The sequence below is a fragment of the Lacticaseibacillus suihuaensis genome, assembly GCF_054785075.1.
Window position 1 is genome coordinate 54,328 of record NZ_BAAGBJ010000007.1, and the last position, 115,343, is coordinate 169,670.

At 62.2% G+C, this 115,343-nt stretch carries 100 protein-coding genes and 1 riboswitch (2 of these 101 only partly in view); of the genes, 71 read left to right on the forward strand and 29 right to left on the reverse strand.

Annotation, left to right across the window (positions count from 1 at the left end; translation table 11 throughout):
* The 3 genes from ACYVRZ_RS07685 to ACYVRZ_RS07695 form a co-directional block, all read left to right on the forward strand.
* Window positions 1–672, forward strand: partial view of a lectin-like domain-containing protein gene (locus ACYVRZ_RS07685; RefSeq protein ID WP_461226045.1) — the final stretch only. 1,314 nt of this gene lie to the left of the window's left edge; only the last 672 of its 1,986 coding nucleotides appear in the window; the start codon falls outside the window, past its left edge; it ends in the stop codon at window positions 670–672.
* Window positions 673–803: 131 nt separating this feature from the next.
* Window positions 804–1,121, forward strand: a complete 318-nt coding sequence (locus ACYVRZ_RS07690) for a cupin domain-containing protein (protein WP_461226046.1) — start codon at window positions 804–806, stop codon at window positions 1,119–1,121.
* A gap of 8 nt (window positions 1,122–1,129) precedes the next feature.
* Window positions 1,130–1,468 (forward strand): cupin domain-containing protein, encoded by a 339-nt coding sequence (locus ACYVRZ_RS07695; protein ID WP_461226047.1) that lies wholly within the window; start codon window positions 1,130–1,132, stop codon window positions 1,466–1,468.
* Window positions 1,469–1,655: 187 nt separating this feature from the next.
* Here ACYVRZ_RS07695 and ACYVRZ_RS07700 read toward each other — a convergent pair whose 3' ends face one another.
* The 4 genes from ACYVRZ_RS07700 to ACYVRZ_RS07715 all read right to left on the reverse strand — a co-directional run bounded on the left by ACYVRZ_RS07700 (window position 1,656) and on the right by ACYVRZ_RS07715 (window position 5,063).
* Window positions 1,656–1,802 (reverse strand): hypothetical protein, encoded by a 147-nt coding sequence (locus tag ACYVRZ_RS07700; protein ID WP_461224832.1) that lies wholly within the window; start codon window positions 1,800–1,802, stop codon window positions 1,656–1,658.
* 344 nt (window positions 1,803–2,146) lie between these two features.
* Window positions 2,147–2,326, reverse strand: a complete 180-nt coding sequence (locus tag ACYVRZ_RS07705) for a hypothetical protein (protein ID WP_461226048.1) — start codon at window positions 2,324–2,326, stop codon at window positions 2,147–2,149.
* 246 nt (window positions 2,327–2,572) lie between these two features.
* Entirely contained in the window at window positions 2,573–3,694 is a 1,122-nt protein-coding gene (locus ACYVRZ_RS07710) for an NAD(P)-dependent alcohol dehydrogenase (protein ID WP_461226049.1), read from the reverse strand.
* 376 nt (window positions 3,695–4,070) lie between these two features.
* Window positions 4,071–5,063 carry a helix-turn-helix domain-containing protein gene (locus ACYVRZ_RS07715; protein WP_461226050.1) on the reverse strand — a complete coding sequence of 331 codons (993 nt, stop codon included), beginning with the start codon at window positions 5,061–5,063 and terminating at the stop codon, window positions 4,071–4,073.
* 748 nt (window positions 5,064–5,811) lie between these two features.
* Here ACYVRZ_RS07715 and ACYVRZ_RS07720 point away from each other — a divergent pair.
* From ACYVRZ_RS07720 to ACYVRZ_RS07735, 4 genes are all read left to right on the forward strand, one after another.
* On the forward strand, window positions 5,812–7,338 hold the full coding sequence (locus ACYVRZ_RS07720) for a hypothetical protein (protein WP_461226051.1): 1,527 nt from the start codon (window positions 5,812–5,814) through the stop codon (window positions 7,336–7,338).
* Window positions 7,339–7,577: 239 nt separating this feature from the next.
* A complete protein-coding gene (locus ACYVRZ_RS07725) occupies window positions 7,578–8,285 on the forward strand; it encodes a WxL domain-containing protein (protein ID WP_461226052.1) in 708 nt (235 codons plus the stop codon).
* Between the two features lie 78 nt (window positions 8,286–8,363).
* On the forward strand, window positions 8,364–9,461 hold the full coding sequence (locus tag ACYVRZ_RS07730) for a DUF916 and DUF3324 domain-containing protein (RefSeq protein WP_461226053.1): 1,098 nt from the start codon (window positions 8,364–8,366) through the stop codon (window positions 9,459–9,461).
* A complete protein-coding gene (locus tag ACYVRZ_RS07735; RefSeq protein WP_461226054.1) occupies window positions 9,445–10,053 on the forward strand; it encodes a hypothetical protein in 609 nt (202 codons plus the stop codon). The genes ACYVRZ_RS07730 and ACYVRZ_RS07735 overlap by 17 nt, the downstream gene beginning before the upstream one ends.
* A gap of 106 nt (window positions 10,054–10,159) precedes the next feature.
* On the opposite strand, the gene ACYVRZ_RS07740 is transcribed toward ACYVRZ_RS07735, so the two are convergent.
* The 4 genes from ACYVRZ_RS07740 to ACYVRZ_RS07755 all read right to left on the reverse strand — a co-directional run bounded on the left by ACYVRZ_RS07740 (window position 10,160) and on the right by ACYVRZ_RS07755 (window position 13,054).
* Window positions 10,160–11,773 carry a PH domain-containing protein gene (locus ACYVRZ_RS07740; protein ID WP_461226055.1) on the reverse strand — a complete coding sequence of 538 codons (1,614 nt, stop codon included), beginning with the start codon at window positions 11,771–11,773 and terminating at the stop codon, window positions 10,160–10,162.
* On the reverse strand, window positions 11,763–12,227 hold the full coding sequence (locus ACYVRZ_RS07745; RefSeq protein ID WP_461226056.1) for a PH domain-containing protein: 465 nt from the start codon (window positions 12,225–12,227) through the stop codon (window positions 11,763–11,765). The genes ACYVRZ_RS07740 and ACYVRZ_RS07745 overlap by 11 nt, the downstream gene beginning before the upstream one ends.
* 181 nt (window positions 12,228–12,408) lie before the next feature.
* Window positions 12,409–12,837: a hypothetical protein gene (locus tag ACYVRZ_RS07750; RefSeq protein WP_461226057.1), complete on the reverse strand. Its 429-nt coding sequence runs from the start codon at window positions 12,835–12,837 to the stop codon at window positions 12,409–12,411.
* On the reverse strand, window positions 12,824–13,054 hold the full coding sequence (locus tag ACYVRZ_RS07755) for a helix-turn-helix transcriptional regulator (protein ID WP_461226058.1): 231 nt from the start codon (window positions 13,052–13,054) through the stop codon (window positions 12,824–12,826). Before ACYVRZ_RS07755 ends, ACYVRZ_RS07750 begins: the two co-directional genes overlap by 14 nt.
* A 156-nt stretch (window positions 13,055–13,210) precedes the next feature.
* Between ACYVRZ_RS07755 and ACYVRZ_RS07760 the strand changes: the two genes are divergently transcribed.
* Window positions 13,211–13,519 (forward strand): DUF2628 domain-containing protein, encoded by a 309-nt coding sequence (locus ACYVRZ_RS07760; RefSeq protein ID WP_461226059.1) that lies wholly within the window; start codon window positions 13,211–13,213, stop codon window positions 13,517–13,519.
* Between the two features lie 9 nt (window positions 13,520–13,528).
* Complete coding sequence (locus ACYVRZ_RS07765; protein ID WP_461226060.1) at window positions 13,529–13,900, forward strand: hypothetical protein; 372 nt, start codon at window positions 13,529–13,531, stop codon at window positions 13,898–13,900.
* Window positions 13,901–14,007: 107 nt separating this feature from the next.
* Here ACYVRZ_RS07765 and ACYVRZ_RS07770 read toward each other — a convergent pair whose 3' ends face one another.
* Complete coding sequence (locus ACYVRZ_RS07770) at window positions 14,008–14,331, reverse strand: hypothetical protein (RefSeq protein WP_262315295.1); 324 nt, start codon at window positions 14,329–14,331, stop codon at window positions 14,008–14,010.
* 206 nt (window positions 14,332–14,537) lie between these two features.
* Between ACYVRZ_RS07770 and ACYVRZ_RS07775 the strand changes: the two genes are divergently transcribed.
* A complete protein-coding gene (locus ACYVRZ_RS07775) occupies window positions 14,538–15,905 on the forward strand; it encodes an MFS transporter (protein WP_461226138.1) in 1,368 nt (455 codons plus the stop codon).
* Between the two features lie 101 nt (window positions 15,906–16,006).
* Entirely contained in the window at window positions 16,007–16,444 is a 438-nt protein-coding gene (locus ACYVRZ_RS07780; RefSeq protein WP_461226061.1) for a hypothetical protein, read from the forward strand.
* Between the two features lie 142 nt (window positions 16,445–16,586).
* Here the strand turns inward: ACYVRZ_RS07780 and ACYVRZ_RS07785 are convergent, their stop codons facing one another.
* Window positions 16,587–19,562, reverse strand: a complete 2,976-nt coding sequence (locus tag ACYVRZ_RS07785) for a cation-translocating P-type ATPase (RefSeq protein WP_461226062.1) — start codon at window positions 19,560–19,562, stop codon at window positions 16,587–16,589.
* A gap of 375 nt (window positions 19,563–19,937) precedes the next feature.
* A complete protein-coding gene (locus ACYVRZ_RS07790) occupies window positions 19,938–20,915 on the reverse strand; it encodes a hypothetical protein (RefSeq protein ID WP_461226063.1) in 978 nt (325 codons plus the stop codon).
* Window positions 20,916–21,509: 594 nt separating this feature from the next.
* On the opposite strand from ACYVRZ_RS07790, the gene ACYVRZ_RS07795 reads away from it, so the two are divergent.
* The 3 genes from ACYVRZ_RS07795 to ACYVRZ_RS07805 are packed head-to-tail and all read left to right on the forward strand — an operon-like array spanning window position 21,510 to window position 31,446.
* Window positions 21,510–22,958, forward strand: coding sequence for a S8 family serine peptidase (locus ACYVRZ_RS07795; RefSeq protein ID WP_461226064.1), 1,449 nt, complete (start codon window positions 21,510–21,512; stop codon window positions 22,956–22,958).
* A 9-nt stretch (window positions 22,959–22,967) separates the two neighbouring features.
* On the forward strand, window positions 22,968–27,410 hold the full coding sequence (locus tag ACYVRZ_RS07800; RefSeq protein ID WP_461226065.1) for an Fn3-like domain-containing protein: 4,443 nt from the start codon (window positions 22,968–22,970) through the stop codon (window positions 27,408–27,410).
* Window positions 27,397–31,446, forward strand: coding sequence for a leucine-rich repeat domain-containing protein (locus ACYVRZ_RS07805; RefSeq protein ID WP_461226066.1), 4,050 nt, complete (start codon window positions 27,397–27,399; stop codon window positions 31,444–31,446). The genes ACYVRZ_RS07800 and ACYVRZ_RS07805 overlap by 14 nt, the downstream gene beginning before the upstream one ends.
* Window positions 31,447–31,567: 121 nt before the next feature.
* Here the strand turns inward: ACYVRZ_RS07805 and ACYVRZ_RS07810 are convergent, their stop codons facing one another.
* Window positions 31,568–32,530 (reverse strand): Gfo/Idh/MocA family protein, encoded by a 963-nt coding sequence (locus tag ACYVRZ_RS07810; protein WP_461226067.1) that lies wholly within the window; start codon window positions 32,528–32,530, stop codon window positions 31,568–31,570.
* A gap of 161 nt (window positions 32,531–32,691) precedes the next feature.
* Here ACYVRZ_RS07810 and ACYVRZ_RS07815 point away from each other — a divergent pair, with 161 nt between their 5' ends.
* The 9 genes from ACYVRZ_RS07815 (at window position 32,692) to ACYVRZ_RS07855 (ending at window position 46,754) form a co-directional block, all read left to right on the forward strand.
* Window positions 32,692–33,606 (forward strand): hypothetical protein, encoded by a 915-nt coding sequence (locus tag ACYVRZ_RS07815; RefSeq protein ID WP_461226068.1) that lies wholly within the window; start codon window positions 32,692–32,694, stop codon window positions 33,604–33,606.
* Window positions 33,607–33,941: 335 nt separating this feature from the next.
* Entirely contained in the window at window positions 33,942–38,543 is a 4,602-nt protein-coding gene (locus tag ACYVRZ_RS07820) for a SpaA isopeptide-forming pilin-related protein (RefSeq protein ID WP_461226069.1), read from the forward strand.
* A 19-nt stretch (window positions 38,544–38,562) separates the two neighbouring features.
* The gene (locus ACYVRZ_RS07825; RefSeq protein ID WP_461226070.1) at window positions 38,563–39,609 is read left to right on the forward strand and encodes a DUF916 and DUF3324 domain-containing protein; all 1,047 of its coding nucleotides are present in this window, start codon (window positions 38,563–38,565) and stop codon (window positions 39,607–39,609) included.
* Window positions 39,606–40,745: a WxL protein peptidoglycan domain-containing protein gene (locus ACYVRZ_RS07830; RefSeq protein WP_461226071.1), complete on the forward strand. Its 1,140-nt coding sequence runs from the start codon at window positions 39,606–39,608 to the stop codon at window positions 40,743–40,745. The genes ACYVRZ_RS07825 and ACYVRZ_RS07830 overlap by 4 nt, the downstream gene beginning before the upstream one ends.
* 83 nt (window positions 40,746–40,828) lie before the next feature.
* Window positions 40,829–40,984: a hypothetical protein gene (locus ACYVRZ_RS07835; protein WP_461226072.1), complete on the forward strand. Its 156-nt coding sequence runs from the start codon at window positions 40,829–40,831 to the stop codon at window positions 40,982–40,984.
* A 110-nt stretch (window positions 40,985–41,094) separates the two neighbouring features.
* A complete protein-coding gene (locus ACYVRZ_RS07840; RefSeq protein WP_461226073.1) occupies window positions 41,095–41,976 on the forward strand; it encodes a WxL domain-containing protein in 882 nt (293 codons plus the stop codon).
* A 384-nt stretch (window positions 41,977–42,360) separates the two neighbouring features.
* On the forward strand, window positions 42,361–43,869 hold the full coding sequence (locus ACYVRZ_RS07845) for a helix-turn-helix domain-containing protein (RefSeq protein WP_461226074.1): 1,509 nt from the start codon (window positions 42,361–42,363) through the stop codon (window positions 43,867–43,869).
* 101 nt (window positions 43,870–43,970) lie between these two features.
* The gene (gene pyk / locus ACYVRZ_RS07850) at window positions 43,971–45,401 is read left to right on the forward strand and encodes a pyruvate kinase (RefSeq protein ID WP_461226075.1); all 1,431 of its coding nucleotides are present in this window, start codon (window positions 43,971–43,973) and stop codon (window positions 45,399–45,401) included.
* Window positions 45,402–45,593: 192 nt separating this feature from the next.
* Complete coding sequence (locus tag ACYVRZ_RS07855; RefSeq protein ID WP_461226076.1) at window positions 45,594–46,754, forward strand: NCS2 family permease; 1,161 nt, start codon at window positions 45,594–45,596, stop codon at window positions 46,752–46,754.
* 754 nt (window positions 46,755–47,508) lie between these two features.
* Here ACYVRZ_RS07855 and ACYVRZ_RS07860 read toward each other — a convergent pair.
* From ACYVRZ_RS07860 to ACYVRZ_RS07880, 5 genes are all read right to left on the reverse strand, one after another.
* Window positions 47,509–48,120: a hypothetical protein gene (locus ACYVRZ_RS07860; protein WP_461226077.1), complete on the reverse strand. Its 612-nt coding sequence runs from the start codon at window positions 48,118–48,120 to the stop codon at window positions 47,509–47,511.
* Window positions 48,121–48,147: 27 nt separating this feature from the next.
* Window positions 48,148–48,975 (reverse strand): carbohydrate ABC transporter permease, encoded by an 828-nt coding sequence (locus ACYVRZ_RS07865; protein ID WP_262315277.1) that lies wholly within the window; start codon window positions 48,973–48,975, stop codon window positions 48,148–48,150.
* Window positions 48,975–49,859, reverse strand: coding sequence for a carbohydrate ABC transporter permease (locus ACYVRZ_RS07870; protein WP_262315276.1), 885 nt, complete (start codon window positions 49,857–49,859; stop codon window positions 48,975–48,977). Before ACYVRZ_RS07870 ends, ACYVRZ_RS07865 begins: the two co-directional genes overlap by 1 nt.
* A gap of 66 nt (window positions 49,860–49,925) precedes the next feature.
* Window positions 49,926–51,233 (reverse strand): ABC transporter substrate-binding protein, encoded by a 1,308-nt coding sequence (locus ACYVRZ_RS07875; protein ID WP_461226078.1) that lies wholly within the window; start codon window positions 51,231–51,233, stop codon window positions 49,926–49,928.
* A 75-nt stretch (window positions 51,234–51,308) separates the two neighbouring features.
* Window positions 51,309–52,241 (reverse strand): glycoside hydrolase family 113, encoded by a 933-nt coding sequence (locus ACYVRZ_RS07880; RefSeq protein WP_461226079.1) that lies wholly within the window; start codon window positions 52,239–52,241, stop codon window positions 51,309–51,311.
* 143 nt (window positions 52,242–52,384) lie between these two features.
* Between ACYVRZ_RS07880 and ACYVRZ_RS07885 the strand changes: the two genes are divergently transcribed.
* The 4 genes from ACYVRZ_RS07885 to ACYVRZ_RS07900 all read left to right on the forward strand — a co-directional run bounded on the left by ACYVRZ_RS07885 (window position 52,385) and on the right by ACYVRZ_RS07900 (window position 56,492).
* The gene (locus ACYVRZ_RS07885) at window positions 52,385–53,353 is read left to right on the forward strand and encodes an acetylxylan esterase (protein ID WP_461226080.1); all 969 of its coding nucleotides are present in this window, start codon (window positions 52,385–52,387) and stop codon (window positions 53,351–53,353) included.
* 88 nt (window positions 53,354–53,441) lie between these two features.
* Entirely contained in the window at window positions 53,442–54,161 is a 720-nt protein-coding gene (locus tag ACYVRZ_RS07890) for a GntR family transcriptional regulator (RefSeq protein WP_461226081.1), read from the forward strand.
* Window positions 54,162–54,182: 21 nt separating this feature from the next.
* Complete coding sequence (locus tag ACYVRZ_RS07895) at window positions 54,183–55,580, forward strand: glycoside hydrolase family 1 protein (protein WP_461226082.1); 1,398 nt, start codon at window positions 54,183–54,185, stop codon at window positions 55,578–55,580.
* A gap of 282 nt (window positions 55,581–55,862) precedes the next feature.
* Window positions 55,863–56,492, forward strand: coding sequence for a hypothetical protein (locus tag ACYVRZ_RS07900; protein WP_461226083.1), 630 nt, complete (start codon window positions 55,863–55,865; stop codon window positions 56,490–56,492).
* 81 nt (window positions 56,493–56,573) lie between these two features.
* Here the strand turns inward: ACYVRZ_RS07900 and ACYVRZ_RS07905 are convergent, their stop codons facing one another.
* The gene (locus ACYVRZ_RS07905; protein ID WP_461226084.1) at window positions 56,574–56,714 is read right to left on the reverse strand and encodes a hypothetical protein; all 141 of its coding nucleotides are present in this window, start codon (window positions 56,712–56,714) and stop codon (window positions 56,574–56,576) included.
* A 324-nt stretch (window positions 56,715–57,038) separates the two neighbouring features.
* Between ACYVRZ_RS07905 and ACYVRZ_RS07910 the strand changes: the two genes are divergently transcribed.
* Window positions 57,039–57,362 (forward strand): bacteriocin immunity protein, encoded by a 324-nt coding sequence (locus ACYVRZ_RS07910; protein WP_461226085.1) that lies wholly within the window; start codon window positions 57,039–57,041, stop codon window positions 57,360–57,362.
* Window positions 57,363–57,489: 127 nt separating this feature from the next.
* Here the strand turns inward: ACYVRZ_RS07910 and ACYVRZ_RS07915 are convergent, their stop codons facing one another.
* From ACYVRZ_RS07915 to ACYVRZ_RS07925, 3 genes are all read right to left on the reverse strand, one after another.
* Entirely contained in the window at window positions 57,490–58,233 is a 744-nt protein-coding gene (locus ACYVRZ_RS07915; protein WP_461226086.1) for an amino acid ABC transporter ATP-binding protein, read from the reverse strand.
* 14 nt (window positions 58,234–58,247) lie between these two features.
* The gene (locus ACYVRZ_RS07920; RefSeq protein ID WP_461226087.1) at window positions 58,248–59,828 is read right to left on the reverse strand and encodes an ABC transporter permease subunit; all 1,581 of its coding nucleotides are present in this window, start codon (window positions 59,826–59,828) and stop codon (window positions 58,248–58,250) included.
* Window positions 59,829–59,934: 106 nt separating this feature from the next.
* Window positions 59,935–60,107: riboswitch (Lysine riboswitch) on the reverse strand.
* A gap of 28 nt (window positions 60,108–60,135) precedes the next feature.
* A complete protein-coding gene (locus ACYVRZ_RS07925) occupies window positions 60,136–60,432 on the reverse strand; it encodes a hypothetical protein (RefSeq protein WP_461226088.1) in 297 nt (98 codons plus the stop codon).
* 309 nt (window positions 60,433–60,741) lie between these two features.
* On the opposite strand from ACYVRZ_RS07925, the gene ACYVRZ_RS07930 reads away from it, so the two are divergent.
* The 16 genes from ACYVRZ_RS07930 (at window position 60,742) to ACYVRZ_RS08005 (ending at window position 75,102) form a co-directional block, all read left to right on the forward strand.
* Complete coding sequence (locus ACYVRZ_RS07930) at window positions 60,742–61,716, forward strand: mannose/fructose/sorbose PTS transporter subunit IIA (RefSeq protein ID WP_461226089.1); 975 nt, start codon at window positions 60,742–60,744, stop codon at window positions 61,714–61,716.
* Between the two features lie 39 nt (window positions 61,717–61,755).
* The gene (locus ACYVRZ_RS07935) at window positions 61,756–62,574 is read left to right on the forward strand and encodes a PTS mannose/fructose/sorbose transporter subunit IIC (protein WP_262315264.1); all 819 of its coding nucleotides are present in this window, start codon (window positions 61,756–61,758) and stop codon (window positions 62,572–62,574) included.
* Window positions 62,575–62,591: 17 nt separating this feature from the next.
* Window positions 62,592–63,503 carry a PTS system mannose/fructose/sorbose family transporter subunit IID gene (locus ACYVRZ_RS07940; protein WP_461226090.1) on the forward strand — a complete coding sequence of 304 codons (912 nt, stop codon included), beginning with the start codon at window positions 62,592–62,594 and terminating at the stop codon, window positions 63,501–63,503.
* A gap of 162 nt (window positions 63,504–63,665) precedes the next feature.
* Window positions 63,666–64,238, forward strand: a complete 573-nt coding sequence (locus tag ACYVRZ_RS07945; protein WP_461226091.1) for a hypothetical protein — start codon at window positions 63,666–63,668, stop codon at window positions 64,236–64,238.
* A 12-nt stretch (window positions 64,239–64,250) separates the two neighbouring features.
* Window positions 64,251–64,673 (forward strand): DUF956 family protein, encoded by a 423-nt coding sequence (locus tag ACYVRZ_RS07950; protein WP_262315261.1) that lies wholly within the window; start codon window positions 64,251–64,253, stop codon window positions 64,671–64,673.
* A 187-nt stretch (window positions 64,674–64,860) separates the two neighbouring features.
* Window positions 64,861–65,034, forward strand: coding sequence for a hypothetical protein (locus ACYVRZ_RS07955; RefSeq protein ID WP_461226092.1), 174 nt, complete (start codon window positions 64,861–64,863; stop codon window positions 65,032–65,034).
* Window positions 65,021–65,566 (forward strand): hypothetical protein, encoded by a 546-nt coding sequence (locus ACYVRZ_RS07960; RefSeq protein WP_461226093.1) that lies wholly within the window; start codon window positions 65,021–65,023, stop codon window positions 65,564–65,566. Before ACYVRZ_RS07955 ends, ACYVRZ_RS07960 begins: the two co-directional genes overlap by 14 nt.
* A gap of 193 nt (window positions 65,567–65,759) precedes the next feature.
* Window positions 65,760–66,437 (forward strand): response regulator transcription factor, encoded by a 678-nt coding sequence (locus ACYVRZ_RS07965; protein WP_461226094.1) that lies wholly within the window; start codon window positions 65,760–65,762, stop codon window positions 66,435–66,437.
* Window positions 66,430–67,890, forward strand: coding sequence for a sensor histidine kinase (locus ACYVRZ_RS07970; protein WP_461226095.1), 1,461 nt, complete (start codon window positions 66,430–66,432; stop codon window positions 67,888–67,890). Before ACYVRZ_RS07965 ends, ACYVRZ_RS07970 begins: the two co-directional genes overlap by 8 nt.
* A gap of 257 nt (window positions 67,891–68,147) precedes the next feature.
* Window positions 68,148–68,294: a teichoic acid D-Ala incorporation-associated protein DltX gene (locus ACYVRZ_RS07975; RefSeq protein ID WP_420844666.1), complete on the forward strand. Its 147-nt coding sequence runs from the start codon at window positions 68,148–68,150 to the stop codon at window positions 68,292–68,294.
* Window positions 68,295–68,307: 13 nt separating this feature from the next.
* The gene (gene dltA, locus ACYVRZ_RS07980; RefSeq protein WP_461226096.1) at window positions 68,308–69,816 is read left to right on the forward strand and encodes a D-alanine--poly(phosphoribitol) ligase subunit DltA; all 1,509 of its coding nucleotides are present in this window, start codon (window positions 68,308–68,310) and stop codon (window positions 69,814–69,816) included.
* A complete protein-coding gene (gene dltB / locus ACYVRZ_RS07985; RefSeq protein WP_461226097.1) occupies window positions 69,813–71,012 on the forward strand; it encodes a D-alanyl-lipoteichoic acid biosynthesis protein DltB in 1,200 nt (399 codons plus the stop codon). Before dltA ends, dltB begins: the two co-directional genes overlap by 4 nt.
* A 484-nt stretch (window positions 71,013–71,496) precedes the next feature.
* A complete protein-coding gene (dltC, locus tag ACYVRZ_RS07990; protein ID WP_461226098.1) occupies window positions 71,497–71,730 on the forward strand; it encodes a D-alanine--poly(phosphoribitol) ligase subunit DltC in 234 nt (77 codons plus the stop codon).
* Window positions 71,727–72,980: a D-alanyl-lipoteichoic acid biosynthesis protein DltD gene (gene dltD / locus ACYVRZ_RS07995; RefSeq protein ID WP_461226099.1), complete on the forward strand. Its 1,254-nt coding sequence runs from the start codon at window positions 71,727–71,729 to the stop codon at window positions 72,978–72,980. Before dltC ends, dltD begins: the two co-directional genes overlap by 4 nt.
* Before the next feature lie 99 nt (window positions 72,981–73,079).
* The gene (locus tag ACYVRZ_RS08000) at window positions 73,080–74,402 is read left to right on the forward strand and encodes a serine hydrolase domain-containing protein (RefSeq protein WP_461226100.1); all 1,323 of its coding nucleotides are present in this window, start codon (window positions 73,080–73,082) and stop codon (window positions 74,400–74,402) included.
* Window positions 74,403–74,706: 304 nt separating this feature from the next.
* On the forward strand, window positions 74,707–75,102 hold the full coding sequence (locus ACYVRZ_RS08005) for a hypothetical protein (protein ID WP_461226101.1): 396 nt from the start codon (window positions 74,707–74,709) through the stop codon (window positions 75,100–75,102).
* A gap of 54 nt (window positions 75,103–75,156) precedes the next feature.
* On the opposite strand, the gene ACYVRZ_RS08010 is transcribed toward ACYVRZ_RS08005, so the two are convergent.
* Window positions 75,157–76,302, reverse strand: coding sequence for a GGDEF domain-containing protein (locus ACYVRZ_RS08010; RefSeq protein ID WP_461226102.1), 1,146 nt, complete (start codon window positions 76,300–76,302; stop codon window positions 75,157–75,159).
* A gap of 140 nt (window positions 76,303–76,442) precedes the next feature.
* Here ACYVRZ_RS08010 and ACYVRZ_RS08015 point away from each other — a divergent pair, with 140 nt between their 5' ends.
* Window positions 76,443–77,024 (forward strand): DUF805 domain-containing protein, encoded by a 582-nt coding sequence (locus tag ACYVRZ_RS08015; protein ID WP_461226103.1) that lies wholly within the window; start codon window positions 76,443–76,445, stop codon window positions 77,022–77,024.
* Between the two features lie 81 nt (window positions 77,025–77,105).
* Here the strand turns inward: ACYVRZ_RS08015 and argH are convergent, their stop codons facing one another.
* The 5 genes from argH to ACYVRZ_RS08040 form a co-directional block, all read right to left on the reverse strand.
* Window positions 77,106–78,491 (reverse strand): argininosuccinate lyase, encoded by a 1,386-nt coding sequence (gene argH / locus ACYVRZ_RS08020; RefSeq protein WP_461226104.1) that lies wholly within the window; start codon window positions 78,489–78,491, stop codon window positions 77,106–77,108.
* Window positions 78,491–79,702 carry an argininosuccinate synthase gene (locus tag ACYVRZ_RS08025; protein ID WP_461226105.1) on the reverse strand — a complete coding sequence of 404 codons (1,212 nt, stop codon included), beginning with the start codon at window positions 79,700–79,702 and terminating at the stop codon, window positions 78,491–78,493. The genes argH and ACYVRZ_RS08025 overlap by 1 nt, the downstream gene beginning before the upstream one ends.
* A gap of 83 nt (window positions 79,703–79,785) precedes the next feature.
* Entirely contained in the window at window positions 79,786–80,460 is a 675-nt protein-coding gene (locus ACYVRZ_RS08030; protein WP_461226106.1) for a Type 1 glutamine amidotransferase-like domain-containing protein, read from the reverse strand.
* Between the two features lie 729 nt (window positions 80,461–81,189).
* On the reverse strand, window positions 81,190–82,635 hold the full coding sequence (locus ACYVRZ_RS08035; RefSeq protein ID WP_461226107.1) for an ABC transporter substrate-binding protein/permease: 1,446 nt from the start codon (window positions 82,633–82,635) through the stop codon (window positions 81,190–81,192).
* An 89-nt stretch (window positions 82,636–82,724) separates the two neighbouring features.
* Entirely contained in the window at window positions 82,725–83,390 is a 666-nt protein-coding gene (locus tag ACYVRZ_RS08040) for an alpha/beta fold hydrolase (protein WP_461226108.1), read from the reverse strand.
* A 791-nt stretch (window positions 83,391–84,181) separates the two neighbouring features.
* Between ACYVRZ_RS08040 and yycF the strand changes: the two genes are divergently transcribed.
* The 23 genes from yycF to ACYVRZ_RS08155 all read left to right on the forward strand — a co-directional run bounded on the left by yycF (window position 84,182) and on the right by ACYVRZ_RS08155 (window position 109,980).
* A complete protein-coding gene (gene yycF, locus ACYVRZ_RS08045) occupies window positions 84,182–84,895 on the forward strand; it encodes a response regulator YycF (RefSeq protein ID WP_262315243.1) in 714 nt (237 codons plus the stop codon).
* A 39-nt stretch (window positions 84,896–84,934) separates the two neighbouring features.
* Window positions 84,935–86,839: a cell wall metabolism sensor histidine kinase WalK gene (gene walK, locus ACYVRZ_RS08050; RefSeq protein WP_461226109.1), complete on the forward strand. Its 1,905-nt coding sequence runs from the start codon at window positions 84,935–84,937 to the stop codon at window positions 86,837–86,839.
* Window positions 86,829–88,193, forward strand: coding sequence for a YycH family regulatory protein (locus ACYVRZ_RS08055; protein ID WP_461226110.1), 1,365 nt, complete (start codon window positions 86,829–86,831; stop codon window positions 88,191–88,193). The genes walK and ACYVRZ_RS08055 overlap by 11 nt, the downstream gene beginning before the upstream one ends.
* 12 nt (window positions 88,194–88,205) lie before the next feature.
* Window positions 88,206–89,009: a two-component system regulatory protein YycI gene (locus ACYVRZ_RS08060; protein ID WP_461226111.1), complete on the forward strand. Its 804-nt coding sequence runs from the start codon at window positions 88,206–88,208 to the stop codon at window positions 89,007–89,009.
* A 620-nt stretch (window positions 89,010–89,629) separates the two neighbouring features.
* Entirely contained in the window at window positions 89,630–90,445 is an 816-nt protein-coding gene (locus tag ACYVRZ_RS08065; RefSeq protein ID WP_461226112.1) for an MBL fold metallo-hydrolase, read from the forward strand.
* Between the two features lie 786 nt (window positions 90,446–91,231).
* Complete coding sequence (locus ACYVRZ_RS08070; RefSeq protein WP_461226113.1) at window positions 91,232–92,644, forward strand: S1C family serine protease; 1,413 nt, start codon at window positions 91,232–91,234, stop codon at window positions 92,642–92,644.
* A gap of 619 nt (window positions 92,645–93,263) precedes the next feature.
* Window positions 93,264–93,668 carry an iron-sulfur cluster biosynthesis family protein gene (locus ACYVRZ_RS08075; RefSeq protein ID WP_461226114.1) on the forward strand — a complete coding sequence of 135 codons (405 nt, stop codon included), beginning with the start codon at window positions 93,264–93,266 and terminating at the stop codon, window positions 93,666–93,668.
* A gap of 158 nt (window positions 93,669–93,826) precedes the next feature.
* Window positions 93,827–94,243, forward strand: a complete 417-nt coding sequence (locus ACYVRZ_RS08080) for an Hsp20 family protein (RefSeq protein WP_461226115.1) — start codon at window positions 93,827–93,829, stop codon at window positions 94,241–94,243.
* 208 nt (window positions 94,244–94,451) lie between these two features.
* Window positions 94,452–94,880: an Hsp20/alpha crystallin family protein gene (locus tag ACYVRZ_RS08085; RefSeq protein ID WP_461226139.1), complete on the forward strand. Its 429-nt coding sequence runs from the start codon at window positions 94,452–94,454 to the stop codon at window positions 94,878–94,880.
* A 761-nt stretch (window positions 94,881–95,641) separates the two neighbouring features.
* Window positions 95,642–96,583 carry a dihydroorotate oxidase gene (locus ACYVRZ_RS08090; protein WP_461226116.1) on the forward strand — a complete coding sequence of 314 codons (942 nt, stop codon included), beginning with the start codon at window positions 95,642–95,644 and terminating at the stop codon, window positions 96,581–96,583.
* Window positions 96,584–96,973: 390 nt separating this feature from the next.
* Window positions 96,974–98,161 carry a DUF998 domain-containing protein gene (locus ACYVRZ_RS08095; RefSeq protein ID WP_461226117.1) on the forward strand — a complete coding sequence of 396 codons (1,188 nt, stop codon included), beginning with the start codon at window positions 96,974–96,976 and terminating at the stop codon, window positions 98,159–98,161.
* Between the two features lie 43 nt (window positions 98,162–98,204).
* Window positions 98,205–100,004, forward strand: coding sequence for a heavy metal translocating P-type ATPase (locus tag ACYVRZ_RS08100; protein ID WP_461226118.1), 1,800 nt, complete (start codon window positions 98,205–98,207; stop codon window positions 100,002–100,004).
* A 366-nt stretch (window positions 100,005–100,370) separates the two neighbouring features.
* Window positions 100,371–101,375 (forward strand): hypothetical protein, encoded by a 1,005-nt coding sequence (locus tag ACYVRZ_RS08105; RefSeq protein WP_461226119.1) that lies wholly within the window; start codon window positions 100,371–100,373, stop codon window positions 101,373–101,375.
* 158 nt (window positions 101,376–101,533) lie between these two features.
* Window positions 101,534–102,079: a hypothetical protein gene (locus ACYVRZ_RS08110; protein WP_461226120.1), complete on the forward strand. Its 546-nt coding sequence runs from the start codon at window positions 101,534–101,536 to the stop codon at window positions 102,077–102,079.
* Between the two features lie 165 nt (window positions 102,080–102,244).
* Entirely contained in the window at window positions 102,245–102,895 is a 651-nt protein-coding gene (locus tag ACYVRZ_RS08115; protein ID WP_461226121.1) for a hypothetical protein, read from the forward strand.
* Between the two features lie 314 nt (window positions 102,896–103,209).
* Window positions 103,210–104,034, forward strand: a complete 825-nt coding sequence (locus ACYVRZ_RS08120) for a metallophosphoesterase (protein ID WP_461226122.1) — start codon at window positions 103,210–103,212, stop codon at window positions 104,032–104,034.
* A gap of 21 nt (window positions 104,035–104,055) precedes the next feature.
* Entirely contained in the window at window positions 104,056–104,817 is a 762-nt protein-coding gene (locus ACYVRZ_RS08125; RefSeq protein ID WP_461226123.1) for a metallophosphoesterase, read from the forward strand.
* A gap of 11 nt (window positions 104,818–104,828) precedes the next feature.
* Window positions 104,829–106,289: a metallophosphoesterase gene (locus ACYVRZ_RS08130; protein ID WP_461226124.1), complete on the forward strand. Its 1,461-nt coding sequence runs from the start codon at window positions 104,829–104,831 to the stop codon at window positions 106,287–106,289.
* A 13-nt stretch (window positions 106,290–106,302) separates the two neighbouring features.
* A complete protein-coding gene (locus ACYVRZ_RS08135; protein ID WP_461226125.1) occupies window positions 106,303–107,112 on the forward strand; it encodes a metallophosphoesterase in 810 nt (269 codons plus the stop codon).
* 7 nt (window positions 107,113–107,119) lie between these two features.
* Complete coding sequence (locus tag ACYVRZ_RS08140) at window positions 107,120–107,461, forward strand: metallophosphoesterase (protein ID WP_461226126.1); 342 nt, start codon at window positions 107,120–107,122, stop codon at window positions 107,459–107,461.
* Window positions 107,462–107,482: 21 nt separating this feature from the next.
* A complete protein-coding gene (locus ACYVRZ_RS08145) occupies window positions 107,483–107,953 on the forward strand; it encodes a hypothetical protein (protein WP_461226127.1) in 471 nt (156 codons plus the stop codon).
* Window positions 107,954–108,016: 63 nt separating this feature from the next.
* Window positions 108,017–109,480: a hypothetical protein gene (locus tag ACYVRZ_RS08150; protein WP_461226128.1), complete on the forward strand. Its 1,464-nt coding sequence runs from the start codon at window positions 108,017–108,019 to the stop codon at window positions 109,478–109,480.
* Window positions 109,477–109,980 (forward strand): hypothetical protein, encoded by a 504-nt coding sequence (locus ACYVRZ_RS08155; protein WP_461226129.1) that lies wholly within the window; start codon window positions 109,477–109,479, stop codon window positions 109,978–109,980. Before ACYVRZ_RS08150 ends, ACYVRZ_RS08155 begins: the two co-directional genes overlap by 4 nt.
* A gap of 360 nt (window positions 109,981–110,340) precedes the next feature.
* On the opposite strand, the gene ACYVRZ_RS08160 is transcribed toward ACYVRZ_RS08155, so the two are convergent.
* Both ACYVRZ_RS08160 and ACYVRZ_RS08165 read right to left on the reverse strand, forming a co-directional pair.
* Complete coding sequence (locus ACYVRZ_RS08160; RefSeq protein WP_262315187.1) at window positions 110,341–111,717, reverse strand: glycoside hydrolase family 1 protein; 1,377 nt, start codon at window positions 111,715–111,717, stop codon at window positions 110,341–110,343.
* An 839-nt stretch (window positions 111,718–112,556) separates the two neighbouring features.
* Complete coding sequence (locus ACYVRZ_RS08165) at window positions 112,557–113,264, reverse strand: GntR family transcriptional regulator (RefSeq protein WP_461226130.1); 708 nt, start codon at window positions 113,262–113,264, stop codon at window positions 112,557–112,559.
* A gap of 129 nt (window positions 113,265–113,393) precedes the next feature.
* Here ACYVRZ_RS08165 and ACYVRZ_RS08170 point away from each other — a divergent pair, with 129 nt between their 5' ends.
* The 3 genes from ACYVRZ_RS08170 to ACYVRZ_RS08180 form a co-directional block, all read left to right on the forward strand.
* Window positions 113,394–113,714 carry a PTS sugar transporter subunit IIB gene (locus ACYVRZ_RS08170; RefSeq protein WP_262315185.1) on the forward strand — a complete coding sequence of 107 codons (321 nt, stop codon included), beginning with the start codon at window positions 113,394–113,396 and terminating at the stop codon, window positions 113,712–113,714.
* A 166-nt stretch (window positions 113,715–113,880) separates the two neighbouring features.
* The gene (locus ACYVRZ_RS08175; RefSeq protein WP_262315184.1) at window positions 113,881–114,204 is read left to right on the forward strand and encodes a PTS lactose/cellobiose transporter subunit IIA; all 324 of its coding nucleotides are present in this window, start codon (window positions 113,881–113,883) and stop codon (window positions 114,202–114,204) included.
* Between the two features lie 358 nt (window positions 114,205–114,562).
* Window positions 114,563–115,343 carry the 5' portion of a 6-phospho-beta-glucosidase gene (locus tag ACYVRZ_RS08180; protein WP_461226131.1) on the forward strand. Its footprint extends 659 nt past the window's final position, so only the first 781 of its 1,440 coding nucleotides appear in the window; the start codon lies at window positions 114,563–114,565; its stop codon lies off the right edge, out of view.

The window sequence follows — 115,343 nt, forward strand, 5'->3', positions numbered from 1 at the left end:
GGCAAAACGCTTGCCACGATGCCGGCCAACCCAGCTGCGCCGCATCAGGTGACCGACATCTACGGCAATACCAAGACCTACTCCGACCAGCTGACGGTGCCGAGCCTCCCCGCATTCCTGAAGGCTAACGGTGACAACCAAAGCTACACCGTGACCGTGCCGATCGTGGCCACGGCCGAAACAGCCGCTGCGGCAACCGCCGGGGCCGGCGTGGTGGTCGGCAGCAATGCCCGTTACACCACGACCGTGAAGACCCCCGCAATCGTCGCTAATCCGCTGCAGCTCATCGCGCCGAATTTTCAGTTCGGGTCCTTCAGCATCGCCCAGATGATCAAGGGGCTGAACGCGGTGAGCGGCACGGCCGGCAACATCACGGTGGCGGCGCCGACCAACTCGCACGTCACGCTGACGGCGCAGATGGGCAACACGCACCTGTTGAACAGCACGGCTGCGATTCCGATGTCAAACACGCTCAGTTTTACCTACAACGGGGCCAAAAGGGTCCTGCAAAGTAACGCGGCCGCGGTCACGCTGTTCAGCGGCAACGCGACGCCACCGAGCGGCGCCATCACGAACGCGACGCTCACGACGGCCCCCTACCCGCAGATTCAGCCCGGGACGTATCAGACCGATATCACCTGGACGATTGCGGTGACGCCGATTGTGCCGTAGCACTTTGCCAACGCCAAGCGTCAATTCGATGGCCTCATTCCCGCGGGAGTGGGGCCTTTTGGCTGTCGCCGCCGCAGAACTTGCATTTTGCCGGCCAGCGGGTCAGACTGAAAGGAGAACGGAGGAACGCTATGCAAACACTCGCACTCGCCGAGCTGATCGACTACCGCGACCACCAGATCGCCAGCAAGTCGTTCGGTCGCAAGCTCAACATCGCACTGCCTTTCGTCGCCTACGCGCTGGACGCCGGGGAAAGCATCAGCAACGAGCAATCGACGCTGACGCGCCTGATTCAGGTGGTCGACGGGACGCTGACCGTGGTGAACGATGGCGTCCCCACCGCGGTGCCGACCGGGGCCATGATTGTGATTCCGGCCGGGACGCCGCATGCCCTGGAGGCGCGAACCCGCTGCAAGTTCATTCAGATGGAAACCGCCCCGCGCGGTTAGTAGGGTATATGCCTTTTATTCAAAAAATTAACGCCAAAGAGGTTCTGAACCTGTGCGACCTGGTCAGCCTGGACGCCGATCAGGTCAACAGCCGCACCTTGGTTCAGCGGCCGGACATGACCATGACGCTGTTCGCCGTCGCCACCGATCAGGAAATCGGCGGTCACTCGGCGGTCGGTGACGCCTTGGTCAACGTGCTGAGCGGCGTGGCCGAGGTGACCATCGAGGCCGATGTCTTCACCCTGAAGGCCGGCGAGTCGATTGTGATTCCCGCCAACGCGCGGCACTCGCTTTACGCGGTTGAAGGCTTTCAGATGCTGCTGGTCGTGGTGAAGCCGGAGCTGTAAGTGGCCGCAGCACGACGCTGTGTTTACGGCGCCGAGCCGACCATGTTATACTGAAGCCAGCAAAAAACGGCACCCCTGGCAGGGTGCCGCCTTGCAGACTACCGCGTTAAGAGCGGTGGCCCAAGTTTAAGAAGCTAAGAAGCCGCGTTAAACTCGTGCAAAGTTGTCTGCGCGGCTTTTAGCTTGCTCATTTTCGGAATTCTCCGAGTGCCTTTCTCAGCGCGGTGGCCGCAATGACCACTTGGGTCAGGCGGTTGAGAACGCGTGTCACCACGACGCACAACAGCTCGACCTCTGCGAGAAAAGCCACAATCTGGGCAATGACCCAAATCACGAGTTTGCAAAGTCCTCCTTTCTACCAGAATCCGACCACCAATCCGCCTCAGCGTCATTGGCATCACCCTCTTTCAGAAATGGGGACCACCGCTCATATCACTTTGTCTGCCCGGGCATTGTACCAAGGACTGACGCGTTTTGCCTAGGTGAGGGGCATGAGAAGTTGGTGTGACGCGGCTTTACCGCCGCGAATCGGCCATGTTATACTGAAGCCAGCAAAAACGGCACCCCTGTGAAGAGTGCCGCCTTGCAGACTACCGCGTTAAGAGCGGTGGCCCAGTTTCAGAAGCTAAGAAGCCGCCGGAACTTGGTCAAAAGTTATGTGGGCGGCTTTTAGCTTGCTCATTTTTTGATGGTGGCCCTCAGCGCCTGAATCGCAACGATCAGGCGGCCGATGGCTGCGATCGATTGCGCGATCTCCGCAATCAGCCGGTTCAGGCTGGCGACCTGTTTGCGAAGCGCATAGGTTGCAAGCGTTGAACCACTGAGGAACACCACGATCTCCGTCATAGACGGGATCACGAGTTTGCAAAGTCCTCCTTTCTACCAGAATCCGATTACCAATCCGCCTCAGCGTCATGGGCATCACCTTCTTTCAGAAGTGGGGACCACCGCTCATATCACTTTGTCTGCCGGTGCATTGTACCAAGATATGGCGCGTTTTGCCTAGGTGAGGGGCATGAGAAGTTGGTGTGACGCGGCTTGCCACACGAATAGGCCGGTGAATCCGAATTGGGATTCACCGGCCTTGTTCGCTGTTGCGGTGGCTTATTCGCCCGGCACGTAGCTTTCGTCGATCACCAGCACCGGCTTAATGGTTTTGCCGGAGCGGGAGTCGGCGTTGGCCTCGTTGATCTGGTCGAAGCGGTAGAACTTCTCGGTTTTGTCGAAGTCGAACACGCCGAGCTTGTAAAAATCAATCAGCCGCGGAATGTCGATTTGCGGAATCGAGTCGCCCATGTTGACGCCGACGATCTTCTTGTCGTCGACGCACAGGTCGTTCCAGGTGTCGACGTCGATGTGGTGCGGGGTGACGGCGATTGTCGCGGTCGTGCCGCCTTGCGCCAGGACCTTGATCGAGTTTTCCATCACGGCGGTGACGCCGGTGGTGTCAACGGCCCAGTCGACGCCGCGGCCGCCGGTCAGATTCCGTACGGCCTGCACGACGTCGAGGTCCTTGGAGTTGATGACGTCGGTGGCGCCGAGCTCCTTGGCCAGTTCCAGGCGGGAGTCGACGATGTCGATGCCGATCACCTTGACGCACCCGGCGATGCGGCCGGCCATCATCGCGGCCAGACCGACGGCACCGGTGCCGAACACGGCGATGGTGTCGCCCGGAGTCGGCCGCAGCGTGTTCAAAACGGTGCCGGAGCCGGTCACGTAGCCGCAGCCCAGTGGGCCGAGCTTGCGCAGGTCAAGGGCCTTGTCGACCTTGACGGCGTTGCGTTCCCGCACGACGGTGGTGGTGGTGAAGGAGCTTTGGTCGAACATGTCGGCCACGTGCTGACCGTTTTCGGTGAAGTGGCTGGAGCCGTCCGGGCGAATGCCGGACAGGTTGTTGTGGGCGTAGTTCTCGCACTGCGTCGGGATGCCCTTCAGGCAGGACTTACAGTTCCCGCAGGCGTAAAAGGACAGCACCACGTGGTCGCCGGGCTGAAACTGGGTGACTTCCGGGCCGACCTTCTCGACGATGCCCGAGCCTTCGTGGCCCAGGACAATCGGGTAATCGATGACCGCGTCGCCGATGCGCAGCGCCTCATCGGAGTGGCAGATGCCGCTGGCCACCATGTGAACCTGGATGTCGTCGGGGCCCATCTCGGCCAATTCGATGTCGTCTTTGATTTCAAAATCCGCGTTCTGCTTTGCTACTACTGCTGCTTTAATTTTCACGATATGCGCTCCCTTGTGACTGATTTGTCGGATGACGCTTTTATTATCGGAGCTCGCCGAGCCAAAAGCAATCGCTTACAAAATCCTCTTGGGATATGTCCCAGAGGCAGAATTGGCGAGTGCAACAGCTGACGGCCGCCGGGGATGGACCCAGTGGTACAGATTGGCGGCCGCGTTGCAGCGTCGCCGTCGTGAAAGCACAACATATTTACAGGGAGACAAAACGTGTCGCAAGCGCCGAGTGAGCGGGGCGGTGAGCGTTCTGGTGAGCCGAAAACCAGGAACCGGCAGCGCAAGCCGGGTGTGTACCCCCGAGTGGGGCAGCGCCGCCCGGTGAGTCGCGCCGTCCGGCCCGGTGACCGGCCGCCGCTGCGGCTCACAGTCGCAGGTCGCTTGGACCCTGGGGGCGGTCGGCCTTGGGGGCGTGGCCGAACTGCGCGGCGTAGCGCTTGTAAAAGAAGCTGGTGTTTTGAAGGCCGACCTCTTGCGCGATCAGGCGCAGCGGTTTTTCCGTGGCCTGGATGGCGTCACGGGCTCGCAGCAGGCGTTCCTGGGTCAAGGCGGCGCTGAAGGTCTGGCCGACCTCGCGGCGAAACAGGTTGCCCAGGTAGTTGCGATTGTAGCTGAGGGCCGTCGCCAGGCCGCCCAGGGACACATGGGCGTAGTCTTCGTGAATTGCCTTGAGCATCCGCAGCGCCAGTGCTTGCCCACTGGTGAGCGTGGCCGCGGGTTGCGGGTAGTTGCGGCTCATCTGGGCCAAAAGTACAGTGAGCTCGGCCTGCAAAATCGTGTCGGCCAGCTCGCGGTCGCGGTAGTACTCGGCGATCAGGCGCTGCAGCGTGGCCTGAACCTCGCCTTGTGCGGTGCCGGCGAATCGCACGAAGCCGCGGGATGGCTGCGCCTGGGCCCGTTTTGCCAGGAAGGCATACAACACGCTGCGCTGACTTTGCAGCCGGGTGAGCAGGTCCAGCGAGATGTTTTGGTCGCGAAAAAGCACGTTGATGAGCAAGTCGCCTTCGCCCAGCGCCTCGATGGCGTGGCGGCTGCCGATGTCCAGCAGCAGCAGGTCGCCTTGGTGCAGCACCACCCGCTGGCCGTTGACGTGTTCGACGGCCGTGCCGCTGAGCATGTAGTTGAGCTCGAGGAACTGGTGGGTGTGGAGCGGGTAGGCGGCGAAGCGGTTGTGCTTGGAGACGTAGATGCTGCGGTTGCGGAAAAAATAGTCGTTGAGCACCGGCATGTTCGCGGTTTCACTGAGGCCCAGGTCCAGCGCCGCCGGGGGGATATCGTCGGCAACCTGGCGGCTTTGGCGCTGCCGTTGCTCAATTGGGCTGAGGGCTTGCAGCTGGTGCAAAATGTCACGATCCATGGCGGTCTCCTTTTCATCGGGTTGCCTACATACTACGCCGCCGGGCCAGAAGCCGCAAAGGATATTTACAAAAATAGGATTCAACAGGACGAGTTGAAAGCGTTGACAACAAATTGGTCTGGTGTTAAGCTAGCCTCAGATGATCATCTTAGCGCGGGGCGACGGCTCAAAGCCACGGTCGCCGTAGTAGCCACCGCGCGGGAACGGTCCGGAGTGCAAGCGCCTCCAGTACCAGACCCATGCCAAGTCGCAGTGTATTGCCACACGACTTTAAACTCGAGAGTTTTAGTGCAACCCCGGAACTAAGGGAGGGGAAACCAGGGTTAAGGACCTCCACCCACCGGTCGCACCGAGTCGGGACCTACTCGCATTGCGAGGTAGCTGCGGTTCCGGCGAGACCAGTGGTGTACCACCGCGGTAAGACGAAGACAGAATCCTAACAGAATCAGGCCAAGGCCACCGGGCAGTGTGCGTCCGGTGGCTTCGGCGCGGCCGCCGCAACGCGAATCGTTGCGGCGGCTTTTTGGCGTTGACATGACTTGGCCGCTGCAGGGGCGGCGACTCGTATAGTTGGCACTCGGCCAGCGCAGGGGCGGGGCCCGGTTGGCCGCCACGGCTCCCCCGCCGCCGTGCCAAAAATTTCGCCTGCCAAGCCCGGTGCGACGCGCTTTGGCTCGCCGCAGTTGCCAGCTGGCTTGCGGCCTGTTATATTGGGCGTCCAAGATTGTGAGCGAAGGGAAGCGAGGACATGCAACAGGACAAAAGGGGGCGGCGCCTGGGGCTGGCCCTTGCGCTAATCGGCGCCATTGCGCTGGCGCTGTGGCTGGTGCCGCGGCAGGCGGTTCGGGCGGCGGTAACGGTACCGACGACGGTGCCGGCCGGGTTCATGACGCCGTCGCCGGCGGAGGACACGACCAAATCTGGGTTTCGCACCCAGCCGAACTGGGTAGGGTACGGCTACACGATGGGCGGCTACGCATCGCCGCCGACTGATGCGAATCGGTACTACGCCTTCGTGAACCGCGGGTACGACTACCTGCACCTTTACGCGTCTTTTCGCAAGAATGGTGGCGACTACCTGTCCGGCTACAAAATCGTGACCCGCCGCCGCGTCGGCGGCGGTCCGGTGACCGTCAGCACAGACGCCGGGGGCTTTGGGGTGCAGACCGGCATGGCCTGGGACACCCCGGCGTTGTTGTATTGGCCGGCTAACGACTTCATCGACTACAAGCTGACCGTCGACGACGCGATCACGACGCCGACTTGGTACACGTTCCAGGTCAGCATCCTGGTCAACAACGGCAACGCCTACCACTCCGCACTGTACTGGGTGCTGGTGGTGCCAAGCCCGGTGGCACAGCTCGGCGCGACGTCGCGGGTGATTTTTCGCGGCCAAACCGCGGACGTCGGGCTGCTGAACACCGCGGCGTCCATCGTGCCCGACTACCGGTTGGAAGGTGACGGCTGGCTCGCGGTGCGAAACTACATGCAGCTGAGCAATCCGGCCGGCTCGGTCGGGCTTCGCAGCATGAGCGGCAGCCTGACGATTCCGGCGCAGCCGTTCTACGATGGCTCGGTGACGGCGCTTGGCCCGATGACCGTGGCGCTGGCCGACCTGCCGGATCAAACTGTGATTCGCGGCGGCCCGGCCCAGTTTGCCCTGCGGCTGCCGGACCGGGTGACGGTCAAAAACGTCCGGTGGACGGTCGGCGGCGCGGCCGCCGGCACCGGTGACACGCTGAGCCTGACCAACGTGCAGGCGACCACGTCGGTGCAGGCCACTGCCGATTACTACCTGGACGGGAATCTGCTGCAGGCCAGCGCCGTCAGCAATCCGGCGCATCTGCACGTGAAAGACGAGCCGGGAACGCTGGTGTTGACGGCGGTGCCGTACCTCGCCTTCGCCCCGACCGACGGCAGTGCCTTCACCGTGGCCCAGGCCTTCACCGGTGCGACGCTTGCGGCCAGTGGCACGGTGATCGTGACCGACACCCGCGTGGCTCGGGGGCCGTGGCAGCTGAGCGTGGCGGCGACCGGCTTCACCCCGGCGTGGCCGGCGAGCCTGGCGCTGACGGCGGCCGGGTCGCGGGTGACGCTCGCGCTGCCCAGCAGCCAGCCGGCGACACTGCTGTACGGCCCGACCGCGACGGAGGATTTTGCGGTGAGCGGCCGCCTGACCCTAGCCGCCCAAAAGGCGCCGGTGGCCGGCACCTATGCCGCCACGGTGACCTGGACGCTGGTCGCTGGACCAGTCGGCGCGGCGCCGAGCCGGTAGTGCCAAAACTTTGACGCGGCGAGTTTGCGATGCAGACTCGCCTTTTTGGTGCGTAAAATCCGCCAACGCCTTGTCGGACACGACCTGGATTCATTGCACAACTTGTCTGAATTAATAAATATTATCATATTGGCAAAAAAATTTTAAAAAAGTTGACGGAAAAACGCCTGTCGTGTTACGATACCGAAACTTGAGAAAACGGATTCTCGAGCAAGTGGAATGTGAAAGGAGAGACAAGCATGCGCAAGCAAGGATTAATCGGGGCCATCGCGTTGGCGGCGGCGCTGGCGGCGGCTCCGCTGACCACCAGCCGGGCAGCCGAATCGGGGCCCGGAACTTCCGACGTCAACCTTGACAATGCCGGTGTCAGCGGCGGGTTTGAGGTGGATGCTAACGGCAAGGCAGCGGCCAACTCCACGGCAAGCTTCAAGCTGGAAGCCGGGGTTTTGGAACTGGATGCGGTGCCGAACTTCGACTTCGGCACGGCCAACGTTGAGGATATTGCGACCGGAAACAAGCTAGTGTTAAAAAATGTCGATAATACTAGTGTGAAGGCCGCCGACGCGGCTTTCGACGGCAACGATGAGGGTCGAATTGTTGTCCAAGATTTCCGCGGCAACAACGCCGGCTGGAACCTGACCGCCCAAACAGGGACAAAATTCGCAGGCTCAACTGCCGACATGAGCATCGAAATGTCGAGCTTCGAGATGTTTATTAGCAAAGATACGACTACCGCCGACAAGGCGCTGGCTTCCTCTTTTGAAAGCCAAAACATTGCCGGTGCCAGCGCATCCATCGTGAACGCGGCGGCCGGCAACGGCGCTGGGCGGAGCGACTTCTCGTTGTCCGAGGCGACGGTGCAGCTGGTTCAGCAGCTGAAGGTGCAGGCCGGCGACTACAACGCCGTCGTCAACTGGACGCTGGCGAACGCGCCGGATCCGGAATAAGCAGGTAACCGTGATTTCAAGCGGGTCGGGCGGCCGACCCGTTTGGCCATCGCGGTCACCGAGACAGGAGGGGTGAGTATGCAAAATCTGGCAGCACAACCACACGGTCGCCGCTTCCGGCGGCTGAATTCCACGCGTGGTCGCTCGGCGGTTGCGGCGCGTCGCCTCGGCCCATGGCTCGCCGTGTTGCTGGGCCTGCTCGCCGCCGCGGCCTGGTTGACTGCTGCGGCGCCGGTTCAGGCCGCCGGGGCCGGGTTTGCCGTGACGCCGGTGAGCCCCAAGGACGCCGTCGCCAAGGGTTACTTCGTCGTGCAGGCGCCGCCGGGCAGCACCCGCAAGCTAGTGGTGGCGGTCGCCAACACAACCGGAGCGGCCAAGCACATGCGGCTGCAGGTGACCGACGCCTTCACCCAGGCCAACGGCGAGGTCGGCTACGCGCCGAACAGCGCCACCGATCCAGCCGCCAAGTACCGGCTGAGCGAGCTGAGCTCGGCGCCGGTTAACTTCACGCTGGCGGCGCATCAGGGGCGGGAGGTCACAATCACCGTGGCGCTGCCCAAGGCCGCGTTTGACGGGCAGGTGCTGGGCGGCATCTACGTCGAGGACCTGGCGGATTACGACGGCAGCGGCAGCGGCATGGCGGTCGCGAACCATTTTTCGATGATGGTCGCGATTCAGCTGCAAAACAGCCCCCAGCTGGTGGCGCCGCACCTCAACCTGACCGAGCTGACCGTCGGCAGCCAAAACAACGCGCCGGCCGTGCTGGCCACGCTGCAAAACGACCGGGCGCGGCTGTTCGGCAAGCTGGCGATCACGGCCAAGGTGACGCCGGCCGGCCAAAGCAAGGCCACCGTGATCCGCAGCGTGACGGATTACGCGATGGCGCCGACCTCGCATTTTGCCTTCGGGCTGCCGCTCACCAACGCGCTGGCACCGGGCCGCTACGAGCTGGACCTGTTGGCGGTGGCCGGTGATTACCGCTGGCACTTCACCCGCCGCTTCACGGTCACGGCCAAGCAGTCGGCCGGCACCGCCAAACTCGCCGTTCCCGACGCGACCGGGTGGGTGTGGCCCTGGCTGAGCATCGCCGGGGTCGTGCTGTTGGCCGCGCTGCTGTGGCTGATTCTGTGGCGTCGGCGCCGACGCAGGAAGGACGAACATGAGACGACCACTTAACCTGCTGGCCGCCGCCTTGCTGAGCGGCTGGCTGCTACTGGCCGGCGCCGGTGCCGCCCGGGTCCAGGCGCAACGCTCCGTGGCCACCTTCACGGTGATCGGCGACGCCGGCCAGCCGAACCCGGGCGGCGGCGAAACCGATGGCGAACCCGATGGCACCGAAACCGGCGGGACGGATAGCACCGGCGGCACGGACAACAGTAGCGGTACCGACAACGGCGGGACGACTAACGGCAGCACTGACGGTAGCGGTGGTACTGACAGCGGCGCGACCGGCACCGGTGGTTCAGGCGGCAGTTCGAGCGGCGGTTCGGGCAGCGGCACGGTCGGCAGCGGTCAGGGCGGCGGCAGCACCGGCAATGCAAGCGGCAGCGGCGCGACAGGCGGCCCCGAAGCGACCGCTGGCTCGGGCAACGCAAGCAGCGGCGCCGGCAGCACGACGGGGACCGCCGGCGAAACCGCGGCCGCCGGCAACGTCAACCTGCCGCAAACCGGCGGCGCATCGCCACGCGTGGCGGCCGCAACCGGCTGGCTGCTGATGGGCTTGGTGGCGACGGCGGCCGGGTTGCACCGCCGCCGTGCCGCGGCCTGACGGCACCGCAGACGCCAAAAAGCCGCGTCACCCGGTGGCGACGCGGCAGCTGCCGCTTGTGGCGAATCTGGTTGCAGCAAGGGGATTGCGCGGTTTTGGCCACCCGTCAGCGCGGCTGGTACCAGTCCTGAATCGCCGCCGCGGTGGCGAGGCTCAGGTAGCGCAGCTCGATGGCCTCGTTGTGGTTGGCGCGGCGCAAGTTGATGGTGAGGTGGCACCGCTCGCGCGACCGCAGCCAGCGCGGCTGTTCCACGCTCAGTGACTGAATGTTGGCGCGGCGCATGAAGTCGGTTTGCCGCGATCCCCACGAGCCGGTTTGCGCGATTAAGAGCGAGCCGTGGGTCGCCACGCCCTGGGTGCGGCCGGCGTAGCGACCCTGCAGGAGGCCGACCAGCGCCAGCACCACCGTCACAACCAACGCGATGGGGACCCAGTGCGGCTGCCAGAAATGAAGCCCGAAGGCGACGGTGAGGCCCGGGCCGAGGTAGCCCAAGACGGCGTTGCGAACGAAGGGGGCGATGGCCGCGGGACCGGTCAAAGGTGGCAGCGCGGTCGGCAGCCACGGCACGAACGGCGCCATCACCGGCAGCAGTTGCCGGGACTGAACCACGGGCATCAGCACGAGGTCGTTGTCTTTTTCATCGTCTGCGGCGTTGGACGCGGTCAGCGCCTGCACCGAGGCGAGGTGGCACCACTGCCGCAGCAGCGTCGCGCGAACCCGCACCGCCTGAATTCGCGCGATGCGAACGCTGGTGGTGGTCCGGTTGAACAGGCCGCGCGTCGCGGTCAGCGTGTGACCATCGCGCCGCAGCGTGAACTGGTAGTATTTTTGCAAAATGCCAAGGTAGGCCGCGGCGATGCCCAGCAGCAGAACCAGCAGACCCAACGTGACCAGCACGACGACGGCCAGGGCGGCCAGCTGCTGCTCGGCACCTTGGACCCAGCCCTTGGGCAGAAAATCGTCGGCCTTGTCGTACAGCCAAAACAACACGGCGATGATCGGTACGAAGCCCATGCTGGTCAGGGCGTAAAGGTTCAGGTCCCGGGCGGCGATGCGGTAGGTGGCGTCGGGCCCCGCGGCGTCCGGGGCGGCGCTTGCGGCCAGCGCGGCATCGCTGCCGGCGGTTTTACGGGCTGCCTGGTCGGTGGTTGGTGCAGCGCTCATTCCGGCATCGGTTACGCCAGCGGCACCGGCGACCGCGCCGTCGGCACCGGGGGTCGCTTCGCCTGCGGCAGCGGCTACTGCAGCGGCGGCGCCGGTGGAAATAGCCGCCTGGCCGCCGTTTTGCTTGCGGCGGCGTTCGATGGTGGCGGCCACGGCGGTTGGCACCGCGACCAGCGTGGCCTCGGCGTCGTTATCCTCGTGGCTCGAGGTTTCGATGCTCAGGCTGAGCAGGTCGAAGGGCTGCAGGATCAGCCACTGCGACCGCTTCAAGGTCTGGATGTTGGCGTAGGGGATGTGGCGCGTTTTGCGAACGAACAGGCCCGAGTTGATGGTGATCGCGTCTTCGCCCAGCACGTAGGTGAAGCGCAGGTAGCGTAGCACGTAGATGACCACGAAGGCGACCAGCGCGACGGCGGCCAGGGGCAGCGACCACCAGCGGGAGTCGGCGTCCTTCAGAATCGCCCAGGCGGAGGCCAACGAGATGGCGGCCCAGCCGTACAGGCCCTTGCCCAGCATGATCAGAAGGGCCAGCGGGTGCAGGCGGTTAGGCGTCATCACGCGCCTCCTTGGCCAGCGCCAGGATGCGGTCGCGCAGCTGGTTGGCCACCGCCGTAGTCACACCGGCCAGCGAGTCGGTGGTCGAGGCGGTCTGAATCTGAACCTCTTGCAAGCCGTGGGCTCGCAGAATCGGGCCGGCCTCAAGCGTCACGTTTTGGATGCGGCGGATCGGAATCGCGGTTTCCTTTTGAAAAACGGCGCCTTCCTTGAGGTAGACGGCGGTGTCGGTGATGCGAAAGCGCCAAAAAGCGTAGCGATAGGGAATCAGGGCCAGCTCGATTGCGGGGTGAAGCAGCGCCAGGCCCAGGCTGATGGCGATCAGCCACAGCGGCCAGTGCCACAGGTGATTGGCGACCAGCAGCCCGACGGTGACGGCCAGCCACCACAAAAGGCTCAGACCGGCGCCGATGCGCCAGACCTGCTTGATCTGTTGCGGTAAGTGTTCTTCCATTATTGTGCCTCCAAAGTGTCGCGGGTCCCAACCCGCCTAGCGCTAATTTAGCAGGCGCAAGCGCTTGCGGCAATCCGTCCCGGGACCGAGGTGGCCGCGGGACGTGGTCGGGTGCAGGAGATGGGCCTGGTGCGACCGCGGTCAGTCGGCGGCCGCTGCGGCGACAGCGCGGCCGCCTGCGCTAGAGCTTGCGGTTGAAATGCGCGGTCGCCCCGACCCACGCCCAAAAGGCGACGCCCAAGGTCAGCAGGCTGCCGGTGATGATGCCCATGATCAGGTCGTCGCGGCCGCGGTCGATGACCGCCAGCCCCAGCGCCACGACCGCCGCCACACCGACCACGATTTCAAGCGTCAGGGTGTTGGCGCGAAGCCGGATCAACGCCTGACGTTCGTCGCGTTCGGCCAGCCGCTGGCTGTGGGTCGCGCTTTTGGACAGCGACCGGGCGACGGCGGCGCCGCCCAGCACCAGCGACAGGCCGATCAGCACGATGTTTTGAATCAGGTTGGCGGCGCCGGGCTGCGGCTTGATCACGGCCAGCACGGTCAGCACTACGGCCATCGCAATCAGACCAAGCCCGGTGGCCAGGCCCTTGTAGTTATAGATTTTCAATCTCCGTATCCTCCAGTTCCTTGTTCGCGGCCAGGCAGCACAGCGTCTCGACGTCGGTGCCGAACACCTGGGCCAGGCGATACGCCAGCATCAGGCTGGGGTTGTACTGCGCTTTTTCAATTGAAATAATGGTACGGGCGGAGACGTGAACCTGATCGGCCAGCTGCTGCTGGGTCAGCCCCGCCGCCTTGCGGAATTCCTTGACGCGTGTTTGCATAATGCCTCCGAAGGTGAAGCTCACTTCATGTGAAGCTGGCTTCATAATAGCCGACTTCGTTCGCCGCGTCAACCCTAATGGTGGCCGCCAAAATAGTCCCGCCGCGGCCGGCGGCTTGTGCTATGATGGGCTTAAATCATTTCTGGAGGCAACACGATGCACATCAGCATGACCCATCCGACCACCCACGCGGTGAAGCAGACCAAGATCGGCTTCTCCTGGACCACCTTTTTCTTCGGCTTCTTCCCGGCGCTGCTCCGCGGCGACTGGAAGTGGGCCCTTATCATCGCGGTGCTGCAGATCGGCACCGGCACCTTCACCTGGGGCATCTCAATCGGTCTGATCAGCATTATCTTCGCGTTCGTCTACAACCGGCTGTACATCAACGAGCTGATCAACCACGGTTTCGCGCCTTCCGACCAGGCCAGCGCCGACGCGTTGCGAGCCAAGAACTTTTTGCACTAGGCCGTCGCGATGAGCAAACGTCTGCTGGTGGTGCTTGAGACCATCGTTTTGATTTTCGGCGGCGGCCTGCTGCGGCTGGTGTTTGAGCCGTTCATGAACTGGCGGTTGGCGCTGGCCTTGGCTTACGGGCTGTGGGCCGTGCTGCTGTGGCTGGTGTCCAGCCGCGTGGCCGCCAACCGGCGCCAGGCGCTGACCAAGCTGTGGCAGCTGGCCGATCGGCTGGGCTACTCGGCGGCGGATCTGAGCCGCCGCACCCCGCGTTACGGCGCCGTTGACTGGCAGCTGTCGCGGCCAGAGAACCTGCAGTTCTACCCGGCCGACGCCACGGTGGCACGGCTGACCCGCGAGCTGACCGCGGCCTTGGCCCAACGCGAGGCCTGACACCGCGACGGTGCCGGCCATCCGCGGCCACGTGTTCAAATCCTAACCACACCAAAATAACGCCGGTTCCTGTCGTCGAAGACGGGAACCGGCGTTTTGAATTGGGCTCAGACCAGCGGCTGGTAAACCAGCTCGACCAGGCCCTTGTGCAGGGCGAGGTTGACCGATTCGATCGGCTGCTCGAGGATTTTTTGGTACTCCTCCAAGACGTCGTAAGGCAACGGCGTCAGCAGGTGCAGGTCGTCGATGATGTCGGCGACCGAGTCGACGCTGGTCAGATCCGCGAAAATGTCGATTTTGCTCAGGCAGTCGGCCAGGAGATCGGTCAGGGCCGCATCGGGCTTGCCGCTGGGGTCGGTGATGACGACTTGCTGGTGGTTGAGCGGCTGGTGTTCGATCTGGAGCAGTTTCAGGGCACGGAAAACATTCATGAGCTCACCTCGTCTGAAGGCACCGCGGTTCGATCGCCGCGGTGGCGACCGTGACCGAGCGGTGCGTTGTCACTAGAATTGTAGGCCACAACCCGGGGGATTGACAACCGCTAATCACGCCGGCTGATTGGACAATCGGGACCACTTACGATAAGATAGTAACTATTGCATTAGATTTTTCTACTCAATAAGGGAGTCTTGATCTAATTAATCACGAAAAAACCACGAACCTCGAAACGCCGCAGGAACCCAAGTTTTACAAGCGAGCCCCGCTGTCTTGGGTTCACCTGCGCATCTATCTGGCCATCATCCTGGGCCAGTTCACCAGCGGTTACGCGATTCAGATCAGCGGCACCGCCATTTCCGTGGCCCAACGGCAGCTGAACCTGAGCAGCGCTTGGGTCGGCCTGATCGGGGCCGGGACGCTGATCGGGCTGGCCGGCAGCCTGCTGGTTGGCAAGCTTGCGGATCGCGTCGGGCGGCGGCGCCTGCTTTTGGCCAACATGTGGGGGCTGGCGCTGGTGTCCTTGGGCCAGCTGGTGACGGTCCAACTGGGCTGGACGCTGGTCTTTCGCGTCCTGGCCGGGCTGATGATTGCCGTCGACTACACGGCCGGCAACACGCTTTTGATCGAGTGGCTGCCGTTCAAGGACAGCGGCCGGCTGCAGAGCCACCTGGTGATTTACTGGACGCTCGGCTTCATTGCCGCCAGCTTCGCCGCCACCTTCATCTCCGGCTTTGGGGCGTGGAACTGGCGGCTGATGATGGTGTCGCCGGTGGTACCGGCGCTGATCACCGCCGTTTTCCGCAACCTCGCGAAGCTGCCGACGTCGCCGAGCTGGCTGGTCAACCAGGGGCGGCCCCAGGCGGCCACGCGGGTGATTCGCCGCCACCTCGGGCGGCAGTGGGGGCTGTCGCGCAAGCAGCGCAGCCTCAAGCGAACCGTCAGCGAGCCGCTGCCTTGGACCGCGGTGTTTCACAAACCCTACCGCCGGGCGACGGCGGTCGGCGGCGCTTTTTACGCGGCGCAGTCCTTCACCTTTTTTGGCATCAGCCTGTTCTTGCCGCTTTTAGTCGGGGAGCTCGGCTTCGGCGCCGGATCCTTTGCCCAAAACCTGTACGTCGGCGCGATGCTGGTCGGGGTTTTGCTGGGAACCGTGGTGTTCAACCGCGTTAGCCGGCGGTGGTTTTTGATCGGCGACTTTGCGCTGGCCGCGGCCGCCTTGGGCGTGTTGGTCGGCTGGCGGCAGGCGCCGCCGGTGGTGGCCCTCGCCATTTTCGCCGGGTTTGCCGTGGTGCTGTCGGCCGGGCTGGTGCTCGATTACCCCTACACGTCGGAGCTCTTCGACTCGCGCGTTCGCGGCACCGGGGTCGGCATGGTGGTGACCCTCAGTCGCATCGGGGCGGCTGCCGGCACGTTCCTGCTGCCGGTGTTGACCAGCGCCTGGGGCGTCAACGCGGCGATGCTGGTCTGCGGCGGCTTACTGGCCGCGGCCGCGGTCTTTTGCCTGTTCGCCGCGCCAGAAACCGCGCCGCAGTTCGCCAAGCCGCGCAAAGATCGCGACCGCGCCTAAGGCTGCCTCCGCGTCGCGGCGGGGGCGATTGGCCGCGGTGCGGCATTGCCAAATGTCAGCGCTTACGCGATAATGGGGACGAACGGAAAGGTGGGGTGGTTATGCTGAACAATCAGGGACAAAAGCCCGGCGGTAAGCAGACCAAGGCGGCCAAGAGGCTGGCCGGCGGGGTCGCGGTGCTGGTCGTCGCCATTCGGCCGGTGATCGATTTCATCACCTACCTGGCGACAGGGGTCGACTGGCGCGGCCTGACCCGCGTTACCAAAGACGGCGGCACCGGGACCGCGGCGGCGCATCCGGCGGCCATCGGGCTGCTATTAGGGGCCGCCATCGCGCTGCTTGGGCTGCTGGTGCTGCGATTGGTTCGGCCGCACCGTGCGGTTCGCACGAGCTACCGCCCCAAGCCGGTCGGCTACACCGCCGACCACCCGCTGGTCCAGGCCGACCGGACGCCGCGCCGAGCCCGGGCCGGCACGGTGGCCCTCGGCCTGGCGCTGGTGATCGCCTTCGGGCTACTGGCGCTGGTTTTGCTGAGCTGAGCGGCCGGGGCGGCCTCGCGGTGAGCCCTTCGCGAAGCGGCCGGCGACTCGCCCCATTTTCTCGTTGAAACAAACACCGAGCAGACGCGAACACGCGCCGCGACCCTTGAATTGAGGGCTGCGGCGCGTGTTTGCGTTGGGCTCAGTCCTCGGCGGCCGGGGCGTTCGGGGCCGGTGGCGTCGGGCGAAGCCGCCACCACAGCTCCTTGAGCCCGGACAGGGCGAAGGTCGGCAGGGCCGGCAGGATGATCACGGCGGCGTAGGCCCAGCCGGACAACGGCGCCGTCCCCATCACCGCGTTGAAGAACGGCAGGAGCGTCACCAGCAGGCTGGCCGCCGCGGCGAAGCCGACCGCCAAGAGCAGCTTGCCGTTGGCGAAGGGGTTGCGGCGGAAAAGCGTTTTTTGGCTGCGGGCGTCGAACACGTGCCACAGTTGGCCGAACACCAGGGTCAAGAAGGCCAGCGTCTGCGCCTCCGCGGCGGTCGCCCCGTGGCTGGCCGCCCAGAGGAAGGCCAGGTAAACCAGGCCGCCCATCACGATGCCGCGAAGGAAAATGCGGCCGAGCATGCCTTCCAGAATCGAGGCGTGAACGTCGCGCGGCGGCCGCTGCATCAAGTCGGCTTCCGGCACATCGTAGCCCAAGGCGAAGCTCGGCAAGGCGTCGGAGACCATGTTCACCCACAGCACCATCAAGGCGGTCAAGGTCGGCGTGGTGGCGGCGACGGCGCCGACCGGGTGGGTCATCAAAAGCACTCCGAACAGCAGCGCCAGCACCTCGGCGACGTTGGTGGTCAGCTCGTGGCGCATGAAGTTTTGAATGTTGCCGAAAATGGTCCGGCCGGCTCGCACCGAGTTTTCGATGGTGGTGAACTTGTCGTCCAGCAAAATCAGGTCGGCGGCGTCCTTGGTCACCTCGGTGCCGTTGATGCCCATGGCGATGCCGATGTCGGCGGCGCGAAGGGCGGGGGCGTCGTTGATGCCGTCGCCGGTCATCGCGACGACCTCCTGGTGGCGCTGCAGCGCGGTGACGATGCGCTGCTTGTGTTCCGGCGACACCCGGGCGTAAACGCGGATGGCCGGCGCCAGGCGGTAGAGGTCGTCGTCGCTCATCGCGGCGAGCTGCTGGCCGGTCACGACCCGGGCTGTTTTGTCCTTCACAATGCCGAGCTTCACGGCGATCGCCCGGGCGGTCACCGCGTGGTCGCCGGTGATCATCACCACGGCGACGCCGGCGGCCTGCAGCTCGGCCACGCTTTGCCGCACCTCCGGCCGCGGCGGGTCGATGATGCCGGCCACGCCGAGCAGCGTCAAGTGTTCCTCAAGCTCGGCGGTCGTGCCGTGAAAGGCCAGCTCGCGGTCGATGTCGCGCAGCGTGACGGCGATGGTGCGAAGCGCGTCCTCGGCGAAGGCCAACACCTGATTTTCAACGATTGGCCGGGCCGTGGCCACTGGCACGAGCTCGCCGTCCAGCGTCACCGCATCGGTATGCGCGAGGATCACGTCCGGTGCCCCCTTGGTCAGCACCTGGTAGCCGGCGCCGTCCTTAATCACCACGCTCATCATTTTGCGCGTCGAGTCGAAGGGTAGCACCCGCACGATTTCGATGTCCAGGTCGTTGTTCTTGGCCAAAAGCCGGTCGCGGTCGATGCCGGCCTTGTGCCCCATCACGACCAGCGCGACGTCGGTCGGGTTGCCGTAAGGGGCCTTTCGCCCGTCGTCGTCCTCGGTGATCGCGGCCTCGTTGTTCAAAACGCTGGCGAGAGCGAAGCGGCGGTAGGCGGCCGCCGGGTCGGTCGCGGCGGTTGGCGCGGTGGCCGTCAGCGCTTCAGGAGCGGCCGCACCGCCCGGTGCTGCGCCGGTTCCTGCGGCAGTCGCGGTCGGGCTTGCGTTGCCGGTTGCCGAGGCGTTGGCCGCCGCGGCTGCGGTTGCGGTCGCCAGCCCAGTCGCGCCGCCGACCGGCAGGATCTCGCCGACCGGGTCGAGGCCGCTGCCTTCGACGGTGTAGGTCGCACCGTTGGCCCAAAAGCGGGTGACGGTCATCTGGTTTTGGGTCAGGGTGCCGGTTTTGTCCGAGGCGATGAACGAGGTGGCGCCGAGCGTTTCAACCGCGTTCAGCGACTTGATCAGGCCACGGTTTTTGGCCAGCATGGTCGCACCGATGGTCAAGACGATCGACAAGACGGCCGGCAAGGCGTCGGGGATGGCGGCGACGGCCAGGGCGATGGCGGTCGACAGGGACTCGGCGATGGCGGCAAAGGACAGGCTGCCAGAGGCCAGGTAGGCCTTGGCGAGCTCCAGCCCCAAAGTCGCGACCACGACGGCCAAGGCGACGGCCATCAGCTTGCGGGTCAAGGCGGCGATGGTGCGTTCGATCGGCGTTTTTTTGGTGGTGACCTGGGTCAGCAGCTTGGCGATGCGGCCGAGTTCGGTGTCGCGGCCGGTGGCGACCACCACGCCCAGGCCGTTGCCGCCGGTGACCATCGAGCCGGAGTAGCCCATGTTGGTGCGGTCGCCCAAGGAGACGTCGCCGTCAAGCGCGTGGGTCTGCTTGAGAATCGGCTCGGCCTCGCCGGTCAGGTGGGACTCGTTGACGGCCAGTTCCGCGCAGTGCAAAAAGCGCAGGTCGGCCTCGATGAAGTCGCCGGTTTTGACCGTCACAATGTCGCCCGGCACCAGCGTTTCGGCCGGCACTTGGGCCCATTCGCCGTCGCGCAGCACCGTGGCGTGGTGGTCGTTCATGGTTTTCAAGGCGGCCAGGGATTTTTCGGCCTGCTGCGCCTGCCAAAAGCCGAGCCCGGCGTTGACCGCGATCAGCAGCAGAATCGCGACGGCCTCGTAAACGGCGGCCATGCCGTGGGCCGAATCGCCGGTGACCGTGAAGTCGTAAGCCGCGCTGCCCAGCGCCAGCGCGACGGCGACGAACAAAATGATCACCAAGGGCTCCTTGAGGCTGGCGGCGAACTGGCGCCAGGCGCTTGGCGCCGGTGGGGTCGGCAGGGCGTTGGGACCGCCGGTTTGCAGGCGGCTTGCGGCCTCTTGGGCGGTCAGGCCGCGGGTGCGGTCGGTGCGTTGGGCGGCCAAGACGTCTTGTTTGTGCTGGTGGTAAAAGTCTGACATGGGGTTCCTCCTATGATGGCGGGGCGCAAATGACGGTGGTGCGGTGGTGCCAGGCCGAAGGCGATGCGGGTGGGGCGGCGGCCGCGGGTGTTTCACGGGTAACCCGCCGGCGACGCGTGGCACGGCCGCGGCCCAACCCGAGCAGACCGCGGCCCAACCCGAGCAGACCGCAGTCCAAAGTGGCCAACCCGAGCAGACCGCAGCCCGACGCGTTGGACCGCGGCCATCCCCGGCGGCCGGCGGCACGAGAAGACGGCAAAAAGGCGCAGGCTTCAAGGCCTCCCTCCCCAGGGAAGCGGTTCTTGAAGCTTGCGCCCAACCGTTTTTGCATATGCCGTTCGTTATTCCTAGCTTAAGCGAAAACTGATGCAGGTGTCAAGTTATTTGCTGTGGTGAATCAGTCGGCCGCCGCCGGTTGGCCGGGTGGAAGAGCCGGCCGGCCAGCTTGGTCAGCGCCGCCTGGGTGGTGATCAGGTGATCGTTGGAGGTCGGGACGCGGTAGAGCCGGGCGATGCGGCCGAGCTTTTGGGCCCGGGCCAGAATCGCGGCCGGGCGGCGGTGCAGGAACGCGTGGCAGGTCACCGGTGCGGTCAGTGCGTCGTAGATGGTCAGCTCCAGGTCGTCGTACTCGAAAACGGTGTAGCGGGTGCCGCCGATCAAGACGCCTTCCGTCACGCGGTCGGGCTTGTAGCGCCGCCACAGGGCCTGGCGCATGCTGGCGGTGACGATGCCGGGCGTCGTGGCGGGTTCGGCGACGGCCACCGGGGTGCTGTTGGCGGCCAGGGTCGCAAGCCACGGCGCCAGGGTGCTGCTGGCCGTCGGGGTACAGGTCAGCACGTTCAGGTCGCTGGCTTGGGCGACGCGGTCGGAGAACAGGCTGGCGGTGGCGGTGATGGTGAAGGTCGCCGCCGGGTAGCGGATGCTCAAAAGCTGGGTTTTGAGCGGCTGCGCGGTGTCGCACAGGGTGAGCCCGGCGGCGGTCAGGCCGGCGAGGTTGGCGGCCTGGGGCGGGTTAGCCGCGAGGTGCTGGCGGTAGCGGCCGCCGGTGTTGTGGGCGGTGAGCGTGACCGCGGTTGCCCCGGCGGCCTGCACCTTGGCCGTCAGCGCCAAGAAGTTGGTGAAGGCATGCTGGCTGACGGTCGGCATGACCACCGCCAGCGCCAGCGGTTCGGCCAGGTCCGTCAGGTCGTCGATCAGGTGCTCGAGGTGGGTGGCCGCGAGAATCAGGCGGCAGACGGCATGGCCGCCCCGGGCGTCGTCGGCCATGCGACCCAGGGCCGCCCGGTCGATCGGCGCAGTGCCGGTGAGACGCCAAGGGGTCGCGTCGCCGCGCGGTGGTTGTGCGTCATTCATGTCGTCGCCTCCTTTGCTGGCATTATTATACCAGAAATATTCACACTGTCATCTCATAATTGATGGTAATTAAATGAGAATAACCGGCCGCGGCCACCATGCGCCGACGGTTGTGATTGAATGCGCCGCCATTGATGCGCCGCAATCGCGTGGGACGGGGCGGGACCCGCGAAAGCACCGGTTCGACACATAATTGAAATATATCGAAATGCGTTATTTAATTGAGTAAGGCAACTTTTTGTTATGTCAACTTGGACCAGCCACCGCTCTGCCACCATCTGGCTACCGGCCGGGCCAGGGAAGGGGAAAAGGCGACGTCGACCATTTTGATTAGAAGATTATGGCAACGACACCGTGATTCCGGGCGTTATCCGTTATTTTTACCCGGTTGAACTCATTGTTTTCTCATCGTATAATCCGGTCATACTTCCGGCTTATGCAGCCATTCCAAAGGTGGGTGAGTTACCAAACCAGTTCGGCGAAGCGCCACGGGTAGGGCCGTGGCGCTTCGGCTACCGCAATTATTAGCGACTGCTTGGCGGCCGCAACAACGGGATCTGCGTGTGCAGACCCGAGATTAGGGAGGATTAGGGGTTGAATAAGACGAATAGCACGACCCTCAACCGCCTGACCGGCATCTTTTTGTGCTCCACGCTGCTGTTGGGCGGTGCGGCGAACCTGGCGTTTGATGCGCCAGCGCTCGTTTCCGCAGCCAAGACGGCGCCGGCACAGGTGACGACTCAGGCGACAACGCAAAAGACGGCCACGACTAAGGATGCCAAGGCCGCGACCGCAAAGCTCCACGCCGCGGATGAGACGACGGCCAGTGTACTGAAGAAGGCCAGCCTGACGCGGATTGCCGCGCAGCTGAAGGCCAAGGGGGCCAATCCAAAGAAGCTGTCTTTGGAGGCAACCGAGAAGAAGACGGTTCGCGTCATTGTCGAGCTGGCAGGCGATGGTGCCTTGGCGGCCAACGACAACGAGCGGCAGAGCTTCAAGAAGGCCGACAAGGCGGAAAACCGCGTGTTGGCTAAGCAAGATACCGTGCAGGGCAAGGTTGAAAAGCTGACCGGACACAAGGTGGCCCAGGAATTCGGCTACCTGCTGAACGGTTTTTCCATCGATGCCAAGGTCCAAGACATCGCCAAGATTCAGGCCATCAAGGGCGTTAAGGCCGTTCAGGTCGCCGACGTGGTAGCGCAACAAGACGCCACGGCCAACGACACCGTGCAAGCGTCGACGGCCTGGGCCAACTACGGCGTGGATGGCACGGGGATGGTTGTCGCGGTCATCGATTCCGGGATCGACGCCAACCACAAGGACCTGCGCCTGAGCGACGAATCCAAGGCCAAAATCAGCAAGGCCGACTCCGTCAAGTACAGCAAGGCCATGGGCTACGGGACCTACGAAAGCGCCAAGGTGCCTTTCGCGCATAACTACGGTAACGGCAACGACACCCAGCTGGTGGCCGACGACGGCGTCGACCACGGGATGCACGTGGCCGGCATCATCGGCGCCAACGGGGAGGACCCGGACGGCGTGACCAGCATCCAAGGGGTCGCACCGGAGGCCCAGCTGCTGAACCTGAAGATCTTCGCCAACGCCGGCCAGGACGGGCCGACCACCGATATGACGATTCAGGCCATCGAAGACGCCGTCAAGCTCGGTGCCGATGTCATCAACATGTCTTTGGGCTCGTCCGATGACACCGCAACCACGGCCAACGCCGAGGTTGCGGCCGTCAACCGGGCCGCCGAAGCCGGCGTCGTGCCGGTGATCGCCGCCGGGAACGACGGGGTCGCCGACTGGCTGGGCCAAGGCGTTACGCAAGACATCTCGACCGACACCAGTCCGGATACCGGCCTGATGTCCTCGCCGGCCAGTGCCGCCAACGCGATCACCGTGGCCTCAAGCGAAAACTCGACGCACAACGGCGCCACCGCCGACATGCTGGTGGATGGCAAGACCGTACTGCCCGACCTGAGCATTCAAGGCAGCGACAGCGTCACCAAGGCGCTGCAAGGCGTGTTCCCGGCCGGCTAGCTGGTGCTGTTGCCGGACAAGACCACCACGGATGCCACCGGTGCCGCCATCGATCCGGTGGCCACCGGAATGCCTGGTCGCGGCTTTGCCAGCGACTTTGAAGGCGTTGACGTGAGCGGTAAGATCGCCGTGGTGTCCCGCGGGATCAACAATTTCACCGAGAAAATGCAAAACGCCGAGGATGCCGGGGCCCGTGGCCTCATCATTTTGAACAACGCGGATGACGACATTCGGGCCACCATCACCGACGGCTCGGCCATCCCGACGCTGTTCTTCAACCAGCCATGGGCCGCTAAGGTGCTGGCCGCGGCCAAGGACAATCCGACTGCGACCTTCTCCTTCAGCGCCATCAAGGGCGACAATGTGCCGAGTGCCTCGGCCAACACGATGTCGACCTTCTCCACCTGGGGCTACAACACCGACTTGAGTGCCAAGCCGGATGTGACGGCACCGGGCGGCCGCATCTGGTCGTTGATGAACGACAACCAGTATCAGGAAATGAGCGGGACCTCGATGGCCACGCCGATGGTCGCCGGCAGCGCCGCCTTGGTGCTTGAGGCGATGAAGGGCAACACCGACTTGACCGGGCTTGACCTGGTCAACGCCGTCAAGCTGTCGCTTCAAAACACGGCGGTGCCGATGACCGACGCCAAGCACGACAGCGCCCCGTACTCGCCACGCCTGCAAGGCGCCGGCGAAGTACGCATCGCCTCCGCCATCCAAAACACGGTGACTCTGGATTACAACGGCCAAGGTGCCGCGTCGCTGAAGTCGATCGACTCGCGCAAGAAGTCCTTTGACGTCACCTTGACCAACCACGGCAAGTCGGCTGCGACCTACCAGTTCAACGACTACAACGGGGTTTACACCAAGGCCCTGGACGATCAAAGCATCAACTACGACACCAAGATCGACGGCGCCAGCATCACGGCCGACAAGGACACGATCACCGTGGCGGCGGGTGAGACAACCACCGTCACGCTGACGTTGAGCCTGCCGGATGATTTTGCCGCCAGCCAGTTCGCCGAAGGGTTCGTCGGCTTCACCAGCCAAAGCGAAGACGCCCCAAGCCTTGTGATGCCTTACCTCGCCTTCTACGGCGACTGGGGTCACCTCGATGGCCACAGCGTGTTCGACGGTCTGGGCGGCGATGCCGATTCCAAGTTCGGCTACAACTTCCTGCAAGACACCAACAACAACGTGCTGGGGCTTGACCTGAGCTCGGAGGATTACACCTCGTTGAGCACCGCCACCGAGGACAAGAGCGAATTGCCGCGCTACGTCGACTTCATCGACCGCAACAAGTCGGCGATCTCGCCGAACGGGGACGGCTTCAAGGACAACGCCGAGGCCATCGTGATGACCAACCGCAACGTCAAGACCCTGGTGGCCTCGATTGAAGACGCCGACGGCAAGCAGATTCGCAAGCTGAACACCGAGTACGCCGGCATCCGGCACTTTGTTGCGGATGACGGTAGCGAATGGTGGTACCAGGTGACCAAGGATCCGACGCTTGCCGCCTTCGACGGCACGGTGTACAACGGCACCACCGGCCAAGACGAGCTGGTGCCGGACGGCCAGTACTACTACCGCCTGGACGCGACGGTCGATGGCCAGGATACGACTTCCGAGACCATCAAGCTGCCGGTGAAGGTCGACAGCGTTGCGCCGAAGTTCCAGGACCTCAAGGTGACCAAAAAGGCCGACGGTTACCACTTAACCGGCCGGCTGACCGACGCCACCAGTGGGGTCAGCAACTTCACCGCCCTGCAGGTTGACCTGAACGGCGGCCAGCGGGTGTCTTCGACCTACCACCTGGACAGCACCGTCTCGCTGCAGGATTACGTCGACAAGAACAGCAAGGCCACCGCGTTGCTGAAGGACAAGTCCTTTGACATCACGCTTGCCAGCGAGTTCGCCCAGCAGTTCCAAACGGGCAAAAACGAGCTGACGCTGTACCTCGACGACAACGCCGGTAACGAAGGCACGGCCAAGGTGAGCTACGCCAAGGAAGCCAAGGCCGGCGAAACCGGCGCGGCACCGGTGATGTACAACGTCTACGCCGACGAGGTCGAAACCAGCACCTCGACGCCTTACTACGACGAAAAGTCCGGCACCTACGCTTTTTACGGCAACTTCGACCGCGACTTCTACATCAACGGGCAGCCGGTCAAGGTCGATGAGGACGGCAACTTTGTGGCCCACATCAAGCTGTTGTCCGGCACCACCCAGCTGGTCTTCGCGCTTGACGCCAACAACCAGCGTGTGATCAAGAAGATGAACTTCGGCTTCTCGGTGCTGCCTTTGGCCACCTTCGACAAAACCGGCGGCAGCTGGACCACGTACTCCGGCATGCCGGTTTACATGATTCAAAACGCCGAGCAGGGCATCCGCCTGACCGGTCACCTGGAAGGCGACGGGGATACCGCCGGCGTTGCCGGGTCATTCTACCCGGCCATCCTCGCCTCGCAAGGCGGCGGCGCCTCGATCGAGTGGAAGTACGACACCACCAAGCGTACCTTCAGCGGCACCTTCTCGATGCTGCCGGACTTCGATGAGATGGCGAAGATGGACTTCGGCGATCTGACCGACGAGGAACGCTTCGCCAAGCTGACCGGCGTGGCGATGGGCTACCCAGGCGATGACCTGTTCACCGCGGCGGCCTACGCGAAGGACGCCGACGGTCAAAAGGTCGCCGGCTCGACCGACGCCATTTTGGTTCACCAGCTCGGCGGCGCCACCGTCACCTTCGATAACGTGACGACCAACGGTGTGGCCCTGCTGACCGCCTCTCGCGCGGCCCAAAACGGTTACGACGTCGACACCGGTATCTACAAGGTGACCGGCGGCATCGCCACCAACTACATCGAGGACTTCCGCATCTTCGGCAACAGCACGGATCCGGATGACCCGGCCAACCAGCCGACGATCACCGACGACGGCAACGGCAACGGCCGCTTCACCTACGACCTGCACGTGAAGGGGTCCGATTCCCGCGTGGTTGGCTACTCGTACTTCAACAAGGCCACCGGCGCCACCGTCACCGGGAGCTTCGGCTTCGAGATGGACGCGGTGTTCCCGACGATCACCATGGACGATGAAGACACTTGGCAGGTTTCCCAAAAAGACAACGTCGATCTGGAAGTCTGGACCAACAAAGACACCTGGACTTTGGCCGGCACCGCAGGCGATGACCTGACCGGCTACCAGCTGTACATCGATTCGGACGAGGCTTACCGGTCCGATTACGACGGGACTGTTTTGGCCGAGTTCAGCGACGCGGCGGACTACAAGTTCAGCCAAGACATCGACCTGAGCGGCCAGGCGCAACGCACCGTGCGGCTGACCCTGTACGATAACATGGGCAACGCGACACGCAAAACCATCCTGATTCACCACGCGACTGAGGCACCGGACGCACCGGTTGCCAAGGCTTCAAGCACGGAGCTTGGCAACAAGCCGGTGCTGGTCACCGCGACGCAGGCCAAGGGCGAGCAGATTCGCTTCAGCCTGGATGACGGCAAGACCTGGACCGACTACACCAACGGCGTCGTCAAAGGCGTGAACGGCGACGTTCAGTTCAAGGCGGTCGACAAGTACGGTAACGAATCCGCGGTGACGACCTACAGCGTCACCAACGTTGCCCGGACGGTGACGGCCGAGGCAACCGCAACGCTGAGCGATTACGCGGACGGCGCCATCACCCTGACGCTGGGCTACGATCGCAAGCTGAGTGCAGACGTGGCAGCCATCACGCACCTGCAGTACAGCACCGATGGCGGCAAGACCTGGCAACAGTACGACAAGCCGCTGAAGGTCAGCGAAGACACCACCTTCGAGGTGCGGGTCGCAGACGACGCCGGCAACACCAGCGCGGCCCAAACCGTGACGGTGACCCTGCCGACCGACGACGACACCACCGAACCTGGTGGCGACACCACGACGCCTGCAACGGGCGACAACGACACCACCGAACCCGGTGACGACGCGACGACGCCTGCAACCGGCGACAACGACGCCACCGAACCTGGTGACGACGCGACGACGCCAGCAACGGGCGACGACGACGTCACCGAACCCGGCGACGACACCACGACGCCGGCAACGGACGACGGCGCCACAGACGCCGACAAGCCGCACAAGGGCACCAGCAAGACCGCGGCCGATTGGGGCAAGGCGGCGCCGATGACCGGCAGCAAGATCAAGCAGGCCAGCGGCTGGAACATGCAGGCCGGCAACCAAGCCGGCAAGCAGGCCGCCAGCTGGACCCGCAACAGCGCCACCGGCAAGGCTGCCAGTGCCGCCACGACGGGCAAAACCGGGCTGCGGGGCTTACTGCCGCAAACCGGCGAGCAGCTGCTGCTCAGCCTGACCATTGTCGGCCTCACGGTGGCTTTGGCCAGCGCCTGGGCGATGCTACGCAAATGGGGGACTAAGAATGAAGAAAACTAATTCCAAACGGCTGCTTTACAGCGCGGCCGTGCTGGGGGCGTTGACCGTGGGTACGGTCGTCGCCACCACGCCCAACGCCACGGTTCATGCGGATACCAGCGCCGAAACGGTGCCGGCGACCCAAAACGTGCCGATCGATGCGGCGCATTTTCCGGATGCCGGGCTTCGCGCCTTGCTGATCAGCTGCGCCAACGCGGCCGTTGAGATGGACAACCTGCCCAACGCCGAAACGGCCAACTGGGACGGCCAGTCGCTGACGCCGTCGATGCTGCAGTGGCAGACGCTGCAACACGCCAGCTATGCGCTGGAAGCCAATGTTCACGACCTGACCGGCCTGGAGGTGTTCACCAAGCTGGACACCGTGGATGTCAGCGGGATGCCGCTTGATTCGCTGGCCGGCCTCAAGCCGGTGTCCTCGTTGACCGCCTTGGTGGTCAACTACGACGAGGTGCCGATGCTGGCCACCTTGAAGGACAACGGCCTGACCGCCCTCAAGGTGCTCAACCAGACCAACAGCCAGGTGACGGCGCTTGACTTCTCCGCGGTACCCGAGCTTGAGACCCTGTCCCTGAGCGGCTCCACATACGTGCCTAACGAGGGCGGCGGCCAAAAGTCGGTCGACAACCAGTGGCTGACGCAGCTCACCCTGCCGGCCGACAGCAAGCTCAAAACCGTCGGATTTTACAACTTCGACAACCTGACCAGCTTCGACTACTCGGCGCTGCACGACCTGGAGTCCGTGTACCTCAACGACGTGGAGATCGGCAACGACGGCAAGCTCGACTTTTCCGCCGCGCCGAACCTTGAGAGCCTGACCCTGATGGGTACCAACACCAGCGACCTCAAGCTGGGTGACAGCGGCAAGCTGAGCATCCTGCGGGTCTCCGACGCGAAGCTCAAGGCGCTGGATCTGTCCGGCCAGCCGAATCTGCAAAAGTTGGATCTGCGCAAGAACCAGATTGCGAGCCTGGATGTGGCGAACCTGACCAACCTACAGCTGTTGGATGTGGCCGAAAACCAGCTGAGCGAGCTGGCCATCGGCAACCTGACCAACCTGCTGGAGCTGGATGTGTTCGACAACCAGCTGAGCGAGCTGGACCTGCAGGCGCCGAACCTGCGGATCCTGAATGCCTCCAACAACCTGTTGAGCGGGGACTGGGACCTGTCGAACCGGCCGGAGCTGGGCGAGGTCGACCTGGATGGCAACCAGCTGACCACGATCGACCTGAGCAACGATCCGGAGCTGCAGGTGGCAACGCTCAACGACAACCAGCTGACCAGCGTTGACTTCAGCCACTCACCGAAGCTGATGATCGTCACCACCGATAACAACCACCTGACGCATTACGACGTCAACTCGTCTTTGGCCCTGGCCACGGCAATCAAGGGTGGGGCCGGGCCCGAACTGACCGGCTACGGGCAAACCGTCGACGCCGGCATGTACCAGGTCAACGGCCACTGGTACGTCGATCTGGCGGCCTTGACCGGCAACAGCGACTCGGCTTACTACCGCATCAGCGACAACAACTGGTTGCTCGATGACCGCGGCGTGGCCGAGTACCAAGGCAGCGGGGTCCCGACCACGCTGACCTACCAGTACATGGCGCTGCACATGCCGGGCTTGACGCCGAACGTCGCGTTTTTCATGAACCTCGAGACGACCCTCACGCTGAAGGAGGCCGAGGCACATGCCCTCGCCCTGAACTTCTACGTGGCGGCGGATGAAGACGGCACGTATCACGGCCAGCTTGCCGGCGCAACCGGCAAGGATCAGCCGGTGAGCCAGACCATCGCGGCCGACGAAGTGCTGACCGCCGCCCTGGTGCCAGGCGTCGTGGCCGACAACGGCTACGTCCTGGACCATTGGGAGGATGGCTACGGTAAAACCGTGGACGTCAACCACTTCCTGCCGACCACCGACACGGCGCTTTACGCGGTGCTGCGCAAGGCGACCGAGAAGGATTACCTGGAGCAAAGCGGCTACAACGACGGCTTTGCCGATGGCTACAACGGCAGCGACACTCAGTCGCTTGCCGCTAAGTCCGACGCCTACGTTCGGACTTACACCACCGGCTTCAGCGATGGGAAGGCGGCCTACAGCGCCGAGTACCAAGCCGGCCAAAAAGCCGGTGAGGAGCTGGTAGGCAGCGGCGAGCAGCTGCGCAACGCGATTTTCGAGGATGCAAGCAAGACCTACGCCTACTGGCTGGGGATGCGCGACGCCTACGTCGCCACCGCCAAGGCGGCCGGCAGCCTGGATCCAAGCAAGGTCAGCCAGGTGCTTCAGGCAGACCTGGCGCTGGGACTCGGCGATCGCAGCGGCGACGTTGGCGACAAGGCCGCAATCTACACCAGCATGTACGCAAGCGCCGCTAAGGATGCGGAAGCCGCGGCGGCGGCGGGTAAGGCCGACGCCGAAGCCGGCAAGGCGCAGACGCTGCCGGAAAACAGCGCCTACGCCTATCTCTACGCTCAAAGCTACGCCGCGGTCGAAGACGCCGCGGCCGGCACCGCAGCCGGCACGGCCGACGCCAAAGCCGGCGCGTATGAGACCAACCCGGCCACCGCAAGCCTGGCTTACCGCGAGGCTTACGAAGCGGCCTATGCCGCCGAGAAGAAGACGGGGAGCTTCGCCGCTGCCCGTCAGGCGCTTGACGACGCCGCCGCCGGCGAAGCGGCCGGTCAGGCGGCCGGGGCGGCCGGTGAGGCCAGCGCGGATGTGACCGCGCAGTCTCAGGCTTACCAGACGGCCTACGCCGCGGCTTACGCCAAGGCCAAGGCGGCCTACGATTCAGACTTTGCGCTGGGTCAGACCGCCGGGGCGGCGGATTACGCCGCCGGTGAACCGGCCGGCACCGACGACGGTGAAACCGCGGCTTACGTGGCTGGCTACCAGGCCGGCTACCAGGCCGGGGTTAAGGCCGACGCCGATGCGCTGGCCGAAGCACAGGCAGCAGGGGCTGCCGCCGGGGCTGCCGATGGCGCCAAGGCTGCAGATCCGGCCGACAACAGCGACCAGTCTCAGGCTTACCGCGACGGCTACGAGGCCGCCTACGCCGAAGCGCTGGCGACCTACCAGGCCGATTTTGCCGCCGGTGAACTCGCCGGCTTCCAGGACGCCGGTGACGGCGCCAAGACCGACGTCACGGCCCAAAGCGCCGGCTACCAAGCCGGTTACGCCGCAGGCTACGACCTGGTTGCCGCGGCGACCACCGCAGATCCTGACGTGACGGCGACCACGGCCGCCGCAGACGCCGCCACCGGTCAAAAGGCCGGCTTCGCAGACGGCGCCAAGGGCGTCGCCGCAGCCGATGTGACGGCGCAAAGTGACGCCTACCAGGCTGCCTACACCGGCGCCTACACCCTGGCCAAGAAGGCCTACGACTTCGGTCAGTACCTGAAGGCCGCCGCGGTGAAGGCCCAGGCCGCAGCCGCTGCTAACGCCGCGACCAAGGCTGCCGACGCCAAGGCCGGCCGCACCGCCGGCTTCGCCGATGCGGCGACCGGCAAGGCGCAAGCCGACCTCACCGCCCAATCCGCGGCCTACGCCACGGCTTACCAGGCTGCCTACACCCAGGTCACCAACCTGAAGGCGCTTGGCGCCAAGGTCAGTGACGCGAAGAAGGCGGCCCAGGCCGCAGCCGCTGGCAAGGCCGACGACGGTGAGACCACCGATAACGGTGAAACCACCGACAACGGTGAGACCACCGGCAGCGCCGCCACCACCGACGACGGCCAGTCAACGGACACCACTGCGACGACCGACGACGGCCAGTCAACGGACACCACTGCGACGACCGACGACGGCCAGTCAACGGCCACCGCTGCGACGACCGACGACGGTCAGCCGACGGCCACCACCGCGACCGGCAAGCAGGCACCGACCGCCAAGACTGGCAAGGCCGCTGCGGCGACCAAGCAGTCCGGCGACCTGCCGCAAACCGGCACGATGATTCAAACCGGCATCGCCGCACTGGGTGCCGCCATGCTCGCGCTGATGGGCTTCTTCGGCCTCAAGCGCAAGCAGCGTCGCTGAGCCATCCGCTTCACGATTCAAGTTCGACCCCTAAACTAAAACGGCAGTGACCTGCGCTTCTCGCGCAGACCACTGCCGTTTTTCTATTGCCGAAACTGTTGCCGTCGCGTTCGGTGACCGGTCAGGCCTCGGCCGGGTAGCGCAGCCCCCAGGCCTTCCGGGCGGCGGTCATGATGGCCATCGTATCGACCGTCCAAGCCAAGGTCGGGTTCTCACCGGTGGCGACGGCGTGTTGCATGTCCTGGACCTCGTAGGCCATGGCCAGCTTGGCATCGCCGGCCTGAATCACCTCGGGCTCGCCGGCCAGCGGGTAGTAGGTCGCGGAATCCGTGCGGTTGGCGTCGTTGAACAGGAAGTAGCCGTTCTCGTAGGTCGCAATCGCGCGGTTGGGCAGCCGCGCCAGCAGCGTCGCGTGAAAGCTGGCCTGCTCGCGGTTAGCGTTGTTCAGCAGGAACGACTCGTCCAGGTCGACGCCGGTGGCACTCATTTCCACCTGCGACGCGGTGAGCTCGGGGGTGGCGGTCATCAAGGCACGAATCAGGCTCAGCGGGTAGATGCCCATGTCCAAAAGCGCCCCGCCGGCCAGCTTGGGGTCGTAGAAGCGGCCGTACATGTCGACCGGCACCCGCTCGCCAATCGAGGCCTGGATCGCCTTGAGCCGGCCGACGTGATGGGCCTCGCGAAACGCGGCCAGCGCCGGGTACAGCGGCAGGTGGTAGGTGGTCTGCGCCTCCATCAAAATCAGGTGGCGGGAGGCGGCCAGGGCGATCAGCTCGGCCAGCTGGGTTGCGTTGAGCGTGATCGCTTTTTCCGCCAGCACGTGCTTGCCGGCGGTCAGCGCCGTTTTGATGTCCGGGTAGTGGAAGTTGTGGGTGTTGGCGACGTAGATGACGTCGATCGCCGGGTCGTCGCACATCGCGGCGAGGCTGGCGTAGGCGTGGGGGATGCCGTACTCGGCGGCGAAGGCCCGGGCCCGGGCCGGGTCGTGGCCGGTGGCGACGCCCCAGACGTTGGCCTTGGCGGTGGTGACGAACTGCCGGGCGATGCCGCCCAGCCCGATGATGCCCCAATTGAGTGTGGTCATTGAGATTACCTTCTTTGCAAGAATCTGAATTCCATTATACCCGTTTTGACAGCGGTGCCAAGTTGGCGGCGGCCGGCCGCGGCCGCGGCGCGTGAGCCACGCGATGGCGATTGACAAGCCGCCGGTCGCCCCGTAACGTTAAGGCGAATGGAGGGGAGACAATGGAAATCAAAATCGGTCCGGCCGTGCGGCAGATTCGCCAAAAGCGCGGCTACCCGGCCAAGTGGATGTACACCGGCCTGATGTCGCGGTCCAACTACGCGCGGTTCGAGGACGGCGGCATCGACACCGCCTCGACTAACTTGTACGAGCTGACCAAGCGCCTGAACATCTCGCTGCCGGAATGGGCGATGCTTTACAACGGACTCAACGGCCGCGACGCCGGCAAGCTGACCGCCAAAGTCAACAGCCTGCTCAACGCCGGCTGGGTGGCGCAAGACCCCGCGCCGCTGCACCAGGCGGCGGCGCTGTGCCGGGAGCTGTTCGCCAAGTACGGCTACCCCAACGAGCGGCTGAGCGGCCTGGTCGCCGACGCCTTGGCGATCTACCTGGAAAACGGCAAGGACATCGCGCAGCCCAACGCGGCCTCGGCCGAGCTGGTCGCCTACCTCGACGCGATGGACACCTGGTTCGCCAACGACGTCGCGCTTTTGCACAACATCCTGCAGATCTTAGACATCAAGACGCTGCTGCGGATGGTGACCCGCTACCTCTACACGGTGCAAAACAACACGTGGCTGGGACAGGGCAGCACCAGCATTCCCGCCCAGCAGGAGCTGTTGCAGCAGAGCTTTGCCACGGTGATTGCGGCCCAAGACGCGGCGGCCTTCACCCAGCTGTTGGCCCAGTTCAACGCGATGCCGATGTCCGAACGCTACGTCTTTCCGGCCCTGATGCGGCAGGTCTACAATGCCTACGCGGCGTATCACCGCACCGGTGCGGCCGCGGCGCTGGCGCCGGTGGCGGCCGTCCAAACGGTGGTCGCCGGTGCCGGCACCCCGGACAACGAAGACGAGGTCAAGCGTCAGGTCGCGGCGCTTGACGCCTGGTTCGGGCGGCCGCCTGCGGGTCAGTGACGCAACGCTGGCAAAACTTGACCTTCGGTGCCTATTCCAAGAACGTTTTTCAAAAAAACGGTTGCCGAATGGCGGCCGGCCGGCGAACGGCGGTCGCCCAACGCGGTCAGCTTGGCGCCGGTGCAAAAATTCGAATTTGTGATTAAAATAACCCCCTGATTCCAAAAACCTGAGCGGCGGGACGGCGCGAACCGGCATTGACCCACCGGAATTGGTTGTTCACGTGAACTGTCCGTGATTAAATGGCGATGAAGCCGGGGGACTTTTTGTGGGACATCGTACGATGATCTCACCTTTTTGCGTCTCTCAAAAACTGTCAGGAGGAGGCCGTTGGCATGTCCAGGCTAAACACAATTGGAATCAAAGCGCTGCGTCTGCTCGGCCTCGCCTTAATTGTGGTGGGGACCCTGATTCCCATCAGCGGCATCTGGGCGCAACCCGCGGTTGGCGAAACCACCGCCGACCGCCTGACGCTGACCGCCAAAGCCGGCGGCGACCAGTTCACCGCGGGGCAGCCCAAGGCGCTGACCTTGACCAACAAGCTCAGCCCCGCAGACGCGGCCCAGGTGACCCTGCCGGCCGGCGTGACGCTGGACTGGGCGGCTACCAAGCGGCTGTGGCCAGGCACCGGCACCGCCGATGCCCAGACTCAGACGATCACGGCGGCAGGGCGGCAGTTGGCCGTCACCACCGACGAACGCAATCGCACCGTGGTCACGCTGAGCCGGGTGGCAGAGAACACGGCGAGTGCGACCGCGGCCACCGGTGACGCGGCTGCTGCGACCGCGTCCAGCACGGCCGTCGCGGCCGCGACCGCACCGGCGGCCGTGAGCGGCGATTTTGCCATCACCATCACCGGCGCAACCAGCCGCGTGACCCTGACGCCGGTGCTGACCAGCAGCCAAGTGGCTGGCACCCCGCTGACCTTGACCAGCGCTGCGGCCAGTGCGGTGACGCCGGCCAGCCGGGCCGCCGCCGTCGCGGCCGTGACCCAACCGGCCCTGCGGCAGGTGCAGGCACCCAACCGGGCCCCTGCGCCGGCCCCGGCGCCGACTGCCGCGACCAAGTTCGCCATCGACCAAGGGGGGCAGACCATCTACGGAGACAACGAAACCTCGCTGGCCTTCACCCTGATCAACACCACCTACCCAAGCCAGCCGGTCACGCTCAAGCTGGGCCAGTTCAAGCTGGATTTGACGTTTTTGGCCACGCGGTGGCAGGACTACTACGGTGCCGGCCGTGTGAGCTTGTCCGCGGATGGCACGACGCTGACTAACCGCACCGGCGCCAGCGTCAAGCTGACCACGGACCGCAGCGGCCAGCAGATTTTGACCGTCACCGTGAACCAAAGCGGCGATTACGAAGGCTACGTGCCGCTGGCCATCAACTCGGTGGCCAACCCACCGGCCACTTACAGCATTTTGCCGACCCTGGCCGACGGCACGGCGGCGGATGCCACCGCGACCTGGACCCACGTCGGCGGGGCGGTGGGGACGCTTGAAAGCGACACCTACCTGACCAAGGATCCGGCCAACGAAGACGCCGAGTGGTGGTACGGCGATGCGGTGATGGCGGCCCCCGAGGCTTACGCGGTCGGCGGCCGCCTGTACCTGGCGTTTTACTACGCCGGCATCGGCGGGGCCAACGGCGACGTGCATCTGCAGCTGTCGCCCGGGCTGACCCTCGACCTGGCCGCCTTCGCCAACCTCAAAGTCAAAGATTACAACAACAACACCTACACCTTCACCGACGCCCAGCTGACCACCACCGGCAGCGTCCAGACGCTGACCGGGAATTTCCAGATCAGCTACCGCGGCGGGGCGGCTGACCCAATTCCGGCGACGCTCACCTACAACAAGGACACCAACCTGCTGAGCATCGCGATGCCGACGCAGGGAGAGCTGCGTTTTTACCTGCCGATTCAGGTCGGCGCCGGTGCCGGCAAGAACGGCTACAAGCTGCACCTGTACGACATCAAGGACGGCGATTACCTGATCAACGACACCTGGACCTTCACGCCGACCGGTGACATCACCGCGCCGACCGAGGCCCTGAAGCTCCACAAGGTGGCGGCGACCGACGAGACGCTGGGCCTGGCCGGGGCCAAGTTTGCCGTGAGCGACGTCACCGACCCAACCAGCCCCCAGGCGCTGAGCCTGCCGGCGACGGATGCGGCCGGCCTGGCCAACGTGCCGATCACGGCCAGCGGTCTGCGAACCCTGAGCCTGAAGGAAACCACGGCGCCAAGCGGCTACGCACTCAACCCCAACACCTACGAGGTGCAGTGGTCGGCGGTTCTCGGGGCCGCCGGGGTGCGGCTGGCCGGTGATGCCGACTGGGACAGTGTGACCAGCGACGGCGCTTTGAGCATCACCAACCGGACGCTGATTTTCCGCGACAGCCAGCCGGGACTGAAGATTCAAAAAGTCGCGGCCGAAGACGAGACCAAGCCGCTGGCCGGGGCCACCTTCAGCGTGGCCGACACGACGACTACCGCGACCGCGGCCGCCACCACGCCGGCGACGGATGACGCTGGGATGACCAGCAGCGCGGCCACCGGCAGCGGCACCCGGACGCTGACCGTCAGCGAAACCAAGGCGCCGCAGGGCTACGCGGCCAATCCGACCAGCTACGAGGTGCAGTGGTCGGCCGCCACCGGCGCCACGCAGGTTCGTTCGGTCGGCGGCAGCTGGGGCACCACCTCAGCCGACGGCGCGGTGAGCGTGAAAAACCAGGTGCTGGTGGTTCGCGACCGCAAGCTGGCCGTGACGATTCGCAAGGTGGCTGTGACCGATGCCAGCCAAACCCTGGCCGGGGCCACCTTCACCGTCGGGAACACCGACGACACCGGCAATTCCACGCAGACGGCGGCGACCACCGCAGACGGGGTGACCAGCACTACGGTCACCGGTCAAGGCGATCGCGTCCTGACGCTGCGCGAGGCAACGGCGCCGACCGGTTACGCGGCGAATGCGACTAGCTACGAGGTGCAGTGGTCGCAGTCAACCGGCGTCACCGCGGTTCGCGAGGCCGGTGACAGCGCCTGGGCCGACACCACGCAAGACGGCGTGGTGAGCGTCGTGGATCACGTCTTGGTCTTTCGCGACCGCCGCTTGGCGCTGACGATTCACAAAATCGCCGAAGATCCCGAGGTCACCAAGTACCCGATTCTGCACCCGGCCGACCCGACGTTGCCGATCGGCGATGGCACGACGGGCCAGACCGGATCGGCGAGAACCGCGGCCGCACTGGCGAGAACCGCAATGCCGGCAACCGCAACCGGCCCGGCCGCCGCCTTGACTGGCGCAACCGGGCTGACCGCAACCGAACTGACCGCAACCGGACTGAACGCGGCTGACTTCACGGCCGCCGGGGTTACCGCAACCACACTGGCTGCGCCCTCAATCGCCGCCGGCGTGACCGGTGAGCCGGCCACTTCGACCAGCGCGGCCGAGGCACCGGCCTTGGCCGGGGCGACCTTCAGCATCACCAACACGACGGCCGACACCATGAGCCCGGCCGTGACCACCGCGGCCACCGGGACCGACGGGCTGACCAGCACCACCGTCACCGGCGACGCCAATCGCACCATGGTGTTGACCGAGGTCACGGCACCGAGTGGCTACGCCTTGAACCCGAACAGCTACTTGGTGCAGTGGTCCAGCACCGCCGGGGCCGTTTTGGTTAGCGGCACCGATGGCATCTGGGGGACCACCTCAAGCGACGGCGTGGTCAGCGTCAACGCCGATCACACCCTGACCTTCCGCGACAGCCAGCTGCTCGTGACGGTGCAAAAAACTGACGCGGCGGATGCCACCAAGGTACTGCCCGGTGCGGTCTTCACGCTGGGCAACGCGACGGCCGATCAGGCGCCTTTGACCCTGCCGACTACCGATGCCGACGGGCTGGCCGGCAGCACGGTCAGCGGTTCAGGCGACCGCATCCTGACGCTGCGCGAGCAGACGGCGCCGCAGGATTACCTGCTCAACACCGCCGACTACGAGCTGCAGTGGTCGGCCACCCAAGGCGTGACGGCAGTTCGCCTGGCCGACGATTCGGACTGGGGGACCGCCTCAAGCGACGGGGTGCTGCAGCTGGGGGCGGATGGCCACCTGCTTTTCGCCGACCGGGCCAAACCCAAGACCGGCACCATCACCGTGCAGGACCTGGACCGCGCCACCGGGGCGGTCATGCGAACCCAGACGTTCAGTGGCCCGATCGACGCGCCGCTGAGTGCGGCCGCCACCGGCGCGAACCTGCCCGGCCAACACACCGGGCTAACGCTGTGGGGGTCAACGATGGATCCGACCTTGGCCACGGCGCTTGACCCTTACGACGCCGCCAATCCGCCGGATCCGCACTTCGCCGCCGCCGCCCAGACGCTGACTTATGTCTTTGACCTGCCGTTCTTCGAGCTCAACCCGGATCCCACCATCGAGTTTGGGACCTTCGCCCCGGATCAGACGGACGCGAACTACCAGCTGGGGACGCATGCGGCGACCACCGGTCAGCCGCTGCCCTTCGGGGTCAGCGTGATCGACCGCACCGGTGTGGCCGGCTGGGCCGTCAGCGTTCAAGAGGACGGGCAGTTTCAAAACGGCGACCACGAACTGACGGACGCGACCTTGTGGTTCAAGAACCTGAACGTTCAGGCCGCCGGCAGCGAAGGCGGCGGCAACAGCGCCTACACCTTCACCACGACCGCCGCGTTCACCCTGACGCCGACGACCGCGCCGCAAACCATTGTGCAGGCCCAGCTGACGCCCGAGGCCGCGGCCGCCGCGACCACCGCGCCGACCACCCGGGCGTGGCGCCTGAACTTCGGCGACGCCGCCAGCGGCGGTGAAAGCGTCGGCCTGCACGTGCCGGCCACTACCGCGCGTCACCTGGGGCGCTACCACACCACGGTGACGTGGACGGCTTCGAGCCTACCATAGAAAGAAAGGACCGATGGGATTGAAACACAGATTAGCCTTCGCGGCGGTTGCGCTGCTTAGCGCCTGGACCGCCTGGGCCACCGTCACCACCAAGGTCAGCGCCGCCAGCGGCGCCGGGACCAACGATTACGAGGTGCAACCGGTGCTGCCGGAGTCCCAGGTCAACATGGCGGAGAACTTCTACGACCTGAAGCTGGCGCCGGGGCAGACCCAGACGATTCAGCTGCGGATCCAAAACTTCACCAGCAAGACGATCAAGGTCAAAAGCGGGTTGGGCAACGCGGTGACGCAAACCGGCGGCGGCATCGTTTTTGAAGGCGCCGCGGCCAAGCCCGACGTCAGCCTGAAGCACCCGTTCACGACCCTGGCCACGCAACCGCACGGCCAAGCCACCGTGACGCTGGGCCCCAGGCGAGCCAAGACGCTGTCGGTGACCATCACCATGCCCCAAAAGGCTTACGCCGGCATGATCTACGGTGACTGGCACTTCAGCGAGGCGATTGGCAACAAGGCCAAGGCGCGTAACGCGGTCGGCGCCAAGTACGCCTACTCCGTCGGGGTGCTGCTGCGCGGCACCGACTTTCGCCAAACCTTCCCGAAGCTGCGCTACAAGAACACCGAGCCGTTCTTGGCCAACCGCCACCCGGCGATGGGCATCAACATCCAAAACACCGCCGCCATGGCGATGCGGCAGGTGAGCATCCTCGCCAAGGTCTCTTTGGTCGGCAGCCACGACATCACGCGGGTTTACAGCAAAACCGGCGTGATGATCGCGCCGAGCTCCACCTTGAAAATTCCGATTTCCTGGAACTACAACACGATGAAGCCCGGCACCTACAAGGTCTCGGTCGTGATCAAGGGCCAAAACTACGGCAATCGCTTCCCGATGACGCTGAAGTTCAACCGCCAGTTTCGCGTCGCGGCCAAAAAGGCGGCGGCAATCAACGAAAAGGCGGTCAAAAAGCCCAAGAACAAATGGGTGCCGGTCGCTTACGCCACCGGGGCCTTGTGGCTGGTCGCACTCGGCAGCCTAATCTGGATGCTGGCGGTGCGGCCACGGACATGAGGTGGCCGCAGTCGGCCACGCGCATGATGCGGCGCCGCTCGACCGCGAACATGAAGCGGCGTCGGTCGGCCACGAACGAGAGGCGGCGTCGTTTTGCCCCGGACACGAGGCGGCGCCGTTTCGCCCCGGGCCGGCGGTCGCTGGTCACGCTCAGGCGGTGGCTGACCGCACTGGTGGCGGCCGGCCTCGCGGCGGTTGCGCTGGCGGTGGGGCCTCGCGCCACCCCGGTTCGCGCCGCCAGCTTCATGGTGCGGCCGGTGATTCCGACGGACAACCGCGTTCCCGCAAGCGCCGGCTACTTCGACCTGCGGCTTCGCGAAGGCACCGAGCGACAAGTGGCGGTCATGCTGGCCAACACCGCCAAAACCCCGCAGCTGATTCACGTGGCGCTGCTGGACGCGGTGACCGCGGCGCAAGGGGTGGTCGCCTACGTGCCGGCCGAACAGCGCGATGCGCTGCTGACCAAGCCGGGCAGCCGGCTGGTCCGCTACCCGACCACCGTGCGGCTGGCGGCGCATGAGACCCGCCAGGTGGTGTTCACCGTGCCGGCGCAGTCGGCGCTGTTCACCGGCACCAAGGCGATGGCGATCCAGCTCACCGGCCCGGCGGCCTCGGGCCAAGGCGCGGTGGCCAGCCGCGTTCGCTACCGCATCGGCTGGTTGCTGAGCGGCCGGCCGCTTGCGGCCGGCCTGCACCTCGGCCTGGGGTCGCCGGTCTCCCAGACCCCGCGGCACCTGCGCTTGCGGCTGGTCAACCGGCGGCCGCAGTTCATCCGGCGCCTGAGCGTCAAGGCGACGCTGACGGCGGCCAACCGCCTGACTGTGCCGCTGAGCCAGGTGACGCGGGGGATGAAGGTCGCCCCGCAAAGCGCTTTTGCCTACACGCTGGGCTTGGGCGGTCGCAGGCTGCCGCAAGGAGTCTACGCCTTGACCCTGCGGCTGAGCGGCTCGGCCGGCCCCCAGCGGCTGCGGCGTTACCTGCGCGTCGGGGCCGATGGGCGCGTCGCCTGGACCACCCGCACCGCCTACCTGAAGGCCCAGGCGCTGACCTTGACGCTGGCGCTTGCGGCGCTGGCCGTGATTCTTGCGACGGTCGGGCTGCTGCACTGGTGCCGGCGGCCCCGGCGAGCGCGTTAGGCCGGCTGGCTCAGCACTGAACTGCGGTTCAGCGCCGAGCCGGCCGTGCCTAGCCGAACTTTGTACCCAAAAGGAGGAGTGGCATGAAATTCTTGATCAATCGCTTCGGTTTCAAGCGGGTTTGCTGGGCCGTGGTCGGACTGACGGTCGTGATGACCCTGGCGTTCGGCTTCAGCCTGTACAAAACCGTGAAGACGTATCAGGAATTGAACTCATGGGTGTCTTACACCCTGAATTAGCCTGACCAGTGTTCGTTTTGACTCACTTTGTTTATGCCGCGCAAGCCTCAGCGGGGGATAAAAAAATTAACTTTGATTTTGCACATCACGAATATGGAGGAAGATCACTTATGAAACTGACCAAAATTGCATCGCTCGCCTTGGCAAGCGCCACGGTATTAGGGACCCTTGCGCTGGTTGCCCCGGTTGCGACCAACGCCGCCACCCAGGAAGGCAACGCCACCGCCAACAACGGCATCGCGCTGCCACAAACCGACCAGACCACGGCCGGCATCTCCTTTGGCGAGCCGAACCCGAACGGCAACACCGGCTACCTGCGGCTCCAGAAGGTCCCAGAAATTCTGGACTTTGGTAACCACGAAACCTTCAACACCAGCTACCCGACCTTCACGGCGGATGGCAAAAACAGCTACAACGACACCAACAACCGCTACCCGAACTACAAGTCCGGCGACACCAACATGACCGCCATCCTGAACACCCAAGACGCCAAGCTCCAAGACGTCAACGGCAAGGCTTGGGTCACGGTTGTCGATAAGCAAGACACCCGCACCAACGCCGACGCCATCAACACCGCCAGCAACGGGACCTGGCAGCTGTCCGTGAAGGCGGATGGCCCACTGCAAAAGGTCAACGAGCTCGGCGAAGCCGCCGGCAGCACCACCGACGCACTGCTGTCCTTCGCCAACACCGCTTACGGACGCACCACTGCTGTCTACGACCTGACCGCCGAGTCCCAAGATGACGGCTACACGCCGGCTGCCGCGACGGAAACCGACGTGTCGACCATCACCAAGGACTTCAACGTCAACGTGAACACCAATTCCACGGCCGTTCAGGTCGCTTCCGCCGCTGACGGCGAAGGGACCGGTGCGAACGTCTTTGGCTGGGACAAGTCCGACATCAAGCTGACGCTGCCAAGCACCTTCACGGCAGAAAACGCGATCTACGAGACGACGTTGACCTGGACCTTGGCAACCGGGATTAACTAATGGCTGACTTTTCCATCGAGTGAAGTGCGTGTGTGAGCGTTCCGGTGTCGCCTGAGGTACGACGCCTGTTCCACGAAAAACGGCTTGGGGAAGCCGTTTTTTTTGTGCTCAGAGCGGCGCCGAGCGGTTGGCCGGACGGGTCGCGGCGGGTTGGACACTGGTCCCGGGCCTGGCCCAGTGTCTTGGCCGGGCTAACCGGGCCGGCGCCGGGTGGCTCGAACATCCTGAGGAAAAACCGCCCGAGAAGGCGCCGGGTCAGCCGCCGTGCCGACTTCCAGGGGCGTTTTCGACGCTGAATTTTGAAAAATGGCGCGAATATGCGCCGTTTGGGCCGCGGCCTTGGCCGTGCCGGTAAGCTGGGGGAAGAAACACGGAGGAGATGCCATGATGGAAGACGACCTGTTCCTGAAAAAAAGCGCCCGGGATAAGCTGGCGTTGTTTGAGGCGATCCAGCGCGACAGCCGGGCGGCGCTTTCGCCAGCGGTGCGGCTGCACCACGCGCAGCCGGTGGTCGGCGAGGTCAACCTGCGCCGCATCGCCACGTTGATGGACCGCAACTACGGCACCTTGTACTACGTGTTCACCCACCTGAACCAGGACCTGGCGCCGCTGGCTCAAGACCGCCGCCACCTGTACGACGTCGCGCCGGGGGTGCTGCGAGCCCAGCTGGTGCAGCAAAGCGTGCCTTACCGCTTCTTGCTGGCGGTGTTGGCCCAAACGCCGGGGAGCTTCGATCGCTTCGTCGCCACGGTCGGCGTGTCACGCGCCACCTGCCTGCGCTACCTGCGGCCGCTGCGAGCGTTGGCCGGGGAGCTCGGGGTGCGGGTGGTTTACGAGAAAATGGCGCTGCGCGGCAGCGAGCTGGCCCAGCGCCTGTTTCTCACCTGCGGCCTGTGGCTGGCCACCAAGGGCCAGTGGTGGCCGCTGACCACCCTGGACCGCGAGGCGGCGCTGGGTCAGGTGACCGGGGTGTGTGGCGCCTTTGGCCTGAGCCTGGGCAACCCGGTGCTGCGCGAGCTGTTCGCCTACTTGCTGACCGTCAGCCTGACGCGCCTGGGCCAGCACCAGGCGCTTGAGGCGGTACCCAACGCCTTGAGCTACCCGGTGCCCAATTTGTTTGAAGGCCGGCTGGCGGCCTGGGCCCCGGCTAAGCAGGCGGCGCAGTTCGCCGAAAGCGCGGCCCTTTACCAGCTCTTTGCCATGCTCAGCGGTGCCTTTGCCACCGATGAGGCCGCGGTGGCCAAGGCGCTGGCGACCGGTGAGCGCTACGGGGGCCGCCTGTATGCGACGGTCGAACGGTTCTGGACGCTGCTGCCGCCGCCGGTGCTGGACCAGACCCAGCTGCCGGCGGCGCGTCAAGACGCGCTGCGGCTGAACCTGCTGGCCGCCGCCATGGGGGTGGTGCTGTTCGGCCGCGACCTGTCCGGGCCCTTGGCGCGGCACCTGGCGCCGCGGCTGGTCGCCCCACCCGAGGCCGATGTCCTCGCGCTGGTTCGCCAGACCCTGGCGGCCGCGCTGTACGACCAGCCCTTGCCCGGCCTCAATCAGGCGGCGCTGACGCAGGCCTTCGCCGCCTTGCTGAGCCAGTACAGGCGCCAGGTGCAGCCGCGGCGGCGGGTCCAGGTGGCGCTGATGCTGGAGCCGATCACCTTGGGCTACGTCGATTTGGTCGGGTTTTTGACGCAGGTGCCGTTCGTCACGGTGGTTCGCGACCAGTACGCCACCGCCGACCTAGTCGTGGCGGCGACCGCCGTGCCGCTGCCGCCGGCCAGTGCCGACGTGCCGCCGGTGTTCGCCTGGCCGCAAGCGGCGACCAGCGCCGTGTTCGGCGAGCTCTACGCCGTTTTGCACACCCTGTACACCGCGAAGCTCGCACCGGCCGCAACCAAATGAGGGGATTCACAGAACTTATTGAAAATGCTGCCAAAAATCTTTAAAATTGAGAGGTGATGCGAAATGCGCATCGACTGTCAACATTATGGAGGAATACATTTATGCGTAAGACGAAGATCGTCTCCACCCTGGGCCCTGCGTCCAACGACCTGAAGACGATTAAGGCGCTGATCGGCGCCGGGGCTAACATTTTCCGCTTCAACTTCTCTCATGGTGACCACGAAGAGCAGCTCGGCCGCATGAACTTGGTCAAGCAGGCGATGAAGGAAACCGGCGTGAAGGTCGGCCTGATGCTCGACACCAAGGGCGCCGAGATCCGCACGACCGCCACGACCGACGGCGGCAAGGTGAGCTACGAGAAGGGCGACAAGATCACCCTGACCATGAACACCGGTGCTTTGAGCAAGAAGGGTGCCGTTGACATTACATACGGCGGCCTGTACGACGACGTCAACGTCGGCCACCACGTGCTGTTCGACGATGGCCTGCTCGACACCGTCATCATCGAAAAGGACGAGGCCAACCGCGCCTTGATCCTCGAAGTGCAAAACCCGGCCATCCTGGGCTCCAAGAAGGGTGTCAACTCCCCAGGCGTTTCCCTGCAACTCAAGGGCATCACCGACAAGGATAAAGACGACATCCGCTTCGGCGTCAAGCAGGGCATCAACTTCATCGCCGCATCCTTCGTGCGTAAGACCTCCGATGTTCAGGAGATCCGCGACGTGCTGGCCGAAGTCGGTGGCGAAGACGTCCTCGTGATCCCAAAGATCGAATCCCAAGAAGGTATCGACAACTCCGATGCCATCCTTGAGATGTCCGACGGTATCATGGTGGCCCGTGGCGACATGGGTATCGAGATTCCTTACGAAGAAGTGCCTGCCGTTGAGCAGATGCTGATTCACAAGTGCAACCTCGCCGGCAAGCCGGTGATCACCGCGACGCAGATGCTCGACTCCATGCAGGAGAACCCACGCCCGACCCGTGCCGAAGTGACCGACGTGGCCTTCGCCGTTTTGCAGGGCACCGATGCCACCATGCTGTCCGGCGAATCCGCCAACGGGGACTACCCGGTCGAATCCGTCCACACCATGGCCGTGATCGACGAACGCGCCGACAAGATGCTGCCGAAGCACTCCCCAGTTCTTGAGGAACTGAAGACCTCCGGCTCCATCACCACGACGACCGCGATCGCCGCCGTGACCGCCGCAGAACGCGTCTCCGCCAAGGCCATCATCGCCTTGACTGCCAGCGGCTACACCGCGCGTCAGATCTCCCGTCTGAAGCCGGAAGCCCCAATCCTGGCCGTGACCTACGACGAACGCACCGCCTCCAGCCTGCTGGTGTCTTGGAACGTGACGCCGCTGGTTGTCAACAAGGGCGCCGAATTCGAAGCCCTGGTTGCCCAGGCGGAAGAGAAACTGGTTGCCGACGGTCAGCTGGCGAAGGGTGACGTGGTGGTCATCGTGGCCGGCTTGCCCTTGTACGAACCAGGTTCCACCAACAATGTTATGGTCCGTCGCATCGCCGACTAAGTTCCTGGCGCTTGCGCGACTGCACTGAAAACCTCGCTGCCGCTTCTGCGGTGGCGGGGTTTTTGCTTGCAGAGGCGAACAATCTTCGGAAAAATCGCCGGCCACAGGTTCATCTTTACACAACGTTCGAAATATTATAAGATAAAGACTGCGTTGTAAAAATATAGTTCGTGTTTTGGAGGCAATTCACACATGAAAGAGAAGCTGCTGGCCTACTTCGAGATTCGGGAGCTCAACACGACCGTTCGCCGGGAAATCCTGGCGGGGTTCACCACGTTCATCTCGATGGCCTACATTCTGTTCGTCAATCCATCCGTACTGGGCGCTTCGGGGATGGATAAAGGCGCGGTGTTCACCGCAACCGCCCTGGCCTCGGCCCTTGGGTGCATGCTGATGGGAATCCTCGCGAAGTACCCGATTGCCACCGCCCCGGCGCTTGGCATCAACGCCTTTTTCGCCTACTCGGTCTGCATCGGCATGAAGATTCCGTGGCAAACCGCGCTGGCCGGCGTGTTCGTCGCCGCCTTGATCTTCATCGTCATCACGATTTTCAAGCTGCGGGAGATGATCATCGACGCGATTCCCGCCGACCTGAAGTACGCGATTTCCGGCGGCATCGGGCTGTTCATCGCCTTTCTCGGCCTCAGTGATGGCGGCCTGATCGTCGCCAACAAGTCGACCTTGGTCGGCCTCGGGTCGCTGAGCGTCGGCACCACCTGGCTGACCGTGTTCGGGCTGATCGTCACCGCCGTTTTGATGGTGAAAAAGGTGCCGGGGGGCATTTTCATCGGTATGGTCCTGACCACGATTCTCGGCCTGGCCACCGGCCTGATCCACGCCCCAAGCGCCATCGTGTCCGGGGCGCCGTCCTTGGCGCCGACCTTCCTGGTGGCCGTCAAACACGTCGGCGACATCAACTCGCTGCAGCTGGTGGTCGTCGTCTTGACCTTCCTGCTCGTCACCTTCTTTGACACCGCCGGCACCCTGGTCGGCCTGGCCAACCAGGCCGGCTTCATGAAGGACAACAAGATGCCGCGGGTCGGCAAGGCCTTGGCCTCCGACTCCACCGCCATGCTCGCCGGCTCGCTTTTGGGCACCAGCCCGGTCGGCGCCTTCGTGGAAAGCTCCGCCGGCATCGCGGTCGGCGGCCGCAGCGGCCTGACCGCCGTGGTCACCGGGGCCTTCTTCCTGCTCGGGATGCCTTTGACTTACAGCATCTCCGACGGCATCGCGCTTGGGTTCATCTTCTACCCGATCACGATGATCGCTGCCAAGCGCGGCAAGGAGGTCTCGCCGATCATGTACGGCTTGTTCTTCGTCTTCATCGGGTTCATGTGGATATTGAATATGTAGAGGGCGGAGCAAGGCGCTTAGCCGGACGGGTAGCGTCAGGCTGGACATTGAGCCGGGCTTTGGCTCAGTGCCCGGCCTTAGCTAGCCGCTCCGGCGATGCCTTGCGGAGCCCGTTTAGAGCGTGACCCGAGGCGGGTTTAGCAGGCCGCGTCGCACAGGCGCTTGCTCGTTGCTTGCCCACCAAACCAAGACCGGCGGCTGCCCCATTGTTTCGGGGCGGTCGCCGGTCTTGCGTTGATTGAATTCTTTGTCGGCTCTATTGAAGTTATGTTATTTATTTACACTAAATTTACCTAACATTTACAATCCTGTAATGGTAATTCCGGCCAGACGGTGTTATTCTATCCCCGTAGAATTCGACAGCGCCTCTCGGTCGCACGGCCGACGCGCAGCTCAAGGCAGTCTACGGTGACTATCATTCTCATCTGATGAACGTCGACCTATGTCGACCACGTCCGCGGCGTGAGCGTCTAGCGCTGGAGAAATTCGCGCAAAAGAAAACAGCTCTGGTTTGACTCCAATGATCCGCAACTGCCGGCTCCACCACAGTGCGTCCCATCAACTGAATCGGTTCTACCATTTTGGCGGGGGCAGTCTGCCCTGCCGGCGGGGCGGTTCATCAATTCAATATCAATCGGGGTACTGCGGGGCGACCCGCGGTACCCTTTGTGTCCCGTAAACACCATTTTCCCGCTCAAAAAGCCTCGCGTTGGCAGACGCGAGGCTTTTTGGCTTGGCTGATAAGGCTGGCAATCTAGGGCTTGGCAACCAGCGGCGCGTGGCCACCGGCGGTGCGGGTCAAAAGGGCCTTGGTGAGCCAGAGGTAGGCGCCTGGGGCCAGCAGCACGGCCACCAAGGGGTTGAGGTAGCCGAGAATGGTGCAACCGGTCAGGCACAGCGCGAGGCTCAGGGTGGTGCCGGGGTGGTGGATCAAAAGCGCCAGGGCGGCGAACGCCGGGGATTCGGCCGCGTCCGGTTGAATCGAACCAAAGGCGAGTGCCGCCAGGAAGGTGCTGCCCACCAGCACCAGCGCGAGCAAGGCGACCACGGCGAGCTGCCAAACCGCGCTGTGCGGGGCCTGAGCCAGCCGCCGCACGGCCACCAGCAGGCCGCCGATGGCCAGCGTGAAGGCGAAGGACCAGCCAGCACCTTGCAGCGGTGATCGCCGTGCTTGCGGCGCGGCCGTGGCCACCGCGTCGTGCGGTTGCACAGGCGGCTGCAGGGCGTCATACCCCGCAGTCATGGCCGCCAGCCAGCCGTAGACCAGGCCGTGGCGAATCAGCTGCCACCAAAAGCGCAGCGATTGCGGCACCAGGCGGTAAAACGCCGTGACGGCGCGGATGAGTTTGCTGGGTTGGGTGGACATGGCGACCTCCAATCACGGCGGCAGGGGTTACTTGACCGAGCCTGCGACGCCGTTGTAGATGTATTTTTGAAGCGTGAGGAACACAATCAGAATCGGCAGGATCACGATGATGACCCCGGCCAGGATGACCGGCCAGTTGGTGCCGTAAGGGCCCTTGAAGGCGAACAGGGCGGTCGAAATCACCTTGAGGTTGGGATCTGGCATGTACAGGAACGGGTTGTAAAAGTCGTTGTAGATCTGAACCCCGGAAATAATCAGGATGGTGACCATCGGTGCCTTCAGGTTGGGCAGGATGATTTTGTAGAAAATCTGGAAGTAGTTGGCCCCGTCCAGGTAGGCGGATTCGTCCAACGACACCGGAATGCCGTCGAGAAACTGCAGGAAGATGTAGATGGAGATCACGTCGGTGCCGAGGTTCAGCACGATGACCGACCAGATCTTGTTGAACAGGCCCATCGCGTTGATGATCTGGAAGGTCGCGACCTGGCTGGTGATGGCCGGAATCAGCATCGCGACCATGAACAGCGCCATGATCGGCTTTTTGAGCTTGAAGTTGAAGCGGTTGATGGCAAAGGCGAACGCGGAGCCCAAAAGCAGCTTGCCGACCATGCTGATGGCGAAGATCAGGAAGGTGTTTTTGAACCCGGTCAGCATCTGGCCGTTGACGAACGCCGTCTTGTAGTTGCTGAAGTCGAGGTGCTTGGGCAAGGACAAGACGCCGGTCGACAGGAACTCGGTGTTGGACTTGAAGGAGCCCAGGAACACCACGAGAATCGGCACGATGGCGACCACGGCGCCGATGACCAGCAGCAGGTACTTGAAGAACGTCCCAATGGTGAAGTGATGTGCATGCATTAGCGACTCGCCTTCTCTCTGGTAAAGATTCGCTGAAGCACGGTGACGACGACCACGATCAAGAGCAAGATGATCGCCATGGCCGAGGCCAGCCCGAGCTTGTTGTACTTGAACGCGGTGTCGATGGTCTGAATGACGAAGGTGTTGGTGCCGTTAGAGCCGCTGGTCATGATGTACGGAATGTCGAAGACCGACAGCGACCCGGAGACGCCGAGGATGATGTTCAGGAACACAATTTCTTTGATGCTCGGCAAAATGATGAAGCGAAACTGGTTCCAGCGGTTGGCCCCGTCCATCTCGGCGGCCTCGTAGACCTCGGGGTTGACCGACTGGATCGCCCCCAGGAAGATCAGGAAGTTGAAGCCGGTGTAGCGCCAAATCGAGGTGAAGGCCAAGGAGATGTTGTTGATCGAGCGGTCACCCAGCCACAGGTGGATCTGGCTCTTGAGCCCGATGAAGCTCAGCAGGGTGTCAAGCGTCCCGTGCTGCTTGTAGAAGTACAGGAAGATGAAGCCGATCGCCACGCCGTTGAGCAGGTACGGGAAGAACAAGACGCCCTTCCAGAAGTTGGCGAACTTCACCTTGAAGGACAGGATCGTGGCGAACAGCAGGGCGAACCCCAGCTGAAAGAACGTCGCGACGAAGTAGTACAGGCTGGTGCGAAAGACGGAGAAGTACGTGGGATCGGTGAAAATCGTCTTGTAATTGGCCAGGCCGACGAACTTGCTGTCGGGCGAGAAGCCGTCCCAGTTGGTCAGGCTGTACTGAACCATTTTGACCAAGGGGTAGTAGGAGAACACCAGCAAAAGCGCGACGGGAATGATCGTGAACAAGACGATAATCAGGCGCTTTTGGGTGCGGTAGTCGAACCTTATCGCTTTCAATTGGAAACACACCTTTCTGAAATAAGATGCGGGGTCGTGATGGGCACGACCCCGCAAAAGGCGCCTTTATTGGGCGTTGACGGTCTTGATCGCGTTGGCCCACTTGCCGTTCAGGTCCTTCATGATCGTCGCGAAGCTCTCGTTGGTGTTGCCGATGGCCGCCTCGATGATGCGCTGCTTGGTCTTGTCGGTGGTGTCCAGACCGATTTCGGAGGCGTCGTCGATTTCGGAGAACAGGGATTCCTTGCCCTTCGGTGCCGCCGCGGTTTCAAGCAGGGTGACGCCGGAGTCCTTCAGCCCCTGCAGGGAAGCCGGGTACTTGGCACCCTTGACCGTCGGCAGGCCGCCGTTGTCGATCGCGTAATCGGAGTCGTTGACCAGCCAGTTGATCAGCTTCCGCGCCGCGTCCTTGTGCTTGCTGTGAACGTTGATCGCGTAGTTGTAGTCGGCGCCGACGGAGATGTATTGCTTGCCGTCTTCGGCCGTGGCCGGGAAGGTCTGGAAGGTGATGTTGTCGGCGTTATCCTTGTTGGCGTCTTGGATTTGTGGCACGGCCCAAGAGCCCAGGACCATCACGCCGATCTTGTTGTTGGCCATGTCGACCTTGGATTGCTCCCAATCGGAGGTCGTCGGGTCGCTTTCAATCAGCTTGTCCTTGGCCACCTTGTACAGCGTGTCGTAGATGGTGTACATGACCTTGCCCTTGTTGAACGGGGCCTTGTCGGTCATCATCTTGTTGGTGATGGCCGGATCGCCGACGACGCCCGGCCGGGTGAAGTCCCAGTTGGCCAGCGTCCAGCCGGCGGCGTAGTTGGTGTACAGCGGGATGACGTCCGGGTTCTTGGCCTTGATGGTCTTCAGCGCCTTGATGAAGGCCGCCGGGGTCTTCGGGAAGGTCTTGATGCCGGCGTCTTTGAACACCTTCATGTTCACGACCATGCCTGAGGCGTTCAGCTGCGACGGAATGCCGTAGGAGGTGCCGTTGTAGGACTTGTTGGTCAGGCCCAGGTACTTCTTTTCGAGCGTCTTTTGCTTGCCCAGCGGCGCAACGAAGTGGGCGAAGTCCTTGGGCTTGATGGTGTCCGGCAGCATGAAGACGTCGCCGTACTGGTCGGAGTTCATGCGGGTCTTCATCTGGCCGGCGTAATCGGTGATGGTTTCGATCTTGACTTTGATGTTCGGGTACTTTTTGTTGAAGTCCTTCATGTAGGCCTTCCACTTGCCGTTGCCGGCCCAGTCGGTCTTGTGGTTGATGAAGGTGATGGTCTGCGTCTTGGACTTGGTAGCGCCGCTGTCCTTGCTCCCGCCACACGCGGTCAGACCGAGTAGCAGGGCGGCAGACAGGCCAGCCATTAATGCAAGTTGCTTCTTCATGATGTTTCCCCCTCAAAATTTTGAAATCGCTTCCGGAACGAATGATAGCACGGCGTCAAAATAATGTATAGTCTTTTATTTTGAATGTGCGAAATTTTCCAACACTACCGCCTCGGCCGGCTTGCCGTAAAGCGCGTAGTCGTCGTTGGTCGCCGCCTGAGCCACGGGGTACAGGTCGGCCTTCCAGTCCCACAGCCCGACGCCGGCAACCCAAGGCGCCTGGCGCAGCGCCGCGAACATCGCGCGGTACCAGGCGGCCTGCTCGTCTAGGGCCAAGGCACCGCGGCGGGTCCAGTCGTTGGGCAAAAGCGCGGCACCGCGCCGCGCCGGGCAGCCGGCCTCGCAAAAGAAGAACGGCTTGCCGAAGCGCTCAACGACCGCCTGGATGCGCGGTAGCTGCGTCGACCAGGCGTCGATCGGGTAGTAGCCGGAGCTTGAGATTACGTCGACGGCGTCCCACCAAGATACGGCGTCCTCTTGATACTTGTCGCAGTTGTAGGTGAGCTTACCGTGGTAAAGCCGCCGCAGCTGGGCGATCAAGGCTCGCCACTCGCCGGCGCGGCGGTCGGCGTTGACCAGCTCGCAGCCGATCACCAGCATCGACGCGTGGCACTGCTCGGCCAGTTCGGCGTAGTGTGTCATGAAGGCCGTGTAGGCGGTGAACCACTGGCCCCACGTGGGTTCGCAAGGCGCGTCGTGGTCGAAGAAGTTGATGTGGGCTCGCCACACGCCGTCCTCCAGATTGACCATCGGCTTCAAGATCACGGCCATGCCCATTGCCTGGGCGGCCGCGGCGGTGGCCAGCACCTCGGCGTCGCGCAAAACGGCGGGTGATTGCCAGTCGATGCGCGGCGTGAAGGCATCGGGCTGGGTGACGGTGACGGCCAGAATCACCGTGTTGGCGCCGGTGCGTTCGTGTAGCAGCCGCAGCGATTGCTGGGCTCGAAGCGTCGACCAGTCGCCGCGCTGGCCGGTGTAGCCGTAAGTGACCGCATTAATTGGGTTCATCGCGATTCTCCTTTGACATGCGTCTGCAAAAGTATATACTTATTTTCGAGATGGCAGCAACAGTATGCAACACCCAGGCAATTTTGTAAACAGGATGCGCAAAAAAGGCGGCGAGGTCACTTCGCCGCCGGGGAGGCAACAGCATGATCGATATTTCCGAGTGGCGCGACCACTACTTCGGCACCGGCGAGAAGCCGGCCGACTTCGATGCGTTTTGGGCCCAGGGGCTGGCGGAGATGAACGCACAACCCAAGGACTTCACGGTTGAGCCCGTCGCGATTCCATCAAGGGTCGCGCAGGCCTTTGACCTGTGGTTCACAGGCGTCGGCCAGGCCAGGGTTCACTGCCAGTTAATTCTGCCCAAGCCCTACGACCCGACCGTCAAGCACCCGGGCATGGTGATGTTTCACGGTTACCACTGCGATTCCGGGGACTACCAGGACAAGTTCGGCTGGGCGGCCGAGGGCTTCGTCTGCCTGGCGCTTGACGCCCGGGGCCAAGGCGGCCTGTCGCAAGACGTCACCCGCACCAGCGGGGATGTGATGAAGGGCTTGATCATTCGCGGCATGGAGGAAGGCCCGGCCAACCTCTACTACCGCAGCGTTTTTCTCGATACCGCCCAGGCGGCCCGGCTTTTGATGGCCTACCCCGGCGTCGACGCGACGCGCTGCTTTGCGGTCGGGGCCTCGCAAGGCGGCGGGTTGGCCATCGCCTGTGCCAGCCTGGTGCCCGAGATCTACCGCGTTCAGGTCAGCTACCCCTTCCTGTCCGACTACCGCAAGGCCTACCGGATGGGGGCCCAGACCTCGGCGTTCGAGGAAATCGCCTACTGGTTCCAGTTCCGCGACCCGCTGCATAAGCGCGAAAGCGAGATTTTCGACACCCTGGATTACATCGACATCCACTTCCTGGCGCCGCGCATTCGCGCCGAGGTCTACTGGTCGATGGGGTTGCAGGACACGGTGGTGCCGCCGCAGACCCAGTTTGCGGCCTTCAACAACATCCAAAGCCCCAAGCACCTGGTGGTGTTGCCGGAGTACGGGCACGAGTACCTGCCCAAGGTGAGCGACGAACTGCGCGGATTTTTCATTGATTCAGACGACGAACAATAAGTTGTCAACGGATGTCCAATTACCTGACTATGCGGGAAAATGATGTGTATAATCGGGAGTATTATGGAAGTTGCAAGGAGGCCTCGACATGCCGCAAATCCCAAAGTATGAACAGATTGCCGACCGCATTCGCACCCGAATCGAGTCCGGCGAATACGCCGCCAACGCCATGATTCCCGATCAGGTGACGCTGGCCGCGGAATTCAACGTCAGCCGCATGACGATCAAAAAGGCGCTGGACGGCCTGGCCCAAGACGGCCTGATCTACACCCGCCGCGGCGATGGCACCTACGTGATGGGCGACATCGAGCTGAAGCTGGAGTCCAACGCCCCGGCCAAGGAACACATGGGCCTGACCGCCACGATGGGCCCAGACCACGTGACCAGCAAGGTGATTCGCTTCAACATCATGTTCCCGACCGAGACGCTTCGCACCCACCTGCGCCTCGGCAAGAACGAGCCGGTGTTCGAGATCTTGCGGCTGCGCGAGGTCGACGGGGCCCCTTACGTGCTGGAGCACACGTTCATGCCGCAGAAGCTGATGCCGAACCTGACCGAAGAGGTGCTGAACGGCTCGATCTACGGCTACCTCAAAAACGACTTGGGCCTGGTCTTGAGCGGTGCCTTTCGCAAGATTCACGCGGTGTTTGCCGACAAGCTGGACGTGCAATACCTCGACTGCAAGCCCAACGACCCGGTGCTTGAAGTCGAGCAGGTCGCCTGGCTGGCCGATGGCATCCCGTTTGAATACTCCTTTTCCCGCAACCGCTACGATGCGCGGAGCTACGATGTGATGGACGTCAGTTGACCACTGAGAAAGTGGGAGACTATGACAAATTACCAATTTCCAAGCGATTTTTGGTGGGGCGGGGCAACCTCTGGCCCCCAAAGCGAGGGCCGGTTCGATAAGGCGCATCGCAACTTGTTCGACTACTGGTACGATCACGACCCGGCGGCCTTTTACCAGCAGGTCGGGCCCAACACGGCGTCGGATTTTTACCACACCTACGACGCCGACCTGGCGCTGATGAAAGACATCGGCCTGAACAGCCTGCGAACCTCCATTCAGTGGAGCCGGCTGATCAAGGACTTCGAGACCGGCGCCGTCGATCCCGCCGGCGTCGTGTATTACAACCGCGTGATCGACGCCTGCTTAGCCGCCGGAATCACGCCGGTGCTCAACTTGCACCACTTCGACCTGCCGGTGGCCTTGTACCAGCGGTACGGCGGCTGGACCTCGCGGCACGTGGTCGACTTGTACGTCAAGTTCGCCAAGGCCTGCTTTGCGGCCTTCGGCGACCGGGTGAAAAACTGGTTTACCTTCAACGAGCCGCAGGTGATCCTCGACGGCGAGTACCTGTACCGGTTCCACTACCCGCTTGAGGTCGATGGGCAAAAGGCGGTGCAGGCGGCCTACAACATCAGCCTGGCCAGCGCCTGTGCCATCGCGGCCTACCGCGCGATGCCGCAGTCGCAAGGCGGCCGCATCGGCATCATCTTGAACCTGACGCCGGCCTACGCGGCAAGCGAGGACCCGGCCGACCAGGAGGCGGCGGCCAAGGCCGATCTGTGGACCACCCGCCTGTTCCTGGACCCGGCCGTGTTGGGTCACCATCCGCAGGCGGTGAGCGACTGGCTGGCCGCAGACGGGGTGCTGTGGTCGCACACGGCGGCAGACGACGCGGTGATTGCGGCCAACCCGATTGACATGCTGGGGGTCAATTACTACCACCCGTTTCGCGTTCAGCGGCCGGCGATTTCGCCGACCAGCCTGATGCCTTGGATGCCCAACAACTACTTCGCCGAGTACCAAAAACCCGGCCGCGTGATGAACGTCGACAAGGGCTGGGAAATCTACCCGGACGCGTTGCGCGACATCGCGACGCGGTTGAAAGACGACTACGGCAACCTGCCGTGGTACGTGTCGGAGAACGGCATGGGCGTGTCCGGCGAGTCACGGTTCGCGGATGCGACCGGGGTCATTCAAGACGACTACCGCATTAACTTCATGACCGCTCACCTCAAGGTCCTTCACCAGGCGATCGCGGCCGGGGCGAACTGCTTTGGCTACCACGTCTGGACGCCTTTTGACTGCTGGTCTTGGGCCAACGCCTACCGCAACCGCTACGGCCTGATTGCGGTGGACATCCGCACCCAAAAGCGAACGGTCAAGGCCTCGGGTCGCTGGTTCGCCCAGCTGGCGACCAATCACGGCTTCGAGGGCTAACTTCAAAACGACGCATCACGCGGATTGGCGTGGTGCGTCGTTTTGGTGTCGGCGCGGTCGCGGTGGCCGGGTTTGCGGCCGGTCCGAACCGCTTCACGGCGGCGGCCGGGCAGTTCGCGTCGGTGAGGCCGCGGTGGCGGTCGGACCGGCCGTGTTGCCGGTCCCGCGTTGCCGCCCGTTCCGGTGTCGCCGCTTGGTCCCGCGTCTGGTCCGGCCTCGGGCCTGCGACGGATTGGCAGCGTCGCAATTCGTGGTACACTGTATCGCGTGGGAGGGATAACGATGAGACACTGGGTGGTCTTGATTCTGATTGGTCTGGCGGTGGCCTTGGGCGGCTGCGCGAACGCACAGGCCTGCACCAGCAAGAAGGCGGCGCTGCATGCCGCCGCCAAGCAGCTCCAAGCGCGGCACAAGCAGGCGTTTCGCCTAGTCAAAGGCAGCAAGGTCGCCTACGTCAGCGGCAGCCGTGGGCGGCTGCAGGCCGTTTTCGCCCCGGTCGCCGCGCCGGGCCGCCATACGCGCGTCACGCTGAAAAACGGCGGCGGCTTCAGCGACGATTACGACAAGTACCACGTGCTGCCGGCCTTTCGCCGCGAAATGCGCCAGCGACTGGCGAAGCTGCCGGCAGCCAGTGGTGCCACGTTCGACCTGGCCGGCCAGACCGCGCTGACGCTGCCGGCCTCCATCAACCTGGACGATTACCTGGATACGGTGCGGCCCCAGCCGGTGGTCACGCTGCACACGACCCGCGGCGCGGCGCCGGTGGCGGCGGTTTACCGCAAGCTCTGCGGCCGCCTGGCCAACTTCCGCCTGCAGGTGGAGGCCAACCACCACCGCCGGCTGACCGTCACGCACTCGCCGAAGGACCGGCGCTGGCTGAGCACGGCGGAGATCGCGGCGCAGCTGAACTAGCCGTGGCGATCTTGCGCCGCGATTGAACAACAAAATGGCTCGCCTCCTGTCACCGACAAAAGGCGAGCCATTTTGATTGGGCTAGTGGTCCGACCGGCCGCAAATGCGCCACAGTCCAGCCGCAGCGAGGCCCATGGCCAGCAGCGCGTAGGCGTTCTCGATCACGTAGACGGCGACGTAAAACGTGCTCGCCGCGGCGTCCTCGCGGTCCATCGGGTACAACGCCCGGAAGTGGCCCTCTAGCGTAGCCGACGCAGGCGAACGCGGCGATGATGACCAAGAGGACGACACACTGGATGACTTGTTGTTTTTTCATTGGCTGTCCTTTACCATACCCAATTGCCAGCAAGCGCAGGCGCGATTCGTGAGCTTGCGAGCAACCGAATATTACCCCCTTGGTGAAAAATGCAACCCCTTTCATCGGCCGCATCGCCAGGTGATCTGCCAAGCGACGACGTGGTCCGTTGCGACGGCGCTAACACTTCTGTCACCCCCGTTGTGTCGCCGCCCGACCAGGCGTAGACTCGTTGCATTGGAGGGGATTGCATGACAGAAGACGCACAAGCATTGTTCGACCTGGTCGACGCGGCCTACGCGGAGCGGTTCGCAAGCGAGCTGGATCAGCGCTACCACGAGGTTTTGCTGACCGCGGCCAAGGCGCTGCAAGCCGACGCCGACCTGGAGACGACGCGGCTGGCGCTTTACACGGCGCTGTACCACCTGCCGTATTTTCGGCCGATGACGCTGCCGCCAGCCGGCCGCAGGCTTTACGGGGCCTTGCACGACCACTACCGCGATTACGACGCGGCCCAGCTGCGCCGGGCGGCCCTCGGGTACGGGCTGATCGTGGCCAGTGGGACGTGGCTGTGAACCCGTTATAATAGAACAAAAACGGCGGCTCATCCTTCCCGATAATGGGAGGGGTGAGCCGCCGTTTGCGGCCGGCCAAGGCTTTTGGGTGCCGGCCAGAGGCGGTGAATCGCACAGGCTTTGGGGCTTAGGCGCGATTGAGATATCTTTTGAGGAATTCCTGGGTGCGAGCTTCCTGCGGGTGGTCGAAGAGCTGTTCCGGGGTGCCGCTTTCGGCGATCACGCCCTGGTCCATGAAGACGACGCGGTCGGAGACGTCACGGGCGAATTCCATTTCGTGGGTGACGACGATCATGGTCAGGCCGGTGGTGGCCAGGGCCTTCATCGCGTTCAGGACGTCGTCGACCATTTCCGGGTCAAGCGCGGAGGTCGGCTCGTCGAACAGCAGGACTTCCGGGTCCATGGCGACGGCCCGGGCGATCGCGACGCGCTGCTTTTGGCCGCCGGACAGCTGGTCGGGCTTGGCGTTGACGAAGGGGTCCATGCCGACTTGGTGCAGCAGCTCCAGCGCGTGTTCCTTGGCGGCCGCCGCGTTGCGGTTGAGCACGGTCATCTGCGGGGTCACCACGTTTTGCAGCACGGTCAGGTTGTTGAACAGGTTGAAGCTTTGGAAAACCATCCCGACCTTGGCGCGGTAATGCGCCAGGTCGAAGTTCTTCTCCAGGATGCTGGCGCCGTGGAACTTGATGTCGCCGGCGGTCGGCTCCTCGAGTAGGTTGATGTTGCGCAGCAGGGTCGACTTCCCGGAGCCGGAGCGGCCGATGATGGAAACGACTTCGCCTTGCGCGACGTCGAAGTTGATGTCGGTCAGCACCACGTGGTCGCCAAAGACCTTCTTGAGGTTTTGGACTTCAATGATGGATTCTGTCATAGTCTTGTTCCTCCTTAGTTGTTGGTCTTGGGTGTTTCCACCTGCATCTGGTTGTTCATCACGTTGTAGTTCTTCGGGCCGTCGATGCGCTTTTCAATCAGGCGGAACAGGCGCGAAATCGTGAAGGTCAAGATCAGGTAGATGCCGCAGACGATCAGGTAGGTGTGGAAGAACTGGAAGTTTTGACCGGCGACGGTTTCGGAGGTGAAGAACAGCTCGGATACCGAGATGACGGACAGCACTGAGGTGTCCTTGATGTTGACGATGAACTCGTTGGTCACGGCCGGCAGGGAGTTGCGGATCGCCTGAGGCAAAATGACCTTGAGCATGGTCTGCAGGTGCGTGAAGCCCAGGGCGTGAGCGGCCTCGAACTGGCCGGCATCCACGGAGATGATGCCGCCGCGGATGATTTCGGAGATGTAGGCCCCGGTGTTGATCGAGACGATGACCAAGGCGGCCGCCGTCTTGTCCATGTTGAGCCCGAAGGCCTGGGCGGCGCCGTAGTAAAGCACGGCGGCCTGGACGATCATTGGGGTGCCACGGAACACTTCAATGTAAACAGCCAACAGCCAGTTGATGAACCACTGCAGGCCGCGCTTGCCCTTGGTCTTCGGCGCCGGAATGGTGCGAATGATGCCGACGAGCAGGCCGATGACGAAGCCGACGATGGTGCCGATCAGAGAAATCAGAAGGGTCATGCCGGTCCCCCGCAGAAGCATCGGGCCGTACTGCTTGAGGATGCTGATGAACCAGTTGCCCTCGCTTGCCGTCGACGGCTGGTTGGCAACGGCCTCGGTCATCAGCTGATCGCGCTGCTTGGTGGAAATTTTGGCCAGGGCGGCGTTGATTTTGGCCTTGTCCGGGTCGTTCTTGCGTAGCCCGATGGCCAGGTCGACGTCTTCGGGGTTGGTCTTGAAGCCGTTGGCCTTGCTGAAGCGCAGGTAGGTGAGGTTCGGGTTGGCGGCCTCGGCCGTGATCCCTTCCGGCACCTCGGAGACGTAGCCGTCGATGGTGCCGGACTCAAGCGCCACGCGCATGGCCGGGAAGTTGTTCATCGCGCCTTCCTTGATTGCGCCCTTCAGCTGGCTGATCGCCTGGTAGTGGAAGGTGGAAAGCTGCGCGGTGATTTTGGCACCCTTGAAGTCCTTGATGCTGGTCGCCTTGGCGTACTTGCTGTCGCGGCGAACCACGACGGTCAGCTTGGAGGCGTAGTAGGTGCTGCTAAAATCGATGGTCTTGCGCCGCTCCGGGGTCGGTGACATGCCGGCGATGATCGCGTCGATCTTGCCGGAGGTCAAAGCAGGCGGCAGGCCGTCCCAAGACGTCTTGACCACGATGACCTTTTTGCCCAAGGCCTTGGCGACCTTCTTGGCCATCTGCACGTCGTAGCCGTTGGCGTAGTCGCTGGAGCCTTGAATCTTGACGGCGCCGTTCGCGCTGGTGCTTTGCGTCCAGTTGAACGGGGCGTAACCGGCCTCCATGCCGACCTTCAGGGTGCCACCGGCGGCTTGGACGGGTTGGGTCTGGGCAGCCAGGCCCAGGCCGACGGCGAGGGCGAACCCTGCGCCGATAATGGCGGAAAACAACTTCTTCATAAGACATTCTCCCTTCGTGTTTGGTCACTCGGGAAATAGAGAACTAAAAAACGTTGGCCTTTGTTTGCGATAAACAAAGGCCAACGTGGATTTCTGCATAATTCGCAAGAATCATAGCGCTCCGAAGCAATCGCTTCGACAGTCCAGCGGCTTTCGCCCACTGTCCCAACCCGCCAAGCGCCTAATCGCTTGGTGAGTTTCGGCGGGGGTGCTTACGGCTGACTCATCGGGTTAGGCCCTCATCAGCTGTCGTCACCACCCGCGACCTCTATTTCTTGGTGGTTTATTTAAATGTCTGACCATGAGTCTAGGTGACTTCCCCGGGATTGTCAAGCGCGGTTGCAGAAAAACTTCGCTCGGGGCAGCCGCCAGGGGCCGGAATGCAGTAGGCTTCAGTCTGCGGTTGATTCGCGGTCAAAATGCAGTATGTTTCATTATGCGGCTGATTCGCGGTCAAAATGAAGTATGTTTCATTCTGCGGCCCTTTCACGCCCAAAATGAAGTATGTTTCATTCTGCAGCGCTTGCATCACCCTGGCCGTCTGGTCGCCTTGGCTCGCTCGCGTCGGCCCAAGAATTTTTGCGCAAGCGGTTTCTTGCGTCAACCATCTCCCGGTGTGGGTTTACGTAAAGAAAACTTCGAGAAAGCGCTATATCAATTCGACCATCCCACTTTTGGACGAGAATGGCTCAAAACTGGCAGATTACAGTTCGATGAATTGAACCGGTGAAATCGCGGTGGTATAGTCCTTTCATGAAAACGGTAAATATTATTAGTCAAAATGATTGCAAAAGCCCAGAAACCTTGTCATACTAGCTTCTGGGAGTTTTTGCGCTCGTCATCAACGGCGCGTTGGACCGTTAATGACAGCGCTCACTAAACTCACACAAATTTTATTAGGAGGCGACAAACAATGGTCGGAATCATTCTTGCCAGTCACGGGCAATTCGCCGCTGGCATTAAGCAATCCGGTTCGATGATTTTCGGTGAGCAAGAAAAAGTTGAAGTTGTGACGTTCATGCCCAACGAAGGTCCGGAAGACCTGAAAGCACACCTTGAAGAAGCCATTGCAAAGTTCGATCCGGAAGATGAAGTATTGTTCCTTGTGGACCTTTGGGGCGGCTCACCATTCAACCAGTCTAACGGGTTGTATGAAGCACACAAAGACAAGTGGGCGATCGTTACCGGGTTGAACCTGCCAATGTTGATCGAGGCTTACGGGTCTCGTCTGTCCATGACTTCCGCGCATGACATCGCGGCTCACCTGGTTGACGCCGGGCGTGAGGGTGTTCGCATCAAGCCGGAAGAGCTGGAACCCAAGGCCGCTGAACCCGCTGCTGCGGCACCGGCCGCTGCCAAGGGCGGCAAGCCGGGCAAGCTTGAGTACGTGCTGGCGCGAATCGACTCGCGGCTTTTGCACGGCCAAGTGGCGACGGCCTGGTCCAAGGACGTTAAGCCGACGCGCATCATCGTCGTTTCCGACGACGTTGCGCGTGACAAGCTGCGCAAGCAACTGATCACCGATGCGGCGCCGGGCGGTGTCCGGGCGCATGTCATTCCGGTGGATCAGATGATCAAAATCGCCAAGGACGACAAGCACTTCGGCGGTGAACGGGCCCTGCTGCTGTTCGAAACCCCGCAGGACGCGCTTCGTGCCGTCGACGGTGGGGTGCCGCTGAAGACCATCAACGTGGGCTCCATGGCGCATTCCGCCGGCAAGGTGCAGCCGAACAAGGTCTTGGCGTTCAACCAAGACGACATCGACACGTTCGGCGAGCTGAAGGCCAAGGGCATCAGCTTCGATGTTCGCAAGGTCCCAACCGACTCTGGCGACAACATGGACGCGATTCTCAAGAAGGCCCAAGACGCCTTGAACGCGGCCAAATAAATCTGACATTTTTAACCGGGAAAAAAGGAGGACACTCACATGTCTTTGAACTTCATTCAAATCATCCTAGTCCTCATCGTGTCGTTCTTGGCTGGGGTCGAAGGGATTCTTGATGAATTCGAATTCCACCAGCCAATCGTTGCGTGCACGTTGATCGGCTTAGTGACCGGCCAGCTCGTGCCTTGCCTGATTCTGGGCGGGACCTTGCAGATGATCGCCTTAGGTTGGGCGAACATCGGCGCCGCGGTCGCACCAGACGCTGCCTTGGCAGCCGTTGCTTCAGCTATTATTCTCGTACTGGGCGGCCAGGGGACCGACGGCGTTAAGTCCGCGATCGCCATGGCCGTGCCGCTGGCCGTTGCCGGCCTGCTTTTGACGACCTTCGTCCGCACCCTGGCAACTGGTATCGCCCACATCATGGATAAGGCCGCCGAGGAAGGCAGCTTTGCCAAAATCGACCTGTGGCAGATGATCGCCATCTGCCTGCAGGGCCTGCGTATCGCCATTCCGGCCGGCTTCATCCTGGCCGTCGGCTCCAAGCCCGTGAAGTCTTTGCTTGACGCGATGCCATCCTGGCTGGTTGACGGCCTGGGCATCGGTGGTGGCATGGTCGTGGCCGTGGGTTACGCCATGGTTATCAACATGATGGCCACCGCCGAAGTATGGCCATTCTTCGCCATCGGCTTCGTGCTGGCGACCGTTCAATCGATCACGCTGATCGGCCTGGGTGCCATCGGCGTCGGCCTCGCCCTGATCTACCTGAACCTGTCCAAGATGGGCGGCTCCGGCAGCAGCAACGGCGGGTCCAGCAACAGCGGTACCGGTGACCCAGTCGGCGATATCATCGACAATTACTAACAAGGAGGTTGGCGAAAATGGCAGATAAAATTACGTTAACGACCAAAGATCGTTGGGCCGTATGCTGGCGTTCCACCTTCTTGCAAGGGTCTTGGAACTACGAGCGTATGCAAAACGGCGGCTGGGCCTACTCTTTGATCCCAGCCCTCAAGAAGCTTTACACCACCAAGGAAGACCGCGTGGCTGCGCTGAAGCGCCACTTGGAATTCTTCAACACCCACCCGTACCTGGCTTCCCCAGTTATCGGCGTGACGCTCGCCCTTGAAGAAGAGCGGGCCAATGGGGCGCCGATCGACGACGTCACCATCCAGGGTGTTAAGATCGGGATGATGGGCCCGCTGGCCGGTGTCGGCGACCCAGTCTTCTGGTTCACCGTTCGCCCAATCCTCGGCGCCTTGGGTGCGTCCATGGCGATGGGCGGCTCGATTCTCGGCCCAATCATCTTCTTCGTGGCCTGGAACATCATCCGCATCGCCTTCCTGTGGTACACGCAGGAATTCGGCTACCGTGCCGGTTCCAAGATTGCCGATGACCTGTCCGGGACCTTGCTTCAGGACGTGACCAAGGGCGCTTCCATCCTCGGGATGTTCATCCTGGGTGCCTTGGTTAACCGCTGGGTCTCCGTCAAGTTCACGCCGCAGGTTTCCGACGTTAAGCTGGACAAAGGCGCATACATCGACTGGAACGCGCTGCCTGCCGGGGCCAAGGGGATTCAAAAAGCCCTGCAGGACCAAGCAGCCGGCCTGTCCTTGACCAACCACAAGATCACGACGCTGCAGAACAACTTGGACAGCCTGATTCCAGGCCTGGCCGCGGTTCTTCTGACCTTCCTGTGCATGTGGTTGCTCAAGAAGAAGGTTTCGCCGATCGTCATCATTCTGGGACTCTTCGTCTTCGGGATTCTGATGCACCTGGCCAACCTGATGTAGCACGTCACGGCGGCCGTCCTTCACGCGAAGGACGGCCGTTTTTGTTTCGGGATCCGCGCGACGCCACCCAAGAATTGCGACGCAACCCGGGAAATCCGCTTGTGGCCCGTTGCCTTTTGGCTGGCGCTTCGCTACAGTTAAGGGGACAAGGAGGCGGTTGCAGTGGGGCAAGACACTGGCGAGATTCACGTGCCGGACAACTGGGAGCGGTCGCCGCTGCCGCCGGCGCGGCTGGCCAAGCCGGTGCGGTGGCGGCGGGTGTGGCTGATCGTCTTGGCCGTGGCGGTGGCGCTTGGCGCCTGGGCCTGGCACGGGCTGCGCCACGACCCGGCACAGGAGCTGACCCGACCCGACACCCACTGGTTCGTGTTCGATCAGGCGGCGTTGATTCAGCCCTCCACCGCTTTTGAGAAAAGCATCACGGATCGCCTGTTCGACCCCAAGGACCCGGCCAAAAGCAGCACGGCTCGCGCCAGCATTCGCCTGGCCAAGAACCACACCGGCCGCCTGGTCGAGGCCAAGGCGACGACGCGCTTCACCTGGCGCAAGGTCCAGTCGCACCTGGTCGTGACGCTGCCCGATCCAGACGGGGGTACCCACAACGAAACCTGGTACCTCGCCTGGGTCGAAAACAAGCTGGCGGATCAAAAATACGCCGGCTACAGCGTTCGGCTGCACCCGGACGGCGCCAACCTGTTCTACCTGCTTCACCAGAAAAACGGTTTATTCAAGTAAAGGATGGAGACAATGGTCGAATCACTGAATACGAAAGTCGAGCTGGTTGTCGACGGCACCTCGTTCATGGGGCTGCCGGCTTACGGCAAAATCATGGTCGGCGACCGCGGGTTCGAGTTTTACGATTCCCGCAACCCGAAGAATTACATGCAGTTTCCCTGGAAGGAAGTCGACCACGTCGCCGTGTCCGTGATGTTCGGTGGTAAGTGGCTGCCGCGTTACGCCTTGGTGACGCGCAAAAGCGGTACCTACACCTTCTCCTCGCACGACCCCAAGGCGGTGCTGCGAGCGGTTCGCGAGCATATTCCGGCCGACCGCATCCGCAAGTCTCTGACCTTCTGGCAGGTGCTGCGAAGCGGCGGCAAGAACCTGTTTCACAAGGAATCTTGGATCAACCTGTTTCAGAGCATGAAGCCGCGGTCGCGGCGCAAGTAAGCCGTTGGGCCCATCCGTCGCCGGATGGGCTATTTGAATACGGCGGGATGAGTTGCCTTCTTGCCACGGTCGCGATGGTTAAAATCCCGGTGTGAAGGGCCTGATGGGGACGTTCAGGGGCCTTGGTTGACGGTAGCGCGATCGCCGTGATAGACTCGGACCAATCTAAGTCTAGGAGGGGTTCCCGATGGCAACAATTGAGCATAAACACCGCGTGTTGGAGCTGAATGCGGATGATTACAAGTTGTTTAAGGCGCGAGCTCGCGGCGAGGTGTCGGCCAAGCGACGGCGCGAACTTCGGGAAGCAGGGACGGCGCTGCGCGGCCTGAAGCCGTATCGATTGGACGATGACAAGCGGTGACCCGCGTTTCTCCCACATTCTGAAGGTGGCGGCGAAGCCGAATTTTGATCAGTTGGCGGCCGACTTTTCAACCGGCAACGCTGACGTCGATCGATTCCTCAGAGACGATGCGATCAGGAGTGAACACATCGCCAACACTTTTGTTTTGTGGTGGCCGGACGCGATTATCGGCTATTTCACGCTGCAAAACGACGCAACCGCGATTTCTCGCAAGTACCGCAAGGATCACCATTTTCTGCGCGGCGGCATCACGGACTACCCTGCCGTCTTAATCAGTTTTTTAGGGATCGATTTGAGATTTCAGAACGCAGCGTTTGGGCGTCAGTTGCTGCTGACGGCGATGACCATGGCCTACGAGCAGCGTCACGCCCTTGGTGCTTTCACGATTCTATCCGTTGAGGCCGTGCCCAGTAGCATTGCGTTTTACGCACAATTTCGGTTTCGTCAGTACGGCAGACCCAATGGGCAGACCAACAAGTTTCTCGGCATCACACTCGCCGAGATTGGCGAATTTTTGGCCGGGGTCGCGTAACCTGCGGCGCAAGTCAGCCACGTGCGGTCGCTGGACCGCGCGTTTTTTGCGCTGTTTTCTGTAACCGGCCCCATGCCCGGCCGTTGCGTGATGCCGGCGGCTCGCGGCCGGGTGGGTGACAGAACTGTTATGACTGCTGCCGCGGTGCCTGTGGTATTCTGAAAGCAGAATAGGTGAAGACTAGGGAGAAACGATGACGCAGACGATTTTGTTGGTGGAAGACGAGGAGAGCCTGAGCACGTACCTGTGCTCGGAGCTGAAGTTCGAGGAGTACCGGGTGCTGTTGGCAACGGACGGCCAGGCGGCCTGGGAGCTTTTTCAGCAAAAAGGGGCGAGCATCGATCTGATCTTGCTGGACTGGATGCTGCCCAAACTCGACGGCCTCGAGGTGATGCGGCGGATTCGCAAGACCTCGCAGGTGCCGATCATGATGATGACCGCCCGGGATTACGTCGGCGACAAGGTGGCGGGGCTGGACAACGGCGCCGACGACTACCTGACCAAGCCCTTCGAAATCGAGGAGCTGCTGGCCCGGCTGCGGGTGCTGCTGCGCCGCCACGCCAAGCAGGTGCCGACGACCTACCAGGTGGCCGATCTGACGCTGGACGTCAAGGCCCGGCAGGTTCACCGCGGGACCCAGCTGGCCCAGCTGACCCAGCGCGAGTACGACCTGCTGCTGGTGCTGATGCAACACGCCGGGGCCGCGATGAGCCGCGACGAGCTGCTCGACGCGGTGTGGGGGACGGAATTCGACGGCCAGGTCAACATCGTCGACGTCTATGTCCGCTACCTGCGCCAAAAGCTCGGTAGCCCGAACCTGATCCACACGGTGCGAGGCGTCGGCTACGCGCTTCAGGCGGCCAATGCGTAAGCGCGGCGGCACGGCAACCGAGGACGGCACGGCAACCGGGCGCGGCGCCGGCCGGCCGCTCGAATCGGCACCGGCACCGCGTCGCGAGCGGCGGCCGGTGACCTACGCCCGGCGCATCACCCGGACCTACGTGATTTTGCTCACGATTGTGGTCACCGTGATCGGTATCGTCAGCGTCGGCGTGGTGGCCGAGTACCTGATTCGCAGCAAGCAGGACGACTCGGCCCAGCTGATGGGCGACCTGCAGGACTCGTTCAAGAACAACCGGCCGGACTGGGACGCCTGGTTCTCGTCCAGCTACCGCACCCACCACGCCTTCGTGCGGGTCAACGTCTCCGGCCGGGGGGTCAACGAGACTTACTACGCCAAGAACACCAAGCGTTTTCTGAAAGACACGCTGATGACCTATCCCCTGATCTCACACGTGCAGTACCAAGAGGACCAGGGCGTCTACTACTACCGCGAGGCGGTGGTGAAAAAGGACGGCATGACCGTCGACTACGAGATCTGGATGAGCCTCAACCGCATGGTGGCACTGGTCAAGCTGCTGCTGGTGATCATTGTCTTCATCACGCTGATCGGCCTGCTCGCCGGGGCCTGGGCGACCTCGGTACTGGCCCGGCACCTCAACCGGCCGCTGGCGGCCCTGACCCAAGCGGCCAAGGGCATCACGGCCAAGGAGAACGCGACGCACCAAGAGGCGCTGCCGGTGGCCAGCGGCCCGGCCGAGGTGCAGGAACTATCCATCGAGTTCAACCGCCTGTTGGCCACGCTGAACGCGCAAGTGCTGCGGGACAACCAGTTCGTTTCCGACGCCTCCCACGAGCTGCGAACGCCGCTGACGGCGATTCGCGGCCACGCGAGCCTGATTCGCCGCCACGGCGACGCGCATCCGGAGATCGTACCGGAGTCCTTGGCGGTGATCGAGGAGGAGTCGCGCAAGATGCAGCGGCTGATCGAGAGCCTCCTGACCCTGTCGCGCATGGATCATGTCCAAGTCGAGCGGGTGCCGCTTGACCTGACGCAGCTGGTCGCAGACGTGTGCGACCGCTACGCCACGGCCCAGCCGCCGGTGGTGGGCCTTGGCCGGTGCCTGTGGATTCTGGCCGACGCCGACTCGGTCACGCACATTCTGCTGTGCCTGTTGAACAACGCGGCCAAGTATGCGCCGGCCGCCCCGGTCACGATCGACGCGGTGAGCGGCGGCGGCCGCGTCGTGCTGCGGGTGGCCGATCACGGCCCCGGCATCCCAGATGCCGCCAAGGCCCAGGTGTTCGACCGCTTCTACCGCGTCGACTCGTCTCGCTCCAAGAAAATCGCCGGCACCGGGCTGGGCCTGGCCATCGCGGCCCGGCTGGCCAGCCTGTCCGGCGCGACGATTGCGGTGGTCGACAACCAGCCGCACGGCAGCGTCTTTGAGGTCAGCTTCGAGGCGGCCGCGATGCCGCGGTGAAGCCAGGCCTAACGCGCCGGTCGCAGGAATCCAATTCCTGCGACCGGCGCGTTTTTTGGCTGCGGCTGGCGTTTGCAGCAAACTTGCCGGCGCCTGACCGGACATGCTGTGTCCGGCAGCTTGCGACCCGCCGCTGCCCGGCACCGCTTTCTGAGAATCCTTAATCTTGTGCTTAGAAACCGTTGAATGCAGCCGGTACCGCTGCTCGGTACACTGGGTTTATCTTCTGACAAACTTGTGGCAAAGGAGGCGGCACCGTGACGCGATTCATGAGTTTTTGGCACCGGCCGCTCGTGGCCTTCATCGCCCGGACGGTTCTGTACACCGCAATCTTGATTGTGCTGGTGTATTTGTACAGCTACCGCGGCGTGGCCGGCGGTCACTTCATCTACAACGAATTCTAAAAAGGGGTGCAGGATGCAACAGACGATTATTCAGGCAATCGATGCGATTGCGATGCGAGAACCCGACCGACCGGCCATCGATGTGCTGGGGCAGGTCAACACATACGGCGAGCTGAAGGCGGCCTCGGACGCAATTGCGGCGGATCTTGCGGTGCGACCGCTGGCGGCCAAGGCACCGATTCTGGTCTACTGCGACCAGAGCTTCGCGGCCATCGCGGCCTTTCTGGGCTGCGTCAAGGCCGGCCACGCCTACATTCCAGTCGACACCCACTCGCCCAACGACCGGCTGACGATGATCGAGGCGATCGCTGAACCGGCGCTGGTGCTCGCCACCACGCCACTGCCGGTCGCCTTGAAAACGCCGACGATGACGCCGACCCAGCTGGCTGCCACCATGGCGGATGGTGCCGCGGCGCCGGCCCCGACGCTTGAGGCCGACGATAACTTTTATATTATTTTCACCTCCGGCACCACCGGCCAGCCCAAGGGCGTTCAGATCAGCCTGGCCAACCTGCAGAGCTTCGTCGATTGGATGGCGAGCTTCAATCTGCCGGAACACGCCAGGGTGCTGGCCCAGGCACCGTTTTCCTTCGACCTGTCCGTGATGTCCCTGTACCCGGCGCTGACCGCCGGCGGCTGCCTGAAGGTGCTGCCCAAGTCAACCACGGCCGACCTGCGCCAGCTGGTGTTGGCCCTGCCGAAGCTGACCGTCGACGTCTGGGTCTCCACCCCCAGCTTCATCGAGATGTGCCTGTTGGATCCGACCTTCGACGCGGCGCATCACCCAGACCTGCGCCAGCTGTACTTCTGCGGCGAGGAGCTGACCCACAAGACGGCCGAACGCCTGCTGGAGCGCTTCCCCGAGGCCGAGCTGTTCAACACTTACGGCCCGACCGAGGCGACGGTGGCGGTGACGGCGGTGCAGATTTCCCGGGAAATACTCGCCAAGTACCCGCGGCTGCCGATCGGTTACGCCAAGCCGGACACCACGCTGCGCCTAATCGCCGACACCGCCCAGCAGGACCAAGGCCGCGTGATCGGCGAGCTGGCCATCGCCGGCCCCAGCGTCTCCAAGGGTTACCTGAACCGGCCGAACAAAACGGCCGCCGTGTTCATCAAGGACCGGGGGCGTCAGGCCTACCGCACCGGCGACCTCGGCTACATCGAAGCCGACGGGCTGATTTTCTACTGCGGCCGGACCGATTTTCAAATCAAGCTCAACGGCTACCGCATCGAGCTGGAGGAGGTCAACCACTTCCTCAACCTCGCGCCGATGATTCGCCAAGGCGTCGCGGTGCCGCGCTACAACCGTGAGCACAAGGTCTCCGCGCTTTTGGCCTACGTCGTGCCGACCGCGGCCGACTTCGACGCCAAGGCGCTGACCGCGGCGATTCACGACCATCTGCAAGGCGTGATGATGGCCTACATGATTCCGTCGCGCTTCGAATTCCGCGACAGCCTGCCGCTGACGCAAAACGGCAAGGTCGCGATCAAGGCCTTGATCCAAGAGGTTAACGCATGAGCCCGCTGGCCCCATACGCCGACCCGCAGTACTTCGCCATCCTGCTGATCGCCTTGATTCCGGTGATCGTCGGGCTGTGGCACGGCCACCGGCTGCGACTGTGGGAAAGCGGCGTCGCGCTAGTGTTCATCGCCTGGATGTTCGCCGGGCCGCACAAGTGGCACGAAGGCGTCGCCCTGATCGCCTACGTGATCTGGCAGCTGGCCCTGACGCAGGGGTTCGCGCGTTACCGGCGCGACCGCAACGCGACTTGGGTCTTCGTGCTGGCGGTGGTCTTAAGCATTGCGCCACTGGCGGCGGTCAAGCTGACGCCGGCCGTGGCGCTGCACCCGTCGCTGTTGGGCTTCATGGGCATCTCGTATCTGACCTTCAAGTCGGTGCAGGTGCTGATGGAGCTGCGCGACGGCACGATGAAAACCGTCGCCCCGGTCGCGTTCCTGCGCTTTTTGCTGTTCCTGCCGACCATCTCAAGCGGTCCGATTGACCGCTTTCGGCGCTTTCAAAAGGATTACGACGCGGTACCCGAACGCGGCGCCTACCTGGAAATGCTGGGCCGGGCCCTGCATCACATCCTGCTCGGCTTCCTGTACAAGTACATCCTGGGCTACGCCTTCGGCACCGTCATGCTGCCGCGGGTCGCCCAGGCGGCGATCGCGGCTCGCGGCACCGGCGCCTTGACCTGGCCGCTGCTCGGCTATATGTACACGTACTCGATGTACCTGTTCTTTGATTTTGCCGGCTACAGCCTGTTCGCCGTCGGCATCAGCCTGGTGATGGGCATCGAGACGCCGGAGAACTTCAACAAGCCGTTTTCCGCCAAGAACATCAAGGACTTCTGGAATCGCTGGCACATGACCCTGTCCTTTTGGTTCCGCGACTTCATCTTCATGCGGGTCACCTTCTTCATCATGAAGCACAAGCTGGTCAAAAACCGCATCCGCGTGTCGCAGGTCGCCTACCTGATCAACTTTCTGATCATGGGCTTTTGGCACGGCGTCACCTGGTATTACATCGTCTACGGCCTGTTCCACGCCGCGGCGATCATCATCAACGACTACTGGCTGCGCTTTAAGAAAAAGCACCGCCAGACGCTGCCCCACAACCGCTGGACCCAGGCCCTGGCCGTCTTCATCACCTTCAACGTGGTCTGCTTCAGCTTCCTGATCTTCTCGGGCTTCCTGGACCAGCTGCTGTAACGCGTGAGCTTAGGGCCGCGGCCTCCGGGGCCCGGGCGGGGCGCCCTGTGCGGCCGGCTTCCGCCCGTTGGGCTCCAGCCTAAAATTTGAGCCGTGTCGCCGCCTACGGCCTCGTACACGTCTCAAATTTTACCGGGATGAGGATTGCGGTTGCCCGCAACCCCCGCGGTCACCCGGAATCCTCATCCTTTCACGGGTCGCCCCGCCCGGGCCCCTGCGGCCGCTACATCGCGGTTGAGAACTACGGAGGTTTGATGCTTCGCGATCACGCAGATGTCTCCCCCCAAAAGAAGCGTGACTGGTAGTACCAACTCATCGAAGACTTTTCACCACGCTATCGTGAACGGAGACCGGCCGCACAGCCCGACCGCCGCGGCCCGGAGCTCGCAGCCGCCAGCACAAGAATCCAGCACCGGAATCCAGCACCAGATTCAGTCACGTCACTGTCACTAAGCACGGCGCCTTGCGCCAAAAGGAGTACAACATGGACATTCAAAAAACCGTCTTCGATATTTTGCAGGACCTGACCGGCACCGACTTCACGGGCAGCCCGGACGAGAACCTTTTTGAAACCGGCATTCTGGACTCGATGGACACCGTGCAGCTGCTGCTGGCGCTGCAAGACCAGCTCGGCATCACCGTGCCGGTGTCCGAGTTCGACCGCAGCGAGTGGGAGACGCCGGCCAAAATCGCGGCCAAGGCGGCCAGCCTGCAATGAAGCGGCGCGTCTGGCAGATTTTCGGCCCGTTGCTGATCGCCGCGGGGCTGACGCTGGCGCTGTTTCTGGCGCCGCTAACCTTCAAGCGCATGAGCCCGGCCGCGGTGCGGTCGGCCTCGGTGGCGATGTCGCCGACGGTGTTGGCCGGGGCCCGGGCCAAGAACCAGGCGCTGGCTCAAGGCGCCGTGCCGTTCTTCGGCTCAAGCGAGCTATCGCGGCTGGACCCGTTCCACCCGTCGGCGCTGGCGGCGCGGTACCACCGCAACTACCGGCCCTTTTTGATCGGGGCCCCTGGCACCCAGTCCTTGACCCAGTTCATCAACGCGCAGACCATGCTGCCGCGGCTGCGGCACAAGAAGGCCGTGTTCATCGTGTCGATGCAGTGGTTCACCCGCCGCGGCGTGATGCGCCAGGCGTTCGATTACTTCTACTCGCCGCTTGAGACGGTGACCTGGGTGCTTCACGCCAAGGACACGGTCGCCGATCGCTACGCGGCTCGGCGGCTGCTGGGCATGCGAGCGGTCAGGAAGGATCGCATGGTCAAAAGTGCCTTGCTGCAGGTGGCGGCCGGCCAGAAGCTGGACCGCCCGATGCGGCTGTTGCTCGAGGCCCGGCTGACTATTCTGCACAACGAGGACGGCCTGTTCTCGCACTTCACGGTCAACCCGCACGAGCGCGAGCTGGCCCGAAGCATTCACCAGCTGCCGGCCGCCGCGACCAACCAGCAATTAGACGCGCTGGCGGCCAAGGTCGGCGCCGCCCACACCACCAACAACGATTTTGGCATCGATGACCACTTCTTCAGCTCGCGGCTGGGGGAGGGGCGGCTGGCCAAAATGCGGGGCAAGCAGCGCAGCTTTGACTACCGCTTCGGCCCGGAGTACAGCGACTTTGAGTTGCTGTTGGCGGCCTTTGCCAAGTACGACATCGACGTTCAGTTCGTGATTCCGCCGATCAACGCCAAATGGGCCAGCTACACCGGCCTGTCGCAGGCCAAGCTGAACCAGGCGGTGGAGAAGCTACGGGTGCAGCTGCAGGGCCAGGGCTTCAACCGGGTGCTGGACCTCAGCCACGACGGCAACAAGCCGTACTTCATGCAGGACACCATCCACATCGGCTGGCGCGGCTGGGTTCGCGTCGACCGCACCGTCGCCCCGTTCCTGGCGGCCAAGCGCCAGCCGGTGCAGTACCACCTGAACTCGCAGTTCTTCACCAAGGACTGGCGCGACACGGTGGTGAGCGGCAACTAGCCACGCCGGTTGAGGTTGAGGCAGTCGGCGCTGCCGCCGCGAGCCTGCGCCTGGTGGGATGGGCGGTATCGTCAAAGGGATTGCTTGGGAGGTTTTTCGATGCACCGACGTGTTGTTCAAATATCTTGGTGGCACCGGGGCCTGATGCTCGCCGCCATTCTGATTGGGGTGTTCGCCTGGGGTTTTTGGCTCGGGCGGGTCAGCACCCCGCAGCAGGCCGAAGTTCGCACCCTGCAGCAGGATGCCAGCAAGAAGAAGGCCACGGTCAAAAAGGCGGCGCCGACCCTGGCCGTCAACACCGACGAAGCGGCGCAGACGGACCTGGACGCGACGCTGTCGAAGCTGGATTTTTCCGGCACCGCGGTGATCATCAAAAACGGCGCGATCGTCGCCTCGCGAGCCAGCGGCCTGGCCGACGCTGCGACGAACCGGCCGAATACCCTGGACACGATGTTTCAGATCGATTCGCTGCAAAAAAGCCTGACCGCCGGCCTGCTGGTCCAGCAGATCAACGCCGGCAAGCTGGCCTTCACCACGCGGCTCGGCCAGTTCTACCAGCGCTTCGCCCAGTCGCCGATCACGGTGGCCGACATGCTGCACATGGCGTCGGGCCTGGCCATCAAGGGGGTGCTGACGCCGACCTACGTCGACGACAGCCAGCTGATCGCGGCCAACCTCGGCGCCTTGGCCGACCGCCCGAACCTGCGCGGCACCTTCGTCTACACGCCGGTCAACTACCTGCTGCTGGCCGGGCTGGGTGAACAGCTCAGCGGCCAGAGCTACGAGGCCCAGTTCAAGCAGCGCTACATCGACGGCCTCAAGCTGACCCACACGCAGATGGCCTACGCGCTGGATCACCGGCTGCCGATCGCCACGGGCTACAAGGACGCGGCCTACAAAACGCCGCAGGCCCCGACCACCGACCGGATGCATGCCGAGCTCGGCACCGGCCAGGTCTACATGTCGGTGACCGATCTGTACCGCACCGAACGGGCCCTGGTCACCGGCCAGCTGACCGGGGCCAGCCGCAACCAGCTCTACCAGCCGGGGTACCGGTACAGCGGCGGGTTTTATATTCACTCGGATTACTACCGCACCAACGGCGTCGGCTACGGCTTCTACGACACCTTCCGCATCACCCCGGACGGCCAAAACGCCGTGGTCTTGTTCAGCAACGTTCAGGACAAGTCGATGCCGGCGCTGGGCGACGCGGTGACCCGGCTGATGCAGCGCTACTGCCTGCCGCAAGCCGGCGCGACCGAGCAGGTGAGCGGCCAGGCGACCAAGCAGGCCGCCGGCACCGCCAAAGGCACCGTGACCGGCGGCACGAAAACCGGCACCAAGACCGGTGGCACCGCGACCGGGCAGACGAGTACCGCAGCCGGACAGGCCAGCACGGCCGCCGCGGCCATCAACCAGTAGCGGCTGGCCGATCGCAGCGGTCGGCGGTCTGTCGCACGGTTGCCGTGTGACCGCCGGCAAGTCGTGTACGGGCAACCGAACCACGGTTTCAGCGCATGCGCCGAACTAGATTCAGACGCTACTTCAACCAGACGGCCGCCGTCCCGTGAGCCAAGGCGCGACTCGCCCCGGACCCTGAACCGGGGCGAACCGCGGCTGGCGGCGGCCGTCACGCAATCATTGCAAGCCGGTGGATGGGGGCATTCACCGCGCGGTGGCCGGGTGGGGTACCCGGCCTTGGGTAAGGAAATATGGGAGGCTGACGATGGCGAACGGACAGGAACATCAAGCAGGCGTCACCGGCTGGCGCCTGGCCAATGGCATCGTGGCGGTGCTGACCGGCCTGGTGCTGGCGGCGGCGCTGGTGCTTGGTACGGGCTGTGGCATCGGGTTGAACCTCGGCGACGGGCAGCTGCCGTTTTACGGCGAGGCGCTGGCGCTGGTGCTGCTCGGTGGCGCGGCGGCGGTTCGGGCTCACGGCCGCGGCTGGGGGCTGCAGGCGCTGTTGACGCTGGCGGTGGTGACGCTGCCGGCGTGTCTGTTCTACCTCGGCCCCGACGCCAACGAGGGGTTCGGTTACTTCATCGTGCCGCTGATGGTCCTGCTGCCGCTGGCGGCTCTGATCATCGGCGTCGGGCTATTCGTTCGCCTACGCAACTGAAAAAAACATCCTCGAGACGCTGGCCTTGGTGGCCGGCAACCCGGGGATGTTTTTTTACGCGTGAATGCGCTTGTGCAGCTCGCCTCGTACGGTCAAGGCGTCGCGGCCGCTGTGCTTGGCCCCGTAGAGGTAGGCGTCGGCCCGGCGGTAGAGGTCCAGGTAGTTCTGGTCGGCGGCCTGGATGCGGTCTTCGCCAAGCGAAATGGTGACGTGAAGCGGCGGCGTGGCGAAGTCGAAGGACAATGCGGCGATGGTGTCGGCGAGGTCGCGGGAGAAGGCCAGGGCCCGGTTGCGGTCGTCGTCGATGGCGAAGAACAAAATGCTGAACTCCTCGCCGCCGGTGCGGTAGGTCTTGGCGTTGAACGCCGAGGCCCGGGTCTTTTGGCGGGTGGTGGTGCCGACGGTGGTCAGCACCGCGTTGCCGGCGAGGTGGCCGTAGCGGTCGTTGATCGCCTTGAAGTGGTCGATGTCGAAGGTGAACAGCGCGTACTGCTCGCCGGTGGCCTGGAACCTGCGGTAGGCCGCCTGCAGGTCGCGGTCGAAGCTTGCGAAGTTGTTCAGCCCGGTCATCGCGTCGACCGCGGCGTCGTGAGCGAGCTTCGCCTCCCGGGCGGCGCGGCGCTGCAGGTAGCGGGTCACGGCCCAAAGCATCAGGTACAACAGCACGAGGTAGCCGAACTGCGGCCCCCAGCCGACGTCGATGCCGCCCAGCTTGATCCAGTTGATGAAGAAGAACGGCAGCGCGAACATCACGCCAAAGCCCATGTACAAGGTGGCACTGGCGGTCAGGATGCGCCGCCCGAGGTAGACGACGGCCAGCATCAGAAGCGTCAGGCCGGTCACGCCGGACCACGCGCCACCGCTCATCCAGATGAACCAGGCGCCGACCATCGCCTCAAGCGTCAGGAGCATCGCCGGTCGGTGCGTCGCCAGCAGCGCGAAGTAGACCGTGATGATCTGGAAGTTCAGGTAAGTCCAGCCGTAGCCGACGGGGTAGTCCTGATTGGCGATGTTGAGAAGCGACGACGCGTGGAAAAAGACCAGGAAGCCGACGGTCAGTAGGATGGTCAACGGCAGCCGCCACCGCCGAACGACGGGGACGGTGGCATCGCGTTCCAGCCACGTGTAGACCCAGATGAAGCAGATCAGAACGATTGCGTTGGTCAAAAACGTGACCGACCGCAACGCGGCAGGCACCATACACTCACCCTCCCCCCAAGACGAATTAGCACATTATACCACTTGTATCGACCGATTAAATTAATCTTACGAGATTTTGAGCGTATAATCGTTGGCAGGGGCGGTGACGCCACGCGACGCATCACACAGGAGGTAACCACATGAAGCAGATTCAGGAAATTCCCGGGCAGGTCGGTATCGGCCGCGCCTACGCAGACTTTTTCAAGGGGCTCATCGAGTTTCGCGGCCGCAGCACCCGGGCCGGGTACTGGTGGGTGCAGCTGTTGGCCTACGCCGTCAACTTCGTGGTGATGATGGCCGTGTCCATGAGCCTGGTCACCCAGGCGCTGAGCCAGTACGGCGACGACGTGACCAAGGCCACTGAGCAGGCGACCAGCCAGATGACGCCGATCATCCTGATCTTGTCTTTGGTCACCACGGTCGTCGAGCTGTCCTTGGTCACGCGGCGCAACCGCGACGTCGGGATCACCGGCCGCGGCACCGCGGTGCTTTTGGTCGTCCAATACGCGCTGGTGGTGCCCAGCTGGATTGCAATGATCCAGGCGCTGGTCGCCGGCACGGCGATGACCGCCAGCAGCAACGGCGTCACCGCCTTTTTGACCCTGGCGCTGTCTCTCTTCCAGTTCGTGCTGAAGCTGTTGCCGACCGACAGCCTGACCACTCGCAGCGACGGCGCCGTCGCGCGGTTCTTCATGCGCTACAAGGCGGATGCGCCGAACTGAGGCGTTGATGAAAAGCAGATTACACGCAAACAGCGTTCGTTCATCACCGAATCGGCGAGGGACGAACGCTGTTTTTGACGGTTACCCGCGAGCGGCCAAAATGGCCTGGGCCCGGGCGACTTCTTGCTTGACGTTGGCGACGGCGGTGCCGCCGAGGCTGACGCGGCGGTTGACCGCGGCTTCGGACGACAGCTCGGCGTAGACGTCTGCCTGGATCTCCGGGGCGGCCTGCTGCAGCGATTCAAGCGGCATGTCCTGTAGGCTGGTACCGGTCTGAATGCCCTTGAGCACCAGCTCGCCGACGATGCCGTGAGCCTTGCGGAACGGGACGCCCTTGGTGGCGAGGTAGTCGGCCAGCTCGGTGGCGTTGCTGAAGTCGGCGACGGTCGCGTCGTGCATGCGCTTCTCGTGGACCGTCAGCGACTCGATCATGCCGGAGAAGATATGCACGGAGCCCAGAATCGTGGTGTAGGCGTCGAACACGGGCTCCTTGTCCTCTTGCATGTCCTTGTTGTAGGCCAAAGGCAGGCCCTTCATCGTGGTCAACAGGCCCATCAAGGCCCCGTAGACGCGGCCGGTTTTACCCCGGGTCAGCTCGGCAAAATCCGCGTTCTTCTTTTGCGGCATGATGGAGGAGCCGGTGGCAAAGGCGTCGGACATCTCGATGTAGTTGAACTCGTAGGTACACCAGAGGATCAGCTCCTCGGCCAGGCGCGACAGGTGTTGCATTAGAATTGCGGCGTTGCTGAGGAATTCCAGGGCGAAGTCGCGGTCGGACACGGCGTCCAGCGAGTTGTGATACACGGCGTCAAAGCCCAGCTGCCCGGCCACGAATTCGCGGTCGATCGGGAAGGTGGTGCCGGCCAGGGCCGCGGCGCCGAGCGGCAGGATGTCCGTGTGCTTTTGGTTGAAGGCGAAGCGTTCGTAGTCGCGCTGGAACATCTCAAAATACGCGAGCAGGTAGTGGCCGTACGTGATCGGCTGGGCGTGTTGCAGGTGGGTGTAGCCGGGCATGATGGTGCCGGCGTGTTCTTCGGCCTTAGCCACCAGCACCTCTTGCAGGCCGGACAGCGCGGTCAAAAGCTCCGGCAGTCGGTGCTTGAGCCACAGGTGAAAGTCCGTGGCGACCTGGTCGTTGCGCGACCGGGCGGTGTGGAGCTTGCCGGCGACCGGGCCGATCAGGTCGGTCAACAGCCGCTCCATGTTCAGGTGGATGTCCTCGTTGGCCACGGTGAAGGTCAGCTCACCGGCCGCAAGTTTGGCCTGTAGCTGGTGCAGCCCGGCCGTGATTGCGTCGGCGTCAGCTTGGGGGATGATGCCTTGCTTGCCCAGCATCGCGACGTGAGCCAGCGAGCCTTCGAGGTCCTCGGCCGCCATCTGCTGGTCGAAGCTAATGGATGCGCCGAACTGGTCGACCCACTGCGCCGCCTTTTGGGTGAAGCGGCCGCCCCAGAGCTTGTCGGTCATTATTGCTCCTCCGAGTGAACGTGGTTGACTTGCTCGAAAACGGTGCCGGGCAAGGTCCACAGCTTGATGAAGCCAGCCGCGGCCTCCTGGTCGAAGGAATCGGCGGCGGTGTAGGTCGCCAGGTTCTCGTCGTACAGCGAGTTGGTGTCGGACTTGCGAGCCACCGCCGTCGCGTTGCCCTTGTACAGCTTCATCTTGACCACGCCGTTGACCACCTGCTGGGTGTGATCGACGAAGGCCATCAAGGCGTCGAACAGCGGGGTGATCCACTTGGCCTCGTAGATCATGGTGGCCAACTGTTGCTCGATCAGCGGCTTGTAATGCGCGACGTCGCGTTCCAAGGTCAGGTTCTCCAGCTCGTGGTGAGCGGCCATAATCACCGCGGCGGCCGGGGCCTCGTAGACCTCGCGGGACTTGATGCCGACCATGCGGTTTTCGATCTTGTCGATGCGGCCGATGCCGTTAGCGCCGGCGATTTGGTTGAGTTTCTTGATCAGGTCGGCCAGGCCGAGCTTTTCGCCGTCGATTGCCACCGGCAGGCCCTTGGCGAAGGTCAGGTCCAGGAAGGTCGCCTGGTCCGGCGCATCTTCTGGGGAGACACTCATGCCCCAGGCGTCGTCCGGCGCCTGGTTCCACGGGTTCTCGAGAATGCCGGCCTCGTTGGCGCGACCCCAGAGGTTGGCGTCGATCGAGTAAGGCGACTTCTTGCCGATTGGCACCGGCACGTTGTGGTCCTTGGCGTAGTCGATTTCCTCCTCACGCGACCAGTGAAAATCGCGGATTGGGTCCTCAATTGCGAGGTTGGGATCCAGCGCGTGAATCGCGGCCTCGAAGCGAACCTGGTCGTTGCCCTTGCCGGTGGAACCATGGGCGATCGCCACGGCGCCGTTGTCATGCGCAATCTTGACCAGGTGCTTGATGATCGGCGGCCGCGACAGGGCGGAGACCAGCGGGTAGTCGCCTTCGTACAAGGCGTTGGCCTTAATCACCGGGGCGACGTACTCGTTCGCGAATTCTTCCTGGGCGTCGATCGCGTAGCTTTCGATGGCGCCGACCTGCAGCGCCTTTTTCTGGATGAAGGCCATGTCGGCGTTGGGTTGGCCGACGTTCAGGCAGACGGCGATGACGTCGTAGCCGCGGTCTTGCAGCCAGGGAATGGCCACGGAGGTGTCGAGGCCGCCGGAGTAAGCGAGTACCAGTTTCTTAGTCATGAGTGAGTTCTCCTTTGAGTTGACGCGCGAGCCGCGTCACGTATTCTTGCATCATTCAGGTTAATTATACAATTTTTATTTAATTAAAGCGAGCCCGGCCGCAGCAAGTGCCACTCGCCCTCGGACACCACGGACACCGCGCCGCCGCGAACCTGGATGGCGGTCTGCTCGTCGATGACGTAGCCCGGCCGGCCGAGGGCTTCGACCCAGGCTTGGGCGTTGGTCATATTGTTCTCCTCAAACAAGTTGAGGTGGGGGAAAATCGCCAGGTCCAGCCACCCCAACCCCGCGTCGGTCGGGCCGCTCGGCGGGGCCCAGGTGGTGAAGAACTGCCCGATGTGCGGCGCCACCACCATGCTGCCGGCGGATATGCCGACCCACACCTTGTGAGCCAGAGTCGGCAGCAGGTCGGCCAGCCCGGCCCGGCGCAGGCAGTAGGCGAGATAGACGGCGTCGCCGCCGTCGACCAGCAGCGCGTCGGCTGCCTCAAGCCAGCGCCGCCAGCGCGACGCCGGCAGATCCGGCAGGGCGGTCAGCTCCAGCACCCCGACGCTGTGCCAGCCCAGCCCGACCAAGGGGGCGCCGCTTTGGCCGGCGATGAATCGCCAGACCCCTTGCGGCGAGCTCTCCGGCGTCGCGTAGGCCGCGGTGGGGATGCACAAGGCGTTGGCCGCCTCAATTGGCTTGCCCAAAAGCGCCACCAGGGCGGCGCGTTCGGCGGCGTTTTGAATGCCGCCCGATGTCAGTAAGTAATCCATGGCTTCCTCCGTAGACGCCAACGCGACCGACAGGCGTCGGCCGCGTTGGGTGGTGATGATGTGCTGCTGTCGGATGGCCGCAGGTGCGGCACGAAAGGGTTGGTGTGGCGTATCGCGCAGCTGTGTTTGGCGCTTGCCGATTCCGACTGAAGTGATCAGACAACATTCGCCTTGAGCTGAGCACCTTAGTTTGCCGTGCTGGGTTGGTTTGGTCCAGCGAGGTCGCAAGCGTAGGGTCAGGGGTGGGTCGGGCCGCGAAAGGATTAGCCGACCGCAAGACTCGCGGGTTGGGCGAGGCTTGCGCTTGGCTAGTCCCGGCAAAATTCGAGACAGGTACGAGGCCGTAGGCAACGGCGTGGCTCGAATTTTAGGTTGGAGCCCAACGGGCGGAAACCGGCCGCGCAGCCCGACCCGCCCCTGACCCGGAGCTAACCAGGTTACGCGACCTTACGCCCTGCTAACTACGCCGGCTTACGCCCTGGTTCGTCGGGCTCCAGGTCGCAACGCGGGAACGTCCAGCTAGGGCTGGCACTCGAGGCCAAGCCCGGGCCTCAAGCACCAGCCCTACGCTGCCCGTCCCGCTAAACCCGCGACCTTCCGCCCTGGTTCGTCGGGCTCCAGGGCGCAACGCGGGAACGCATAGCTACGCCGCGTCACTCGGGCCAAGTTCGGGCCCAAGCGCCACGGCTAGGCTATGCGTCTCGCTAACTACGCGACCTTACGCCCTGGTTAGTTGAACCGCCGCTCGACCAAGCCCAAAAGGCGGGTCAGGACGAAGGTCATGGCGAAGTAGATCAGGGCCACGATCATCATCGGGAAGAACGGCTGGAAGGAGGCACCTTGGACGGTGGAGCCCTCGAACATCAGCTCCGTGGCGCCGATGACGGACAGCACGGAGGATTCCTTGATATCGGTGACGAACTCGTTGCCAAGCGCCGGCCAGATGTTTTTGACCGCTTGCGGCAGGATGACCGACTTCAGGGTCTGGCCGTTGGACAGGCCCAGGCTCCGGGCGGCCTCGGTCTGGCCGATCGGCACGGAATTCAGGCCGGAGCGGATGATTTCGGCGACGTAAGCACCGGAGTTGATGCCCATGGCGATGGCGCCGGCCGCGAAGGCGGAGAGGCTGATACCCAGCACCTGGGTCCCGAAGAAGACGATGAAGGCCTGGACCATCAGCGGGGTGCCGCGGATGAACTCGACGTAGACGACGGCAATCGCCTTGAGGATCCAGAGCTTGGAGCGACGCATCAGCGCCAGGAAGGTGCCGATCACGGTGCCGGCGACGACGGTCAACAGCGCGAAGACCAGCGTGTTAACCGCGCCTTTGACGAAAAAGCTCCCGTACTTGGCCCAAAAACCGTCGCTTTGGTTCTGCAGCGTGTAGGCCGCGTCGAGCCACTTGGCCCAAAGCTTCTGCGACTTGACTTTCTTGATGGTCTTGTTGACCTGCGCCGTCAGGGCGGTGTCGCCCTTAGGCAAGGCGACGACGGTCGGGGAGGCGGCGGTGGCGAAGTGCGGATCCACCATCATCAGGCTCTTGTTCTTTTGAACGTAGGCCCCGGCGATGATGCTGGACATGACGCCGGCGTCCAGCTTGTTGTAGGAGACCTGGGCGACCACGTCGTTGGCCTTTTGCAGGCTTTGGATTTTGGCGCCTGGCAGCTGGGCCTTGGCAATCGCCTCTTGGGTGGTCTGCTTTTGGGCCCCGACCTTGGCGCCGGAGAAGTCGGCGACGTTCTTGTACTTGGCCTTGTCGGCTTTGCGGATCACGACGATCTGCTTTTCGTACATGTAAGGTTCGGAGAAGTCGACCTGCTTGGCGCGTTCCGGCGTCTTGCTCATGCCGGAGATGACCATGTCGACCTTGCCCGTCTTGAGGGCCCCGATCAAGGCGTCGAAGCCCATTTCCTTGATCTGCAGCTTCACGCCGGCGTCCTTAGCAATCTGCTTGGCCAAGGACACATCGGCGCCGACGATGGTGTCGTCGCCCTTGACGGTGGCGTGGAACTCCAGCGGCGCGTAGTCGGCAGACAGGCCGACTACTAGGTAACCGCGTGACTTGATGGCGGTCAGGCGGCTGCCGCTCGCCGCCTGGACCTGCTGATTGGATTGGGTGAAGCCGAGCGCAAGCATTGCGATCAGCGGTAACAGCCACTTGAAAAACTTCTTCATACCGAGAACTCCCCTGCGATTGAATTTTTATTGAATATAAACCCAATTAGGGAAATATGCAAGCATTTTGAAAAAAATACAGAAAATATTCACAACGCCAGCGGCTGGAGGAACGGCGCAATCAGGCCGTACAGCGTCGGCCCGTCCTTGATATAGCTGCTGTGCGAGGCGCCGGGAACCGTGATGCCCCGGGCCTGCGGAATCTCCCGGACGATCCGTGCCGTTTCGCTCGGTCGAATGACGTCGTGCTGGCCGGCCATGACCAGCGTCGGTGCCTGAATATTATTCAGCATCTGCCGGGTGATGTGGGGCTGCTCGAGCATCAGCGTCAAAAGCGGGCTGCGGTGCTTCCAGTTCTGGACGCGGGTGGCCCAGTAGGCGGCCCAGCGAACGCCCAGCGGCGTCAGGTTCGCCCCGGCCACAATCAGCCGCCGCACCGCCGCCGGTTCGCTGCTAGCGGCGATCAGCCCGGTGATGCCACCATCGGAGAAGCCGAGCAGAATCACCGGCTCGAGGTGTAGTGCCTGAACGAAGCCCAGCACGTCCTGGGCGAACAGCCGGTAGTCGAGCTTGCCGTTCGAGCTTTGGCCGTGGCCGCGGGTGTCCAGCGCATACACGGTGAAGTGTGGGGCGAGCAGCGGCACCAGCGCGTCGAACAGGGTGTGGTCCTCACCGTTGCCGTGCAAGAGCAGCAGCGGGTGGCCCTGCCCGGCCTTGGTGTAGTGAATTGAGATGGTGCCGACTGTGATATCCATGGCAATGCCTCCGTTCGTCCCCATTGTACGCGTCTGAGGCGGGGATGGAAAAGGGGCGTGAAACACGGGTGAGCTTGGCTGCACTGCATCCTCTGGCGCTGGACTTTGCCCGATTCAGTGATTGTGCTAGCAATCAGCACCGCGCTTTGTTTTGAATGGTGCCAGCGAGGTGATGGAATCCTACCGAGTGGGCACGAAGCGGATGTGCAATGGTGGCCACGATACCTCAAGTGCGTTCCCGGAGCCAGCGCAAAGGCGTCTGGCTACGTCACCCTTCGGGGCAAAGCGCGGCTAGGAAGTATCTGATAAGTCAAGCCTGGCGCTATTGGTGTTGACTGACATAATCGTTGACTTGAACCCTGTGGAGGGCGGAGGACTGGACGTACCACAGCTGGAGGCGTAGGGCCGGGGCGAGCCAGCGTGAAATTGTTGTTAGCCGGCCGCCCTTGCCGGCTTACAGCAAGGGCGGGTCTTGAGACCGGCACGGGCTCAAGGGAGCCCCACGCGTTCCGCCGCCCCGGCCCGGAGCCGGAAGTAGTGGTCCGTCCGGGCCGGAGCCCGGATTTTCAAATACAACTTGGTTTGACCGCCCTGGGTCACGCTCTAAACGGGCTCTGCCGAGCAACGCCAACACGTCCAGCTAAGGCCATCACTCGGGCCAAGGGCAGGCCCAAGCGCCAGCCTTACGCTAGCCGGCTGGCTAACCCCGCTCGGCGACGCCCTCTGTCCACTTTGCCCCCCACGCCCGAAACCGTTATAATAGAGGCAACTATGGATAACGGAGGCCGACAATGGCAAAAAAGATCCTTGTGGTTGACGATGAAAAGCCAATTTCGGACATCGTCAAGTTCAATCTCAACAAAGAAGGCTACGACGTGGTCACCGCTTACGACGGTGAAGAGGCGCTGGCCAAGGTGGAATCGGAGGAACCCGACCTGATTCTGCTGGACTTGATGCTGCCCAAAATCGACGGGCTGGAGGTGGCGCGGCAGGTGCGTAAGGACCGCGACACGCCGATCATCATGCTGACGGCCAAGGACTCGGAGATCGACAAGGTGCTGGGCCTCGAGCTCGGCGCCGACGATTACGTCACCAAGCCGTTCTCCAACCGCGAGCTGGTGGCCCGGGTCAAGGCCAACCTGCGCCGCAGCGGCACCGGCACCCAGGCCGCGCCGGAGGTCGACGACGAGACGCGCGAGCTGACCGTCGGCGACCTGACGATTCACCCGGACTCCTACACGGTGACCAAGCGCGGCGACAAAATCGAGCTGACCCACCGCGAGTTCGAGCTGCTGCACTACCTGGCCCGGCACCTGGGCCAGGTGATGACGCGCGAACACCTGCTGCAGACGGTGTGGGGTTACGACTACTTCGGCGATGTTCGCACCGTCGACGTGACCGTTCGCCGGCTGCGCGAGAAGATCGAGGACAACCCGTCGCACCCCGAGTGGCTGGTCACGCGCCGCGGGGTGGGGTACTACCTGAAGAACCCGGAGCAAGACTAGTGACACCACCGCTTCGGCCCCACTGCTTCGGAGACTAAGATGAACAAGAAGATTCGTTTTTTCCAATCCATTCACTTCAAAATCGCGCTGGTGTTCATCCTGTTACTGCTGGTAACCGTGGAGATCATTGGCGCGTATTTCGTGCGGTCGCTTGAGCAGCAAAACGTCGAGACCTTCAAGACCTCGATCAACATCGACCCGTACCTGCAGGAGAAGCTCGCCACCGACCTGATGAGCACCCGCGTCTCCAGCGCCAACGACAACATGAAAACCACCATCAGTCAGGCCGACGTGGCCAACACGGCGACGGTGGTGGTGGTCGACGACAAGGGGACGGTTCGCGCGACGTCCAACCTGAACGACCAAAGCAGTGTCGGCCAAAAATCGGCGTCCAGCAACATCAAGTCGGTGATCTACAACGGCCAGACCTACGAGGGCTACGGCTACGGCGACAACACCGGGTCGACTTACACCCGCATCATTCCGATTAAGAACCCGAACGCAACCGGCGACGGCAACGCGATCGTCGGGGCCGTGTCGATCACGGCGCCGATGGAGTCGGTGTATGCTAACATCAACAAGATTATCAAGATCTTCCTGATCGCCAGCCTGGTGGCGGGGCTTTTGGGCATTTTCATCTCCATCGTGATCTCCCGGGCGATCACCCGGCCGATCGACGAGATGAAGAAGCAGGCGATTCGCATGGCCCGAGGCGACTACTCCGGCCAGGTTCGCATCTACGGGCAAGACGAGCTGGGCCAGCTGGCCGTCGCCGTCAACAACCTGTCCGTCCGGGTCGAAGAGGCCCAAGAGGCCAGCGAGGCCGAGCGGCGGCGCCTGGATTCGGTGCTGGCTCACATGACCGACGGCGTGATCGCGACCGACCGCCGCGGCAACGTGATCATCATCAACGAGACGGCGCTTGATTTTCTCGCGACCAAGAACGAGGACGTGATCGGCGTCTCGATTCTCAAGCTCTTGAACATCGCCCAAGACTACACGCTGCGCGACCTGCTGGAGAACCAAAAGGAGTTGCTGCTGGACTTTTCCCAGCAGCTGGACCACGAGCTGATTTTGCGCGTCGACTTCAGCCTGATTCAGCGCGAAACGGGCTTCATCTCCGGGCTGGTCGCGGTGCTGCACGACGTCACCGAGCAGCAAAAAAGCGACCGCGAACGCCGTGAGTTCGTCTCGAACGTCTCCCACGAGCTTCGCACCCCGCTGACCTCGATGCGCTCTTACATCGAGGCGCTGAGCGACGGCGCCTGGAAGGACCCGGAGATCGCCCCGCAGTTCTTGAAGGTGACCCAAGAGGAGACGGACCGCATGATCCGCATGATCAACGACCTCTTGAGCCTGTCGCGGCTGGACTCCGGCACGTCCAAAATCGAGCTGGAGTACGTCAATCTCAACGAGTTCTTCAATTACATTCTCGACCGCTTCGACATGATGCTCAAAACCGACAACGAACACGCCAGCGCCGACAACAACCAGCACGTGCTGCCGGTGGCCAACAAGAAGCAGTACGTGATTCGCCGCGAGATCACCCGACGCGACTTGTGGGTCGAAATCGACCAGGACAAGTTCATGCAGGTGATCGACAACATCATGAACAACGCGATCAAGTACTCCCCGGACGGCGGCGTGATCACCGCCCGTCTGCTTGAGACCCACAACCACGTGATTCTGTCCGTGTCCGACCAGGGCCTGGGCATTCCGCGCTCGGACATCAACAAGGTGTTCGACCGCTTCTACCGCGTCGACAAGGCGCGGTCGCGCAAGCAGGGCGGCACCGGGCTTGGCCTGGCGATTTCCAAGGAGGTCGTCGCCGCCTTGGGTGGCCGCATCTGGGTCGACTCGCAGGAAGGCAAGGGCAGCACCTTCTACATCTCGCTGCCGTACTCGCCGATTGCAGACACAGGAGGTGACTGGGATGAAACTTAGCGGCTGGATTCTGCGCGTCAGCCTGATTGCCATGGTCGCCTTGAGCCTCGTGTTCACGTTTTTGATCTGGCAAAACCCGTCGCGGCTGGGCCGAGACGACGCGACCGTGGCGGTCAAGGCGCAAAAAGACCCGAACGTGGCTAAGCAGGCCCGGCGCGTTTTTGCCCCGAACACCGCGTATTACCAGACCAAAACCCAAAAGACGCTGCTGTTCACCCCGGGCGTCGGGGTCACGGACACCTTGCATGCGGCGGTGCGGTCCTGGCGGCTGGGCAAGGTCAAGGCGCCGGTCAAGCTGAGCAGCGCCGATTACGCGACGCTGCTTACCACCGCAGACACCTTGCAGCTGCTGTATGCCGCACCGATGAGCTACCGGCAGTTCGATAACTACTTCTTCTCCGCCGGCGCCAGCGTCAAGAACGCGAACTTCACCTTCGACCGGCTGGTCATCGACCTGTCCGGCGCCTCCAACACGCTGCGTTTCGTCAACGACACGACGCGCAGCGTGGCGGTCGGCAAGCTGACTTCTGCCAACCTGACCCGCGTGGTGAAGGTGGTCAAAAAGGCGGCGGCCACCGGTTTTCCCATCACCGAGGGGCGGCTGGGTAGCCGGCAGGTGGCCCAGTTCACCAAGCCGATCAAGATCACGCCGTACACCTTCTTGCTGGATCAGCAAAGCGCCAACCACTTCGTCTCGCTCTTGATGCCAAGCTCCCAGTCAAGCGCCGTGGATGCCCAGGAAATCAGCAACGAGACGGTGTACAAGCTGGGTACCAACCAGCGACTGACCCTGAACAACGAAACCGAGGCGATGCAGTTCGACGACACCGGCAACCGCACCAGCCAGACCGACCTGACCACCGCGCTGTCCAAGGGCTACGCGGCTTTGGGCAAGCTCTCGTTGCAGGGGCTTTCGACCATCAAGTACTTCGAGTACGACAAGAGCAGCCAAAGCGTCACCTTCCGGCCCTACGCCCAGGGCCTGCCGATTTTCAACACCGACCGCTACGGCGAGGTGACCGTCGCCAACACGCGCCAGCAACTGCAGATGAACTTCTCGATGTACAACCTGATCGTCGCGATTCCCACCAAGCAAAAGGCGGTGACGCTGCCGGCGACCAGCACCGTGTTCGCCCAGCTCAAAGGCGCCGGCTACGACGTCAAGGGGCTTGAAGACATCACGCTGGGCTACTACTGGAAGCCCGAAGACACCGCCAGTCAGGTCGTCGAGCTCGAGCCGACCTACTACGTCAAGATTCACGGCGTCTACAAGCGCTACTCCCAGTGGGTGATGCCGACGGATGAGGCCTACACCACGAACACGCCGCGCAACCCGCTGACAGCTGGTCAGTAAAGGAGGTCAATCATGGATTTTCGCCGCATCGAAATGATTTTTCTGATTGTCTTCATCGGGCTGAACATTTTCCTGGGGATGAGCTTCTTTCAAAGCCAGCAGGTCGACCTCGCGACGGCCAGCTCCGGCACCAGCGAGATCATCGCCGACATTCGCCGCGACCAGATCAAGCTGCCCAAGCTGAGCACCGAGACGCCGACGGGGGGCTACCTGTCGAGCCTGAACGCCGAGTCCGGCACCTGGTCGGACAGCAAGCTCGAGGGCCAATACGCACGGTTCACCAAGAAAAACGGTGAGACGCTGGTCAGCACCCTCGATACGCCGGTTGATGCCAAGGGCGACAAGGCCGTTGACGTCCTCAAGAAGTGGGTGCAAAACCCGCGGCACGTGGTCGCCGGCGACCAGTACGTCTACGCGCCGGGGCTGTCGACCAAGGACCGCTTCGTGTTCGCCCAAAAAGTCGGCGGCCACGTGATCTACGACGCGCTGGCCCGGCTGACTTTGACCGTCGCCGATGGCCAGCTGACCGGTTACACGCAGACCAAGCTGCGCCACCTCACCGCGCTGCGCAGCAACATGGCGCTGTGCTCCGCCCAAGACGCCGTGATCACGCTGTACCGCGGCAACGAAATCGCCAACAGCGCCACGGTGCGGTGGACCAAGCTCGCCTACACCTACCTGCTGGACGCCAAGGGCGCGACCGTCTACGTCCCGGCCTGGTTCGTCGGCGTCGAAAGCTCCGGCTCCAAGAACGTCACGGTCAAGAAGGTCAACGCGATCAACAAGACCGTCCTCAAGGCGGGGTCGGACGACTAACGGCCACGTTGGCGGAGCCACCTGGCCTCGGGCGGGTCGAGCTGTGCGGCCGCGGCCAGGTGGCCCGGGCTGCGCTTCGGGACAGCGGCCTCCGCTGTGCGGCCGGTTTCCGCCCAAACGGGTTCCAATCGGCAACGCCGGTGCGTTCAGCTTGAACCGGGGCTCGCCGCCAAGATCGCGCCAAGTCCCGGTCCTGCGCTGGCCGACCGGCTGCTCCTTTCACTGCGGTGGCCTGTTGATTCGACGTTTTCAAAAGTGTTGCGTTTCTGAGTCAGCGCTGGAGGGACGCGAGGCGGGTCGGGCCGTGAAAGGATTAGCCGTCCGGATGCCCCGCGGGTTATGCGTGGCATTCGCACGGCTAGTCCCGGCAGATTTGGAGACGGGGTAGCCGCAACGCGGCTCCGGCTCCAAATCTAGGTTGGAGCCCAACGCGCGGAAACCGGCCGCACAGCCCGACCCGCCTCGGGGCCCGGAAGCAGCCAGCACTCGAGGCCTGGAGGCAGCCGCGACGCTCACGCACCGGTCGCCCTGCAGGCGGCCGGCGAGTCTGCTACAATAGATGGATAAGCCAGGCGGCGGCCGGGAACTCCGGCGCCGCCTTTTTGAAAGGAAGCAGGAACATGTCGGAAGATTTTGGGATGCGCGTGTCTGTGCTGGCGTCTAGCAGCTCCGGCAACGCGACGTACATCGAGACGCCGCGCCACAAGGTGCTGGTGGATGCGGGACTGTCGGGCAAAAAGCTGCGGGAGCTGATGGCAAGCATCGGCCGCGACCTCAAGGATGTCGACAGCCTGTTCATCACCCACGAACACGCCGATCACTGCCGCGGGGTCGGGGTTTTGGCCCGGCGCTACCCCAACCTCACCGTTTACGCCAACGCAGGCACCTTCGCCGCGTTGCCGGCCGGCCTGGGCAAGCTACCCGAAGACCAGCTCAAGTTGATGGCGCCGAACACCACGCTGTCGTTGGACGACCTGGACGTCGAAAGCTTCGCCGTGTCGCACGACGCCGCGGAGCCGCAGTTCTACCAGTTCCAACACGACAGCAAGCGCTTCGCTATTTTGACCGACACGGGTTACGTCTCCGACCGCATCGAAGGCACGATTCGAGACGCCGACGCCTACGTGATGGAGTGCAACCACGACCTTGAGATGCTGCGGATGGGGCCGTACCCTTGGGCGCTGAAGCAGCGCATCCTGAGCGACGTCGGCCACCTGAGCAACACCGATGGCGCCGACGCGATCATGGACGTGCTGGGGCTTCACACCAAACGCGTCTACCTCGGCCACCTGTCGCCGCACAACAACGTCAAGGCGCTGGCTCACCTGACCGTCGCCAACATCCTCAAGGAGGAGGGCCTGGGCGTCGGCCACGACTTCGACATCTACGACACCGACCCGGCGATCGCCGACCCGCTGTTCACGGTCGGCGCATAGGTCTAGCAGGCGGCAGCCCGGCATTGGGCTGCCGCTTTGTGCTGAAAAATTATCAACCCAAGGCCGACACGGCGGGGGTTTTTTAGGAAAAATTGCGCGGCGCGACTCAAAAGTTGACGGCCAATTGGTCTGGTGTTAAGCTACACTCGAATGATTATTCTTGCACGGGGAGGCAGCAAAAGGCCACAGCTGCTTTGTTATCCACCGCGCGGGGCACGTCCTGCGGCTCGCACCGCAGCCCCCACCCATGACAAGCCGCAGTGTATTGCCACACGGCTTTTAGCTCGAGAGTTTTAGTGCAACCCCGGAATCAAACGAGGGGAAACCAGGGACCCGGATTCGCACCACCCCACCGGCTGCAGGCCGGCCACCGCCACTCCCAGACGAGTTAGCCGCGCGGATGACCGGAACCGTTGGACGCAATGGCACCACCAGGGTAAGCAGAAGCCAGCAACGTAACCAAATACGCCAAGGCCACCGGATTCACTGAGTTCGGTGGCTTCGGCGCGGCCGCCGCAACGAGTCGGGTTGCGGCGTTTTTTTTGCGCCGGCGACGGGCAAATTCCTTGCGCGAAACCGGGCCGCCTGCCACACTGAGGGTAGGAAGGAGGCGGTGTACGATCGGTGCAAGCGTTCTATTCCCCGGATGCGGCGGCGGTGACCCATCGCCACGGTTTGGTCCACCGCGAATCACCGTAAAATCCGGAGTTATTCATAGTTTCGTCATAACCTCTCGGTACTATAGATAATGTATTAAGACATCGCTATCAAAAAGGAGCGGTTAAAATGGATAACAATAATCAAAACTTCGGGCAGCCAACTCAGGCCCCACAGACGCCACGGCCGAAGAAGCAAGGCGGGGTGGCACGGCTCGCTGTCGTTGCTGCGGTTGCCGCCTTGGTCGGTGGCGGCGTCGGCGGTGGCGTGGCCTACTGGTACGCCGCCAACAACACCACAAGTCAAAGCCTCGGGGTGGTCAGCACCACCCAAAAGGCCGGCACCACGCAGGTCTCTAACGTTTCGGTCAACGAGAGCTCGGCCTCGCAGACCGCTTTTGCCAAGGTGAAAAAGGCGGTGGTCTCCGTCATCAACCTGCAAAAGGCGCAAAGCACCAGCTCGGGCCTGGATTCCTTCGGTGATCTGTTCGGCTACGGCTCGGATTCAAGCGACGGCACCGATGCCAACTCCGGGGCCAGCCAGTCCACGGACAGCTCCGATTCCAGCTCCAGCGACTCCAGCTCGAGCTCAGGTAGCCTGGAGGAGTACAGTGAAGGCTCCGGCGTGATTTACCAGAAAAAGGACGGTAAGGCCTACATCGTGACCAACAACCACGTGGTCGCCGATTCGGACGCCTTGGAGGTCATCTTGAGCGACGGCACCAAGCTGACGGCCAAGCTGGTCGGCACGGATTCCGAGACCGACCTCGCCGTTTTGTCCATCAGCGCCGATAAGGTCTCCACGGTCGCAAGCTTCGGCGACTCCAGCAAGATTGCCGCCGGCCAGACGGTGCTGGCCATCGGCTCGCCGCTGGGCTCCCAGTACGCTACCAGTGTGACCCAAGGCATCATCTCGGCCACCAGTCGCACGGTTGACGTGACCGACGAGGACACCGGCACTACCACCGGCCAGGCGACGGTCATCCAAACCGATGCCGCCATCAACTCCGGGAACTCCGGTGGTCCGCTGATCAATCTGTCCGGTCAGGTCATCGGCATCAACTCGATGAAGCTGTCCAGCAGCGCCAGCGACTCGTCGACCGCGACGATCGAAGGCATGGGCTTCGCGATTCCAAGCGACGAGGTCGTGTCGATCATCAACCAGCTGGTCGCCAACGGCAAGGTCGTTCGCCCGGCCCTGGGCGTGACCGTCCGTGACCTGTCCAGCGTCTCCTCCGAGCAGCAGTCCTCGATCCTGAAGATTCCAAGTTCCGTCACCGGCGGCGTCGTGGTGGCCGGCTTCACCAACACCTCGATTGCCCAAAAGGCCGGCATCAAGCAGTACGACGTGATCACGGCCATCGGTGACACCAAGGTCACCAGCATCGCCGAGCTGCACACTGCGCTGTACAAGTACGCGATCGGTGACACGGTCAAGATCACCTTCTATCACCAAAGCACCAAGAAGACCGTCAGCCTGAAGCTGTCGCAGACCACAGACCAGCTGTCGACTTCCTCAAGCTCGAGCAGCTCCAACCAGTAAACACGAAGACCCGCGGCGACGCGGGTCTTTTTGTGCGGTCAAGGCGGCAGCCGGCGGTGGGGTCGGCACGTAGCGAACGGCCTGGCAAGTCGCGGCCACCGGCCCGAAGGCGACCCACATGTTGGCCGCAGTTTGGCCACGAATGTTCGGCCCGGCTTGTCAAGTGTGGATAGTAAAAGGGGACAAGTCACCGCCAACCTGTGGATAAGTCTGTGGATTGTGTTTATAACTAGGCTGAGCGGGTGGGGGTAACTTTGTCCCCAAGTTGTTCACAACCTGTGGAAAAGTTTTTTGAGGCGGTGACCAAACGTCTGTACGGGCCGCCACGCCGGGCTTTCAACCGGTTACGCCGAGGCGGCGGCACAAGTGGCCACTGTGGATAACTGGGTTGCGAAAATAAACCCCTTGATTTTTCCCGTCACGAAATCTGGTGTCAAACCAGCGCCTGGTCACAAGTTATTGGGGGTCGGCCGCGGCGCATGTGGATAAATCCTGGGGATAGCCTGTGCAAGCCTGGGGAAAGTCGGCCGGTCGTGATCGGTTTGGTTGACTTTTGGCGGCCAAAGCCATACGATAGACATATAAGATTTTGCACAACTTAAAAATGGAGGGACATGCGATGCAAATCACGATTAAGCCAGATGCAAAGACCTACCTGGACGGCAAGCTCACGGCCGGTGACCGCCTGTTTTTGGCGCTGGACGACGGCAGCAGCAAGTTTTCCAAGCTCGGCGGCTCCTGTGCCATCGGCAACAAGTTCCAGCTGGTGATTGCTGAGGCGGCCGACCCGGACTACACCGTCGCGATCGACAACGACGCCGGCTACCAGCTGACCACCGCCGTGCCGGAGACCATGTACCTCGGTGACGGCCTGATCCTCGACTACCAGCTGGGGACGCTGGCGCTGCGCGACAACAGCGGCATCCTCGACGGCGCCGTGACCATCGGCCGCGCTGCCCCGCTGAGCGACGAGGAAGTTGCCCGTCGCGCCGAAATGGCCAGCATCGGCGACAAGATCTGCTAATCTGCCTGACCGCTACGCCGCGAAGCCCTCGCGGCGTTTTTATTTCAGAAAGCTTTAGCACTCTCTTGACACGAGTGCTAATTCGCACTAACATGGGTTATGTAAACAAGAGGTGGGGCGTTGCGAGGCGCCGCACGGAATGAAAGGGAGAATTCATGATGGCAAATGACGTATTGATGACTAATGATTGGCTGGCGGATCCGTTCTTCGACGCGTTGGGCCGGCGCTTCTTCGGCGGGGTCCTGCCATCGACCGGTGACGCCGGGCTGCCGACGGACATCACCGAGTCGGCCGACGCCTATGTGCTCAAGATCAACGTGCCGGGCCGCGACAAGCAAGACATCTGGCTGAACTACCAAGATAACGTGTTGACCGTCGGCGCCAAGGCGACCGCAGACAGTACTGAAGGCGCGGTGCTGCGCGAACGCAAAACGGACCGCGTTAGCCGCGGCTTCCGCATCCCCAACGTCGCGGCCCAAGACATCATCGCGACGCTTAGCGAAGGCGTTTTGACCGTGACGCTGCCGAAGCTCACCGGCCAATCCGCCGGCGATCACCACATCGACATTCAGTAGGGCCGAGGCGGCGCCGTAGCGGATGGCCGGTGCGACCTGCAGACACATGCAGGCCAGGCGCTGCTGCCGATTTCGCAAGCCGCAAAGTTGCGGCGGCCGCGGCCGTGTTGTTAGCATGAATTTGGCGATAAGGCCAAGCTGTTTTGTCGGAAAAAGGTTTGGGTGGGGCGACAGACGTCCCGCCGGTTTGGAAAGGAAGGAATTTATGATGGCTAATGATTTGATGAATCGCAATGACTGGATGGCGGATCCGTTCTTTGACATGGGGCGGCGCTTCTTTGATAACTTCGTGCCAACCGAAACCAGCAAGGTGCTCAAGACCGACATCAAGGAGAACGACAAGTCCTACGTGGCCAAGGTTGACGTGCCGGGCATCGAGAAGAACGACATCAAGCTGAACTACCAAGACAATATCCTGTCGATCAGCGTGAAAAAGGATGACTTCAACGATCACGAGGACAAGAAGGGCAACGTCTTGATGAGCGAACGCAGCTACGGCGCGATGAGCCGCAGCTACCGCCTGCCGAACGTCGACGAGGCCAACATCGCGGCCAAGTACGCGGATGGCGTCTTGACCATCACCCTGCCAAAGCTGACGGAAACCCCAAAGAACCCGCACACGATTGAGATTAATTAGAGAGGGCGGAGCGGCGCGAATTTAGCGGGTCGGCTAGCCTAGCGCTGGCGTTGGGGCGGGTTATGCCCCGGCGGCGGTGCGTAGCTAGCCGCACCCGCGTTGCGACACGGAACCCGTTTAGAGAGCGTGGAACCAAGCGCCTTTAGCGGGACGGGTGGCCTAGGTAGTATCTGAAAACCCGGGCTCCGGCCCGGACGGACCACTACTTCCGGCTCCGGGCCGGGGCGGCGGAACGCGTGGGGCTCTCTTGAGCCCGTTCCGGTCTCAAGACCCGCCCTTGCTGTAAGCCGGCAAGGACGGCTGGTTAACAGCAATTTCACGCTGGCTCGCCCTGGCCCTGCGCCTCCAGCAAGCGGTACGTCCGAGCCTCCACCCTACCTAGTGGCATTTGAGGCAAATCCGGACTGCCTTTAGTTTCAGGTACTACCTTGCGCCGGCGCTTGGAGCGTGGTCTATTCCCGAGTGGGGTGCTTAACTCTAGCCGCTTCCGGCGTCGTGCATGGCTCCGAGCGTGAGCCTCACCAGAGGCACCTTGACCGACTGGTTCCCACCGTGGAGCCCGATCCGGACTCCCGGCGGCACCTCCGCCGCTCACTCCGCTTCTTGTCTTCTCAGCTGCCGCTGTGGAAAGGCCGAACCCAATCTGGGCTCGGCCTTTTTTTGTTCGCATTTTTTGCGATTTTCCCGCGAAAACGGGTGCAAGCCGGCGCTAGAACGTGTACGATAGGCAGGATAAGTCAGCCCAAAAGGAGATCGATGAAATGTCTACACTTGCTACGACCATCGCCGGCCGCCGGTTCAGCACCTGTTTGATGAACGCCGCGGGGATCCGCTGCCAGTCTGCGCGTGACCTCGACGCGCTGGTGGCCTCCGCCGCCGGCACCTATGTGACCAAAAGCGCAACGCCGAACAAGCGGCCGGGCAACCCCGAGCCGCGCATGACCACCTTGCCGCACGGTAGCTTCAACTCGATGGGGCTGCCGAACAACGGCCTGGCCTACTACCTGGATTACGTGCTGGCCGATCAGGTCAAGCGGCCGACCGCCACCCAGTTCCTGTCGATCGCCGGCACCAGCCTGGAGGACAACCTGGCGATGCTGCACGAGATTCAAGACTCCGAGTACCGCGGCTTCGTCGAGCTGAACCTCTCTTGCCCCAACGTGCCGGGGCATCCGCAAACCGGCTACGACTTCGAGCAGACGGCCAAAACGCTGGACGCCGTGTTCGCGTTTTACACCAAGCCGCTGGGCGTCAAGCTGCCGCCGTACTTCGACCTGGCCCATTTTGATGCGATCGCCGCGGTGCTGAATCAGTACCCGCTGACCTTCGTCACCACCATCAACAGCGTCGGCAACGGCCTGGTGGTCAACGCGGAAACCGAAACCGTCGCGATTCGGCCCAAGGGCGGGTTCGGCGGCATCGGCGGCGCCAGCGTCAAGCCAACGGCCCTGGCCAACGTCCGGGCCTTGTCGCAGCGCCTGAAGCCCGAGATCGCGGTGGTCGGCGTCGGCGGCATCCTGAACGGCCGCGACGCCTTCGAGCACATTTTGTGCGGTGCCTCGATGCTTCAGATCGGCACCCAGTTCGGCTACGAAGGCACCGCGGTGTTCAAGCGCGTCGCCCAAGAGCTCGATTCCATCATGGCGTTGAAGGGCTACAACTCAATTGCCGACTTCCGCGGCAAGCTCAAAACGCTGGACTAGGGCGAATCTAGAAACCTGAACGCCGGCGCTTCCTGATAACGGCTGCCGGTGAGCGGCCGCAACGGCAGTCAACACACACACAAACAGCACCCGGGTCGCGCGGCCCGGGTGCTGTTTGCGGTCGGCGTGTTGCGGCTCGCGGTCGGGACCGTGCTCGACCGACCACGCCGCCTGGCCACCCCCTGTCGACCGACGGCTCTGCCGCCCGATACCACCGCCCGACCGCTCACACCGCCCGGGCGACCGCGCCGCCCGGCTCCCGGCGGCGCCGCCCCGCGACCCGATCTTGTCCTGGCTAACCCCGCGACCCGATTTTGGGACGGTGCCGCCGCCCGGCCGAATACGTTATAATGTGAGCAAGAGAGGTTTATCTCGGGAGTGGAGGAGCTTATGCAAGATAAAGTAACGCGGCAGACCGTGCGGCTGCCGGCCGTGGTGTGTCAGCAGCTGGGCGTTGACGCCGGCACGGAGATGCAGCTGGTGGTGGACAACAACCAAGTGGTGATTCGCCCCGTGGCGGCCGAGCGGCTGCGCAGCCGCGGCCTGTTTCTGGTGTGGCCGCTGATCGTGTCGGCGGTGGTGACGCTTGGGGTCTACCTGTACTGGCTCAGCCAGGGCTACCCGGTGCTGTGGCTGACCGGCGGCGACTACTCGATCGCCAGCTTCGTGATCGGTTGCGGGTTGGTGTCCGGGACGCTGTTGTTCGCCGGCTTCTTCATTAAAAACCGCAAGGACAGCAAGGACCGCCTGGCGCCAAGGCTCTACTGGCGCAACCTGCCGGCGGTGCTGGTGGCCTTTGTCGTCATCTTGGGTGAGTCGTTGGTCGGGCTGTTTTGGGTGTTTGGCCAGATGTTTCCCGGCGCGTCGTTCGACCGCATCACCGCGGCCCTGGTGTTCATGGTGTTTTTGACCATCGCCAACGCGTTCATGGTGGCGGCGGCTTTGACCATCGACGCCCGGGCACTGACGATGCTGTTGACCGTGGTGATCATCGCCGGGGTCGTGATCTCGATGGCGGCCAACGGACAACGCCAGTGGTGGCAGTACAACCTGAGCTTTTTGGGCACGACCATGGCCAGCAACGCCTGGCAGTTCAACCTGACGCTTTTGATGTCGGCGCTTTTGATGATTGCCTTGATCGACTACCTGTTCGTGCTGTTGCATGCCAAGTACCCGCACAACTGGCGGCTGACGGCGCTGCGGGTGATTTTGACGCTGATCGCCGTCGACCTCGGGCTGGTCGGGGTGTTTCCCAACGACGCGGCCTGGCACCTGCTGCACGACGAGGTGGCGGGGATGCTGGTGACGATGATCACGATTTTGATCGTCGGGCTGCGCTGGCTTTTGCCCGGGGTGACCCGCGAGTTCCTGTGGGGCTCTTACGCCGCCGGGGCGATTCTGATGGCGCTGAACCTGGGCTTTCGCATTTTTCGCTGGCCGTCTTTGACCGCGTTTGAGATTCAGGGGTTTGCCATCGGCTTCGGCTGGCTGCTGCTGCTGTTCAACCGCATTCGGACGCTCGCGGCGGCGGGGACCGTCGCGTGGCCGGTGACAATCGAGCTGGACAAGCTAGATTAGAACCATTATAATTAAGGAAAAGGATTAGTGGGAGGCTAATGGGATGAGAAATTATCGACGGCTTTGGGCAGTACTTGCGGTGAGTGTGGTGGCGGTGCTCTGTGAATTTGCGCTGCACCAGCCGCTGTGGGCACAGGGCATCATCACGATTCTGGGCTCGCTGATCGCGCTGTTGATGTTTATCGACATGGTCAAGACGCTGGCCTCCGGGTCGTTCGGCGTCGACCTGCTGGCGATCACCGCGGTGGTCGCGACGCTGGCCGTCGGCGAGTACTGGGCGTCCATGATCGTGCTGTTGATGCTGACCGGCGGGGATGCGCTGGAGGATTTTGCCGCCAAAAAGGCCAACGCCGACCTCAAGTCCCTGCTGGATAACACCCCGACCACGGCGCATCGCCAGGTCGGCGACCACCTGCAAGACGTCGACGTCGACGTCGTGGCGGTCGGCGACGTGATCGTCGTGCGGCCCGGCGAGCTGGTGCCGGTCGACGGCATCGTGGCCGATGGCGACAGCCTGGTGTCCGAGGCCAGCCTGACCGGTGAGGCCAAGCCGGTGGGCAAAACGACCGGTGACACGCTGCTGTCCGGGACCGTCAACGGCGACGGGGCGCTGACCGTCACCGTCACCCACACCGCCGCGGATAGCCAGTACCAAAGCATCATCAAGCTGGTCAAGGAATCCGAGGCGCGGCCGGCCCATTTTGTTCGCATGGCCGATCGCTACGCCGTGCCGTTCACGCTGCTCGCCTACGTCATCGCCGGCGTCGCCTGGGCGATCTCCGGTGACCCGGTGCGGCTGGCCGAGGTGCTGGTCGTCGCCTCGCCTTGCCCCTTGATCCTCGCGGCGCCGGTCGCGTTGGTGTCCGGCATGAGCCGCACCAGCCGCGCCGGCATCATCGTGAAGTCCGGCACGGCCATTGAAAAGCTGGCCCAGGCCAAAACCGTCGCCTTCGACAAAACGGGCACGATCACCCAAGGCGTTCTGGCCGTCGCAGACGTGACGCCGGCCGCCGGCTTTGACGCCGCCACCGTCTTGAACCTCGCGGCCTCGGCCGAGCAGCAGTCCGGCCACATTCTGGCGCGGTCTTTGGTCGAGAAGGTCGGCGCCAAGAACCTGCAGCCGGCCACCGACGTCTCCGAGGCCACCGCGGCCGGCGTCACCGCCACCGTCGCCGGCCAAAAGGTGCTGGCAGGCAAGGCCAGCTTCGCCAACGCGCCGCAGACCGTCGCCGACACCGCCGTCTACGTCAGCGTCGACGGCCAATACGCCGGCGTCATCACCTTCTCCGACCGCACCCGCCCCGAGGCGCGTCGCACCATCGCGGCGCTGCACGACCTCGGTGTCGCCGACACCATGATGATCTCCGGCGACAGCCAGGCCGTGGCCGATGAAGTCGCGGCCGAAGTCGGCATCGACCAGGTTCACGCCGAGCAGCTGCCGGCCGGCAAAATCGCCGTCCTGGACGGCCTGGGCAAAACCGAGCGGCCGGTGATCATGGTCGGCGACGGCGTCAACGACGCGCCGTCTCTGGCGGTCGCCGACGTCGGCATCGCGATGGGGGCCCACGGCGCCACCGCGGCCTCGGAAAGCGCCGACGCCGTGGTCCTGCGCGACGACCTGACTAAGGTCGCAAGCGCCGTGTTGATCAGCCAAGACACCATGCGCATCGCCCGGGAAGCCGTCTGGATCGGCATCAGCATCTGCACGGGCCTGATGCTGATCGCGGCCTTCGGCGTGATCCCCGCCATCATCGGCGCGATGTTCCAGGAAGTCGTCGACACCGTCACCATCCTCTACGCCCTTCGCGCCCGGACCGGGCGGCGGAGCGAGGTGGTGGGGTAAGGCGGCGCCGGCGGTTGGTATCGGTTCTGACTACTAGCTATTGTGTCTGACAAGCACCGTACCAGATGCCCCTCCTGCATAGGAAAATACAGGAGGGGCATCTTTGTGTCTGGATGCTAATCCAGTTATTGGTGGTGTGAAAATCTGCTCTTTTGCAGCGTATGAGAATCAGTTGCTTTTCCAGACCAAAAAAATGAATTAATACGCTTTCGAACAAAAATCAATCTGCTTGATTCGTACTCTTATGAATGGTTTAATAACGATAAGGTTGAATTTGATGGTAGCGACAGACGCGTGTAATGCTGATGTGAACTAACGTCTTATTCTGACCGTATCACGAATTGATAGAACGGAGGAATCAAGAGTATGACAAAACTGGACTTAGATATGAAGGTTGAAGACTACCAAGAGTTCAAATATAGCCTTCCCTTTGATCCGGATTCATCACCGGAAGCCTTTAAGTATTACCGAAACATATACCCTAAAGCGTGGACCGGGTCTTGGATGAATGACGCCTTTTTTTCTCACTCTGAGGAAACAAATGACAATGGGTATGGCAGAACGGATAATCGTTATATGTCGGAAACAATTATCGTAACTCACCCAGTAGTAAGAGACAAATTACACCGAATTTACGTGTACATTCGAAAAGATAGTCACTTGGCTGAGAAAGATAAACTTTGGTCTGAGTTTAAATTAGGTGGCGATACCGACTTCAACTTTAATGACAAGAAAATACCTATTTACTATAATATATTATCATCACAAAAATTGGATGACTCGTCAATATTAAAGAAGGCAGCTGAGCTCAAGACGGAGGTGCTAAACTTTCATAAGAACCAACACGTATTAATCAATATGAGCCTAATGCCAACAAGTGGGAGCATGAATATTCTGAAAGGCGGTCTCTTTGTAACCGAAGAAGGTGATATTGATACGAGTAGTAAGGGAAGGAATAATCGCAAGTTGGATCGTCAGGACACTTTACTAACGGTCCTTCAATATTACTATAACTGGAAGATAGTTCATAAAAATGGGAGTTCACCGGCTGCAGAAACGAAAGAAAACCTTGTTCTAAAGCTTGCAGGAACTAATCGTGAGCCCCTCCAGAATTTTCTTGATATGTTTGTCGAGGCGGGCGACTCTGATGCCATGGCACCACTGATGCGGTATTGTCAGAACATCCTGTTGATAGACAATGAAAAGCTAGTCAAAGATATGGTGGAAAACGGGACTAGGCCGATTTTTCTCTCTCCATCAAGCCCTGCGGCTGCGGAAGATGCCGTTAACGCCGTTGAAACGTATATCAATCTGGCCAAAAGATATCAGGACTGTAAGCGAGATTATATTAGGAGGTTATTAAAGCACTAAATAAACCACAATTGTGCAGAAAGGAGAACCTGCGAGGATATCTAGAACTAGTAGCGTACTGTGCTCAACCTATCTGTTGCCGAACCCTGGCTTACGGCCGTCACTAGATGCTTCCACTTCCCTGGTGGTAAAATGGGGAAAAATACTCGGAGGTTCTCATGCAAAATTTTAGCGCTCGGGTGAGTCTGGAAACTGCCAATTTATTGGTGTTTATGAGCGATTACTATCAGCAGCAGCGCGGGGTCAGCTTCAGCAAAGCCGATACCCTGACAGCGGCCTATCAGGATGCGTCTTGGGTGATGCCTGGTGATTGGGCAGCCATTCGTGATTACGCACTGCCTGAGCTGAAGCAGTTTGACCTCAAGCCATCGGCCATCAAGATTCAGATTCCGTTGGAGACTCAGATTCAACAAAAGCTTGATGATCTGAATGTCCAGATTCGGCAAGAACTTGGCGCAAACATTCTCAAACGCGGAACGCAGATCAGCTACCTGCTGAAGGCCGCCTATATCAAGTACTTCGATGCCGAGATGATGCCGAAAAAAATGGCGGTGCCGACGGTGGACGCTAACGCCCTCGATTCACTGATTGACCAGTATACTCAAGCCATTCTGGCCATGACCGCCCCGGGCAGGCAAGCGACCGTCGAAATGCTGATGAAACAGCTGAAGAACGAATTGCACGATCTTCCGGGAAAAAGATAGAACACATAATATATGGACGAAAACTTGACAAAACAACCCTGCCGCGTATAATGCCTCTTGTGGGATGGCTCAGCGAGGGCGATGTACTTCACTTCCGCCCTCGTTGAGCCAACCTAGCGTTGACCGATGAGCCCGTGTTCCAGTCAATCATGGAGGTCTATGCGAATGGCAATTAGCATCGATGGCAACACTGTCACACTGCCCGACACGAATGTGCTTGAGTTTACGATGTTTGAGACCCCGCCGAGTTCGGAATGGCAGTTATACGCCGATGGTGGAACGGGGTGGAGCCTATACGTGCGGCGAGCATTCTTGGATTATTCCGAGATTGTGGGCCGAAGCGGCGTTTCATGGCCACGCGATGTCCTGATTAATTCGGCGGAGCATTGGCTTCAACCCTGCCTTAACATTCCCCAGGGGGCTGTGCCAATTAACCATGGTCAGCTCTTCATTGCGAGCAACCGCACTAACGTCAAAAACAACGATGAGGTCACCGCGGTGCAGCTGACCGCGCCTAATCAACTCTACCAGCAGGTCTCTGAACTGCCGGCTAAAATATACGGCCCAAGCCAGACTTTTTTGGAACCAATTATTGGTTCCTTTTTCGTCGGCGAAGTGTTTCAGCGTGGCGGCGAGTTGTACCTTTCGTATGACTTGCCAGATCAGATTGAGTCGCTGAAGAACCGCATTCGGTTGCGACCGCTGGGGCCGTTATTCCTTGGACGTACCCCGCAAGTGGTGGCCGAGGAGGGGCTGTATGACATTGACGTCGCGCATTGGCGGCTTATTCTGACAGAAACGAGGGATGACGATTGACGGCGGAAGAATTAGCACGGATGACCTACATTTGTGAGGGCTGTGGTCGAGTCGCTCACTACGCAACACCGCAGGAAGCCTTCGACGACGGCTGGGATTACCCACCGCGGCTGGGGACATTCGGGGTTGTCAGTCCCCGAACCTGTGGTCAGTGTGGGATTGAGACAACAGCTTGGTGGCAACTGGCAGCGCTGCATGTGCCGCTGGATGCACTGCCACCACACCATCAGCGAACGGTCCAGCGCATTTTGGCAGAACCCGCGAGCCTTTTGGACCGGCGCTCAACTGAAGATGATTGATGAGGGGGTTGCGAGATGATCGTAATCGCACTTGGGGATCTGCACGGCCAGCTTGCGGCGTTGCCGCGCCTTCGCAGGGTTCAGGCCCGATACCCTAGGGCGACGACGGTGTTCATCGGGGACTACATCGACTGCTTTGGTGACGACAATCCCGGGCTGGCGTTGCTAGCGGAAATTCGCGCAATCGAGCAGGCCGACCCGCTTCACACCAAGGTTCTGATGGGCAACCACGAATATGGAGCCGTGTCGTTCTTCTGTGACCCTGCCAAGCGCGATTGGTTGCACTACGGTGGGGTGGCCACACTTGCCGCCGAGGCGAGGCGTTTGGGATTAAGATCAGCCAGTGAGATGCCGTATGCCGGTGAGCAACTGGCACTGGCAGTTAGGCAGGCATTACTCGTTCGGGAATCCACACTACTCGATTGGACCGCCGCGTTACCGATGAGCTGGTCAGTTGGCAAGCTGACGTTCGTTCACGCCGGTCTCGATCAGACCAGCAATCACCCCTTTGAGGACAGCACCGTTGCCGATTATCTTTGGCTGCGAGGTGGGTACTGGTATGATCCGACCAACTGGCAGGTATTCGACCGCAATCGCTTCGGCCGCACCGTGGTTGCAGGCCACACACCCACGGGAACGATAGCGGGACGTTACCACGGCGACGTTAGACCCGCCAAGTTAGTTTCACCCCGCAACCCGATCTACGCCATTGAGTATCCCGGCGAGCTGCCGCGTTACCTGATTGATGGCGGGGCAGGCGGCCGCAACCCGCGTTTGCTCGGCAACATTGGGGTCTTTGACAGCGAGACCGGACTGTTGATTGATGCAGTTGAGGATTGACACGGGCGACTGGAGGGCATGATGGCATTTTATTGTCTCAGCGACGTTCATGGTGACTTGGCCGCATTTGACGCGGCACTGGCGCTGATTCCGCTCGCTGACCCGAAGACAGCGTGTTACATTCTTGGGGATTTGATTGATGGCGGCAAGAACAGCTACGGTTGCCTGCAGCGTGCTTTTGAACTTACCGAAAAATCGAAACAGATCACGGTACAGCTGGGTAATCACGAGGCAATGTTTCTGGATTTTCTGTTTGGTGAGGACACGCTGGACTGGCTGACCCAGGACGTCCAATTCAAGACGACAAGGAGCTTCTTTTCACCGGATCAGTGGCAAGCGTTGCTGCGAGAGATGCAGGCAAATGTACAGCAAAGCCGTCAGCTGGTTCGCCGGGCGGTGCTTACGCATCACCGAAGGCTTTTGACTTGGTTGCAATCACGACCACTCGTCACGGAACTGGATGAGCAAATCCTGGTTCACGCCGGGATTGACGAGGAGGCCGGTCGGTGGTGGCGCATGGAAACACCAGATGAGGTTTTGATCGGCAAGTATCCGGCGACAAAAGGCAGATTCGCCAAAGCAATCATCGCGGGTCACGTCAGCGCCGCAGAGGTGGCCGGGGACCGTTGGTTTGAGGGACATATCTACTTCGACGGCAAGAGCCATTTTTATATCGACGGTGCAATGCTGAAAAGCCATGTTGTGCCGGTTCTACGGGTTCAAGGCAAGCGCTATGAGGAATTGCGCAAAGATGGGGTGCGGTTACTTCTGGAACGGGACTGAAGGAGAACAAAATGGAAACGACACGCGTGCTTTATGTCATTGTGGATTTGCCGGGGCAGGAAGTTTGCAAGACTTTGGCCGATCACGGGTTAGCCGACTACTGCGTCAGTGCGGCGGCTTTTCAGACGGCGGCTGGGGCCCCGCAGCTCGAGTTGGATGGCGAGGGCAAGGTGATGCTGGCTTACAGCAAGGCCGGGGCCAAGTCTGCTCGTGAGATGTTCGAAAAAGCGTTGACGCTGCGACTTGAGGCAGGTGATCCAACCGTTGTGCTGGGTGCGACCGGCAAACACGGGCTGAAATTGCTGAGGCAACTCAATCCCGCTCTGGGATATCAGATTCGCCTGGTCGACTTTGCAGCACCACTGCTGGCCGCGAACCGCGAGCAATTAGAGTGGCAGACGCTTCGCGATGGGATGAAAGACGCCGAAAAGGAGGGTGTGCCAATTCGGGAGTGGCTGGAGGACCGAATGATGGCCAACGGAAGCGACTACCACGTCCAAGCGAGCCAAGGCGCCATTAAACTGCTGAAGCGGCGGCTGGACAAGCGTTTTCCGGGAACCATCTCCAAAGTCATCGGCGGTGAGACTGCCATTCTCGACGCCTTGGACCGTTATAATAACGCCCCTTGGGCCGATCAGGAATGGGAGACGCTGACGCCCGAGCAGTTCTTCACTGAGATAGATGAGCCGCTGCGCTTCCACCGCGCGAGAACCGCGTCTGATTTTGGGTCCAATGACCAGCCGCTACTCATTATCGGCGACGTTCACGGGGATGCAGATGACCTTGCGGAGATACTTGCGGCCCATCCGTACTCAGACATTACCCTACTTGGAGACTATTTTGACCGCGGTCCCCAGAATGTGGCCGTTTTTAAGCTCCTAACATCGCAGATTAATCGGCTTCGCTTACTATGTGGAAATCATGAATTAGCGCTGCGCAAGGCCCTGGTGGAAGATCGCGGGCTGAGTGGCGGCATTGAGCAGGAGACGGTGGCGCAGTTCGAAGCGGCAGGCATTACGATTGAGGAGATCCAGACTTTTCTTGGCGGCCTAGGGACGTACCACGCGGCGAAGTATCGGATGCAAAATATTTTGATGAGCCACGCCGGGGTGGAACCAGATCTGGTCGCGGAGTGGGGTACCTCTTCGGTGACCGGCTTGCGCATCGCGCTGGCCCCCACGGAGTTGTTTGTTTACGGAGCTAAAGCGACTGGGGCTACTGCATACGATCGCGACGTCGATATGGCCTGGATTCAAAGCGAGGATGTCGATTGGGCGGTGTCTATTCACGGTCACCGCAATCAGTTCGACCACATGGTGTTAAGCAATGCCGACAGCAGAGTGGCTTCGGTTAATCTGGCCGATTCCGACACCACCACCATTAGGTATTTGGAAATCGAGGGCAAGAACTACACGCTGCATATTCGCAAGCGGTTCTCCGATCAAGAGATTGTGACGCGGGGGCAATTCTGAGAGGCGGTTTGAGATGAGACCAGTCATTGCACTGAGCGATTTGCACGGCCAGGTGATGAGTTTTCCGTTGCTGGCCGACGTGCGGGGCCGCTATCCTGAGGCGCCAGTCGTTTTGGGCGGAGATTACCAGGACAGTTACCACCACCACACAGGTTTGGAAGTGGCCGAGACGATTTATCGGATGCAGCGTGATGAGCCTGGCCGGATTTTTGCGCTTCAAGGCAACCACGATGCCGCTCTGGTCGAAAGCATGCGAGGGCAAAACACCTACTGGCTTGATGCTGAAGGGGAAGATCTCATTCTCCAGTGCGTTGCCAAAGACGCCCTACCGCCGGCAAGCATGGCCGAGGCGCTAGAGCTGGTCCGGCAACGCTATGGCAAGATGCTGGTGTGGATGGCCGGGCTGCCGCTGCACTTGCGCATTGGACGGCTAATCTTTGTTCATGCTGGATTCGACCTGACACTGGCGGATCCGGTAGCGTTGACACCACGGCAAGATCAGTACTGGTTGCGCGAGGAATACTGGTATGGTCCTAAGTCGCCCATTTGGGCCCATAACCCCTTGGATGCTAGCATCGTCTCGGGCCATACGCCAACCTCGCTTATTACGGGCGTGTATGACGGTGTTGCAGCTTTAGCCACGCGGCGCAATCGGGTCGCGAGTCCCCATGGTATTTTAACCGTTCAGTACAACGGCGAATATCCCCGCTTTTTTATCGATGGTGGGTTGCACAGCGGTCCGGCCGGTCGCCTGCCGAACATTGCGGTCTTGGATGCCGACACGGGAGGGCTGATTGAGGCAATCGAGGACGCTGAGAGTTGAGGAAAAAATGAGGTATGTTATTGCAGACCTACACTTCGGCCATGCGGCGGTGATTAAAGCGGATCGACGGCCGTTTTCAAACGTCCAGGCGATGGACACAGCCATGATCGCCAATTGGCGGCGGGTGGTTTACCCGGTTGACATCGTGTACATTCTGGGCGATTTCACGCTGAATGATGCAGGATACGCGCAGGCTATTCTAGCGCAGCTCCCTGGGCGCAAGGTGATGATTCGGGGTAATCACGATCGCTTTTTGAACGATTGGGGCGTTGCTTCAGGGCAATTTGAGCAGGTGAGGCAGCTGACCAGCTTCAAGGAAAACCACTTGCGTTACCAGCTTTGTCACTAACCAGTCTTGGATTATCCGGGGATGTGGTATCATCAGCGCCTGCTTTATGGACACGTCCATGGTGAGCGAAGGGCCTACTTTCGGCGGGTCCTGACGCCGAATGCGGTGAACGTTAGCGCGAGCGAAATTGGCTATACACCAATCAGCGTTGCGCAGATTGAAGACCTTATCACCGCGCAGTGGCAGGCAAAGATTCTCGAGTTAGGCGCCTTGAGTGTGGCACTTGTCGGTAGGCAAACGACGAGGCAAGGTTATCTGGAGAAAGCTGAGAGCCTCAATCAGGCACGTTGCCGGATGGTTGTTGTGGCGTTGGCGGCTGAGTTGTTGGAAAACGTTGGGTGTCGCTTAGCCGCTGACAAGCGAGATGACGGGATGCGTCAGCTTGCCAGTGTGGTTTTGGACGCAATCCCGGCGCCGGAGTTGCGTGAGGCACAGCGGCAGGCCAATCGGCGGCATCCGGACCAGTCGGGGTGGTGGAAGCAGCAATCTTAATCGAGGCAATCGCCCAGACTGCGAGTCGGTTGCAATGGCACCGTCGAAGAGCGGAGGGTGTGAATGAACAAGCTTACTCAATGGTACCGGAAGCCGCGCGGATGGTACGAACGTCGTTTTTTTAGAGACAAGTTATTTCCTAACTACTCGAGGCTACTGCGGAGCTGGGGCGTTCAAGGATTGGTCGGCATTGAGTCCGGGCCGCTCGAGTGGGTACTAAGCGAATGGTTAGCCATTGGCTTCTTCTACCCGTATGATGTCCAATCTGCTGACGGTACCCGCAGACACGAACACGGGCATTCTTTTGAAGCGGTTGTGACTGCCGCTGCCCGTGATCCGCTGACGTTTTCATATCGCGGGTTTGAGGCGTCGTACAGTCGTCAACAGCTGGCGGCGCTAGACCGTGTTCGAGAACAACACATTGTGACGCCGAATACGCATCGGTGGCGGGGATTCTTGCTTCCTGAACGGCTACGGGGAATGATCCTCGAAGAAGGAATCATGGGAAAGGTCTGGCTGTCCCGCGATTATGACCCGTTCTTTCGGGTTGTGCGTCCGACTTTTCGTTGGTATCGGCACGGTGACATTATTCTAATTCCAGACCCACCTCCAAGTAGGAGACGTTGGGGGAAGCACTTGACCATTTTGGGTCAAAGATTGAAAATTCCTGGCGACTTTGTTCTGTGCCTTCATTGCGAGGACTGGCAATCGCCGGTCAAACGAATATCGGATTTACGGGATGACGAAGTCGCTTGGTTGCGTGATAATGTTCGCTGGCGTGGTGAGCCGATGGACTGGTTCAGATACACCGCTACGGGAGTGACGCGCTACGGGCTTGAACGCGTTGATGCGGGACTAGCCTACCATTACCGCACGAGCTGGGAACGAGCAACTCCATACATCAATTATGGTGCGACATTCGAGAATATTCTTCAGGCACTGGTTCATGATCCGAGTGACTTTTCGATTGTTGGGTACGAAGACGACTACAACGCTGCTGAACGGGCGTTTCTTGACGCCGTTCAGCAGCGTTACCTCGATCCGCGTGATGCGGATCGGTGGCAAGGTTTCTCACTACCAGAGCAGGTTCACGGGGCTTACCTAAGGCTGAGCGACGAAACGCTGGGCTATATGACGGTCAATCGCGATTGTTACGTTGGCATGCGGCATTTGCAGGCACCGTTTCGTTGGTACCGACATGGACAATTGCTGATCGTTCCGGACCCGGTCCCCGACGCGATAAGAGAGCAACAAAAGCGTGTGGTTGCATTTGGAATGACCATTGAAGTACCTGGCGCATTCGTGATGTTCATGCATGTTGACGACTGGGAGGCCGCGCCTAAGACAATTAGTGAGCGCGAGTTGAGTGCTGAGGAGTTTCAGAACGTAATAAAGCATGTGAGCCTGAACGGTCACAGGGTCGCGCAAGCTGTGCGATCTCAACAATCAATCGCCATCCAATCTAACAAACCGGCTAAGAATAACGATGACAGTACCACAGACAGTAGTGGAGGGACTTTCTTATGACAACGACGGTATACAGCCTCGACCTGGCTTCGTACAAGCTCTTTTCACCGCACCGGCTGCAGACCGATGTGCTGATTCTGCACGGCAGCTTCGACATAGTCGCCGATAGCGCGGAAATCACGGCGGATCGGCAGTATGCGAGGGTGAGGCGAATCAACGCAGACGACGTGGTCGCCTCGACGCCGGGAAAACCGGCGAGCGTGTTAACCGCCGACGCGGCGCGAGACATCGATGCGTTCATCCGGCAAGCGATGGCGGATGGCCATGACCTGGTGGTGCATTGCCACGCCGGCCAGTCTCGTACTGGGGCAGTGCTGGAGCTGGCCTTTTTCCACTATGGGCTGCCGTGTGTTCACGTTCGCCGGTGGCAGTCCGGCCGCAAAATCCAGGAGGAGTTGGTGCCGGTGACGCGGGAGAACTTCTACACGTTCTATGTGCCGAATCGCCTGTGGCACGGGCTGTTCCAGGCGCTGTATCCCGGCGATGGCGAGCAAAAGTGATGGCGGCACAAAAAAGAAGCATTAGTAGCCGGCTTCAAATGCGGCGCTAATGCTTCTTTTGTGGTCTAAACGGGTTCCAAAGTCCTACGCTAGCCGGTTGGCTAACCGCTCGGTTCCACCCTCGCACGGGTTCCAAAGCGCAGCGCGGGAGCGGCTAGCTACGCACCAGCGCCGGGGCATAACCCGGCCCCAATGCCGGTGCTAGGCTACCCGTCCCGCTAAACCCGCGCTTTTCCGCCCTCTAAACGGGTTCCACCGAGCATCGCCGACGCGTCTAGCTAAGGCCCGGCACTCGAAGCAAGGACCGCTTCAAGCGCCAGTCCTAGGCTAGCCGGTTGGCTAACCGCTCGGTTCCACCCTCTAGCTCAGGTTTGCGCCGTTGCTTTCGAAGACTTGCTTGAACCAGCCGAAGGACTTCTTCGGGATCCGGGCGAGGTCGCGGAGGTCGGTGTTGGTGCGGTTGACGTAGACGGCCCCGTAGCGCTTGTCCATATTGCCGCTGGAGGCCGGGATGTCGATCAGGCCCCAGCCCAGGTAGCCGAGGACCTCGACGCCGTCTTCGTAGATGGCGTCCTTCATGGCCTGGATGTGCTCGCGGTGGTAATCGATGCGGTAGTCATCCTGGATTTCCTTGCCCGTGTAGGTTTCGCGGATGCCGATCCCGTTTTCAATCGGGAACATCGGCAGGTCGTATTGGTTGTAGACCTTGGTCAAAATGTCGCGGAAGCCGAGCGGGTCGACGTTCCAGCCCCATTCGTTGCTGCGGGTGTACGGGTTTTTGACCATACCGTAGTCCAGGTAGTGGAGCGGGTTGGTGTTGACCGGCACCTTGCTGGAGTCGATCAGGTCGGAACGGTAGTACGAGAAGGCGATGAAGTCGGTTTTGAGCTGGGCAAAAGCGGCGCGGTCTTCATCGGTGAAGTCCCAGTCGATGTCGTGGTTCTTGATGAAGGTCAACACCTGCTTGGAGTAGTGGCCCTTGGTGTAGACGTCGAGCAGGTTCTTGTTGAAGAACTCGTCGATTTCACGCGCAAACTGGGCGTCGCGCGGGTTCGAGGTGGCCGCGTAGCACTCCTCGTAGGCCAGCATGCCGCCGATCTGCGCGGTGGTGGACTTTTCGTGGAGGTAGTTGGCAATCTGGGCGTGAGACGACATCACGTGGTTGGTGATGGTCAGAATCGACTGGTCGTCCGTGCCGCCCTCAAGGCAGCCGGCGTAGACGTGAGCGTAAGGCGTGGTGTAAAGGTTCTGCTCGTTGAAAACAATCCAGTACGGCACGAGGTCGGCGAACTCGTCGATCATGCGCTTGCCGAACCGCACGAAGGCGTCGACCACGTGGCGGCTCAAGAAGCCGTTGTACTTTTTGGCCAAAGCCAGCGGCATGTCGAAGTGGTACAGGCAGATCATCGGCGTGATGCCGCGAGCAATCAGCGCCTTGATCTGGCCGCGGTAAAAATCGATGCCTTCCTGGTTGAAGTCGCCGTCGCCGGTGGGGCAAACGCGGCTCCAGCCGATCTGGAAGCGGTAGCAGTTCATGCCCATCTGCTGCATGAGGTCGTAGTCTTCTTCGTAGCGGTGGTACTCGTCGATGGCCACCTTCCAGTCGCCGTGTTCCTCGGTCTGCTCGCGCGGATCGTAGACGGAAGGACCGCGGCCACCTTCGTTGTAGCCGCCTTCCGTCTGCATACTGGAAGTTGAGTTACCCCACAAGAAACCTTTTGGTAAAGCCTGACTCATTTGACTGTCTCCTCTCGAATCTGAAATAATGAAAGTAAGGCACCGAACCCGGTGTCTTACTCGGGGGTCATTACGGTGGTGCTATGTTTGGTGCCGCCGGCGTGGTGAAGGCGAAGGGCCCCGGGCGGCTCCGACTGTGCGGCCGGTTTCCGCCCGTTGGGCTCCAACCTAGATTTAAAGCCGGCGTCGCTTTGCGCCGTTCCGTCTCCAAATCTGCCGGGATTAGAATCGTGAATGCCCGCAAAAACCGCGGTCATCCAGGATTCTAATCCACTCACGGCCTCCGCCGTCCGGGGCCCTTCGCCGGCCACACGGTGGCATGTGAGTCGCAACCAGTGGCTGGCGCTTTGATCGCTGCGGCCCGGTTGCAACCGCCGTTCGGCACCGCTTTCAATTTGGTGTTGCTGACGCGCGAACCTAGGGTTCATCACGCGCCTATCTCTATTCTACACGCTTGGCCTGTACACGCCTCAGCACATTGCACGAAAAGCACGGAATTTGCTGGGGCAAGGCGCCGGTTGCGTGGGGGATGCGGCCTTGTGTTGCCGAGCATCGCCATATAACAGGCGTAGGGTCACGGGTGGGTCGGGCCGTGAAAGGATGAGCGGCCCGGATGACCCGCGAATTATGCGGGGCATTCGCGCTGCTCATCCCGGCAGATTTGGAGACGGGGTAGCCGCTTGCGGCTCCGGCTTCAAATCTAGGGCCGAGACCGTGGCTCGGCCCGGCCGCACAGCCCGACCCGCCCGTGACCCGGAGCCGGCGGCGATGACAGGATCAGCACGGCTACCTGTTTTGCTAAATGCGCCGGGCTCCGCCCTCTCAACGGGCTCCGCCTTCTAGTTGCTGCTCAGATGCGCCGAGTGGAAGTAGAAGTTCATGCCCGGGTAGGCGTAGACGGAGCGGGAGAAGTTGAAGATCACGTTGTTGCGCATGTAGTTGATCTGCGCCAGCGAAATCAGGCTGGTGCCGACCTTCATCTCCATCAGGTCGGCGCGGTCCGGCCCCAGCGTCGCGACGGACATGAAGTCGTCGCTTGAGTAGGGGACGATGTCGTAGGTGTCCTTGAGAAAATCGAAAATCGATGAATCAAGCGCCTCGGTGGAGACGAACGGCACCACGTCGCGCATGTAGTAGGCCTCTTCCAGGGCGTAAAGTTTTTCGTTCATGTAGCGCAGGCGGATGATGCGCCACAGCTCCTCGGCCCCTGAGATCTTCATGGTTTTGGCCAAAGGAATCTCGGCGGCGTTGACCTTGTCGAAGGTGACGACCTTCGACGTGAGCGGCCCGTGCTTGACCAGCGACTTGCCGGCGCCGATGGACAAGTTGACCGTCATTTTGCCCTCGAGTTGCAGCTCGTTAATATAGTAGCCGCTGCCTTGGACCCGGCGCAAAAGCCCGTGCTGGTAAACCACGTCAATCGCCCGCCGGATGGTGTTACGACTGACCTGGTAGTCGCTCATGAGCTCCTGCTCGGTTGGCAGCTTGGTGGTGTATTTGCCGGCCTGAATCGCCTTGATCAGTTCTTCCGCGATTTCGTGATACATACGCAGCCCTCCAGACAAATCTTAGTTGCAAGTACTTGTATTATTTGTACCCATGTATTATTATAGCATTGTGATGAAAGCGGTTAAACCTAACCGCCCAAAATTTTTAACTCAAGGGAGAGATTTACCATGGCAGAAAAGACGATTATGCTTGTGTGCTCCGCTGGTATGTCCACGAGCCTGTTAGTTTCCAAGATGCAAAAGGCCGCCGCAGCTGACGGCATTGAAGCCGACATTTTTGCAACCGCTGCCTCCGACGCCGATCACAAGATCGCCGAGAAGAACCCGGACATTCTGATGCTCGGCCCTCAGGTTCGTTACATGCTTGGCCAGTTCCAGAAGAAGGTTTCCATCCCAGTCGAAGTCATCAACATGCAGGACTACGGCATGATGAACGGCGAAAAAGTGCTGCGCGAAGCCCTCTCCTCCATCGAAAAGGCCGCAAACTAAGCATTTCAAAGTAAGCGCCGCCAAGTAAGCGCTTGACGACGCGGGCAAGGCCGGCCCTTGAGCCGCAGAGACTCAGGAGACGGCCTTGTGTTGTGACTGGGCCAACCAGTCTGCCAACCGACTAAACAGGCGCCGCGGCGCCGCAACATAAAAGGAGAAACATCACATGGCTGAAGAAGAACAGAACATGGAAACCATCATGGGGCTCATCATCAACGGCGGTAACGCCAAGAGCTCCGCTTTCGAGGCGATTGCCGCCGCCAAGGAAGGCGACTTCGACAAGGCCGACGCCAAGCTGAAGGAAGCGGATGGCTTCTTGGTCGAGGCGCATAACGCGCAGACCAAGATGCTGACGGCCGAAGCCAACGGCGACCACGCGAAGGTCACGCTGCTGATGGTTCACTCACAAGACCACCTGATGACCAGCATCACCTTCCGCGACCTCGCCGGTGAGATCGTTGACCTTTACAAGCGTCTGGGCAACAAGTAATGACGAGCCGAGACAGCGATGTCTCGGCTTTGTTTGTTTTGGGCTTGACGGCCCAACCAGTTCCGCTCGAGTCGGGGGGCAGAGGGCGGAGCAAATCAAAACGGGTTCCACGAGGCAACGCGGGAGCGGCTAGCTACGCACCGGCGCCGGGGCATAACCCGCCCCAACGCCGGCGCTAGGCTACCCGTCCCGCTAAACTCGCCTCGTTCCACCCTCTCAAACGGGTTCCCCAAGGCAACGCCGGTTCGGCTAGCTAAGGCCGGACACTGGGCCAAGTTCAGGCCCAATGCCCAGCCTTACGCTAGCCGACCGGCTAAACCCGCCTTGGGTCACCCTCTCTCAAAGGAGTGTTATGACAATGACAAAAGGTTACAAGATGCCCGAAGGCTTTCTTTGGGGCGGCGCTAGCGCCGCTCACCAGATGGAAGGCGGCTGGCAAGAAGGCGGCAAGGGGCTGTCCATTGCCGATGTGATGCGAGCCGGGGCCAAGGACGTGCCGCGGATCGAGGACGACAAGGTGCTGGACGGTGAGATTTACCCGAACCACTGGGGCGTTCAGTTCTACTCCCACTACAAGGAAGACATCAAACTCTTCGCCGAAATGGGCTTCAAGTGCTTCCGGCTGTCCATCGCCTGGACCCGCATTTTCCCCAACGGCGACGAGGCCGTGCCGAACGAGGCTGGGCTTGCCTTCTACGACGACGTGTTCGCGACCTGCAAGCAGTACGGCATCGAGCCGATTGTGACGTTGGCCCATTTTGAAATGCCGTTACGTTTGGTCAAGGAATACGGGGGCTTCCGCAACCGCCAAGTGGTCGACTTCTTCGTGAAGTTCGCCGAGACCTGCTTCCGCCGCTACCACAACCAGGTCAAGTACTGGATGACCTTCAACGAGATCAACAACCAGACCAGCTGGCGCGATGATCACCCGATGCTGCAAAACTCCGGTGTGATTTTCAAGGAAGGCGAAAACAAGGAAGAGGTCATGTTCCAGGCCGCTCACCTCGAGTTCGTCGCCTCGGCCCAGGCCGTGCAGATCGCCCATGCGATCGACCCGACGCTCCAAGTCGGCGACATGATCGCGATGAGCCCGATCTACCCGCTGACCGCCAAGCCTAAGGACGTCATGATGGCCGAAC

Bases quoted from the DNA above. Each gene is read 5' to 3' on its own strand.
- ACYVRZ_RS07690 (WP_461226046.1), top strand. From the start codon at position 804: ATGCAAACACTCGCACTCGCCGAGCTGATCGACTACCGCGACCACCAG.
- ACYVRZ_RS07695 (WP_461226047.1), top strand. From the start codon at position 1,130: ATGCCTTTTATTCAAAAAATTAACGCCAAAGAGGTTCTGAACCTGTGC.
- ACYVRZ_RS07715 (WP_461226050.1), bottom strand. From the start codon at position 5,063: ATGGATCGTGACATTTTGCACCAGCTGCAAGCCCTCAGCCCAATTGAG.
- ACYVRZ_RS07720 (WP_461226051.1), top strand. From the start codon at position 5,812: ATGCAACAGGACAAAAGGGGGCGGCGCCTGGGGCTGGCCCTTGCGCTA.
- ACYVRZ_RS07725 (WP_461226052.1), top strand. From the start codon at position 7,578: ATGCGCAAGCAAGGATTAATCGGGGCCATCGCGTTGGCGGCGGCGCTG.
- ACYVRZ_RS07730 (WP_461226053.1), top strand. From the start codon at position 8,364: ATGCAAAATCTGGCAGCACAACCACACGGTCGCCGCTTCCGGCGGCTG.
- ACYVRZ_RS07735 (WP_461226054.1), top strand. From the start codon at position 9,445: ATGAGACGACCACTTAACCTGCTGGCCGCCGCCTTGCTGAGCGGCTGG.
- ACYVRZ_RS07740 (WP_461226055.1), bottom strand. From the start codon at position 11,773: ATGACGCCTAACCGCCTGCACCCGCTGGCCCTTCTGATCATGCTGGGC.
- ACYVRZ_RS07745 (WP_461226056.1), bottom strand. From the start codon at position 12,227: ATGGAAGAACACTTACCGCAACAGATCAAGCAGGTCTGGCGCATCGGC.
- ACYVRZ_RS07755 (WP_461226058.1), bottom strand. From the start codon at position 13,054: ATGCAAACACGCGTCAAGGAATTCCGCAAGGCGGCGGGGCTGACCCAG.
- ACYVRZ_RS07760 (WP_461226059.1), top strand. From the start codon at position 13,211: ATGCACATCAGCATGACCCATCCGACCACCCACGCGGTGAAGCAGACC.
- ACYVRZ_RS07765 (WP_461226060.1), top strand. From the start codon at position 13,529: ATGAGCAAACGTCTGCTGGTGGTGCTTGAGACCATCGTTTTGATTTTC.
- ACYVRZ_RS07770 (WP_262315295.1), bottom strand. From the start codon at position 14,331: ATGAATGTTTTCCGTGCCCTGAAACTGCTCCAGATCGAACACCAGCCG.
- ACYVRZ_RS07780 (WP_461226061.1), top strand. From the start codon at position 16,007: ATGCTGAACAATCAGGGACAAAAGCCCGGCGGTAAGCAGACCAAGGCG.
- ACYVRZ_RS07785 (WP_461226062.1), bottom strand. From the start codon at position 19,562: ATGTCAGACTTTTACCACCAGCACAAACAAGACGTCTTGGCCGCCCAA.
- ACYVRZ_RS07790 (WP_461226063.1), bottom strand. From the start codon at position 20,915: ATGAATGACGCACAACCACCGCGCGGCGACGCGACCCCTTGGCGTCTC.
- ACYVRZ_RS07805 (WP_461226066.1), top strand. From the start codon at position 27,397: ATGAAGAAAACTAATTCCAAACGGCTGCTTTACAGCGCGGCCGTGCTG.
- ACYVRZ_RS07810 (WP_461226067.1), bottom strand. From the start codon at position 32,530: ATGACCACACTCAATTGGGGCATCATCGGGCTGGGCGGCATCGCCCGG.
- ACYVRZ_RS07815 (WP_461226068.1), top strand. From the start codon at position 32,692: ATGGAAATCAAAATCGGTCCGGCCGTGCGGCAGATTCGCCAAAAGCGC.
- ACYVRZ_RS07820 (WP_461226069.1), top strand. From the start codon at position 33,942: ATGTCCAGGCTAAACACAATTGGAATCAAAGCGCTGCGTCTGCTCGGC.
- ACYVRZ_RS07830 (WP_461226071.1), top strand. From the start codon at position 39,606: ATGAGGTGGCCGCAGTCGGCCACGCGCATGATGCGGCGCCGCTCGACC.
- ACYVRZ_RS07835 (WP_461226072.1), top strand. From the start codon at position 40,829: ATGAAATTCTTGATCAATCGCTTCGGTTTCAAGCGGGTTTGCTGGGCC.
- ACYVRZ_RS07840 (WP_461226073.1), top strand. From the start codon at position 41,095: ATGAAACTGACCAAAATTGCATCGCTCGCCTTGGCAAGCGCCACGGTA.
- ACYVRZ_RS07845 (WP_461226074.1), top strand. From the start codon at position 42,361: ATGATGGAAGACGACCTGTTCCTGAAAAAAAGCGCCCGGGATAAGCTG.
- pyk (WP_461226075.1), top strand. From the start codon at position 43,971: ATGCGTAAGACGAAGATCGTCTCCACCCTGGGCCCTGCGTCCAACGAC.
- ACYVRZ_RS07855 (WP_461226076.1), top strand. From the start codon at position 45,594: ATGAAAGAGAAGCTGCTGGCCTACTTCGAGATTCGGGAGCTCAACACG.
- ACYVRZ_RS07860 (WP_461226077.1), bottom strand. From the start codon at position 48,120: ATGTCCACCCAACCCAGCAAACTCATCCGCGCCGTCACGGCGTTTTAC.
- ACYVRZ_RS07865 (WP_262315277.1), bottom strand. From the start codon at position 48,975: ATGCATGCACATCACTTCACCATTGGGACGTTCTTCAAGTACCTGCTG.
- ACYVRZ_RS07875 (WP_461226078.1), bottom strand. From the start codon at position 51,233: ATGAAGAAGCAACTTGCATTAATGGCTGGCCTGTCTGCCGCCCTGCTA.
- ACYVRZ_RS07880 (WP_461226079.1), bottom strand. From the start codon at position 52,241: ATGAACCCAATTAATGCGGTCACTTACGGCTACACCGGCCAGCGCGGC.
- ACYVRZ_RS07885 (WP_461226080.1), top strand. From the start codon at position 52,385: ATGATCGATATTTCCGAGTGGCGCGACCACTACTTCGGCACCGGCGAG.
- ACYVRZ_RS07890 (WP_461226081.1), top strand. From the start codon at position 53,442: ATGCCGCAAATCCCAAAGTATGAACAGATTGCCGACCGCATTCGCACC.
- ACYVRZ_RS07895 (WP_461226082.1), top strand. From the start codon at position 54,183: ATGACAAATTACCAATTTCCAAGCGATTTTTGGTGGGGCGGGGCAACC.
- ACYVRZ_RS07900 (WP_461226083.1), top strand. From the start codon at position 55,863: ATGAGACACTGGGTGGTCTTGATTCTGATTGGTCTGGCGGTGGCCTTG.
- ACYVRZ_RS07910 (WP_461226085.1), top strand. From the start codon at position 57,039: ATGACAGAAGACGCACAAGCATTGTTCGACCTGGTCGACGCGGCCTAC.
- ACYVRZ_RS07915 (WP_461226086.1), bottom strand. From the start codon at position 58,233: ATGACAGAATCCATCATTGAAGTCCAAAACCTCAAGAAGGTCTTTGGC.
- ACYVRZ_RS07920 (WP_461226087.1), bottom strand. From the start codon at position 59,828: ATGAAGAAGTTGTTTTCCGCCATTATCGGCGCAGGGTTCGCCCTCGCC.
- ACYVRZ_RS07930 (WP_461226089.1), top strand. From the start codon at position 60,742: ATGGTCGGAATCATTCTTGCCAGTCACGGGCAATTCGCCGCTGGCATT.
- ACYVRZ_RS07935 (WP_262315264.1), top strand. From the start codon at position 61,756: ATGTCTTTGAACTTCATTCAAATCATCCTAGTCCTCATCGTGTCGTTC.
- ACYVRZ_RS07940 (WP_461226090.1), top strand. From the start codon at position 62,592: ATGGCAGATAAAATTACGTTAACGACCAAAGATCGTTGGGCCGTATGC.
- ACYVRZ_RS07950 (WP_262315261.1), top strand. From the start codon at position 64,251: ATGGTCGAATCACTGAATACGAAAGTCGAGCTGGTTGTCGACGGCACC.
- ACYVRZ_RS07955 (WP_461226092.1), top strand. From the start codon at position 64,861: ATGGCAACAATTGAGCATAAACACCGCGTGTTGGAGCTGAATGCGGAT.
- ACYVRZ_RS07960 (WP_461226093.1), top strand. From the start codon at position 65,021: ATGACAAGCGGTGACCCGCGTTTCTCCCACATTCTGAAGGTGGCGGCG.
- ACYVRZ_RS07965 (WP_461226094.1), top strand. From the start codon at position 65,760: ATGACGCAGACGATTTTGTTGGTGGAAGACGAGGAGAGCCTGAGCACG.
- ACYVRZ_RS07970 (WP_461226095.1), top strand. From the start codon at position 66,430: ATGCGTAAGCGCGGCGGCACGGCAACCGAGGACGGCACGGCAACCGGG.
- dltA (WP_461226096.1), top strand. From the start codon at position 68,308: ATGCAACAGACGATTATTCAGGCAATCGATGCGATTGCGATGCGAGAA.
- dltB (WP_461226097.1), top strand. From the start codon at position 69,813: ATGAGCCCGCTGGCCCCATACGCCGACCCGCAGTACTTCGCCATCCTG.
- dltC (WP_461226098.1), top strand. From the start codon at position 71,497: ATGGACATTCAAAAAACCGTCTTCGATATTTTGCAGGACCTGACCGGC.
- dltD (WP_461226099.1), top strand. From the start codon at position 71,727: ATGAAGCGGCGCGTCTGGCAGATTTTCGGCCCGTTGCTGATCGCCGCG.
- ACYVRZ_RS08000 (WP_461226100.1), top strand. From the start codon at position 73,080: ATGCACCGACGTGTTGTTCAAATATCTTGGTGGCACCGGGGCCTGATG.
- ACYVRZ_RS08005 (WP_461226101.1), top strand. From the start codon at position 74,707: ATGGCGAACGGACAGGAACATCAAGCAGGCGTCACCGGCTGGCGCCTG.
- ACYVRZ_RS08010 (WP_461226102.1), bottom strand. From the start codon at position 76,302: ATGGTGCCTGCCGCGTTGCGGTCGGTCACGTTTTTGACCAACGCAATC.
- ACYVRZ_RS08015 (WP_461226103.1), top strand. From the start codon at position 76,443: ATGAAGCAGATTCAGGAAATTCCCGGGCAGGTCGGTATCGGCCGCGCC.
- argH (WP_461226104.1), bottom strand. From the start codon at position 78,491: ATGACCGACAAGCTCTGGGGCGGCCGCTTCACCCAAAAGGCGGCGCAG.
- ACYVRZ_RS08025 (WP_461226105.1), bottom strand. From the start codon at position 79,702: ATGACTAAGAAACTGGTACTCGCTTACTCCGGCGGCCTCGACACCTCC.
- ACYVRZ_RS08030 (WP_461226106.1), bottom strand. From the start codon at position 80,460: ATGGATTACTTACTGACATCGGGCGGCATTCAAAACGCCGCCGAACGC.
- ACYVRZ_RS08035 (WP_461226107.1), bottom strand. From the start codon at position 82,635: ATGAAGAAGTTTTTCAAGTGGCTGTTACCGCTGATCGCAATGCTTGCG.
- ACYVRZ_RS08040 (WP_461226108.1), bottom strand. From the start codon at position 83,390: ATGGATATCACAGTCGGCACCATCTCAATTCACTACACCAAGGCCGGG.
- yycF (WP_262315243.1), top strand. From the start codon at position 84,182: ATGGCAAAAAAGATCCTTGTGGTTGACGATGAAAAGCCAATTTCGGAC.
- walK (WP_461226109.1), top strand. From the start codon at position 84,935: ATGAACAAGAAGATTCGTTTTTTCCAATCCATTCACTTCAAAATCGCG.
- ACYVRZ_RS08055 (WP_461226110.1), top strand. From the start codon at position 86,829: ATGAAACTTAGCGGCTGGATTCTGCGCGTCAGCCTGATTGCCATGGTC.
- ACYVRZ_RS08060 (WP_461226111.1), top strand. From the start codon at position 88,206: ATGGATTTTCGCCGCATCGAAATGATTTTTCTGATTGTCTTCATCGGG.
- ACYVRZ_RS08065 (WP_461226112.1), top strand. From the start codon at position 89,630: ATGTCGGAAGATTTTGGGATGCGCGTGTCTGTGCTGGCGTCTAGCAGC.
- ACYVRZ_RS08070 (WP_461226113.1), top strand. From the start codon at position 91,232: ATGGATAACAATAATCAAAACTTCGGGCAGCCAACTCAGGCCCCACAG.
- ACYVRZ_RS08075 (WP_461226114.1), top strand. From the start codon at position 93,264: ATGCAAATCACGATTAAGCCAGATGCAAAGACCTACCTGGACGGCAAG.
- ACYVRZ_RS08080 (WP_461226115.1), top strand. From the start codon at position 93,827: ATGGCAAATGACGTATTGATGACTAATGATTGGCTGGCGGATCCGTTC.
- ACYVRZ_RS08085 (WP_461226139.1), top strand. From the start codon at position 94,452: ATGGCTAATGATTTGATGAATCGCAATGACTGGATGGCGGATCCGTTC.
- ACYVRZ_RS08090 (WP_461226116.1), top strand. From the start codon at position 95,642: ATGTCTACACTTGCTACGACCATCGCCGGCCGCCGGTTCAGCACCTGT.
- ACYVRZ_RS08095 (WP_461226117.1), top strand. From the start codon at position 96,974: ATGCAAGATAAAGTAACGCGGCAGACCGTGCGGCTGCCGGCCGTGGTG.
- ACYVRZ_RS08100 (WP_461226118.1), top strand. From the start codon at position 98,205: ATGAGAAATTATCGACGGCTTTGGGCAGTACTTGCGGTGAGTGTGGTG.
- ACYVRZ_RS08105 (WP_461226119.1), top strand. From the start codon at position 100,371: ATGACAAAACTGGACTTAGATATGAAGGTTGAAGACTACCAAGAGTTC.
- ACYVRZ_RS08110 (WP_461226120.1), top strand. From the start codon at position 101,534: ATGCAAAATTTTAGCGCTCGGGTGAGTCTGGAAACTGCCAATTTATTG.
- ACYVRZ_RS08115 (WP_461226121.1), top strand. From the start codon at position 102,245: ATGGCAATTAGCATCGATGGCAACACTGTCACACTGCCCGACACGAAT.
- ACYVRZ_RS08120 (WP_461226122.1), top strand. From the start codon at position 103,210: ATGATCGTAATCGCACTTGGGGATCTGCACGGCCAGCTTGCGGCGTTG.
- ACYVRZ_RS08125 (WP_461226123.1), top strand. From the start codon at position 104,056: ATGGCATTTTATTGTCTCAGCGACGTTCATGGTGACTTGGCCGCATTT.
- ACYVRZ_RS08130 (WP_461226124.1), top strand. From the start codon at position 104,829: ATGGAAACGACACGCGTGCTTTATGTCATTGTGGATTTGCCGGGGCAG.
- ACYVRZ_RS08135 (WP_461226125.1), top strand. From the start codon at position 106,303: ATGAGACCAGTCATTGCACTGAGCGATTTGCACGGCCAGGTGATGAGT.
- ACYVRZ_RS08140 (WP_461226126.1), top strand. From the start codon at position 107,120: ATGAGGTATGTTATTGCAGACCTACACTTCGGCCATGCGGCGGTGATT.
- ACYVRZ_RS08145 (WP_461226127.1), top strand. From the start codon at position 107,483: ATGTGGTATCATCAGCGCCTGCTTTATGGACACGTCCATGGTGAGCGA.
- ACYVRZ_RS08150 (WP_461226128.1), top strand. From the start codon at position 108,017: ATGAACAAGCTTACTCAATGGTACCGGAAGCCGCGCGGATGGTACGAA.
- ACYVRZ_RS08155 (WP_461226129.1), top strand. From the start codon at position 109,477: ATGACAACGACGGTATACAGCCTCGACCTGGCTTCGTACAAGCTCTTT.
- ACYVRZ_RS08160 (WP_262315187.1), bottom strand. From the start codon at position 111,717: ATGAGTCAGGCTTTACCAAAAGGTTTCTTGTGGGGTAACTCAACTTCC.
- ACYVRZ_RS08165 (WP_461226130.1), bottom strand. From the start codon at position 113,264: ATGTATCACGAAATCGCGGAAGAACTGATCAAGGCGATTCAGGCCGGC.
- ACYVRZ_RS08170 (WP_262315185.1), top strand. From the start codon at position 113,394: ATGGCAGAAAAGACGATTATGCTTGTGTGCTCCGCTGGTATGTCCACG.
- ACYVRZ_RS08175 (WP_262315184.1), top strand. From the start codon at position 113,881: ATGGCTGAAGAAGAACAGAACATGGAAACCATCATGGGGCTCATCATC.